Below are 115,343 nucleotides of genomic sequence, written 5' to 3'. Positions count from 1 at the left end.
CGCCGAGGTGCTGGCGCCGGTCGTGCAGGCCGAGCACGTCCCGCTCGACGGCAACTTCTTCACCGACCTCGGCGCGGACTCCATGGTGATGGCCCGCTTCTGCGCGCGGCTCAGGAAGCGCCAGGACATGCCGTCCGTCTCGATCAAGGACGTCTACCGCCATCCGACCGTCAGGAGCCTGGCGGCGGCCCTCGCGGAAGCCCCGCCGCCGGCTGCCGTGCCGGCCGCCGCCTCCCCGGTGGCGGCGCCGTACGGACCGGGCACGCCGGGGAGCCGGTCCGGTACGCCGCGTTACGTGCTGTGCGCGACGCTGCAACTGCTGTTCTTCCTCGCCTACTCCTATGCCGCGGCGCTCGTCTTCGCGGGCGGCGTGGAGTGGATCGCGAACGGTTCCGGGCTGCTCGGCACCTATCTGCGGGCGGTCGTCTTCGGGGCCGTCGTCTTCCTCGGGGTGTGCGTGCTGCCCATCGTGGCCAAGTGGGTGCTCGTCGGCCGGTGGCGCCCACGGGAGATCCGCCTCTGGAGCCTGGCGTACGTCCGCTTCTGGTGCGCCAAGACGCTCATCCGGGCGAACCCGCTGGCGCTGTTCGCCGGGTCCCCGGTCTACTCCCTGTACCTGCGGGCGCTCGGTGCGAGGATCGGACGCCGCGTCACGATCCTCACCCGTCACGTACCGGTCTGCACCGACCTGCTCACCGTCGGCGACGGCACGCTGATCCGCAAGGACGTCTTCCTCAACTGCTACCGGGCGCAGTCCGGGGTGATCCGCACCGGGACGGTCACCCTCGGCAGGGACGTGCTGATCGGCGAGGCGACGGTGCTCGACATCGGGACCGCCATGGGCGACGGCACCCAGCTCGGGCACGCCTCCTCGCTGCACGCCGGCCAGTCCGTGCCCGACGGCGAACGCTGGCACGGGTCCCCGGCCCAGCCGGCCGAGGTGGACCACCGCCGCTCCGCCGACGCCGTCCGCTGCGGCGCCGTCCGCAGGGCCGCCTACGCGGCGACGCAGGTGCTGACGGCCCTGATCGTGTACGTCCCCCTGGCCGTCGGCGGCGCCGTCCTGGTGGTCGCCGCGGTCCCGCAGTTCGAGGCGCTGCTGCGACCCGGGCCCACGGCGCTGACGAGCTGGACGTTCTACGCCGACGCCCTGGCCGCGTCCGCGATCTTCTTCTTCGGCGGAGTCGTCGCCGGGGCCCTGCTGTCCGTGAGCGTCCCGCGCGTGCTGGGCCTCCTCGTCCGGCCGGACACGGACTACCCCCTGTTCGGCTTCCGCTACGGGGTGCACCGGGCCGTCGGCTTCCTCACCAACCGGCGCTTCCACAAGGTGCTGTTCGGCGACAGCTCGGCGATCGTCCCCTACCTGAGCCGCCTCGGCTACGACCTGGGCGACGTCGAGCAGACCGGCTCCAACTTCGGCCTCACGGTGCGGCAGGACACCCCCGGCCTGACCAGCGTCGGCAGGGGGACGATGATCGCCGACGGGCTGTCGGTCATCAACACCGACTACACCGGCACGTCCTTCCGGACGTCACGGGTGACGATCGGCCCGCACAACTTCCTGGGCAACTACATCGCCTTCCCCGCCCGCGGCAGGACCGGTGACAACTGCCTCCTGGCCACAAAGGTGATGGTCCCGCTCGACGGGGAGGTCCGCGAAGGCGTGGGGCTGCTCGGCTCGCCCAGCTTCGAGATCCCCCGGTCCGTCCTGCGCGACAGCAGGTTCGACCACCTCAAGGACGGCGCGACCTTCCGGCGCCGCCTGGCGGCGAAGAACAAGCACAACGCCGCCACCATGGCCCTGCACCTGATGTCGCGGTGGCTGTTCTTCTTCTCGGTCGCGCTGGTGGTGTCGGTCGCCGCGGACCTCTACGGCACGCTCGGCCCGGCGGTGATCGCGCTCGCCAACGTCCTCACGGTGCTGTTCGCCGTCGGCGACATGATGCTGACCGAGCGCGCCACCGCGGGCCCGGGCGGTCTGCGGCCGCTGTACTGCTCGATCTACGAGCGTCCCTTCTGGCGGCACGAGCGCTACTGGAAGATCACCAACCCGACCGAGGCGATCGCGGTCCTCAACGGCACGCCCTTCAAGACCGTCGTCTGGCGGCTGCTCGGCGTCCGGATCGGCAGCCGGGTCTTCGACGACGGCTGCTACGTGCCGGAACGGTCCCTCGTCGCCATCGGCGACGAATGCGTCCTCAACGAGGGCACCCGGATCCAGTGCCACTCGCAGGAGGACGGCACCTTCAAGTCCGACCGCACCACGCTGGGCAGCCGTTGCACCGTCGGCGTGGGCGCCCTCGTCCACTACGGCGTCACGATGGGCGACGGGGCGGTCCTCGCGCCCGACTCCTTCCTGATGAAGGGCGAGGAGGTCCCGGAGCGGGCTCACTGGGGCGGCAACCCGGCCCGGGAGATGCTCGGCACCGTGGCCGGCGCTCCCGGCTGAAGCCGCCCCGCGGGAACGCTCGCGCCCCCGCTCGTCTCCACAGTCCTGTAGTTTCCTCAGGGTCGTCACCACGGGCGCCCCGCGCCCCGTCCCATCGGAGGGAACCGGCACGATGTTCGGCCTCAGCGAGCTCGCCCTGCTGCTCATCGTGGTCATCGTCCTGATCGGCATCAGGAAGCTCCCCGGCCTCGTGCGCTCCGCCGGGAAGGCCACCCGCATCCTCAAGAGCGAGGCCGCGGCCATGAAGGCGGACGACGACCCGTCCGCCGACGGACCCGCCCCGCGCGTCATCCGGGCGGCCCCCGGGGACGTGACCCGCAGGACCGACGAGGTGGACGGCACCGGGCGCTGAGCCTCCACCGGCCGTCGAGCGCGCGGTCGCGGACGCCTGCTTGACGGCCGTGCGAACATCGCCTGGTACGGACCGCCGGGTGAGGGGCAGGGGGAGCCGTGACGGGGTTCGAGATCGCGCTGGTCATCCTCGCGGGCGGTTATGTCACCGGAGGTGCCTACGACCGGCTGAGGAAGGCCGCGACCGAGCGGCGCAAGGCCCGGCAGCAGGAGCTGAACGGGCCGCAGCCGGTGTGCGGTTGCGGGCACCACCTCGCCTACCACGACGCGCGCGAGGGCCTGTGCTACGCCTCCGTCCCGGCACCGTCCGGCCGCAAGGACGAGTCCGGCGACAAGGACGAGGACGAGGACCGGCGGTGTCCGTGCCGGCGGTACGCCGGCCCGGAACCGCTGGCGACCCTGTACGCGCCGGAGATCGCCGCGCCGCCCGCGGAACGTCCCCGGCCCGACGCCGCCGGGTAGTGGCTCAGGCCGCCTCCTCGACCGCCGTGGCCGGTCCGACGAGCTCCTCGAGGACGTCCTCCATCGTGACGTAGCCGAGCAGCGTGCCGTCGTCCCCGGTGACCGCGGCGAGGTGGGTGCCCGCGGCCCGCAGGGCGGTGAGCGTGTCGTCCAGCGGGGTGGTGGGGCGGAGCCGGATGACGGGGTGGAAGGCGCTCCGGGGGTAGGGACGGTCGCGCTCGGCGGCGCCGAGGGTGTCCTTGATGTGGAGGTAGCCCAGGACGCCGCCGTCGGCGCCGGTGACCGGCAGGCGGGAGTAGCCGGACGCGGCGGCGGTCCGCTCCAGCTCGTCCGGGGTGACCCGCTCGCCGACGGTGACCATGCGGCCGGCCGGTACGAGGATCTCCCCCACCGGACGGCTGCCGAGTTCCAGGGCGTCGCGCAGGCGCTCGCCACCCGTGGCGTCGAGCAGGCCGGCGGCGCTGGAGTCCTGGACCAGGCGGGCCAGTTCGTCGTCGGTGAAGACGGCCGCGACCTCGTTCTTCGGCTCGACGCGCAGCAGCCGCAGCAGGGCGTTGGCGAAGGCGTTGATGCCGAAGACCACCGGGCGCAGCGCGCGGGTGACGGCCACCAGCGGCGGGCCGAGCAGCAGCGCGGCGCGCTCGGGTGCGGCGAGCGCGATGTTCTTGGGCACCATCTCGCCGACCAGCATGTGCAGGTAGGTGGCCGCGGTCAGGGCGATCACGAACGAGATCGGGTGCACCAGCGCGTGCGGGGCGTGCGCGGCCTCGAAGGCCGGCTCCAGCAGGTGCGCGATGGCGGGTTCCGCGACCGCACCCAGCACCAGCGAGGAGACGGTGATGCCCAGCTGCGCGGTGGCCAGCAGGGCGGACAGGTGTTCCAGACCCCACAGCACGGTGCGGGCGCGCTTGTCGCCTCCTTGCGCGCGCGGCTCGATCTGGCTGCGCCGTACGGAGATCAGGGCGAATTCGCCGCCCACGAAGAAGGCGTTCGTCAGCAGCGTGAGGGCGCCGACGGCGAGCTGCAGCGCGGTCATCGGGCGTCCTCCGGGATGCGTGCGACGCGGACCCGCTCGGCGACGTGGTGGTCGACGCTGAGCACGGTGAAGCGCCAGCCGTCGACCTCGGCGGCGTCGCCCCGGGCGGGGATCCTGCCGAGGGTGGCGGCCAGCAGCCCGGCGACGGTCTCGTACGGGCCCTCGGACGCGGTGAGGCCGATGCCGGAGAGCTGGTCCATGCGGACGTTGCCGTCCGCCTCCCAGGACCCGTCGCCGGCGGGGGCGAGGTCGGGCCGCTGCTGGGGGTCGTGCTCGTCGCGCACGTCGCCGACGACCTCCTCCACGACGTCCTCGACGGTGACGACACCGGCCGTGCCGCCGTACTCGTCGATGACGACGGCCATGGTGCGGCGGCTGCGCATCCGGTCCAGCAGCCGGTTCACGGGCAGGCTGTCGGGCACGAGCAGCGGCGCGGTGGCCAGCGCGCTCACGGGTGTGGTGGCGCGTTCCGCGGCCGGAAGGGCCAGGACGTCACGGATGTGGACGGTGCCGATGACCTCGTCGAGGCCGTCCCTGTACACGGGGAAGCGGGACAGTCCGGTGGACAGCGACAGGGCGGCGGCGTCGGCGGCGCTCGCGTGGGCCTCCAGGGCCCGTACGTCCACGCGCGGGGTCATGACGTTCTCCGCGGTCAGCTCGCTCAGGTGGAGCGTGCGGACGAAGAGCTCGGCGGAGTCGGGCTCCAGGACGCCCACGGCGGCGGAGTGGCGGGCCAGGGCCCGCAGCTCGTCCGGTGTGCGGGCGGAGGCCAGTTCCTCGGCCGGTTCCAGGCCGAACCTGCGCACCAGACGGTTCGCGGCGTCGTTGAGGTGGTTGATCAGCGGCGAGAAGGCCGCGGTGAAGCCGCGCTGCGGCCCGGCCACCACCTTGGCGACGGCCAGCGGGCTGGAGATCGCCCAGTTCTTGGGCACCAGCTCGCCGATCACCATCAGCACCACGGTCGAGACGACGACACCCAGGACGGTCGCCGTCATGGACGCGGCGCCCTCGGGCAGGCCGGCGGCCTCGATCGGGCCGCTCAGCAGCACCGCCAGGGACGGTTCGGCGAGCATGCCGATGACCAGCGAGGTCACCGTGATGCCCAGCTGCGCGCCGGACAGCTGCAGCGTCAGCCGCCGCACGGCCTTGAGGGCGCCGTCCGCGCCGCGCTCACCGGCGGCGGCGGAACGTTCCAGCTCACCGCGCTCCACCGTGGTCAGGGAGAACTCCGCCGCGACGAACACCGCACAGGTCAGGGTCAGCAGCAGGGCCAGCAGGAGGAGCAGCACTTCGGTCACCGTGTCACCCCCGTTCCCACGCCTCGGCGGGCCTCTCGGGGGATGACACGGTCGGTACTCGGGGGATGGTCCATCGCGGGAACCGCGGCTCCTTCTTCGTGCTCGGTACGACGGGTTTCCCCCATGGTAAAGGAAGCGCAAAAGTCACGGTCGGCGGACGGACCCCTGGTCACTGGCCGCCCTCTCCCCTCACGACCGGCCGGAGACCGCTCGGCCATCAGGGCGTCTTGGGAACTTCTTTACCTGACGCGATAGTTCTGCGGGTGGCCCGCAGGGTGCCGACGGCCGGCGGCACGGCCCGATCCACCGCGGGCCGCATCCCGACCGTCTCCGGCCACCGCCACCGTACGACCTCATCTCGCGCACCTCTCCCGAGCGGCGCCGCCGCCGGGCCGCCGCCCCGTCGACCATCCGTGGAGTCACCCCCCGATGTCCTGGTTCGAAGCCGCCGTCCTCGGCTTGCTGCAGGGGCTCACCGAGTTCCTGCCCGTGTCCTCCAGCGCGCACCTGCGTGTGTTCTCCGCCCTGGCCGGCTGGAAGGACCCGGGGTCCGCCTTCACGGCCGTGACGCAGCTGGGCACCGAGACGGCCGTGCTGATCTACTTCCGCCGCGACATCGTCTCGATCGTCAAGGCCTGGACGACGTCCCTCTTCGTGCCCGACCGGCGCAAGGACCCGAACGCCCGCATGGGCTGGTTCGTCATCATCGGGACGATCCCCATCGCGGTCCTCGGTGCGGTGTTCCAGCACAGCATCGAGACGTCACTGCGCGATCTGCGGATCACCGGCACCGTGCTGATCCTCTTCGGGCTGGTCCTCGCCGTGGCCGACCGCAGCCGGGCGATCCGCAACGCCAAGCCCATCACCGAGCTGACGCTCCCCCACGCCCTCGGCTACGGCTTCGCCCAGTCCCTCGCCCTCATCCCCGGCGTCTCCCGCTCCGGCGGCACCATCAGCGCGGGGCTCTTCCTCGGCTACAGCCGTGAGGCGGCGGCCCGTTACTCGTTCCTGCTGGCCATCCCCGCGGTGCTCGCGTCCGGCACCCTGGAGCTGTTCAAGATCGGCGACGGCGCCGCCCCCGCCTGGGGGCCGACGCTGCTCGCCACCGGGATCGCCTTCGTCGTGGGCTACGCGGCCATCGCCTGGTTCCTCAAGTACGTCTCCACGCACAGCTTCACGCCGTTCGTGATCTACCGCGTGCTCCTCGGCGTACTGATCATCGGGCTGGTCGCCGCCGGGGCGGTCGCACCGGGCGCGGGAGACGTGGGCTGACCGGCCCTCCCTGTCCCCGCCCCGGTCCTCGGGTCAGTCCTCGTCGTCCGAGTCGTCGTCGCCCTGGTCGTCGTGGCCGGCGGACGGCGTACCGGCGCCGGGCGCGGGTCCGGTCCCCTGGGTCGGCGTCGCGCTCGGACCGGTGGTGGGGGTCTTCGCGGAGCTGCTCTCCGGCGAGAACAAGAGCATGCCGAGGAGCACCGCCACCGCGAAGGCCACCACCCCGGCGATGGCGCTCGCGACGCGGGGCCGGTAGCGGATGAACTCGCCGGGGCTGCGCCGCTGTGCCGGAGCCGACCGCCGCCTCGACGCCGGCGCCGACCGCGCGGAGCGTGCCGCCGTCGGCCGCACCCGCGCCGCGGTACCGGCCTCGTGGCCCGCGACGTTCGGGGCGCCGTGCGACGGCACGGTGGCGGGCAGGGACACCGGGTGCGCGCGCCACGCGTCGGTGCGGAACCAGTCGGCCACGTCCTGGGCCGTCGGCCGGTCCTCCGGCTGCTTGGCGAGGAGCCCGAGCAGGTACCCCTCGAAGGCGGCGGGCAGGTCGGCGCCCAGCTGGGAGGGCGGCACGGGCGCGCTGTCGATGTGCTGGTAGAGCAGGGCCGTGGCGCTGTCGCCCTGGAACGGCGTACGGCCCGTCAGCAGCTGGTACAGGACGCACCCGAGGGCGTAGACGTCGGAGGCCGGCCCCGCGGTCCGGCCCAGTGCCCGTTCGGGGGCGAGGTAGAGGCTGGTGCCGACGATCTGTCCGGTCATGGTGAGCGCGGCGGCCGGATCGTCGACGAACCGGGCGATTCCGAAGTCACCGATCTTGAGCGATCCGGCGGCGTCGAGCATCAGGTTGCCGGGCTTGATGTCGCGGTGGACGATGCCCTGCTGGTGGGCGGCCGCCAGACCCGCGGCCGCCTGCGCGGCGACGACCGCGACGTGTTCGGCGCCGAGCACGTGCCCTGCCTCCAGCAGCTGGCCCAGGCTGTCGCCCTCGACCAGTTCCATGACGAGGAAGAACCGCCCGTCCCAGGAACCGAAGTCGAAGACCGCCACGACGTGCGGGTGACCCAGGCGCGCCGCCGTCTGCGCCTCCAGCCGGAACCGCGCGGCCGCCGAGGCGTCGGAACCGTCGCCCAGCAGGAGCTTCACGGCGACGGGACGTCCCAGCACCTCGTCGGTCGCCCGCCACACCTCGCCCATGCCACCGCGGCCGATGGGCGCGTCCAAGCGATACCGATCCGCCACCAGCACGTCGTACGACCTCGATCCCGCGAGCCAAACCAGACCTTGCTTAAGGTACTTCACCCGGGCACCCGCGGTGACCTGCGGCCGCAACCGCCGGGGGACTCACACCTCGCCGAGGAACCCCGGGTCCGCCGGGCCGGTCCGCCGGGCGAAGTCGGCCGCGAATGCGAGGACTTGGCTCATCGCAACCGCCTGCCGGGTGGTCGCCGCGAGATCGGCATGGGCCTCCTGCGACCACAGGAACGGGTACACCGCGATCCCCTGCGAGGGGGTGAGGGCGGCGGCCTCCTCGCGCCAGCCCGGCCAGCGCAGCCCGTCGTAGAACGTCTCCAGCCGCCCCGAGAGCAGCCAGGTGACCCAACCGGAGTAGCCCGTCTCCATCGCCTCCCAGGCGAGGGTGTCGGGCGCGAAGTAGGTCATCTGGCCCGGCGCTCCCGGGCGGCCGGCGGCCGCGGGAGCGTGGCCGTTCAGCGCGAAGACCCCGCCCACCGCGTCGTGGCCTACGACGAGAGCGGTGCCGGGATGCCAGGCCGGGTCGAGGACCGCGGGGAAGCGGTTGACCTGCCCCAGGCTCGGCAGGCCTCCGCCGGCGGCCGGGCCGCCGCCGAACACCCGCACCCACCCGTCGTCCAGCAGCACCCCGCCGGTGTTCAGCACCAGGGCACCCAGCGCCGACCGCGCGGTGACCTGCAACTGCAGCAGGCACCGCCTCCCTTCGCCACGATCGCCGGGCAGCACCCGGGCGGCCACGGGGCCACCGGTGAGCACGGCCGCCAGCTCCGGCCACGCCGGAGTGTCCACGTCGGTCAATTCGTCGATCTGCCGCACCCGGGGATGATCGCAGCCCGATGCCCGCCCGCCGGAGGCGGGGTGGGCGCCGCGGAACCTCAGGTCCACCTCAGACCGGTTGCGCGTCCGGACCCCCGCACGGCAGTGTTCGAGTCCGGTCAAGGGGCGGCTGCCGGCCCATCGGGAGGAGGAAAGGTGAACACGGTCCTCGCATGGCGGCGCCTGCTCGGAGGCGTCCTCCTCCTCGCCGCCGTCGTCGCGGCGGTGCGCGGCTTCGGCACCTCGCAGGCCGGTGGCGCGGCCGGAACGGTCGTGGTCACCGTCGTCCTGGCGGGCTCCGGTGCCCGCCTCGTCCGTACCGCGGCCCCCGGCCGGCGCTGAGCCGGACCGGCGCCCCGGCTCAGTGCCGGTCGTCCCAGGCCGCGTTGTGCAGGAAGTAGGTGTCGTACCGTTCCTGCACCTCCAGCAGGCTCTCCGGGGTGACCTCGCCCAGGGCGATGCGCTGCAAGTGGCGGAAGTACTCGAAGCGTTCGACGCCCGGGGTGATGACGATGAGCATGTCGGCGTCGCACCCGGGCGCCGCGGCGAAGGCGTGCGGGCGGCCGGGCGGGACGACGACCAGGTCGCCGGCTCCGGCGGTGACGACCTCGTCCCCGGACAGGAACCGGGCCTCGCCGTCGAGCATGTAGAACATCTCGGCCGACCGGTCGTGCCGGTGCGGGCGGGCGCCGTCGGCGCCCCCGGTCAGGGTCACGCGCTGGGTGGAGAGCGCGCCTCCCGTCGCGCTGCTGTCGGCCAGCAGCCGGACGGTGGTGGGGGCGCGGCCGATGACCTCGGCCTCGGTGGAGCGGACGATCACGGAGGCGTCGAAGTCGGGCACGATCAATGACATTGCGAACTCCTTGTCCGGGTGGTGACGGGTCTTCGGGAACTGCCGGGTCACACGGCGAAGAGCAGGGCGGCGCTGACGAGGACGACGACCGCGGTGGCGAAGTGGATGCCGAAGGCCACCGCCTTGGTGCCTCCGTGCCGCAGGACTATCAAGGTGTCGCCGAGCGGGGCGAGCGCCACGACCAGCATGAACCAGGCCTCGGCGCGGGCACCGGCGAAGGCGAGCAGGGCCAGGCCCATCACCCCGAAGGTGGCGTCCCGCAGGCCCTTGACGGTGAGGTACGCGGCGGCCCCGTCCCCTTCGGCGGGCACGCCGTAGGCGGCGGCCGCGGGACGGGGCTGGAGCAGGAATCGGGCTCCGATGAAGAGCACCAGGAGGTCGAGCACGACGGCCAGGGTGTACGCGGTGGTGGTCACGTCCACATCTCCTTGCTAGCAGCGCTAGGGACAAGAGCGAAGCTAGCAGAGTATCGACAGGAGATCTAGCAGTGCTAGAATTTCTGCCATGACGATCCGGACGCGCCGGGAGCGCGAGCGAGCCGAGCGCGAGCAGCTGATCATCACGGCCGCGCGGGAACTGGCCGAGGCCGAGGGCTGGGACGCCGTCACCACGCGGCGGCTGGCCGCCGAGATCGAGTACAGCCAGCCCGTCCTGTACAGCCACTTCAAGGGCAAGGACGCGATCATGGCCGCCGTCGCGGTGCAGGGGTTCGCGGAACTGGCCGCCGAACTGCGGGAGGCGCGCACCGCGGTGGCGGGCCCGCGGGAGACACTCGCCGCGGTGGGCGAGGCGTACACGGCGTTCGCGCGGCGGCGGCCGGCCCTCTACGACGCGATGTTCACCCACCACGTCGGCCTGCCGTTCGCCACGCCCGAGGCCCCGGCGGCCCTGCGCGAGGCGTTCGGCGAACTGCTGCGGGCCGTGGAGCCGGTCGCGGCCGCCGGCGACGCGCCGGACCTCCTCACCGAGACCTACTGGGCCTCCCTGCACGGCCTGGTCACCCTCATGCGCAGCGGCCGACTGCCGGAGGGGGCGCACGAGCGCCGCCTCGCCCTGCTGAACGGGCACTTCACGAACGGCGGTTGACGCACGGCAGCGGCGGCACACGCCGCACCCCCGCCGCCCGGCCCCCCTCAGGGGACGAGGACGGTGAGCGAGGTGGCGGTGACGGCGAACCCCAGCTGCTCGTACAGCCGGCGAGCCGGATTGCCGTCGCTCACCGCCAGGGCGATCCTCGGGAGACCGCCGGCCGCCGCGTCCGCCAGCGCCCGGCGCAGCAGCCGGGAACCGAGGCCGGCGTGGCGGGGATCCGGCTGCCGGAAGACCGTCGCGACCCACGGGAGGCCGTCCCGGTCCGTCACCACGACCCCCGCGACGACGTGGCCGTCCCCGTCGACGGCCAGGGTGCTGCACGCCAGGACCGGCCCGAGCACGGCGCCCGACAGCACCGGGGCCAGCTGGGCGTCGAGGGCCTCCTCGTCACTTCCCTGATGGCGGTCGGGATGACCCGGCGCGAAGGCGGCACGCCACGCGGGGAACAGCTCGTGTGCCTCGCGGTCGCAGGGTACGGCGCGCAGTCCGTCCGGAAGGAGCGCCGCGGCCCACTCGCGCGGCGGGGGGTCGGCGACGAGGTCGCGCTCCATGGTGTGCGCGTGCCGCAGGACCCGGGCACCGTGCCGGACGAGCTGCTCCCCGAGTTCGACGGAACCCGACACGGCCCACCCCGGCATGCCCGCGAGCACGGCCGGTACGGGGTCCGGTCCCACCGCCTCCGCGAGGTCGGCCCAGGGCCGGCCGTCCCGGACCCCCTCGACGTACGTCAGTTCCGGCAGTCCCCCCGGGCCGCGCAGGACCAGGCGCTCTTCCTCGTGCACGGTCACTCAGTACCCGCCCACCGGCATCGGCATCGCTCTCATGCGGCCCATGCTGCGGGCCGCCCGCCGGTGCGGGCAACCGATTTCCGGCCGGGGGACGCCGTGCCGCACCGGCGCGCCGGACCCTCAGGCCCGCGGGGCCGGGTAGGTCGGGTACTCGACCTCGGACACGTGCTGCACGACACGGATGACCTGGCACGAGTAGCCGAACTCGTTGTCGTACCAGAGGTAGAGGATGGCGTTGTCGCCGTCGACCTTGGTGGCACCGGCGTCGACGATCGAGGCGTGCCGCGAGCCGATGAAGTCGCTGGAGACGGCGTCGGGGGCGGTGATGAAGTCGATCTGGCGCTTGAGCGGCGAGGTCAGCGACACCTCGCGGAGGTGGTCGAGGACCTCCTCGCGGGTGGTCTCCCGGGCGAGCTGCAGGCTGAGGATCGCGATCGAGACGTCCGGCACCGGTACGCGGATGGAACTGCCGGTGATCCTGGCCTTGAGGTCGGGCAGCGCCTTGGCGACGGCCGAGGCGGCACCGGTCTCGGTGATGACCATGTTGAGCGGCGCCGAACGGCCGCGGCGGTCGGAGCTGTGGTAGTTGTCCAGCAGGTTCTGGTCGTTGGTGAACGAGTGGACCGTCTCGACGTGGCCGCGCAGGACGCCGTACTCGTCCGCCATCGCCTTCAGCGGCGGCACGATCGCATTGGTGGTGCAGGAGGCGCAGGACAGGATCCGCTCGTCCGGCTTGATCATGTCGTGGTTGACGCCGTGGACGACGTTGGGGACGTCGCCCTTGCCAGGCGCGGTCAGGACGACCTTGTCGACGCCGGGACGCAGGTGCTGCGAAAGGCCTTCGCGGTCACGCCACTTGCCGGTGTTGTCGATGAGGATGGCGTCCTTGATGCCGTACGCGGTGTAGTCCAGCGACGTCGGGTCGTCGGCGTGGATCACCCTGATGGCGTTGCCGTTGGCGACGATCGTGCTGTTCGCCTCGTCGACGGTGATCGTGCCCTGGAACTGGCCGTGGATGGAGTCGCGGCGCAGCAGCGAGGCACGCTTGACGAGGTCTTCGCCGGCCCGGCCGGCCCCCTTGCGGACGACGATGGCGCGCAGCCGCAGGCCGTTGCCGGAACCGGCCTTCTCGATCAGCAGCCGGGCGAGGAGGCGGCCGATGCGGCCGAAGCCGTAGAGGACGACGTCGCGCGGCTCACGGCGCTCGATCTTGTTGGCACCCGTGGCACCCGCGACGGCCCCCGCGGTGAACTCCGCCACCGACAGCCCGCGGTCGTCGGCCCGGTACGTCGCGGCGAGCATGCCGAGGTCGATCTGGGACGGGCCGAGGTCGAGCGTGGTGAGTGCGTGCAGGAACGGCAGCGTCTCGGTGACCGAGAGCTCCTCGCCGGCGATCTGCCGGACGAAGCGGTGGGCCTTGAGGATGCTGATCACCGACTTGTTCACCAAGGAGCGGCTGTGCAGCAGGACGGTCACGTCCCGCTCCCTGTGCAGCTTCCCGATGATCGGAATCATCGATTCCGCGATCTCCTCGCGGTGCTTCCAGTCGGTGAACGAGTCCTCGTTGACAGTCACAGGCTTATCTTTCGAGCTAGGCGGTGCTCATATGTTAACCACACCGCCATCTCGCTCTTGCCGCGGGTCCCACCGGGTGACGTCAGGAGACGGCGACGACCCCCACCGCCGCCGAGCCGGTCTCCGCGCGCAGGAGGACGTCGAAGAGGTACCGGTCACCGTCGCGCGGCGCCACGACCGTCCGCGCCCCGGTCGGCAGCGCCCGGGACACGGCCTCGTGCCGCTCCCCCGGCGCCGACCCGCTGACCGCCACGAGCCGCACCGAGGTGCTGCCGATGTTCTCGAACGTCACGGAACGGGTCCTGGGACAGGGGCCGTCGTGCTCACCGGTGCAGTGGAAGCGGACGTCGCCGAGGTCCACCAGCCCGCACGAGACGTCGGTGGCGAAGGCGAAGTGCGAGGAGCAGACGGCCCCCACCCGCAGGTCCTCCGCGGGCGCCTCGGCGGCCGTGCCACCGGGGCGGGGCGCGTCCGCGCAGGAGACGGCGGACACACCGAGTGCGGCGGTGGCGAGTGCTGCGGGCAGGAGTGCTTTGCGCACCTGTGGCTCCAGAAGTGGTGCAGTCGGTGAGTCCCGCTCACCGGGGTGCCGGCCCGCGCCGGACCGGCGCGGGCGAAGGGCGGGAAGGGGCAGGGCAGGGGTCCCGGACGCGGGTGGGGCCCGGAAGCCGTGGCTCACGGGCCCCACCCTCAGCGTGTCGTACGGGCGTCGGCGACCGGCTCAGCGGTCGTTGTGCGCGGGACGCTCCGTGGCGATGACGTCGCCCGCGTAGACCAGGGCGACCCGGTGGTTGTACTGGATCGTGTACATCTTCTTGGCGCCGAAGACGACCTTGCCGTCAGCCTTGAAGTAGTCGTCGGTCAGGGCGGGCGGCGCGGTGGCGACGTACGCCTGGCCGGACGGGATGCTGTACATGCTCAGCGGGGCCTGGGTGGAGGCGCCGTACCCGGCCGGGTACTCCGAGGCGTCCGGGTAGCTGGAGCCGTACACCTTGCCGGGCGGCGTGGCGGGCGTCACACCGGCCTTGACGATGGTGTAACCGCCGCGCGCCGGGATGGTGTTGGCGCCGTACGGGTTGTGGAACCACACCTTCGCGCCGCTGAACCAGATCGCGGTCCAGGGGCCCTCCTTGCCGGCGACGACGAACTGCTGGCCGGCCTGCACGGTGTTGCCCCAGTCGTTGATCCGGTCGGTGCCTGCGGCACCGGAGTGGATCGCCGGGTCCCCGAAGAGGGGCGCGGTGCTGCTGGGGGCGGTGCGCACGAACAGGGTGTTCGACGCCTGCGTCACCTCGGTGCACTCGGGGGTGGCACCGGTCGGGTCGTCGGACGGGCAGATCTGGGCGGTCTGCTGGTTCCGCTCGAAGCCGGGGGCGATGGTCACCACCGAGCCGATGTCACCGACGCCGTGCCTGCCCGTGACGGGCGCGCCGAGCAGTGCCATGAAGTGCTCCCAGTCCCAGGCGGTGCCCGGGTCCCAGTGCATGCCGGAGACCGACCCGGAGTTCGGGCCGGCAACGTTGTCATGGCCCACGATGTGCTGCCGGTCGAGCGGGATGCCGAAGCGCCCGGCCAGGTACTTCACCAGCTCCGCCGTGGCCTCGTACTGCGCCTCGGTGTACCAGTCGGCCCCGTGCGCGGCGAAGCCCTCGTGCTCGATGCCGACGGAGTGCATGTTGGTGGAGTAGTTGCCCGCGTGGAAGGAGATGTCCTTCGTGGGCATCATCTGCGTCACCGCGCCGTCCGACGACCGCATCACGTAGTGCGAGGCGGTCGTGCTGCCCGGGGCCTGGAAGGTGGCGATGGCGGACTCGTACGAGCCCTCGGTGTCGTGGATGACGATGGTGTCGATCCGGATCCCGTTGGCGGGCCGGCTGGACACCTGGCCGTTGGTCGACGCCGCCGGCACGAAGGTGCAGTCCACGGTGGTGGGGCACTCGACGTCGGCGGTCGCCGCGGCCTTCAGGTGCAGCTTCGCCAGCTGGGCCCTGGCGGGCTCGACCTGCGGCACGGCGGCCAGGCTGACCCGCTGGCCGTCCGTCGTGGTACGGCCGGCGCCCTTGGCCAGGGTGGCGAAGACACGGTCGGCGAACGCCTGGGCGCCCTGCCGCTGCGAGGCCTGGCTGTAACGGGCCACGGCCCCGTACCAGTCGCCGGGTTCGGCGGATGCGGTTCCGGCCGTGGCCTTCTGGTACGACGCGAGGAGCGCCGCGCCGCCGCGGATGTTGGCCGCCGGGTCGTTCCTCAGCTCCCGCGCCGACAGGCCGGTGAGCTTCGCCGCGGCCTGGAGGGTGTGCAGGGCCGGGTCGGCGACGAAGGACGCGAGGTCGCTGCGGCCGACCGCTCCGGCGCCACCACCGGCCACCATCTCCGTCGTCACGTCGGTGAGGTGCATCGGACCGTAGCCACCGCTCGCGCTGTGCGCGCCCGCATGCCCGTCCCACGCCGACTCCTGGTACGCCACGGCCAGCAGCACCTGCTCCGGAACGTGGTACTCGTCGGCCGCCGCGGCGAAGTCGCGCTGCCGCGCGGTGTCCGCCGGCGCGGCACCGGTGGCCTGCGCCGTCAGCGGCACGGCCACCGAGCCCGCGATCACCAGCGCGCCGACCGCGGCCAGCAGGCCGGGCCTGCGCCGCCTGGCGTGCCGGCGTATGGATGTTTCTGATGTCATGAACGATCCCAAATCTTGAACGTATGAGGCCAGTTCCCCTGGCCGGACGTCGATGTGACGCTCCATCGGCCTTTGGAAGGCTCGCGGATTCTACTCACGCCGAATCCCCGGAAAATGAGGCACCGTCATTATCGAGCCACCGCCGCGCGGTTCGCCGGCGGCGGGCCGGATCCTCCGGACGGCGAGCGGGAAGAGCGCGGGGGTCCATCAGCCGAATTCCCGGCATCCGCCGCAACTCCCGCACCCGTGAGGGGGAACCGGGCGGCGGAGAAGGGCGGGGACCGCATCGGCGGACGAACTCGGCCCGTGCATCGCAGTCGCACGACCTCCCGGTGCGCCACCGCCCCGACGGTGGAAGCTCACGAAGATCCCTCTTCTTGTCCGGACGGGCGTGCACGCGAGAGCCGCAGACCCCGGGCCAATAGCTTGCTGCGTCAAGGAGTAGACCAGGAAAGTGCTGCACCATGCAAGTAACTGCGACATATAACGGTGCCGATCGGATCATTCGCGACACCGAGTCTCGACATGCGGTCCTGGACGCCTCCATTCGTCACCACCTTGACAGGTGACTTTTTTCTGTGCGAAAGTCATCACCACTTCAATAGGTGATCAGATCGGTCATCGCGTCCCCGGAACCGAGGAGAGGCCGCGTGAGCCAGGCTGTGGAATACGACTACGTCGTGGTGGGCGCGGGAACGGCCGGCAGTGTGCTGGCTTCGCGCCTGTCCGAGGACGGCGGCGCCCGCGTCCTCCTGCTGGAGGCGGGCGGCCCCGACGTGCCGGAGGCGATGCCGGTTCCCCCCGCGTGGCCGCGGTTGCTGGGCACGTCATCCGACTGGGGCGACCGCACGACCGAGCAGGCCTCCACCGGCACGTCCGTGGCGCTCGCCCGGGGCCGGGGGCTCGGCGGGTCGTCGGCGATCAACGCCATGGTCTTCACCCGCGGGCACCGCAGCGCCTATGACGCGTGGGCCGCCGGCGGCGCGAAGGGGTGGGACTTCGACGCCCTCCTGCCGTACCTCATGCGCAGCGAGCGCGCGCAGGGCCGCGACCCCCGCACGCGCGGGCAGCACGGGCCGCTGGCCGTGGCCCCCGCCCACGAGCCGAACCCGGTGCTGGAGGCCTGTCTGGAAGCCGCCGCGGAAGCGGGCCACCGCAGGGCGGCCGACATCAGCTCCGGGCTGGAGGAGGGATTCGGCTGGCCTGACCTGAACATCGTCGACGGCCGGCGTCAGAGCGCCGCCGACGCCTACCTCACCCCCGCGTCGGGACGGGCCGGCCTGCGCGTGGTGACCGGTGCGCTCGTCCACCGCGTCCTGCTGGACGGCGACCGCTGCACCGGGGTGGCGTACACCGCCGGAGGAGAAGAGGTCACCGCCCGCGCCACCCGCGAGGTGATCCTCACGGCCGGCGCCATCGGCACCCCGCACCTGCTCATGCTCTCGGGCATCGGCCCCGGCCGGCACCTGCGGGAGACCGGTGTCGAGGTCGTCCGCGACCTGCCCGGCGTCGGGGGCGGCCTGCAGGACCATGTGATGGCCGGTCTGGTCTACTCCGCCGCCCGCCCGGTCCCCGCCGCGCGGAACAACCACGGGGAGGCCCTGGGCCTGCTGCGCAGCACGCCCTCCGCCGACGCCCCCGACCTGCAGATCATCTTCGTCGACGTCCCCAGCCACGCGCCCGCCCTCGCGGGGCCCCGCGAGGGCTACACGATCCGCGTCTCGCTGATGCGCCCGCACAGCCGCGGCACGGTGCGGCTCGCCTCATCCTCGCCGGGGACCGCCCCGCTGATCGACCCGGACTACTACGCCGACCCCCGTGACCTGCGGGCCATGGTCGCCGGCATCCGCGCGGCCCGCGAGATCGGCCGGGCCAGGGCGCTCGACGGCTGGCGCGGCGAGGAGGTGCTGCCCGGCGTGGACGTCGACGACGACGCGGCGGTCGCCGCCTACCTCCGCAGGGCCCTGGCCTCCTACTTCCACCCGGTCGGCACGTGCAGGCTCGGCACCGACGAGGGCGCCGTGGTCGACGAGGAGCTGAGGGTCCACGGCATCGACGGGCTGCGCGTCGCCGACGCCTCGGTGATGCCGTCGATCGTCTCGGGGAACACCAACGCGACGGTCTACGCCATCGCCGAGCGGGCCGCCGAGTTCGTCTCCCGGAAGGGGGCGTGATGACCGTGGCCGACCAGGAGAACCGGCCGGAGCGCGGGGCCCCTGTGGCGCGTCGCACCATGCTCGGCATGCTCGGCGCCGGGGTCGCCGGCGTCGCCGCCGCACCCTGGCTGCAGCGCGGCTGGGAGAACTTCCTCGGCGCGGCCTCGCAGGCCGACCCCACCGGGCTCACCGGGGTGCTCCCGAACCCGGGCGGCTTCCGCTACTACAGCGTCGTCGGCTCGGTGCCCCGCAAGGACGAGCGGACCTACCGGCTGAAGGTCAACGGTCTCGTCGACCGTCCGCGGACGTACACCCTCGACGACCTCCGCGCGCTCCCGCAGCAGCGGATCGTGCGCGACGTGCAGTGCACCGACGGCTGGCGGGTGGCGGACACCCCCTTCGAGGGCGTGCCGCTGTCGGACCTGCTGGACGCGGCAGGGGTGCGTCCCGAGGGCAAGGCGATCCACTTCACGTGCTTCGACGGCGTCTACACCGAGAGCCTGACCCTCGCCCAAGCGCGCCGCCCCGACATGCTGGTCGCCCTGAAGATGCAGGACAAGCCCGTCAGCCACGAGCACGGCGGCCCCGTCCGGCTCTACGCCGCGCCGATGTACTTCTACAAGTCGGCCAAGTGGCTGTCCGGAATCACCGTGACCGACGAGGTCATCCCCGGCTACTGGGAGGAGTACGGCTATGACGTCGACGGCTGGCTCGACGGCGCCGACAGGCGTGGCGACGCGCAGGCCGCCTGAACGCCCCGGGCGCGTACTGCGGTTCACCAGGGCCGAGCGCTGGGTGCACCGCGGCACCGGTCTGCTGATGCTGGTGTGCCTGGCGACTGCGGCCTGCCTCTACCTGGGGCCGCTGGCCCAGCTCGTCGGCCGCCGCCACCTGCTCGCGACGGTCCACGAATGGTCGGGGATCCTGCTGCCGCTGCCCTTCCTGCTCGGACTCGCCTCGCCCGCCTTCCGCGCGGACCTGCGCAGGCTCAACCGCTTCGCCCCGTACGACAAGCGCTGGCTGCGGGCCGCGCGCCGGCGGCTGACATCGCCGGACATGCGTCCCGCCGGCAAGTTCAACGCCGGCCAGAAGCTCTACGCGGGCTGGCTCGCCGGGGTCGTGCTGGTCATGACGGCCACCGGGCTGCTGATGTGGTTCACGGGCCTGCTGCCGGCGGTCTCCCGCACCAGCGCGATCTTCGTGCACGACCTCCTGGCCTGGGCCATCGCCCTGGTGCTGATCGGGCACATCCGCAAGGCGTTCCAGGACCCCGAGGCGCGGCTGGGGATGCGCACCGGGTACGTCTCCCTGGGCTGGGCGCGGCGATGGCACGCCCACTGGCTGGACGAGGACCGCCCGGCTGCCAAGGACACACCGGAGCGCTGAACGTCGCGCCGCCGCACCTACGCGAGCGCCCGGGTGGCCGGGCCCCGATCTCCGGGGCCCGGCCACCCGGGCGTACCCGACGGCCACTCGCTCCGCGCGGCGGCGGGCTACGCGGACACGGCCGTCCGCGGCGTGGCCGCCTTCTTGCGCGCGCGGTACGCCGCCGCCTTCACGCGGTTGCCACAGGGGTCCATGGCGCACCACTCGCGACGGCTGCCGTGCGAGCGGTCGAGGTAGATCTGCGTGCACTCCGGCCTGCTGCACTCCTTGACCAGCTCCGCGTCCGGGCCGCTGAGGAGCCGCACGGCCTCCCGGGCCAGCGACGACAGGGCCTGCTGCGGTGTCGCCTCGACCCTGCGCCCGTCCCTGGTGAGCTGCGGGACGGCGGACGGCCTGCGTGCCGCCGCGTTGAGCAGCGCGAGCGCGTCGGTGTCGTAGCCCTCCTTGTTCAGCGCGGACCTGACGAGCGAGAAGACCGCCTCCCGCAGGGAGACCGCCTCCGCCACGTCGGACGGCTGCGACAGGACGTCCCCGTCGACGAGCCCCGACTCGCGGAACCAGGCGTCGAGGCTCTCGGGCGTGGTGAGCATCTCCTGGGGCTCCGGGTTGCGACGGCGCCTCAGGGTTCCCACGAAGTCCAGCACGGGCATGCCGCACTTGAACACATGCATCATGTCACCATTTTGACAGGTGACGAACAAGAGGGCAAGACACCGGCCCGACGTCGGCGCACCTTTCCTGCGCCCCGCAGCCCGGCGGCGGAGGGCCTCCACCGCGAACAGCCAGGGATCAGGCGGGGGCGCCCTGGTCGGCCGCAACCCGGCGCAGCGCGATGGTCAGCGCGGCGAGGTCCTGGTCGGCGAAGTGGTCGACGAGGTGGCGTCGCACGCTGGCGAGGTGCGTCGGCCAGGCCTGCTCCAGGCGCTCGAGCCCGTCGTCCGTCAGCACCGCGTTCCAACCACGGCCGTCCTCGGCGCACTTGACGCGTTCCACCCAGCCGTGCTTCTCGAGCCGGATGACGACGCGGGTCATCCCGCTGAGGGAGAGGCTGCAGGCGGCGGCGAGCTCGCTCATCCGCATCGCGCGCCCCGGGGTCTCGGACAGGTGCCTCAGCGGCGTGTACTCGGACAGCGGCAGCCCCGCCCCCTCGACCATGTCGGCGTCGACGGCACGCGGGAGCTCCAGGAGCACCCGGCCCAGCGCGCGCACGAACGCCTCCTCGCTCGCGCTGAGGGGCTGCAACTGCTGCTTCGTGGACGCCATCCCCCCACTTTAGCTTCTTGACAGGTCAATGAGGCCTCAATGATCGACACTCCGGCGCGAACCGGTTCGAGCACATGCCTTTGACAGTTGTCGACCGGTCGTCTAGCTTCAAATAGGCGACCGGTCAGTTAGTTGTTCCGGTCCGCCCATCCCCCCATCGCAAAGAAACGAAAAGAAGCGGAGAGCCTCCTGTGGCCACCCCCGTCAAGCTCGCCATCGTCTACTACTCGTCGACCGGCACCATCACCGAGATCGCCAGGGAACTGCACGACGCCGCCGTCAAGGCCGGCGCCGAGGTGCGCCTGGTGAAGACGGCCGAACTCGCCCCGCAGGCCGCCATCGAGAGCAACCCGGCCTGGGCCGCCCACCACGCGGCGAACACGCACGTCCCGCACGCCACGCCCGAGGACATCGAGTGGGCCGACGCCGTGATCTTCGGCACCCCCACCCGCTTCGGCAACGTCTCGGCGCAGCTCAAGCAGTTCATCGACACGCTCGGCGGACTGTGGGCCGAGGGCAAGCTGATCGACAAGGTCTACAGCGCCTTCGTCTCCAGCGCCACCGCGCACGCGGGCCAGGAGGCCACGCTGCTGGCCCTCTACACCTCGATCCACCACTTCGGCGGGATCACGGTCACCCCCGGCTTCACCCAGCCGTCCAAGTTCGTCGACGGCAACCCCTACGGCACCTCCCACGTGGACGGCCAGGGCAACAACCCCGTGGACGAGGTCACCCGCACCGCCGCCCGCGTCCAGGCCGAGCGCGTCGTGCGCGTCGCCGCGCAGCTCAAGGCGGCCTGACCCCTCCCGGCACCCCGCCGGCAGCGGCGCCGCGCGGCGGGCCCCCTCACCGGGGGAGCCGCGCGGCGCCGCTCCCCACATCCTCACCGAACCCACGAAAAGGGAGATGCGGAAACATGCGCGTCGAGATCTGGACCGACATCGCCTGCCCTTGGTGCTACGCCGGAAAGGCCCGTTTCGAGCGGGCCCTCGCCGGCTTCGAGCACCGTGACGGCGTCGAGGTGGTGCACCGGTCGTTCGAGCTCAACCCGGACGCCGGGAACGGCACGACGCCGATCATCGACGCCGTGGCCGCGCAGTACGGGCGCACCCGCGAGCAGCAGGTCGCGCGCGAGGAGCACGCCGCGTCCGAGGCGCGCACCGAAGGGCTGGACTTCCGGATCGGCGGCCGCGTCCACGGCAACACCTTCGACGTCCACCGCCTCCTGCACTTCGCCAAGGAGCACGGCGTCCAGCACGAACTCCTGGACCTCGCCTTCCGGGTGAACTTCGCGGACGAGCGTTCCGTCTACGACACGGAGACCCTGCTGGACCTGGCGGCCGAGGTGGGACTGGAACCGGCGGAGGCACGAGCCGTCCTGGCCGACCCCGACGCGTACGCGCAGCAGGTGCGGGCCGACGAGCGGATGGCCGCTGAACTCGGCGCCGGCGGCGTGCCGTTCTTCGTGCTGAACCGGAAGTACGGCGTGAGCGGACTGCAGCCCGTCGAGCTGTTCACCCGCGCCCTGGAGCAGGCGTGGGAGGACCACGCGGGGGCCCGGGCCTGACGCCCGGACCGGGGGGCTCCGGCAGTACCCCTCTGCGGCGCGTTCCCCCGTGGCGGGCGCCGTGGCGTGAGGGAGATGGACGCGCACATGACCAGGGACCACGCCCGGAACGCCGCGCTCGGGGAGTTCCTCCGCTCACGCCGCGCGAAGATCTCCCCCGCGCAGGCCGGCCTGGTCCCCGAACCGACCGTCCGCCGGGTGTCCGGTCTGCGCCGTGCGGAGATCGCCCGGCTCCCCGGGGTCAGCGTCGACTACTACGTACGCCTGGAGCGCGGGCACCACGTCAACGTGTCCGGGACCGTCCTCGCCGCCATCGCCCGCGCCCTGCGCCTGACCGACGACGAACGGGACCATCTGTTCGCCGTGGCCAGGCCCACCCGCCCGGTGCCCCGCTGCCGCCGCAGCAGGTGCGTCCGGCCCTGCACCGCCTCCTGGAGACGATGACCGAGGTCCCCGCGCTGGTGGTGGGGCGCCGCACCGACGTCCCGGCCGCCAACCGGCTCGCCCACACGCTCTACACCGACTTCGACGCGCTCCCCCAGCGGCAGCGGAACATGTCCGGTCGTCGGTGGACTCACCCTCCACTACGAGGCGCTCGCCGTCACCGGCGATCCGGACCAGATCCTCGGCGTCTACACCGCGGAGCCCGCGACCGCCTCCGACCGGGCCCTGCGCCGGCTCGCCCAGTGGGCCGAGCAGAGCGGCCCGACCGGCCTGGTCATCTGACTTTCACACTTAAAGTCAGCTGTTAGCCTGGCCCCGCAGGCCGATCCGCGCCTGCGCCGAGGGCTGCCGCACACCGCCCGGGGCCGCCGACGACCGCGCGGCCGTCCGGGCAGGGCGCGCCCGCAGGAAGGAGGCACGATGCACATCAAGGGGTCGGTCGCCCTGGTGACGGGCGCGAGTCGCGGCATCGGCCGCGCCTTCGCCCGCGCGCTCATCACGCACGGCGCGTCCAAGGTCTACGCGGGCGTCCGCGATCCGGAGAGCCTCGTCGACCAGAGCCTGGTGGACGACACCCTCGTACCCCTGCGCCTGGACGTCACCAAGCCCGACGAGATCGCCGCGGCGGCCGCCGCCGCCGGCGACGTCAGCATCGTCGTCAACAACGCGGGCACGGGCGGCGCCGGCACCCGTCTGCTGGAGGGTTCCTTCGACGGCGCGCGCCAGGCGATGGAGGTCAACTACTTCGGCACCTGGGCCGTTTCCCGGGCCTTCGCCCCGATCCTGGCCGCGAACGGGGGCGGGGCACTGGTCAACATGCTCTCGTTGGCGTCCTGGGTCGGCCAGCCGCTGATCCCCGGGTACGCGGCCTCCAAGGCGGCCGCGTGGTCGCTGACCGACACCCTCCGGCAGGCCCTGCACCCCCAGGGCACGCTGGTGGTGGGCGTCCACGCGAGCTTCGTGGACACCGAACTCAGCGCGTGGACCGACGCCCCGAAGATCAGCGCCGGGACGGTGGCCGAACTGACCATGGACGCGCTGCTCCACGACCGGCCGGAAGTCCTCGCCGACGAGGAGACCCGGCGCGCCAAGTCCGCCCTCTCCGGGCCCCCGAGCGCCACCCCGGGCGCATGACACGGCGGCGGCCCCGGACGGAGACGTCCGGGGCCGCCGCCGTGAACTCGGGCCCTGCCCGACCGGCCGGTCAGCGGCCGGCGGTCTGGCCGCCGTCGACGGGCAGGGTCACACCCGTCACGAACGGCGCGTTCTCCAGGTAGAGCACGGCCTCGACGATGTCGTCGATCTCGCCCATGCGCCCCACCGGGTGCAGGCCCGCCAGCATCTCGTGGGTCTCCACCGGGTGCATCGGGGTCTTGATCGTCCCCAGCGCCACCGCGTTCGCCCGGATGCCCTGCGTCGCGTACTCGGTCGCCAGCGCCCGGGTCGCCGACTGCAGACCGCCCTTCGTCAGCGACGCCAGCACCGACGTCACCTTCGCGTCCGCCTGGTCACCGAGGCTGCTGGAGATCTGGACGACGTGCCCCCCGCCCTGCTGCAGCATCCGCTCCACCGCCAGCTGCGTGATCCGGAAGAAGCCGTCGACGTTCACCCCGATCACCGCCCGGTAGTCCTCCTCGGTGTACTCCGTGAACGGCCTCGCCACGAAGATCCCCGCGTTGTTGACCAGCGTGTCCACCCGGCCGAACCGCTCCACCGCCGTCGCGATCACCCGCTCCGCGGTGTCCCGCTCCGCGATGTCCCCCCGCACCGCCACCACCCCCGGGTCCGCCGACTCGCCGATGTTCCGCGACGTGGCCACCACCGCGTACCCCAGCTTCCGGTACGCCTCGACCAGACCGGCACCGATGCCCTGCGACGCACCGGTGATGACCGCGACCTTCTGACCCTCAACGCTCATGGTGTTTCTTCTCCAGTGGGGGGATGTCATGGGAATCCGGTACTAGACGACCGGTCACATACAAAGTAGACGACCGGTCGAGAACTGTCAAAGACCCGGAACCCTGACGGGGGCGACGCCGCCGGAGGCGGCTTCCCGGGGAACGGGCAGGTCCAAGCGGTGCGGGAACCCGATGCGCAGCACGAACGCCGCCGCGGCCGCGGCCAGGACGACCAGTGCCGCCAGGACCAGTGCCTGCTGGTAGCCGTGGTGCAGCAGCGGCGCGACGGCCAGGGGGCCGAGGATCTGACCCACCGAGTAGCCGGCGGTCAGCAGGGCGACCGCGCGCGGGAACCGCAGATGCGTCCCGGCCGCGAGGGCGACCGTGCTCACGCCGATGAAGGTGGCGCCGAAGAGGAACGCCGAGACGAGCGCGGCGGCGGGCCCCCCGACCAGGGCGGGCAGGGCGATGCCGGCGGCCTGCACGACCAGAGCGGCGAGCAGCACGTCCGGGCGGGACCGGCGCCGTCCCAGCCACGCCCACAGCGCGGCGGAGGGGACGGCCGCCACCCCGGCCAGCACCCACGCAGCGGTGCCGAGCCGGCCGGGTGAGCCCTGGTCGATCGCGGCGACCAGGAAGGTGCCGGCGATGATGTAGCCGACGCCTTCCAGCGTGTACGACGCGAACAGGGCACCGAACCAGCGGTGCGTGCGCGGCGCCGCCGTCCGCCCCCGCGCTCCGGGGACCGCATCGACCGACACGGCCGCCACGTCCGGCGCGGATTCCGTCCGCATGGTCCACGCCGGCACGGCGAGCAGCGCGGCGAGCGCGGCGGACGCCCACCACGCGGCCCGCCAGTCGGCGAAGCCGCGCAGGACGAGGACAAGCAGGCCGGACAGCGCGATCCCGGCGCCGATCCCGCCGAAGCCCCAGCCGGGCAGGTGGGCCGGGTGCTCGCGCAGCCGCCCGAGGAGCGCGCCGACGGCGATGACGAAGACCGTCGCGCTCACCGCGCCCGCGACCAGCCGGAGCACCAGCCACACGGCGGTCGCGTGCGTGAGCGGCATCGCGGCGAGGCTCACGACGAGCAGCACCAGCGACCCGCGCAGGACGGCGGCGGAGCGCGTCAGCCGGGGGAGGAAGGTCCCGGCGAGCGCTCCGGCGAGGTAGCCGACGTAGTTGGCCGTGGCCAGGTGCGCACCGGCCCCGGCCGTCAGGCCCGCCTGAGCGTGCATCAGGGGGAGGATCGGGGTGTAGACGAAACGGCCGACCCCCATGGCCGCCGCCAGCGCCGCCCCGGCCCGGGCCACATGGGCCCAGGGCGACCCTGGGGCGCCGCCGCGTGCGGCGGCCGGGCGCCGGGTTGATTCGATCATGACGTATTCCTCGACGGGTGGGCTCCGGGACAAGACCGGACGGACCACGGCTCCCCGTCGCGACCGTGTCCGGGCGGCGGGGAGCCGTATGGTGCCGCGTTCGGCGGGCGTGCGCCGTCAGGCGTCGCCGTTCGCCTTCCCCGGGTCATTGGGGTGGGACTGCACGGCGGTGACGGCCGCGGCCATCCACGGCCACAGCGGCAGCGTGCCGAGGACCTTCTCGTACAGCTCGGCCTCGTCGGCGGCGCGCCACAGACCGATGCTGCGCAGTTCGCCCACGGGGCGCCACAACCGGACGAGGTGGCCGGCGGCGGCCAGTTCCCCGGCGCGGACGGCCTCGGCCGCGCGACGCCGGTCCACCTCGGCGGGGTCGGTGCCCTCGGGGACGGTGGTGGTGAGTTCGACCAGGAACTCCTTCACGGTGTTGCCTCTCTTAGAAACTGCCGGAACCTTCGACGGGCGGGCACGCGGCCGGACCGGTGACGAACCGCCGGTCCTCCGCCCTTCCACCCTGTGCCCACGGGCCGGGGCGGCGCCACGACCGGCGTCCTCCCTGCTGGGAGGCGGAACCTCGCAACGCGCTCCGCCCGGCGGACGGGGGCCTTCGGCCTCAGTGGTCGGTGACGATCCGCGAGACGTGGTAGGCGCGGATCAGCCAGTCGTCACCCTCGCGCTGCAGGACCAGCGAGAGGTGCACGGCGGCCTCCCAGCCCTCCGCGCCCCGGAAGACGACGTCGGCGAAGCCGCCGGCCACCTGGTCGCCGACGCGGTAGCCCTGCACCTTCCCCACGTCCGCCCAGCGGTCCTCCGTCACGGCCTCGTAGTAGGCGCGGACCGCGTCCCGGCCGGCCGTGGTGTCGGGCCCGAACCCCTGGAACAGGGCGTCCGCGGTGAACAACTCGGCCATCTCGTCCGGCCGGTGGCCGTCGAAGGCGGCCTTCCAGCGGGACAGCGTCTCGCGCATCGGGTCGTTCGCGGCGTCCTTCGGGTCAGCGCTCATGTCGGTTCTCCTCTGTGCTCAACGGTAGGAAGAACGGGCGCCCGTCCGCGTGCGGAGGGCGGCCGGATCAGGGATCCGGTCCATGGTAGTCGACCGGTCTAATAAAACTAGTTGGGCGGTCGTATACTGGCAAACGCGGGCCGCACCGTGACGCCGGCGAGAAGCCCCCGGCCGACACCGCCCGTCCCGTGCCCACCTCGCGAACGACCGTCGCCGCCCCGCAGGAGGAACACTCACATCATGGTCTCGCCACTGGCCGCACTCGGGGTCGACGCCCCGGTCCTCGCCGCGCCGATGGCCGGCGGTCCCACCACCCCCGCACTGGTCACCGCGGCCGCCCGAGCAGGCGGCCTGGGCTTCCTGCCCGGCGGATACCGCACCCCCGCGGCGCTGGCCGAGCAGATCGCCGCGGTCCGGCCCGAAGGGGTGCCCTTCGGCGTCAACCTCTTCGCACCCAACCCCGTCCCGGTGGACCCCGACGCCTTCCGGCGCTACGCCCGCGCCATCGCGCCCGACGCCGGGACGCACGGCATCGACGCGCCGGCGGCGGAGATCGTCGAGGACGACGACCACTGGGCGGACAAGGTCGACCTGCTGCTCTCCGACCCGGTCCCGGTGGTGAGCTTCACCTTCGGCATCCCGCAGGCCTCGGTCGTCTCCGCGCTGCGCGCCGCCGGAAGCCTGGTCGTCCTGACCGTCACCTCGGCCGCGGAGGCCCGGGCGGCCGCGGAGGCGGGCGCGGACGTCCTGGCCGTGCAGGCGTCCGCCGCGGGCGGGCATTCCGGCACACTCACCCCGCAGCACGTACCGGCGGCCGTCCCCCTCGAGGAACTGCTCGGCGAGGTGCGTGCGGCGGTGCACCTGCCGCTCGTCGCCGCCGGGGGCCTGGCGACCCCGGCCGCCGTGGCCGGTGCGCTGCGGGCCGGAGCCGACGCGGTCATGGTCGGCACCGTCCTGCTGCGCGCCGAGGAGGCCGGCACCTCCGCGCCGCACCGGGCGGCGCTGGCCGATCCGGCACGCACCGGGACGGTGGTGACCCGGGCGTTCACGGGCCGTCCGGCGAGGGCACTGCGCAACGCCTTCACCGACCGCCACACCGGCCACGCGCCGGCCGGCTACCCGGCCCTGCACCACCTGACCAGCCCGATGCGCAAGGCGGCCGCCGCCGCGGGCGACCCCGAGCGGATCAACCTGTGGGCGGGCACGGGCTACCGTCACGCCACCGAGGAGCCCGCGGAGCGGATCCTGCGGCGGCTGGCGTCCGGAATCTGACCCCGGACGCACACGGCGGCCCGCACACGGCGGCCCGCCCGGTCCCGGCCCCGCCCCTCAGGTCAGGGCGACGCCGAGCAGGACCTCCAGCTGTGCGATGGTCTCCTTGGGGTCCTTGGCGTGGACGCCCGCGAGCCCCAGTTGCGCCGCGGGCGCCAGGTACTGCTCGGTGTCGTCGACGAACACGCAGGCCTCGGCGGGCAGACCGAGCTTCTCCAGCGCCAGTTCGAAGATGGCGGACTCGGGCTTGCGCATCCCGTGGTGCTCGGAGATGACCACAGCGTCGTACGACCCCTCCAGGTCGTAGCCGTCGTAGAGGTCCCACGGCGCGAAGCCCACGGAGTTGGACAGGATCCCCACGCGCACCCCGGCGCGCCGGGCGGCGGCCGCGGCGTCGATCAGGGCCGTCTCGGGACGGAGGTCGGCGAAGATCCGGCCCATGAGGTTGTCGGGGGCCACGCCGAGGCTGCGGGCCGCCGCGACGTTCCACTCCACCTGGGTGATCGCGCCGCGTTCGAGGTCGTGGGTGCGCCGGGTCCCCTCCTCGTCGAGGTAGAGCGCGGTGATGCACGCGCCCTCGGCCAGTCCCTCGCGCCGCTCGAAGGCGAGCACGGCGGGCAGCAGCGGCGTGGTGAGGACACCGCCGAAGTCGAGGATCAGGCCGGTGCGGTGGGACATGACGGAACTCCTGCGGTAGCGACGAGGACGCCTGCCGCCGCGATGCGGACGCGGCAGCCGCGCGGTGGGCCGTCCGCCGGCGACGCTGCCGCACGGTGCCCGAGGGGGCCGGCCGGGAGCGGCGGCCACGCGGGCGGCACGCGCGGGGCGACGACCGGACGTCATCCTGCCATCCCCTTCCGCGGCCCGCCCGGCCACCCCTCCCCCGGACCTGGGCGGGCTCTCGGGCGGCACCCGCGATGCGTCACCGCCTTGACCGGTGACGCATCTACGTGCGAGGGTTGCCGCCGGGAGAACCCCGGTAACAGGAAAGAAGGTTGGGAATGATCGACAGGCGGAGCTTCGGCAAGGTTTTCGGTGCGGGCGCGGCCGCGGCGTCGCTCGCGGGGCTGTCGGGCCTCGCGTCACAGCCCGTCTCGGCGGCGACGTCGCACGGGCCGCGGCCGGCCACCGGGGGACCCGCACCCGTCCGGGGGACCTACACCTCCCTCGGCGCCCTCAAGCAGGTCGACGCCGGCGTCCTGAACATCGGTTACGCCGAGTCCGGCCCCGCCGACGGCCCCGTGGTGATACTCCTGCACGGCTGGCCGTACGACATCCACAGCTACGTCGACGTCGCGCCCCTGCTGGCGGCGGAGGGCTACCGCGTCATCGTCCCGCACCTGCGCGGCCACGGCACGACGCGCTTCCTCTCCCCCAGGGCCTTCCGCAACGCCCAGCAGTCGGTGGTCGCACTCGACGTCATCGCCCTGATGAACGCCCTGCGGATCGAGAAGGCGGTCCTCGCCGGCTACGACTGGGGCTCGCGGACCGCCGACATCATCGCCGCGGTCTGGCCGGAGCGCTGCAAGGCCCTGGTCTCCGTCACCGGTTACCTGATCACCAACCGCGAGGCGAACAGGCAGCCGCTGCCGCCCAAGGCGGAGTGGGCATGGTGGTACCAGTACTACTTCTCGACCGAGCGCGGCCGGCTCGGCCTGGAGGAGAACCGGCAGGACCTCGCCCGGCTGGTCTGGCAGTTCAACTCCCCCACGTGGGAGTTCGACGACGCCACGTTCCGCCGCACCGCGGCGTCCTTCGAGAACCCGGACTACGTCGCCATCGTGCTCCACAACTACCGCTGGCGGCTCGGCCTCGAGAAGGGCGATCCGCGCTACGACCGCCTGGAGCGGCGCCTTGCCGCGGGCCCGATGATCGGGGTGCCCACCATCACGCTCGACGGCGAGGCCGACCCGTTCACCCCGGCCGGGGAGGGGGCCGCCTACCGCGCCAAGTTCTCGGGGAAGTACGCCCACCGCACGCTGAAGGGCATCGGCCACAACGTCCCCCAGGAAGCGCCGGAGGCCTTCGCCGCGGCCGTCGTCGACGTCGACACCTTCTGAAGGCCCGCCCACCGGCAGGAGGTGGGCTGCGACGTGACCGCCCGTCACGGGGATCGGTTCGGGGCGGATCGGGAGCACGGCACCCTCGGGGCCGGGCGACTCGGTCCGCCCCGTTCCGTCGGGCAGGAACCCCGGGAACGCACGCCACCGCCCCCGGCCGCGGGGCGGACGGGGGCGGTGGGGCCGGCCGGCAGCCGTGCGATCAGCCGAAGGTGAAGGAGTAGGCGCCGAGTCCGGGCGAGAGCTTCAGCGTCAGGACGCCCTGCCGGGACGAACTCCCGGTCACCACGCGGTGGATGCCGGGGGCGCCGGAGACGGTGAAGGTGCTGGTCCTCCCGTCCAGGGTCGCGGTGACGGTTCCCGTGCCGCCGACGTCGAGGTAGACGTCACGGGCGAAGAAGTCCAGGGTGATCCCGGCGTTCCGCCCGCTGGTGATCGCCTCCTCGCCGGCGTCCCAGGTCCCGGTCAGGGCGGCCTGTCCCGGCAGGAGCGTCTGCGGGCGGCCGAACTCACCGGTCCCCGTGGTCACGAGTCCGTTCACCACCGCCGCGCTGCGGCCCGCCCCGAGGGGGATCTCCGGGGTCTGCCTCCCGTCGGTCGGGGTGTCGTCGGGTACGTCGGTGGGGGGCGGCAGCGCGGTGCCGGGGCGCGCGTCGGTGAGCAGCCGCCGGATCAGCGCCTCGGTGCCGCCGTAGCCGCCCTCGCCCACGGCGACGTGCCGGACCCTGCCCCGGGCGTCGATCAGGTACTGGGTGGGCCAGGCCTGGTTGCCGAAGCTGTCCCAGGTCGCGTAGGAGTTGTCCAGTGCCACCGGGTAGTCGACGCCGAGCCGCCGGGCGCCCGCCGCGACGTTGCCGGGGACGCGCTCGAAGGCGTACTCGGGGGTGTGCACGCCGATCACCACGAGGCCGTCGGACCGGTAGTTCCCGTACCAGGCGTCGACGTGCTCGATGGCGCGCTGGCAGTTGATGCAGGAGTAGGCCCAGAAGTCGACGAGGACGACCTTGCCGGCCAGTGACTCCTTCGTCAGCGGCGCGTTCCCCGGGGTGTTGAGCCACTGCTGGATCCCCGAGATCTCCGGCGCCGCGCCGCAGTCCAGGAGGACGGCGGCCGGTTCCTCCGCGCAGGAGCGCAACTCCCGTGAGCCGGACGGGCCGTGCCCGCCGGGGAGCCCGGGGCCGGCGATCGCGTCGTTGATGCGGGAGGTGTAGTCGGGGACGGCACGCTGCACGACGTCGGTGAGGTTGAAGGTGAGGCCGAAGGCCAGGACGACGAAGGTCAGTCCGGCGGCGAACCGCACCCCCCGCTGCCGTTCCCGGAACGCGCGCACCCGCTCGCCGACCCTCCGGCCCGCGAGCGCGAAGAAGAGCAGCGGCACCGCCGTGCCGACGGCGAAGGCGACGGCGAGCACGACCGTCCCCGCGCCGATCCGGTGCGTGGCGCCGGCGACGGCGATCGCCGCCAGGACGGGCCCGGCACAGGGCACGTACACCGTGCCGAGCACGAGTCCCAGGAGGAAACCGCCGCGTCCGCCCCCGACCCGCCGCTGCCCGATGCGTGCGAACGGGCGCTCCAGCAGGTCCTGCACCGCGGGGAACATCATGGCCACGCCGAGCAGGAGCAGCACCCCGAGTCCCACCCACCGCAGGATGTCCGGGGGCACCGGCAGGGCACCGAGCACGAGGGTGCCGAACAGCGTGATGAGGCTGAAGCTGACGACCAGCCCGGCCATCACCGCGTACGGCCGGCTCCTGCGCGCCGGTTCAGCCGCCTGCCCGGACGCCGGGACCCCGCCCGAGAGGAAGACCAGGGGCAGGACGGGGAGCACGCAGGGGGAGACGGCGGTGACGAATCCGCCGACCAGCCCGATGAGCAGCAGCGTGAGCAAGACGACCTCCGGACGGGGCCCTCACGGACGGCCCCGGGGGGAACGGCGTCGTGCCGGGGCCCGTGGCCCCGGCACGACGCGGACGGACGGTGCCGCCGCGGGTGGGCGGCGGCGGGTACGGCGTCAGACGACGGTGGCCTCGACGGTCACCGGGATGGCGAGCGCCTTGGAGTAGGGGCAGATCTGGTGGGCGCCCGCACCGAGTTCGTCGGCGGTCTTCTGGTCCACGCCGCCGACTTCGAGGTGCAACACGGCGCTCAGGCCGTAGTCGCCCTGTTCGTGCCGGTGGTGGAGGGTGACCTCGGCGACGACGGCCACGTCCTGCACGCGCACCTTGCGCTGCGCCGCGGTGATCTTCACCGCGCCCAGGAAGCACGAGGCCCATCCCGCGGCGAGCAGCTGCTCGGGGTTGGTCGCCCCGCCGTTGCCGCCGAACTCCTTCGGGATGGCGAGGGTCAGGTCCAGGAGCCCGTCGCTGGACGCCGCCCGGCCTCCGTTGCGGCCCTCGCCGGTGGCGGTGACGACGGCGGTGTAGTGCGTCTCGGTCACGATCATGCCTCTCTCGCGTGTCCCGGGCCGATCGGCCCAGTGGATCACCTGTCCGGGTGGTGACGACTGTCGCAGAACCTTTCGTCACCTGTCAAACAGGTGACGTACGACGCCCCCCGCGCCGGCCACCCCGCGACCCGTGAGGTGAATCACTTCCTTGACAGGTGATGAAATGGAGGACATCGTCAACGGGAACGACACCCTTCGGCGGAGGAGACGACGCGATGCCGCCCACCCAACAGAAGACCCCCGACCCCGCCGCGGCGGCGCGCAGGGCCCGGTTCGGCAAGCTGCCGGAGCGCGTCCGGCCCGAACAGATGGTCCAGGAGAGCCCGGCCACGGCACCCGACCCGGCCCGGGACGTGTACACCGCCGACGACTGGCTCGTCCGCTACTGCCTGTGAACCCCGCCGGCTCCGCCGGCCGAGCAACGGAGGTCTCCCCGTGCGCATCCCCAAGCCGCTCCTGGCGGCATCCCTGACGGTGCTCGCGGCAGCCGTGAGCGTCGCCTGCTTCGCCCAGGTCGTCTGACCGACCCGCCCGCCATCGCCACCGCGCCGGCCCGCCCCGACCATCGTCGGGAGCGCGCCGGCGCCGTCGTGCCCGGGGCGCGGCCGGGGCCGTCGGGCGGCGCTTGACGCATGTGAGACGACCGGTCATATTGGTTCTTGGACGCAGGCCCGCCCCTCGCTCCGGCGTGACGGGCGCGGCCTGCGCCGCGGCCTGGCGCCGCCCTCGCGGCGCCGCCCCCACCCGGCCACCCCCCACCCCACCGGTCGACCCGTCGAGGAGAACCATGTCCACGTACCGCGCATTCGAGGTCACAGGCGCCCGCAACTTCGAGCTCGTCACCCGCGAGGTCGTCGCCCCGCCCGCCGGGCACGTGCGGCTGAGGGTGGAGAGCTGCGGCGTCTGCCACTCCGACGCGCTCGCCGTGGAGGGCCTGCGGGCCGACCCGTCGCAGCCGGTCGTCCCCGGCCACGAGGTCGTCGGCGTCATCGACGCCGTCGGTGAGGGCGTGAGCGCCTGGCGCGTCGGCGACCGGGTGGGCGTCGGCTTCCTGGGCGGTCACTGCGGCGAGTGCACGTCCTGCCGACGCGGGGACTTCGTCAACTGCACCGACCAGCCGCAGACCGGCACCACCACCGACGGCGGTTACGCCGAGGTCCTCATCACCCGCAGCAGCGGCCTGGTCCGGGTGCCGGACGAGCTCGCCCCCACCCTCGCCGCCCCGCTGCTGTGCGCCGGACTCACGACCTTCAGCGCCCTGCGCCGGCTGGACGCCCGCCCCGGCGCGCTCGTCGCGGTCCAGGGCATCGGCGGCCTCGGCCACCTGGGTCTCCAGTACGCCGCCCGGCTCGGCTACCGCGTCGCGGCCATCGCCCGCGGCCAGGAGAAGGAGAAGCTCGCCCTCGAACTCGGCGCGAGCCACTACATCGACAGCTCGGCGCAGGACCCCGGAGCCGAGCTGCGCAAGCTGGGCGGCGCGGACGCCATCGTCGCCACCGCGGCGAACGGCACGTCGATGACGCCGCTGGTCCCCGGACTCGCCCCGCGCGGGCACATGGTCGTGGTCGGCGTCTCCATGGACCCGGTCTCCGTCGCCACGACCGACCTCGTCCTCGGTTCGCGCACCATCAGCGGGAGCCTGACCGGCTCCGCGATCGAGAACGAGGACAACCTCGAGTTCAGCTCGCGCTCCGGCATCCGCCCGATGGTCGAGACGATGCCCCTGTCGCGGGCGCCCGAGGCCTACGAGCGCATGATGTCCGGCAAGGCCCGCTTCCGGGTGGTCCTGGACGCGGCGGCCTGACCCGGAGGGCCGTGCCCTGCCGGGTGTATTTTTGACAGAACAGAGACGACTGGCCATATTGCGGTGCGGAGGTGGCACCATGGCCCGGCAGAGCATGCGCGAGGCGATCGTCGACGCGGCGGTCGCACAGTTCCACGCGAAGGGGTACAACGCCGCAGGCGTGAAGGACATCACGGACGCGGCCGGCGTTCCGAAGGGGTCGTTCTACAACCACTTCGACAGCAAGGAGTCGCTGGCCCTCGTCGCGCTCGACCGCTACGGCGCGGGCCGGCGGACGCACGAGCTGGCGGAACCCGGCACCGCGCCGCTGGCGCGGCTGCGCGCGCACTTCGAGTTCCTGCGCGACGAGACCGTGGACGCGGACTTCACCCGGGGCTGCATGATCGGCAATTTCGGCGCCGAGATCGCCGACCACAGCGAGACGATCCGCGCGGGCGTCCGCGCGTCCCTCGGCCAGTGGGCCTCGTCGATCTCCGGCGCGCTCGCCGAGGCACAGCAGGCCGGCGAGCTGCGGGCGGAGCTCGACACCGAGCGGACGGCGCGGTTCATCCTCAACACCTGGGAGGGCACGCTGATCGCCGCACGTTCCGGCCGCTCGGGCGAGGCCTTCGACGACTTCTTCGAAACGGTCTTCGGAACGCTGCTCGCACCGCCGCCGCCCCCGGCGGCATGACGGACCGGTGCCCGGACGCCCCACGGCGTCCGGGCACCGGCTTCACGTGGACGACCGGAGTGCCGTCCAGCGCACCGCGGTGACCCTGCACGACGTGACCCGAGGGCGGACGACCCGGCCCGCCCCGGCTCCGCGCCCCTCAAGTGGGCCGGTTCCGGTACCGGTTGGGGCGCGACAGCGGCTGCGCACCGATGGCGCGGGCCACAACCCCTCGATTGGCCCTGGCCGGTGGCGTCCGGACCTCCGTACGCTCGCCGGCATGCGGATTCGTATCGTCGACGCCTTCACCGACCGCCCCTTCGCCGGCAACCCCGCGGGCGTCCTGCTGCTGGACGCGGACGCCTTCCCCGACGACGGCTGGCTCCAGCGGGTGGCCGCCGAGGTCAACCTCTCCGAGACCGCCTTCGCCCACCCCACGCCGGGCGCCCAGGACGCGGACTGGGCCCTGCGCTGGTTCACCCCCAAGGCCGAGGTGAACATGTGCGGGCACGCCACCCTCGCCACCGCGCACATCCTGCACAGCACGGGCGCCGCCCGCGGACCGGTGCGGTTCGGCGCCCGCTGCGGCATCCTCACGACGACGGCCGACGACGACGGCACCATCACCATGGACTTCCCCGTCGCCCCGCTGACCTCGGTGGTCGTCACCGACGACATCGGCGCCGCGATCGGCGCCGACGTGCTGTCCGTGCACGAGACGGGTGACGACGTGGGCGACCTGCTGGTGGAGGTCGTCGACGAGAAGACCGTGCGGGCGCTCACCCCCGATGTCGCCGCCGTCGCCGCGCTGCCGTCCAAGCGCGGGCTCATCGTCACGGCCGCCGCCGAGTCCCCGGCGACGACCGGCTACGACTTCGTCTCGCGCGGTTTCTTCCCCGCCGTCGGCATCGACGAGGACCCGGTCACCGGCAGCGCCCACACCGCCCTGGCACCGTTCTGGTCGCGGCGTCTGGGCCGCGACGAGCTCACCGGATTGCAGGCCTCGGCGCGTTCGGGCCTGGTGCGGACGGTGCTGCGCGGCGACCGTGTGCGGCTCAGCGGCCGTGCCGTCACCGTGATCGACGGCGAGCTGCACGCCCACCCGTAGAGGGGCCTCACGCGGTCGGCAGCCAGCCGACCTTCCCGGCGAGCAGCGCGTAGCCCACGAAGGCCACGATGTCGATCAGCGCGTGGGCCGCCACCAGCGGCCCCACCCGCCCCCAGCGCCGGTAGAGCAGGACGAAAACGACGCCCATCGCCATGTTCCCGATGAGCCCGCCGATGCCCTGGTAGAGGTGGTACGAGCCGCGCAGCACACTGCTGGCCACCAGCGCGCCGACCGGCGTCCAGCCCAACTGGCCCAGTCTGCGCAGCAGGTAGCCGACGACGACGACCTCCTCGAGCACCGCGTTCTGGACCGCGGAGGCGATCAGCACGGGGATCTTCCACCAGACGTCGGGCAGCGACTCCGGCACGACCGTCAGGTTGAACCCGGAGGCGCGCGCGCCCAGGTAGAACAGCAGCCCGGTGCCGCCGATGGCCGCGGCCACCGCGGCGCCGCGCAGCAGGTCGGTCCGCGGACGGCGCAGGTCGAAGCCGATGGCCGGCATGCCCGTGCCCTCGCGGGCCAGCAGGTGGGCGACGAGCGCGACCGGGACGAGCGCGGTGGCGACACCGAACAGCTGCCAGGCCAGGTCCAGCCACGGACGGCCCGGCGCCTGCGAGCCGACGAGGGTGGCCGCCTGGTCCTTGAGCCCGCCGGGCTTGGTCAGCGAACCGATGAAGCTGATCAGCGCCGCGAGCGCGCTCGCCCCGAGCGACAGCGCGAGCACCAGGAGGGTCTCGCTGCGCAGCGCGCGCGGGCCGAGCCGCTCCACCGACCCGGCCCCGGACCCGCCCGGCTCCGCCGCATTCCCGTCCACAGATGCCTCCACCCGCGCCATCCTGCCTCATCGGCTGGGCGGCACGGACGGCGGCTCAGCGTTCCAGGGGCCACTCGTGCACGGGGGCGCCGGTGTGCATCAGCTCGCAGTAGCGCAGGGTCATCGCAGCCAGCGCCCGCTGCCGGTCCAGTCCGCGGTCCAGCTCCTGGTGGAAGGCGACGGCCTGCCACTCGGCGCCGTTCGTGCGCTTGCGGCAGCGGCCCTCGATGATGCCGAGGTAGTGGTCCCGGTCCACCGGGTCGATGCCCCACGCGTCCAGTCCGGCGGCCGCCATCGGGAGCAGTTCGTCCAGGACGAGTTCGACGGCCCCGATCTCCACGAGGCCGTTGCCGCGCCCCGGCCGGGGCCAGGTGAACACCGCGTCGATGCCGTACCGGCACGCGGCGTCGAAGTTCGCCGCGGCGGCCGCGAACGGCAGCCGGCTCCACACCGGGCGCGACGTCTCGGCGAGGGAGCGGACGAGCCCGTAGTAGAAGGCGGTGTTGGCGAGCACGTCGGCGACGGTCGGCCCGGCGGGCATCACCCGGTTCTCCACCCGCAGGTGCGGCACGCCGTCGACGACCGCGTACACCGGGCGGTTCCAGCGGTAGATCGTGCCGTTGTGCAGGGTGAGTTCCTTCAGCTGCGGCACCCCGCCCTCGTCCAGGACGTGCAGCGGGTCCTCGTCCTCGCAGATCGGCAGCAGGGAGGGGAAGTAGCGCACGTTCTCGGCGAAGAGGTCGTACGCGGAGTCGATCCAGCGCTCGCCGAACCAGGTCAGCGGGCGCACGCCCTGGGCCCGGTGCTCCTCGGGGCGGGTGTCGGTGGCCTGCTGGAACAGCGTGGGGCGGGTCTCCCGCCACAGCTCACGGCCGAACAGGAAGGGCGAGTTGGCGCCGAGTGCGACCTGGGGGCCAGCCACCACCTGCGCTGCGTTCCACACCGCGGCGAACCGCGCGGGGGTCACCTGCAGGTGCATCTGCATCGAGGTGCACGCGGCCTCCGGGGCGATCGAGCCGGAGACGCAGGTCAGCCGCTCCACCCCCGAGATGTCCAGGGTGATGTCCTCGCCGCGGGCGGCGAGGATGCGGTCGTTGAGCAGCATGTAGCGGTCGACTCGGGACAGGTTGGCACCGACCAGGTCCTGCGCGCCGAGGGTGGGCAGGATTCCCACCATCACGATGCGGGCGCCGACCTCGCGGGCCTTTCCCTCGGCATATCCCAGGCCCATGCGCAACTCTTCTGCGAGGCGGTCCAGGACCCGGCCGGAAAGCCGGTGCGGGGCGATGTTCACTTCAATGTTGAACTGTGCGAGCTCGGTCTGGAAATCACGGCTCGCGATGCGCTCGAGGACCTCCTCGTTCATCATGCGCGGCAGCCCGTCGCGGTCGGTGAGATTGAGTTCGATCTCCAGCCCCATCAGATTGCGGGGGCGGTCGAATCGCTTCTCCTCCAGCAGTCGCTCCAACCCCAGCAGGCACTGCTTCAGCTTCCTGCGGTAGCGCTGGCGGTCGGCCAGGTCGAACCCCGTGGCCGCGACCTTTTCCCCCATCGGAGGTCCTTCCTCGAGTGGGCCGTGATCACATGATGCCCAGCCCTGAGATCGATAAGGCCCCCGGCGCCGGCGCCGAGCCGCTAAGCTGGCCACGAGCACCGTCTTGCGGCACATTCCGCGGGCAAGGACGGAATTCACATGCCGGCGGCGGCAGTGTCGTGAAAAACACCGACGAGATTCAGCCATCCGCAGCAACGCGGAAAGCGCAGTTCACGGCGTGGGCGACGGCGCAATTGGGGAGCTATTACCTGCCCGGGGTGACCTGGAAGCGCCTTGCCCGTAATATCACTGACGGCTAGATGAAACACTGCGCGAACACTCCTCGTATATCCTTCGTTCACAGGCAGAGCCTCCGCGACCCGCCGCGCGCCCGCGACGCATCCGGCCACGGGAAGGGATCCGCATGCCCACGCTGATTCCGTACGTCGCCGCCCCCACGCGCCCCGCGGATCCGGGCTGTCCCGGCCTGCCGCAGTGTCATCTGCTCCATCGCTGACAGTGCTGTCCGCACCCCGCCGAACACCCCCCGTGTCTCCTCATGAGAGGCCGCCCACCATGCCGCTGCAGGTAGCCCCAGCCCCCGCTCCCGCCCTGCGGAGCGTTCTCGCCGCCCTGAGCTCCCCCACCGCCGTCCGTGAGGCCCGCACCCCCTCACTGCGCAACGCCACGGGGCCCCTGGTCGCCGAGCATCCGCTCCCCCTGCACGTCCTCGACCCCGTGATCACCGAACCGGGAGGACTGCCTCGGGCCCGACTGACCGGCTGGCGCTTCCACATCCGTACCGGCGACAAGGTGGCCGCCGCGGGCGAGACCGTGGACACCCCGGACGGCTGGGCGTTCTCGCACTTCTGCGAGGGCCCGTACCTGGCCTCCACCGAGCGCGCGCTGCGCCAGGCCGATGCGCTCACCACCCCCTACCAGCCGCACCTGCTCTCGGTACCGGGGCTCTACATGCTGACGCTGTGGCTGCACGGGGACGTCGCAGCGGACGCGGGCACGGCCCAGCCGGCCCCCTCCGACCTGCTGATCCCGCTGGCGCCGGCCCCGCCGGGGATCGCCGCGCACCGCATGCACCGGCTCTCCGACCTGGTGCCGGTGCTCACCCTGCGGCTGGCTCCGCCACCACTGCTCGGCACCACCGCCTGAGGCTCCCGGCTGGGGCGACCCGCACACGCCTCCGTGACCGTCCGGTCACGGAGGCGTTGCATTGTCCGGGCAACCGCCCGCGAGAGTGAATGCGTCCCCAACTAACGAGGACAGCTCACGCGAAATCCCTGCGGAAATCCCTCAGTAGAGCAACACTGGGACCGACCGACTGAACGGGGGAGCGGCATGACTGAGGTTCCTACCCAAGGCAGCCGTACTTCACACCACTCGCAGCGAAAGACGTCGTCCATGTGCCCGCACCAGCCGCATTGTCCGTCCGCCGGCAGCCCCGACCGCGAGGCCGCCCACATCATGGCCAGCCACCCCGAGCAGGGCTGGAGCCTGCTGTGCAACGGCGTCCTGCTCTTCGAGGACACCGGTGAGCTGCTCCCCGACGGCCAGATCATCGCCCCGCACCGCCCGCTCGGCAGCGGGCACATCGTCACGGCGGCCTGACCCGGGCCGGGAACGACACAGGGCCGACCCCGCTGCAGCAGCGGGGCCGACCCTTGAGCGCGTCAGGCGCCCTTACACGTCGTACTCGTCCAGCGGAGGGCAGGAGCAGACCAGGTTGCGGTCGCCGAAGGCGCCGTCGATGCGGCGGACCGGCGGCCAGTACTTGTCCGCGGCCGACACACCGGAGGGGAAGACCGCCTCCTCACGGGAGTACGGGTGCTCCCAGTCGCCGCCCAGCGCCGCCGCCGTGTGCGGGGCGTTGCGCAGCGGGTTGTCCTGCGCGGGCCACTCCCCCGAGCCGACCCGCTCGATCTCGGCGCGGATCGCGATCATCGTGTCGCAGAAGCGGTCCAGCTCCGCGAGGTTCTCGCTCTCCGTCGGCTCGATCATCAGCGTCCCGGCCACCGGGAACGACATCGTCGGCGCGTGGAAGCCGTAGTCGATCAGGCGCTTGGCGACGTCGTCGACCGTCACGCCCGTCTCCTTGGTCAGCGGGCGCAGGTCGATGATGCACTCGTGCGCGACGAGACCGCCGGGCCCCGTGTAGAGCACCGGGAAGTGCGGCTCCAGGCGCTTGGCCACGTAGTTCGCGCTGAGCACCGCCACCTGGGTGGCGCGCTTGAGGCCCTCGCCGCCCATGAGCCGCACGTACGCCCAGGAGATCGGCAGGATGCCGGCCGAGCCCCAGGGGGCGGCCGAAATCGGGCCGACGCCCGTCTCCGGGCCGGCGGCCGGCTGGAGCGGGTGGTTCGGCAGGTACGGGGCGAGGTGGGCGCGGACCGCGACCGGGCCGACGCCGGGGCCGCCGCCGCCGTGCGGGATGCAGAAGGTCTTGTGCAGGTTCAGGTGCGACACGTCGCCGCCGAAGTGGCCGGGCTTCGCCAGGCCCACCAGGGCGTTGAGGTTCGCGCCGTCCACGTAGACCTGGCCGCCCGCGTCGTGCACCGCGGCGCAGATGTCGCCGATGTGCTCCTCGAAGACGCCGTGCGTGGAGGGGTAGGTGACCATGAGCACGGCGAGCTCGTCGCGGTACTGCTCGATCTTGGCGCGCAGGTCCTCGACGTCGACCTCGCCGTCGCCCGCGGTCTTCACGACGACGACCCTCATGCCGGCCATCACGGCGCTGGCGGCGTTGGTGCCGTGCGCGGAGGACGGGATCAGGCAGACGGTGCGCTGGGCGTCACCGCCCGCGCGGTGGTAGGCGCGGACGGCCAGCAGGCCGGCGAGCTCACCCTGGGAGCCGGCGTTCGGCTGGAGGCTGACCTTGTCGTAGCCGGTGACCTCGGCGAGGCGCTCCTCCAGCTCACGGATGAGGGTCAGGTAGCCCTCGGCCTGGTCGGCGGGCGCGAAGGGGTGCAGCGCGCCGAACTCGGGCCAGGTGACCGGCTCCATCTCGGTGGTCGCGTTGAGCTTCATGGTGCAGGAGCCCAGCGGGATCATGCCGCGGTCCAGCGCGTAGTCGCGGTCGGCGAGGCGGCGCAGGTAGCGCAGCATCGCGGTCTCGGAGCGGTGCTGGTGGAAGACCGGGTGGGTCAGGTAGTCCACGCCGCGGGTCAGACCGGCGGGCAGCGCGTCCTCGGTGGACGCGTCCAGGGCCTCGACGTCGGCGCCGGTGACGCCGAAGGCGTCCCAGACCGCGGTGAGGTCGGCGCGGCCGGTGGTCTCGTCGCAGGCGATGCCGACCAGGTCGGCGTCGACCTGGCGCAGGTTGACCCCGGCCTCGCGGGCGGCGGCCACGACCTCGGCGGCACGGCCGGGCACGCGGGCGGTGACGGTGTCGAAGAAGGCTCCGGTGGTCACCTCGACGCCGCCGGCGCGCAGGCCCGCGGCGAGGACCGAGGCGTAGCGGTGGGTGCGGCGGGCGATCTGCGCCAGGCCCTCCGGGCCGTGGTAGACCGCGTACATGCCGGCCATGACGGCGAGCAGCACCTGCGCGGTGCAGATGTTGCTGGTGGCCTTCTCGCGGCGGATGTGCTGCTCGCGGGTCTGCAGGGCCAGACGGTAGGCCCTGTCGCCGTCGGCGTCGACGGAGACGCCGACCAGGCGGCCCGGGAGGCTGCGGGCGTACACGTCACGGACGGCCATGTAGCCGGCGTGCGGGCCGCCGAAGCCCATGGGCACACCGAAGCGCTGGGTGGTGCCGACCGCGATGTCCGCGCCGAGCTCGCCGGGAGAGGTGAGCACGGTCAGGGCCAGCAGGTCGGCGGCGACGGTGACGATCGCGCCGAGCCCGTGCGCCTGCTCCACGACCGGCTTGAGGTCGCGCACGGCGCCGGAGGCGCCCGGGTACTGCAGCAGCACGCCGAAGACGCCGCGCTCGGCGATCTCCGCCGGGATGCCCTCGCTGAGGTCGGCGACGACGACCTCGACGCCGGTCGGCTCGGCGCGGGTCTCGATCACGGCGACGGTCTGCGGGAAGGTGTCGGCGTCGATCAGGAAGACGCCGTCCTTGACCTTGCCGACCCGGCGGGCCAGGGCCATGGCCTCGGCGGCCGCGGTGCTCTCGTCGAGCAGCGAGGCGCCGGAGGTGGACAGCCCGGTGAGGTCGGCGACGACCGTCTGGAAGTTCAGCAGGGCCTCCAGGCGGCCCTGGGAGATCTCCGGCTGGTAGGGCGTGTACGCCGTGTACCAGGCGGGGTTCTCCATGACGTTGCGCAGGATGACCGGCGGGGTGAAGGTGCCGTAGTAGCCGAGCCCGATCATGGGCCGAAGCACCTGGTTGCGGTCGGCGAGCGAGCGCAGCTCGGCGAGGACCTCGGGCTCGGTGCGGGCGTCGGACAGACCGAGCGCCTCGGCGCTCTTGATGGTGTCCGGCACGGCGGCGGCGGTCAGCTCGTCCAGCGAGCCGTAGCCGACCTGCGCGAGCATCTTGGCCTGCGCACCGGCGTCGGGCCCGATGTGGCGCTGCTCGAAGGGGATGCCGCGCTCCAGCTCGGAGAGTGGGATGCGGTTGGCGGTCATCTGCGGAGGCCTCCTGGTCTGACGCGACACGGCCTCCCCCTCTGTCATCTGAACCTGAGAGCTTCACCGTCCCGCAGGTGCCGGGACGGCTTTCACCGTCGGTGAGGAAGCGGCCGCGCACGCGGTGTGCCGCCCTTCCTGCTTTCCAGAGTGACCTCACCCATGCGGTACGGATGCCTGAGAGATTCCGGGGAGGGTTTGCTCCTTCGGCGCCCGGCGGACGGTTCCCCGCGTCGCCAGGACTCTCCCGCAAGGGGTCAGCAGCCGCTGTCAGCGTACCAGCGCGGTCCGGGGACGGGTCATGTGACAGCCGCCACCTTTCGTGCCTAAATAGGATTAATCGCGACCAGTTGGAGGGACCGTGCAGACCGGTATCGATCCGCGCAGCCTCATCGGGCGCAGGGCCTTCGACCGCAACGGGATGAAGATCGGCACGGTCGACGAGGTGTACCTCGACGACGCCACCGGAGAGCCCGAATGGGCCGCGGTGCGCACCGGCCTGTTCAGCCGCGACGCCTTCGTACCGCTGGAACCGAGCGAGTTCACCGGGGAAGAGCTGCGCGTGCCGTTCGACAAGGCACTGATCAAGGACGCCCCGGACTTCGGCGTGGGCCGGCACCTCTCCCCCGAGCAGGAGCTGCAGCTCTACCACCACTACGGCATGAGCGGGCCTTCGCTGTCCGGCCCGGTGCCGGAGCCCCCGCCGGACCACGACTTCGGCAAGCTGGCCGGCGACGCTTGACGCGGGAGCCCCGGCAGGCCCGGTAACACCAGCGGGAGCGGCTCGGACGGCTCGAGCTCCGGGTCGGTCACCGCAAAGGTGCGCACCCGCCCCGGCACCGGCGAGCCCGGCTCCTCGAAGCGGACGGTGACCCTCCCGACCCCGCTGCCCTGCACCCACCCCGCGCCGTGCTCGGTGTGCCGCACGTCCTGGCCCGGCACCCAGCGCCGCTCCGCCGGCTCCGGCTCCCGGGCTTCCTCCACGGGCCGCTCGTCAGCCCCCTCGGACGGGGCGGACTCCTCGCCCGCCGCCTCCTCCTCCCGTCCGGCCGCCTGGGCGAACAGGTCCTCCTGCGTGAAGTCCGCGAGCCCCGCGACACCGACCCCGAGCAGGCGTACGCCGCCGGTGATCTCGACGGCCTCCAGCAGCCGCGCCGCGGTCTCCCGCACCACCGCGAGGTCGTCGGTCGGGGCGCGCAGGGTCTCCGATCGGGTCAGCGTCGTGAAGTCGTACCGCCGCACCTTCAGCACCACCGTGCGGCCCGAGCGGCCCGCCGTGCGCAGCCTGCGCACGCAGCGGTCGGCCAGCCGGTCCACCTCGAGCCGGACCCGTACGCGGTCGGTGAGGTCGACGTCGAAGGTGTCCTCGACCGAGACCGACTTGCTCTCGCGGTCGGCGACCACGGGCCGCTCGTCGATCCCCAGGGCCATCCCGTGCACATGGGCGCCGTGCGCCTTGCCGAGCAGCCGCACCAGCTCGGCCTCCCCCGCCTCCACGACCTCGCCGACCGTGAGGATGCCCGCCCGCCGCAGGTGCTCCGCCGTCGCGGGCCCCACGCCCGGCAGCGCACGCACCTGCATGGGGGCCAGCAGCTCGCGCTCGGTGCCGGGCTCGATGACGACCAGCCCGTCGGGCTTGGCCTGCTCCGAGGCGATCTTGGCGAGCAGCTTGGAGCCCGCGAGCCCCACCGAGCCGGTGACCCCGGTGGCCGCCCGGATGTCCGCCCGCAGCCGCTCCCCCACCGCGCGCGGGTCGTCCGCGATCCCGCCCGCCTCCAGGTCCACGAAGGCCTCGTCGAGGCTGAGCGGCTCGACCAGCGGCGACAGCCGTGACAGCAGCTCCATGACGATGTCGCTGATCTGCCGGTAGACGGCGAAGCGCGGCACGAGGTACGCGGCGTTCGGGCACAGCCGGCGCGCGTGGGCCATCGCCATGGCCGAGTGCACCCCGTACACCCGGGCCTCGTACGAGGCGGTCGCGACCACGCCGCGCGGCCCGAGACCCCCCACGACGACCGGCTTCCCCCGCAGACTCGGCTTCGCCGCCTGCTCGACGGCCGCGAAGAACGCGTCCATGTCCAGGTGGAGGATGGTCGGCGCGCTTCTCACAGTCACCGATGGTGCCCCACGGGTCCGACATCCGCCGTACGCCTGTACGGCGGACGGGTGGGCCGCGGTCCGACCCGCCCGGTTCGGCCCGGTTCAGCCCGCGCGGTTGCGGCGCCGCGCCAGCTCGTCGCCCGGGTTGTGGCCGACCACCGTCTCCCCGGTGTCGATGCGCTCGGAGTGCAGCTGCGACAGGGCGCCCTCGACGTCCCGCCACACCACGCCCACGGCGATCCCGAAGATCCCCTGACCGCCCTGGAGGAGGTCGACGACCTCGTCCGGGGAGGTGCACTCGTACACCGTCGCGCCGTCGCTCATCAGCGTCATGCGGGTGAGCTCGGCGGGCGCGCTGGACCGCAGGTGCTGCACGGCGGTGCGGATGTTCTGCAGGGACACGCCCGTGTCGAGGAGCCGCTTGACGATCTTGAGGACCACGACGTCCCGGAAGCTGTACAGCCGCTGCGTCCCCGAGCCGTACGCGGGGCGGATGCTGGGCTCCACGAGCCCGGTACGCGCCCAGTAGTCCAGCTGGCGATACGTGATGCCGGTCGCCGCGCAGGCGGTGGGCCCGCGGTAGCCGACCCGTTCGCCGGCCCCCTCCGGCTGCTGTCCCGAGGTGTCGCCCGAACCCCCTCCGGGGGGCGTCGCGGCGTTGCGGGCCAAGGCCCCGCGCATCGGATACGGGCCGCCAAAGGCCGTACCGTCGCCGGTGCTTCTCACGCCGACCTCCCGTCCCTTCGCACCCCTCAGGGCACGCGCACGTGCCATCGGGACTTTCCTTCTCGACGGTAGGCAGTCACTCCGGGTGCGTCAACGATCGCCACGCTCGGCACGCCGAGTGATATCAACCCCAGAGGTGGTTTCCCGTGTCCATGGTGGGGGTAAGGCTGGACGAATGGCCTTCGCGGGCCCTATTGACTGCTGGTTCCGAAGTCCTCCGGCGAGATCTGGTCGAGGAACTCGCGGAACTTCTCGACCTCGTCCTCCTGCTCGTCGGGAATGGCGATGCCGGCGTCGTCCAGCACCCCGTCGCTCCCGTAGATGGGGGTTCCGGTGCGCAGCGCGAGCGCTATGGCATCCGAGGGACGGGCGCTCACCTCGACGCCACTGGCGAACACCAGCTCGGCGTAGAAGACGCCGTCACGCAGGTCGGTGATCCGGACCTCGGTCAGCGTCTGGCCGACGGCCTCGAGCACGTCCTTGAACAGATCATGGGTCAGCGGCCGCGCGGGCGTCATGCCCTGTTGCGCGAAAGCGATGGCGGTGGCCTCCCCCGGCCCGATCCAGATGGGCAGGTAGCGGTCGCCTCCCACTTCCCGCAGGAGCACAATCGGCTGGTTGGAGGGCATTTCGACCCGGACACCCACGACGTCGAGCTCGTTCACACAGCAACCCTAGGCCGTGCCCGGCAGGTTTGGGTAGTCGGGACGGGCCCGGCCGGTCACCGACCGGGCGTGTCCTGGCCAATGTCGGCTTCAGAAGAGCCGCACCCTCAGCGCGGACTGCACCAGCGCCGCGTGCAGCCGCACGGACAGCGCCGCCAGCTCCCGCGCGGTGGCCTCCGCGTGCGTCCTGGTCTGCGGATTGCGGTGCCTGCGCAGGGGCGCGACCACCTGCTCCACCAGACCGGCCTCACGATCCGCGGCCGCCTTCACCGCCCGCAGATGGCGCGGTTCGAGCCCGAAGCGGCCCAGATCGGCCACGATCTTGGCGATGTTCACCGTTTCGGCGTCATAGTCACCGTCAGGACCGGCCTCCACCAGTCCGTACGCCTCCCACTGGGCGAGCTCGCCCGCTTCGGCGCCCGTGGCGGCCAGCAACTCGTCCCTGCCGATGCGCAGCGCAGCGGGCGCCTGCCGCTCCACCGCGCCGACCTCGATCAGCTCCCGGGACTCCCCGGAGGACGGGACGGGCAGCGGCAGCGGCTCGCCCCGGTCGAGGGCGTCGAGGTGCTCGCGGATCACTTTCAGCGGAAGATAGTGGTCCCGCTGCATGCGCAGCACGTGCCCGAGCCGTTCCACGTCCCGGACGGTGAACTTCCGGTACCCGGAGGGCGTGCGTTGCGGCTCCACCAGCCCCTCCGCCTCCAGGAAGCGGATCTTGGAGATGGTGACCTCGGGGAACTCCTCCCGCAACTCGTTGAGCACCGCCCCGATGCTCAGCAGCCGGTCGTCCGCGGTGGCGGTGCCGTTGCCGGCACCGCCCGACGGTGTACGAAGCATGAACCTTCCCTCGCGGGGGTCAGGCGCCCCACTGGCTCGCGTAGAAGACCAGTCGGTACTTGCCGATCTGCACCTCGTCGCCACTGGACAGGGTCACCGAGTCGATCCGCTCGCGGTTGACGTAGGTGCCGTTGAGGCTGCCGACGTCGGAGACCGTGAAGGAACCGTCCTGAGCGCGCCGGAACTCCACGTGACGCCGCGAGACGGTGACGTCGTCCAGGAAGATGTCGCTCTCCGGGTGGCGGCCGGCCGTCGTCAGTTCGCCGTCCAGGAGGAAGCGGCTCCCCGAGTTGGGACCACGGCGTACCACCAGCAGCGCGGAGCCCGGCGGCAGCGCGTCGACCGCGGCCTGGGCCTCCGGGGACAGCGCCGGCAGCACGGTCTGTCCCGTCGCCTCGGCCTCGTACGCCTCGATCCCGGAGATGGAGATCGTGGACGTGGTCTCGGAGGCACGCTCGGACGGCACCGCGGCACGCAGCGGCGCGCCGCAGTTGGAGCAGAAGCGGCTCGCTTCCGCGTTCTGGAACCCGCACCGCGTACAGACCGGCAAGGACCCTCCACCCGTGCTAGAGGCTGATGGTTGCTGGAAACCTATGCGCCCCGCAGCCGCAGGGTCAACAGAAACCGCACCATGACCGCCCGAAATGTCACCGCCCGGAGCAGCGATCCCGTCACGGAACAGCGGGCGCTCCTCGCCCGGTCCCTCCCCCTGCACGTGCCGCGGGGCGCGGTGCCGCGCCGTGGGGCTGTCACCAGCCTGACGCGAACTCTTGCCGAACCACTTACCGAACAACTTCACGGGCGATTCCCCTTGAACGACACAGACCCGCCCGTGGGGCAGGACGAACCCTCAGTCACGACCAACACATAGTTTCCCTCACGCACCACCCCAGCGGTGCGGCGACCCCCCGCATTCTCCTGCCCTCCCCCGCAAACCCCACTCGCCCCCGCCTCACCGGGTCGACGACTGAGCGTAGTCAGGCTGCTCCGACGGCCGCAAGGCGTCGACAACGATCTTCTCCGATCGCGTCACGTCCGCTGTGGCCTGCTCCTTCTCCAAAGTCTGTACCACGCCGCCCGGGATGTTCAGGGCGGGTTCAAGATCCTGTGGATTACCGATGACCTTGAAGCGGTAGGGCGGGCTGACCTTGTGCCCGTCGATCTGCACACCGCCCGACCCCTGGATGAAGTAGGTGTCGGCCACGACCCGCACGTCGTTGATCTGGATCGCCTCCGCTCCCGCGGCGCGCAGCTCCTGCAGCGCGTCGAGCAGCATGTCGGCCTCGACGGCGTCCTGGGGGTCGTTGATCGTCAGCGTGATGCCGGGACCCTCGACGGCGACCGTGCCGGCCAGCACCCCGAGCTGCTCCGCCTTCTGCTCGGTCTGCTTGCGGGCCTCCTCGGCCTGGTCCGAGCTGTTCTCCAGCTCGGTGCGCTGCTCCTCGAGGCGCCGCCGCTCGTCGCCGAGCCGCTGCGAGCGGTTGTCCAGCTCGTCCAGGATGCGCACCAGGTCCTCCTGGCGGGCGCCGCGCAGCGCGCTGGTGTCGCTGGTCGAGCGGACCTGGATGGCCAGGCCCAGACCGAGGACGAACAGCAGCAGCGCGACGATCAACTGCGCCCGGGACACCCGCGGCGGCCACAGTCCCGCCTTGAGGCGTTGCCGGCCGCTCACGCCGGACGCCGCTCCCCGCGGTTCCCCCGCGTCCTGCGGCGGCTGCTGCCGACCGTGTGCGGATTGCTCCGCGTCCGACGGCCCGGCGGCCGGCACCGGTCCGGCGGCGGGCAGCTCCGGGCGCGCCGCGGGCCGCTCCCGCGCCGGCGGCTCGTCTCCGGCCGGCGGCTCGGGGCGAGGCCGTTCCGGCCGGGAGGGCTCCGCGGGCCGCGGCGCCTCCGGCCGCTCCGGCGTCTGGTCGTTCTCGTCGCTCATCGTGCTGTCACGCCCGGAAGACATGGCGGCGGATCGCCGCGGCGTTGGAGAAGATGCGGATGCCGAGGACGACGACCACGCCCGTGGAGAGCTGCGCACCCACCCCCAGTTTGTCGCCCAGGAAGACGATCAGCGCCGCCACGACGACGTTGGACAGGAAGGAGACCACGAAGACCTTGTCGTCGAAGATCCCGTCGAGCATGGCCCGCAGACCGCCGAAGACGGCGTCGAGCGCGGCGACCACGGCGATCGGGAGGTAGGGCTCGACCACCGTCGGTACGACGGGGCGGACCACCAGGCCCACCACCACTCCAACGATCAGGCCCAGTACGGCGATCAATTCGTACCCTTCCCATTTCCGGATGCGCTCGACGACGGCCCGGCCGACGGGACCGGGGTCGCGGAGCGGATGATCAGGCTCGGAGCCGCGGGCAGTTCCAGCTTCTCCTTCTCGGAGATGCGCGCGCGGATCCCGTAGTTCTCCTGCAGGACGTGCAAGTACTGCCCGTCCGCACCGTCCTGGAAGGACGTGCTCAGCTTCTGCGGGTCCCCGATCGCCAGGATCGTGTAGGGCGGAACCAGCGGCCGGTTGTCGACCAGTATGGCGTCACCCGCGGCACGGATGGCCGACAACGACGTCAACCGCTGTCCGTTGATGGAGATGGCCTCCGCCCCCGCCGCCCACAGGCCGTTGACCACGCGCTGCATGTCCCGGTCCCGCACCCGGCCGGTGTCGGAGAAGTCACTGGTCGTACGCGGGTCGCTGCCGCCGCCCGACGAGGCCTCCTTGGCGTCGTTGACCTCCAGCTCGACGCCCGGCCCCGTGACCGGCGTCGCCCCGGCCAGGAGCGCCACGCGCTCCGCGTCACCGTCGCGGTCGTTGAGCGCCTGCCGCTGCTTGGCCGCCACGTCGTCGCGCAGCCCGTCCACGCTCTTCTGCAGCTCGTCGGCGGTGCGGGTCTCGGACTCGATGCGGTCGATGAGCTTCTGCCGCTCCTTGGCCAGCGTCGGGGCGGCCACCTGCGTCTGCGCCGCGCCTATGGTGACCACCACGGCGGCCAGCACCAAGCCCAGTGCGAGCACCAGCCGGCCCCGCAGCGTTCCGGGCAGGCGGGAGGTGCCCGTGGCGCCCCGGCGGGCGGTGGCCTCGGCGTACCCGTCGTCGAGACTGTGCTCCATGACGTTCGTCAGCAGCGACATGGAGGCGTCCGGGCGCCGGGTCACGGCCCTCCCAGGGGCGCTGCTCCGATCGGGGTGCTGCTGCGACATGCCGCACATCGTCGCATGTCCGTGCCGCCGACCTCGAACGGGCCCCTCCCGACGCGCCGTTCGTCGCGTCGGGAGGGGCCCGTGAGCCGGTGCCGGAGCGGGATCAGCGGCCGGCGCTGTCCACGATCGACGACCACTCGTCGAGCAGTGCCTGCGCGGAGGCGTCGTCCGGCCCCTCCGCCCACACGTGCGTGACCGCCTCGGCCGGGTCGGGCAGCACCATCACCCAGCGGCCGTCCGCCTCGACCACGCGCACGCCGTCGGTGGTGTCGACGTTGCGGTCGCCCGCCTCCTCGACCACCCGGCGCATGACCAGGCCCTTGACCGCCCACGGCGTCGCCAGGTCCCGCTTGAGGACGTGGGCACGCGGGATGCGGGCGTCGATCTGGCTCAGGGTGAGCTGGGTACGGGCCACCAGGCCGATCAGCCGCACGAAGGCCGCGGCGCCGTCGAAGACGCTGCTGAACTCCGGGATGATGATGCCGCCCTTGCCGTCACCGCCGAAAATGGTCGTGTCCTGCCGGCCGACCCGGGTGAGGTCGTCGGGCGAGGTCGTCGTCCAGTCCACCTGCGTCCCGTGGTACGCCGCGACCTGTTCGGCGATGCGGGTCGTCGTCACGGGGAGCGCCACCCGGCCGCTGCGCCGCTCGGCGGCGACCAGGTCGAGCATGACCAGCAGCGCCCGGTCGTCCTCGATGATCTTGCCGCGCTCGTCCACCAGCGACAGCCGCTCCCCGACCGGGTCGAAGCGCACGCCGAAGGCCGCCCGCGAGGAGGCGACGATCTCCCCGAGCCGGACCAGGCCCGCACGCCGGCCGTCGGCCGTCTCGGTGGGCCTGGCCTCGTTGAGGCCGGGGTTGATCGTCAGCGAGTCCACCCCGAGCCGGCCGAGGAGGCTGGGCAGGACGAGGCCCGCGCTGCCGTTCGCGGCGTCGACCACGACCTTCAGCCCGGCGTCGGCGATGCCCGAGGTGTCCACGGCCCGCAGCAGCGCGCCCGTGTAGGAGTCGAAGACGCTCGCCGGGAAGTTCAGGTCGCCGATCTCGCCGGGGAACGCACGGCGGTACTCCTGACGCGCGAACACGCGGTCCAGCTTGCGCTGCCCCGCCGCCGACAGGTCGGCGCCGCGTTCGTCGAAGAACATGATGTCCACCGAGTCGGGGATGCCCGGACTCGTGCGGATCATGATGCCGCCGGCGCTGCCGCGCGCGGTCTGCTGCCGCGCCACGGGCATCGGCACGTTCTCCAGGTCCCGCACGTCGATCGCGCTGGCCTGGAGCGCAGAGATCACCGCACGCTTCAGCGCACGGGCACCACGGGAGTGGTCACGGGCGGTGGTGACGGTCGCGCCCTTCTTGAGCGTCGTCGCGTACGCGCCCGCGAGGCGCACGGCGAGCTCCGGGGTGATCTCCACGTTCAGGATGCCGGAGACGCCGCGCGCGCCGAACAGGTTCGCCTGGCCCCGGGACTCCCAGATCACCGACGTGTTCACGAAGGCGCCGGCCTCGATGGTCTTGAACGGGTACACCCGGACGTCGCCCGCGATGATCGACTCCTCGCCGATCAGGCACTCGTCGCCGATGACCGCTCCGTCGTCGATCCGCGCCGCGCGCATGACGTCGGTGTTCTTGCCGATGACGCAGCCGCGCAGGTTGGTCTGCGGCCCGATGTAGACGTTGTCGTGGACGACGGCCTTGTGCAGGAAGGCACCGGACTTCACGACGACGTTGGAGCCGATCACCGTGTGCTCGCGCAGCTCGGCCCCGGCCTCGACCTTGGCGTAGTCACCGACGTACAGGGGACCACGCAGCGTCGCGTCCGGGTGCACCTCCGCGCCCTCGGCGACCCAGACGCCGGGCGAGATCTCGAAGCCCTCGAGGTCGACGTCGACCTTGCCCTCCAGGACGTCGGCCTGCGCCTTGATGTAGCTCTCGTGGGTGCCGACGTCCTCCCAGTAGCCCTCGGCGATGTAGCCGTAGACGGGCTTGCCTTCCTTCATCAACTGCGGGAAGACGTCACCGGACCAGTCCACCGAGACGTCGGGCTCGACGTAGTCGAAGACCTCCGGCTCCATGACGTAGATGCCGGTGTTCACCGTGTCCGAGAAGACCTGGCCCCAGGTCGGCTTCTCGAGGAAGCGCTCGACCTTGCCCTCCTCGTCGACGATGGTGATCCCGAACTCCAGGGGATTGGGCACCCGGGTCAGGCAGACCGTGACCAGCGCGCCTTTTTCCTTGTGGAAGTTGATCAGCTCGGTCAGGTCGAAATCGGTCAGTGCGTCACCGGAGATCACCAGGAACGAATCGTCCTTGAGTGCGTCCTCGGCGTTCTTGACGCTGCCGGCGGTGCCGAGTGGCTTCTCCTCGTTCGCGTAGGTGAGATCCATGCCGAGTTCCTCGCCGTCACCGAAGTAGTTCTTGACGAGCGAGGCGAGGAACTGCACGGTCACCACGGTCTCGGTCAGACCGTGCCGCTTGAGCAGCTTGAGCACGTGCTGCATGATCGGCTGATTCACGACCGGCAGCAGCGGCTTGGGCATGCTCGAGGTCATCGGGCGAAGGCGTGTGCCTTCGCCGCCGGCCATCACGACGGCCTTCATGTCGGAAGCGTCCTCCTCAAAGAGACGACTGTCTTGCCGACGTCACCCGTGCTCTCTCTCACGCGGACCGTCGCGGTCCCCCGGACCGCCGGTCACGCGCGGGGTACCCGGCCGGAGGGCTCTCCTGCCGGGTACGCGGGCTCAATCGGCCGTGGCGTCCGCCCTGACGAGTCGGCGGACCTGGACCACGTAGAGGATCCCTGCCCACCAATACAGCGTTGTACCCCATCCGGCGAACGCCCATCCGAAAATAGCAGCGAGCGTGTTCAGCCACCCGTCGCCGTCGCTCAGCAGCAGCAACGGGAAGGCGTACATGAGGTTGAAGGTGGCGGCCTTGCCCATGAAGTTGACCTGCGGCGGACCCCAGCCGTGCCGGCGCATGACCAGGATCATCACGCCCATGACGGCGTCCCGGGCCACCAGGATGGCCGTCAGCCACCACGGTAGGATCCCGCGCCACGTGAGGCCGATGATCGTGGAGACGATGTACAGCCGGTCCGCGGCCGGGTCCAGCACCCTGCCGAGGCTGCTGATCTGGTTCCAGCGGCGCGCGAGCTTCCCGTCCAGGTAGTCGCTGACGCCGCTGAGGGCGAGCACGAGCAGTGCCCAGCCGTCGACCTTCGGACCGCCGAACTCGGGCCACAGGATGAGCCACAGGAACACGGGCACGCCCAACAGCCGTGCCATGCTCAGGATGTTGGGGATCGTGAAGACGCGATCCGTCTGCACCCTTGTCTCCTGGACCTCCACCGGGGGCCCCTTCTCTTGAACGTACGCTCGGATGATTCCACCCGACCTTACCTCAGGGCATGAAAAAGCCCGCCGCCGGGCCTCTGAAGAGGCTCCGGCGACGGGCTCAATAATTGTTCGGCGGCGTCCTACTCTCCCACAGGGTCCCCCCTGCAGTACCATCGGCGCTGAAAGGCTTAGCTTCCGGGTTCGAAATGTAACCGGGCGTTTCCCTAACGCTATAACCACCGAAACACTATGAAACTATACGAACCAACGGTTCGTTGTTTCAGAACTACACAGTGGACGCGAGCAACCTATGGACAAGCCCTCGGCTTATTAGTACCGGTCAGCTCCACCCATTACTGGGCTTCCACATCCGGCCTATCAACCCAGTCGTCTACTGGGAGCCTTAACCCCTCAAGGGGGTGGGAGTCCTCATCTCGAAGCAGGCTTCCCGCTTAGATGCTTTCAGCGGTTATCCCTCCCGAACGTAGCCAACCAGCCATGCCCTTGGCAGAACAACTGGCACACCAGAGGTTCGTCCGTCCCGGTCCTCTCGTACTAGGGACAGCCCTTCTCAAGACTCCTACGCGCACAGCGGATAGGGACCGAACTGTCTCACGACGTTCTAAACCCAGCTCGCGTACCGCTTTAATGGGCGAACAGCCCAACCCTTGGGACCGACTCCAGCCCCAGGATGCGACGAGCCGACATCGAGGTGCCAAACCATCCCGTCGATATGGACTCTTGGGGAAGATCAGCCTGTTATCCCCGGGGTACCTTTTATCCGTTGAGCGACGGCGCTTCCACAAGCCACCGCCGGATCACTAGTCCCTACTTTCGTACCTGCTCGACCCGTCAGTCTCACAGTCAAGCTCCCTTGTGCACTTACACTCAACACCTGATTGCCAACCAGGCTGAGGGAACCTTTGGGCGCCTCCGTTACTCTTTAGGAGGCAACCGCCCCAGTTAAACTACCCACCAGACACTGTCCCTGATCCGGATCACGGACCGAGGTTAGACATCCAGCACGACCAGAGTGGTATTTCAACGACGACTCCACAATGGCTGGCGCCATCGCTTCACAGTCTCCCACCTATCCTACACAAGCCGAACCGAACACCAATATCAAGCTGTAGTAAAGGTCCCGGGGTCTTTCCGTCCTGCTGCGCGAAACGAGCATCTTTACTCGTAGTGCAATTTCACCGGGCCTGTGGTTGAGACAGTCGAGAAGTCGTTACGCCATTCGTGCAGGTCGGAACTTACCCGACAAGGAATTTCGCTACCTTAGGATGGTTATAGTTACCACCGCCGTTTACTGGCGCTTAAGTTCTCAGCTTCGCCCCACCGAAATGGAGCTAACCGGTCCCCTTAACGTTCCAGCACCGGGCAGGCGTCAGTCCGTATACATCGCCTTACGGCTTCGCACGGACCTGTGTTTTTAGTAAACAGTCGCTTCTCGCTGGTCTCTGCGGCCACCACCAGCTCAGGGAGCAAGTCCCCTCACCAGCAATGGCCCCCTTCTCCCGAAGTTACGGGGGCATTTTGCCGAGTTCCTTAACCACAGTTCACCCGAACGCCTCGGTATTCTCTACCTGACCACCTGAGTCGGTTTAGGGTACGGGCCGCCATGAAACTCGCTAGAGGCTTTTCTCGACAGCATAGGATCATCCACTTCACCACAATCGGCTCGGCATCAGGTCTCAGCCTCAATGAGTGGCGGATTTGCCTACCACTCGGCCTACACCCTTACCCCGGGACAACCACCGCCCGGGCTGGACTACCTTCCTGCGTCACCCCATCGCTCACCTACTACTGGATAGGTTCAGCGGCTCCACCACTCCCCATCACTCCGAAGAGATCAAGGGCGGCTTCACGGCCTTAGCATCACCAGATTCAGCGCTGGCGCTTCAAAGCGGGTACCGGAATATCAACCGGTTGTCCATCGACTACGCCTGTCGGCCTCGCCTTAGGTCCCGACTTACCCTGGGCAGATCAGCTTGACCCAGGAACCCTTAGTCAATCGGCGCAAGAGTTTCCCACTCTTGTATCGCTACTCATGCCTGCATTCTCACTCGTGAACCGTCCACGACTCCCTTACAGGGCCGCTTCACCCGGCACACGACGCTCCCCTACCCATCACAGCCTCCGTTGGGAGTATTGCTGCAATGACACGACTTCGGCGGTACGCTTGAGCCCCGCTACATTGTCGGCGCGGAATCACTTGACCAGTGAGCTATTACGCACTCTTTCAAGGGTGGCTGCTTCTAAGCCAACCTCCTGGTTGTCTGTGCGACTCCACATCCTTTCCCACTTAGCGTACGCTTAGGGGCCTTAGTCGATGCTCTGGGCTGTTTCCCTCTCGACCACGGAGCTTATCCCCCGCAGTCTCACTGCCGCGCTCTCACTTACCGGCATTCGGAGTTTGGCTAAGGTCAGTAACCCGGTAGGGCCCATCGCCTATCCAGTGCTCTACCTCCGGCAAGAAACACACGACGCTGCACCTAAATGCATTTCGGGGAGAACCAGCTATCACGGAGTTTGATTGGCCTTTCACCCCTAACCACAGGTCATCCCCCAGGTTTTCAACCCTGGTGGGTTCGGTCCTCCACGCGGTCTTACCCACGCTTCAACCTGCCCATGGCTAGATCACTCCGCTTCGGGTCTTGGGCATGCGACTAAAATCGCCCTATTCGGACTCGCTTTCGCTACGGCTACCCCACACGGGTTAACCTCGCCACACACCGCAAACTCGCAGGCTCATTCTTCAAAAGGCACGCAGTCACGACATACAAGCAAGCTTGCATGCGACGCTCCCACGGCTTGTAGGCACACGGTTTCAGGTACTATTTCACTCCGCTCCCGCGGTACTTTTCACCATTCCCTCACGGTACTATCCGCTATCGGTCACCAGGGAATATTTAGGCTTAGCGGGTGGTCCCGCCAGATTCACACGGGATTTCTCGGGCCCCGTGCTACTTGGGTGTCGTACAAGCAAGCCGCTAATGTTTCAGCTACGGGGGTCTTACCCTCTACGCCGGACCTTTCGCATGTCCTTCGCCTACATCAACGGTTTCTGACTCGCCCAGCCGCCGGCAGACGACTGAAGTACGATCCCACAACCCCACATGCGCAACCCCTGCCGGGTATCACACGCATACGGTTTGGCCTCATCCGGTTTCGCTCGCCACTACTCCCGGAATCACGGTTGTTTTCTCTTCCTGCGGGTACTGAGATGTTTCACTTCCCCGCGTTCCCTCCACACTGCCTATGTGTTCAGCAGCGGGTGACAGCCCATGACGACTGCCGGGTTTCCCCATTCGGACACCCCCGGATCAAAGCTTGGTTGACAGCTCCCCGGGGCCTATCGTGGCCTCCCACGTCCTTCATCGGTTCCTGGTGCCAAGGCATCCACCGTGCGCCCTTAAAAACTTGGCCACAGATGCTCGCGTCCACTATGCAGTTCTCAAACAACGACCCGTCACCCAACTCCACCCACTACCAGCAGGATTCATCGAGTCCGGTCCACAACCGAGAACACTTCCGTGCCCTCAGGACCCAACAGCGCGCCCGACCCGACCAGTTGACGATGTGCGTTCCACGCCGAAGCAGTACTAACACTCACAACCAGCCGTGCCGAATAGTCAACGTTCCACCCATGAGCTAACCACCGCCGGACATTCGCCGGCGAAGTGGCTCTGGACCTCCGAAGAGGCCTAGATGCTCCTTAGAAAGGAGGTGATCCAGCCGCACCTTCCGGTACGGCTACCTTGTTACGACTTCGTCCCAATCGCCAGTCCCACCTTCGACGACTCCCTCCCACAAGGGGTTGGGCCACCGGCTTCGGGTGTTACCGACTTTCGTGACGTGACGGGCGGTGTGTACAAGGCCCGGGAACGTATTCACCGCAGCACTGCTGATCTGCGATTACTAGCGACTCCGACTTCATGGGGTCGAGTTGCAGACCCCAATCCGAACTGAGACCGGCTTTTTGAGATTCGCTCCACCTCGCGGTATCGCAGCTCATTGTACCGGCCATTGTAGCACGTGTGCAGCCCAAGACATAAGGGGCATGATGACTTGACGTCGTCCCCACCTTCCTCCGAGTTGACCCCGGCGGTCTCCTGTGAGTCCCCGGCATAATCCGCTGGCAACACAGGACAGGGGTTGCGCTCGTTGCGGGACTTAACCCAACATCTCACGACACGAGCTGACGACAGCCATGCACCACCTGTACACCGACCACAAGGGGGCACCCATCTCTGGGTGTTTCCGGTGTATGTCAAGCCTTGGTAAGGTTCTTCGCGTTGCGTCGAATTAAGCCACATGCTCCGCCGCTTGTGCGGGCCCCCGTCAATTCCTTTGAGTTTTAGCCTTGCGGCCGTACTCCCCAGGCGGGGAACTTAATGCGTTAGCTGCGGCACGGACGACGTGGAATGTCGCCCACACCTAGTTCCCAACGTTTACGGCGTGGACTACCAGGGTATCTAATCCTGTTCGCTCCCCACGCTTTCGCTCCTCAGCGTCAGTATCGGCCCAGAGATCCGCCTTCGCCACCGGTGTTCCTCCTGATATCTGCGCATTTCACCGCTACACCAGGAATTCCGATCTCCCCTACCGAACTCTAGCCTGCCCGTATCGACTGCAGACCCGGGGTTAAGCCCCGGGCTTTCACAACCGACGTGACAAGCCGCCTACGAGCTCTTTACGCCCAATAATTCCGGACAACGCTCGCACCCTACGTATTACCGCGGCTGCTGGCACGTAGTTAGCCGGTGCTTCTTCTGCAGGTACCGTCACTTTCGCTTCTTCCCTGCTGAAAGAGGTTTACAACCCGAAGGCCGTCATCCCTCACGCGGCGTCGCTGCATCAGGCTTTCGCCCATTGTGCAATATTCCCCACTGCTGCCTCCCGTAGGAGTCTGGGCCGTGTCTCAGTCCCAGTGTGGCCGGTCGCCCTCTCAGGCCGGCTACCCGTCGTCGCCTTGGTAGGCCATTACCCCACCAACAAGCTGATAGGCCGCGGGCTCATCCTGCACCGCCGGAGCTTTCCACCAACCCCCATGCAGAGGAAGGTAATATCCGGTATTAGACCCCGTTTCCAGGGCTTGTCCCAGAGTGCAGGGCAGATTGCCCACGTGTTACTCACCCGTTCGCCACTGATCCACCCCGAAGGGCTTCACCGTTCGACTTGCATGTGTTAAGCACGCCGCCAGCGTTCGTCCTGAGCCAGGATCAAACTCTCCGTGAATGTCTTCACGAGAGCGGCACCATCGGGAGGAATAATCCCGACGTGCCCAGCGTCCTCGCTGTGTTTTTACAAAGGAACCTCGTCCGAGATGGACGGGGTATCAACATATCTGGCGTTGACTTTTGGCACGCTGTTGAGTTCTCAAGGAACGGAAGCTTCCTTCGAGACCGTTTCACCGGCCCCTCCGGGCTTTCCCTTCGTTGTCACCAGCTTATCAGACTCTTTCGGGCCCGATTCCCGCCGGCGGGGATTTCCTGCTTTTGCGTTTCTGCCTTTCGGCTTTCGCGCTCCCCGACTTTAGCAGATGCTTTACGTCGGATTTACCGCACCGCTGTGAGCACGCACGTCTCCGTGGCGTTCTCGTCGCGGGGGTTGACCCAACGTACTGGAGGCGCCCGGTCGGAGCAAATCGGGGGTGGCGTGCGGTGGCATGGTGTGCCGGGCCTCAAGGGGGTGGCAGACTTGAGTGGTCTGGACCACTTGCTTGGAGGCTTCATCATGACGACTGTCTCGTCGCCCCTGACCGGGCGCGTCATCGGTCTGGCCGCGGTGCCCGACCCCGTGTTCTCCGGTGCCATGGTGGGGCCCGGCACGGCGATCGACCCCGTGCGCGAGCCGTCGGTGGCCGTGTCGCCGGTGGACGGTGTGGTCGTGTCCCTGCACGCGCACGCGTTCGTCGTGGTGGACGCGGACGGGCACGGGGTGCTGACCCATCTCGGCATCGACACGGTGCAGCTGAACGGTGAGGGCTTCGAGGTGCTCGTCAACAAGGGCGACACCGTGGTGCGCGGCCAGGAGATGGTGCGCTGGGACCCCGCGGCGGTCGAGGCCGCCGGCAAGTCCCCGGTGTGCCCGGTGGTGGCCCTTGAGGCGGCGGCCGAGGCGCTGACCGGTCTGGTCGGGGACGGAGAGGTGACCGCCGGGGCCACGCTCTTCTCTTGGACGTAGCCTTTTCGGCAAGGCCACTCCCGACGCATACACACAGGCAACGCGGTCGCGAGCGTCCGCGACAACCGGAGACGGGTGAGATGGAGACAACGCTGCGAGGCGTCGGTGTCAGCCACGGCGTGGCGATCGGCGAGGTACGGCACATGGGGACCGCGGTTCTCGAGCCTCCGGCCAAGCAGATTCCGGCCGACGAGGCGCCGCGGGAGCAGGCCCGGGCACGTCAGGCGGTCGAGGCGGTGGCCAACGACCTGATCGCGCGCGGCAACCTGGCCGGCGGCGAGGCGCAGGCGGTGCTGGAGGCCCAGGCGCTGATGGCGCAGGACCCCGAGCTGATGGCCGACGTGGAGCGCCGTATCGCGGTGGGCAGCTCGGCGGAGCGCGCGGTGTACGACGCGTTCGCCTCCTACCGTGCGCTGCTCGCCAACGCGGGCGAGTACCTGGCGGGGCGCGTCGCGGACCTGGACGACGTCCGCAACCGGATCGTGGCGCGGCTGCTCGGGGTGCCGATGCCCGGCGTCCCGGACAGCGACGAGCCGTACGTGCTGATCGCGCGGGACCTGGCGCCGGCCGACACCGCGCTGCTGGACCCGTCGCTGGTGCTCGGCTTCGTGACCGAGGAGGGCGGGCCGACCAGCCACAGCGCGATCCTCGCGCGTGCGCTGGGGGTGCCCGCCGTGGTGGCGCTGCCGGGCGCCACGGAGCTGGCGGAGGGCACGGTCATCGCCGTGGACGGCAGCACCGGCGACATCTACGTCGACCCGGACAAGGACCGGCGGGCCGAGCTGGCGAAGGCCGCCGAGGAGCGCAGGGCGGCGCTCGCCGCGACCTCGGGGCCGGGTGCCACGTCGGACGGGCACAAGGTGCCGCTGCTGGCGAACGTCGGCGGTCCCGCGGACGTCGAGGCGGCCGTGAAGGCGGGCGCGGAGGGCGTGGGTCTGTTCCGCACGGAGTTCCTCTTCCTGGACGACTCCCGGAAGGCGCCGTCGGAGGAGAAGCAGGTCGAGGCGTACCGGCAGGTGCTGGAGGCCTTCCCCGAGGGCCGGGTCGTGGTCCGGGTGCTGGACGCGGGTGCCGACAAGCCGCTGGAGTTCCTGACGCCCGCGGACGAGCCGAACCCGGCGCTGGGCGTGCGGGGCCTGCGGACGCTGCTCGCCCACCCCGATGTGCTGCACACGCAGCTGCGGGCGCTCGCCAGGGCCGCCGAGGGCCTGCCGGTGTACCTCGAGGTCATGGCACCGATGGTGGCGGACCGCATCGACGCCAAGGCGTTCGCGGACGCGTGCCGGGAGGCCGGGCTGCACGCGAAGTTCGGCGCAATGGTGGAGATCCCGTCGGCGGCCCTGCGGGCACGGTCGATCCTGCAGGAGGTCGAGTTCCTCTCGCTGGGGACGAACGACCTGGCGCAGTACACCTTCGCCGCGGACCGGCAGGTCGGTTCGGTCTCGCGGCTGCAGGATCCGTGGCAGCCGGCGCTGCTGGACCTGGTGTCCGCGGCGGCCGAGGCCGCGCGGGCCGAGGGCAAGAGCTGCGGTGTGTGCGGTGAGGCGGCCTCCGATCCTCTGCTGGCGTGCGTGCTGACGGGTCTGGGTGTGACGAGCCTGTCGATGGGCGCGGCGTCGATCCCCTATGTGCGGGCGACGCTGGCGAAGTACACCCTGGCGCAGTGCGAGCGGGCGGCGGCGGCCGCCCGGGCGACCGACACGGCCGACGAGGCGCGGCGCGCGGCGCAGGCGGTGCTGTCCGGGGAGTGATGGCTTCCCGTCCTCCCGAGGGGCGCCCCACCGGTGGTGGGGCGCCCCTCGGCGTTCCCGGGCTCCGCCGTGCTCAGCCGTCCTCCGGCGGCGGGAGGACGAATCCCGGGCGGTGGACGACGCCGGGCTCCGGGGGTACGGGGTCGCCGGACTCGGCGTCGGTGCAGTAGGCGTTGAAGACCTGTGCCTCGGTGAGGGGTTGGAGCCAGCCGTCGCGCAGCGTCCAGCCGCGGACTTCGTCCGGGCGGTCGGGCGGGGGTTGGCCGGTGCCCGTGCCGCTGCGCAGGACGAGGCCGCCGGGGCTGTCCTCGGCGAGCCCGGCGGCGATGACGGTGCAGCAGACCAGGGCCTCGGCCTCGACGAGGTGGACCATGCCCTGCTCGTCGCAGCGGGCGTGCATGGCGGCGAGCAGTGTGGTGCCCTCGGCGGGCACGCTGCACACGAGGTGGTGGTGGCCGGGCCCCGCGGCTTCGAGGAGGCGCATCAGGGCCTGGGAGGCGCGGTCGAACGAGGTGCGGGCGAGGTCGTCGCCGCAGCCGGCGCAGTCCCCCGCGCGGGCCAGGATGCCGGAGGCCCGTTCCCAGGTGGCCTGGCGGCCCGCCTCGTACTCGAGCTCGGTGACGAGGTGTTCCAGGGGCTGTCCCGAGTAGGGGACGGTGGGGCCGGCCGTGGTGACGTCGGCGGCGTACCGCGTGCGGGAGCGTGAGCTGTCGGGGTCGTGGCCGGTGTCGGCGCAGTACTCGGCGTACTCGGCCGGGTCGAAGGGCCCGACGCGGACGTGGATGCCTCGGGAGGCGAGCGACCGCAGCAGGCCCTCGATCTGCCGCAGGTAGCTCGCGTGGTCGTCGAAGGTGAAACTGCGGTAGCCGCGCATGGCGTCGAAGTCGGCGGGGTCGGTGAGGACGGCGACGGTGGTCGGTGACTCGCGGCGCAGGGTGCGCCGGCCGGTCCTCGCGGTGCGGCGGGCGGGGCGGCTGCTCTGCTTGCGGTGCTTGGTGTGTGCCATGACGGCTCCCCCTCGGTACGGCGGTCAACTGTCACTCACCGTAATCGCCACCACTGACAGTGAGCGTCCCGCTGGGGACGGCGAGGGTCTTCGGGGCCGCGGCCCCGGGGCGTTCGGCGGCGTCCAGTCGGTCCAGGCGGCGGCGTACGAGGGTGCGCTGGCCGACGGAGACGGCGGCGAGTCCGGCGCCGAGGCCGAGCCAGCCGAGCGGGCCCGCGGCCATGACCGCGGAGGTGAGCAGCACCGGGCCGGCCGAGCGCTGGGCCGACTGCGCGAGTCCGTGGACGCCGAGGTAGGCGCCCTGGGACCGGCCGGGGGCGAGGGCGAGGGACAACTCCCAGGAGATCGCGGCGTGGACGATCTCCGCGGCGGTGAAGGCCGTGGCGGCGACGACGAGGGCGACCACGGCGGTCCCCGTCGAGTCCACGGCCGAGACGGCCATGGCGCCGCCCGCGACGAGGAAGGCGACGCCGAGCAGCGGCAGGGAGGCGGCGGCCCTGCGCGGCTCGTCCCCGAGGCGGCTGAGGCGGACCTGGAAGAGCACGACGAGGACGTTGTTGAGCACGAAGAGCAGGGCGACGAGGCTGCGCGGGGCGACGGTCGCGGTGGCGATCCACAGGGGCAGGCCGATGTTGAGCGCCGTGTCGTCGAGGAACAGCAGGGTCTCGGTGGCGGTGTAGGCGAGGTAGCCGCGGTCGCGCCAGGGGCTGGTGGCCGCTGTCTTCGTCCGGGGCGGTTCCCCGCCGGTGGCGGCGGGCGCGCCGGCCACCACGCGTGCGGGGGACGGCGGTTCGGCGCAGCGCAGGACGAGCAGGGCGGCGCCGGCGAAGGAGAGGGCGTCCCCGATGAGCATGGTGCGGTAGGCGGTGTCGGTGCCGATGGCCAGGGCGACGGCGGCGGCGAGGCCGCCGATGCCGAAGCCGATGTTGACCACGGTGCGCTGGAGGGCCTGGTAGCGGACGCGGTCCGGGCCGGCGACGCGTGCGGCGTACAACTTGGTGAGGACCGAGGCGGCGCGGTCGCCGAGGCTGCCGAGCGCGGCGATGGGCAGCAGGAGCCAGAGGGTGCCGGTGAGCAGGATGCCGACGGCGGCCGCGGCGCGCAGGGCGTGGACGGCCGGGAGCAGCCGGGTGAGCGGCACGCGGTCCGCGACCCGGCCCGCGACGGGGGTGCCCGCGATGCCCACGGCACCGGCGACGCCGAGCAGGAGGCCGATCTCGTGCGGGGCGAGTCCGGCGACGTAGGTGTAGTAGAGCGCCGAAGTGCCGTACCAGAGGCCGGATCCGGCCTTGTCGGTGAGGCTCACCCAGAGCATGCGGCGGCCGTCGCGGCCGCCCGGTACGAGGTCCTCGATGTCACTGCGGCTGCGAGGGAATCGCATGCACTGCCCCCTTGACCCAAAGTTTGTATTGATACATACTTATGAATGTGGCAGCACAATATGCGATCAGCGGTACGAGCGCCAAGGGCATTGCCGCGTCCGTCGAACGGGGCGTGACCGACGGGGCGTTGTCGCCCGGGGCCGCGCTCCCGCCGGTACGGACGCTGGCCGATCGCCTGGGAGTCAGTCCCGGCACGGTGGCGACCGCCTACAAGGAGCTCCGGCAGCGCGGGATCGTCGTCACGCGCGGACGCGGCGGCACCGTCGTCGCACAGGCGCCGGCCGTGGCGTCCAGGAGGCCGCCGAAGGTGCCCGCCGGACTGCGGGACCTGGCGGGCGGCCACCCGGACCCGGCGTTCCTGCCGGAGCTGCCGCCGTCGGTGCGGGTGACGCCCGGCGTGCGCTCGCACCGGTCGGCTCCGCGCCTTCCCGAGCTGGAGGAGCTGACCCGCGCGTGGTTCGACCGCGACGGGGTGCCGGCGGACGACGTGACGTTCGCGCACAGCGCGCTCGACTGCGTCGGGCGGCTGCTCTCCGTCGAACTGCGGCCCGGCGACGCGGTGGCGATGGAGGATCCGGGCTACCACCATCTGCTCGACCTGGTGCCCGCCCTGGGACTGCGCATGGTGCCGGTAGCGGTCGACGACGAGGGCATGCGGCCCGAGGCGCTGCGCGACGCGCTGCGGGCCGGGGCGCGGGCGGTGGTGTGCAGTCCGCGCTCCCAGAACCCGTACGGCGGGTGCTTCTCGCCGGAGCGGCGGGACGCGCTGCTCGGCGTGCTGCGGGAGGCGCCCGACGTCCTCGTGGTCGAGAACGACCACGCCGCGGAGATCGCGGGCGTGCCGCTGCACAGCCTGACCTCAGGGGGGCTGCCGCGCTGGGCGCAGGTGCGCACGGTCACCAAGTACCTGGGCACGGACCTGCGGTGGGCGGCCCTCGCCTGCGACCCGACGACGCTGGCGCGGCACGACGGGCGGCTGCTGCTGACCTCGGGGTGGATCAGTCATGTGCTGCAGGGGATGGCCGCGCGGCTGATGACGGACGCGGCGGCGCGGCTGCTGGTGGAGGCCGCACGGGACGCGTACGCGGAGCGGCGGGAGGCGCTCGTCGCGGAGCTGGGGGAGCGCGGGATCGCGGCGCACGGGGCGAGCGGGCTGAACGTGTGGGTGCCGGTGCGGGACGAGGCGGCGGTGGTGAACGGCCTGCGGTCGCGCGGGTGGTGGGTGGCGGCGGGGGCGAGGTTCCGGCTCGCGGCGGGGCCCGGGGTGCGCATCACGACCGCGGGGCTGCGGCCCGCGGAGGCGGCTGCCCTGGCCGCCGACTTCGCCGGCGTCCTGGGCGAGTTCGGCGCGACGTACGGGGGGTGAGGGCGGGCCGGGCCCGCCTCACCCCCGCGGGCGCTCAGCAGCGGGTGCGGGCCAGGTCCGCGTAGAACCTGAGCAGCCCCAGGTCGTCGACGGAGCCCGGGTTGACGGCCTTGTCCAGCGGCGTGCCCTGCAGCAGCTTCTTCACCGGGACCTCGATGCGCTTGCCGGTGAGGGTGTGCGGGATGCCGGGGACCGGGATGATCTCGTCGGGGACGTGGCGGGGGGAGAGCTGTTCACGGATGGTGCGCTTGACCTTGTCGCGGAGGGCGTCGTCGAGCACCGCGCCCTCGGCGAGCTGGACGAACAGCGGCATCCAGTAACCGCCGTCGGCCTGCTCGACGCCGATGACGAGCGACTCGCGGATCTCCGGGAGCCGTTCGACGGCCTCGTAGATGTCCGCGGAGCCCATGCGGACGCCCTGGCGGTTGAGGGTGGAGTCGGAACGGCCGTGGATGACCACCGTGCCGCGCGAGGTCAAGGTGATCCAGTCGCCGTGCCGCCAGACGCCCGGGAACATCTCGAAGTAACTGTCGTGGTAGCGGCTGCCGTCGGGGTCGTTCCAGAAGTGGATGGGCATCGACGGCATCGGGTTGGTGACGACCAGCTCGCCGACCTCGTCGGTGACCGGCTTGCCGTACGGGTCCCAAGCCTGCAGGTCGGTGCCGAGGCAGGGGGCCTGGAGCTCGCCGATGTACACCGGCAGGGTGGGGACGCCGCCCGCGAAGCAGCTGCACACGTCGGTGCCGCCGCTCACGGAGGCGATCCACAGGTCCTCCTTGACCTCGTCGTGGATCCAGCGGAAGCCGTCCGGCGGGAGCGGGGAGCCGGTGGTGGCCACGCACGTGACGGCCGACAGGTCGTGGTCGCGGCCGGGGTGGACGCCGGCCTTGCGGCAGGCGATGACGTACGCGGCGGAGGTGCCGAAGACGGTGGTTCCGGTGCGCTCGGCCACGCCCCACTGGGCGCCGGTGTCGGGGAAACCGGGGCTGCCGTCGTACAGGACGATCGTGGAGCCCGCGAGCAGACCGCCGACGAGGAAGTTCCACATCATCCAGCCGGTGGAGGTGTACCAGAAGAACCGGTCCCGCGGCCCGAGGTCGAGGTGGAGGCCGGTCTGCTTGAGGTGCTCCAGCAGGATGCCGCCCTGGGACTGGACGATGGCCTTGGGCAGGCCGGTGGTGCCGGAGGAGTAGAGCACCCACAGCGGGTGGTCGAAGGGGACCTGTTCGTACGCCGGCTCGGGGTCGCCGGAGACCAGGGACTCCCACTCCAGGGCGCCCTCGGGGACGGGCGTGCCCAGCAGCGGGATGTGCACGACGGCGCGCAGCGAGGGCAGTTCGGCACGCAGCTCGGCGACGACGTCGGTGCGGTCGTGCTCCTTTCCGCCGTAGCGGTAGCCGTCGACGGTGAACAGGACGACGGGCTCGACCTGCTGGAAGCGGTCCAGCACGCTGCGGGCGCCGAAGTCCGGGGCGCAGGAGGTCCACACGCCGCCGACGGCGGCGGTGGCGAGCAGGGCGACGACGGCCTGGGGGACGTTGGGCAGGTAGCCGCTGACCCGGTCGCCGGGGCGGACGCCGAGGGCGCGCAGCTCGTGGGCGAGGGAGGCGACCTGGCGGCGCAGCTCGGCCCAGCTGGTGGCGCCGATCTCGTGCCGCTCGTCGAGGTGGAGCAGGGCGGGCTCACCGGCCCGGGCTGCGTCGCCGGCGGGACGCAGGGCGTGCTCGGCGTAGTTGAGCGTGGCCCCGGGGAACCACTTCGCGCCCGGCATGGCGGCGTCCGCGAGGACGGTTTCGTACGGGGAGGAGAAGCGCACGTCGAACCACTCGACGACGGACCGCCAGAAGGTCCCGGGCTCGCGCACCGACCAGGCGTGCAGCGCGTGGTAGCCGGCGACGGGGTCGGCGGTGTCGGGGGCGGGCGCGCCGTGGTGCTCGGCGGCCCAGGCCTGGAAGCGCGTCACCTGGGCACCGGAGACTCGGTCCGGGCCGGGCTGCCACAGGGGCTGCTCGGTCGCCGGGTCGGCGGTGGGCTCAGGTGTGGTGCTCATGGGGCGGCTCCCGGACGGTACGCGACGCTGCGTGATGTGCGGCTGGACCCCGGCCGGGCGGAATGTCCCCGGTCGCGGCTGGGCAGGACGATGCCACGTGATCGTCTCCGGCGCCAGGGCACACCCCACACATTCGGGGGTGGAAGCATGTGCCGGGCCGCCAGGTGGAAGGTGGCCGGCCGGCGGCGGGGCGGGCGGGAACGGTGAAAGGGTGGGCCTTATGGATGCTCGGGACCTGGTGCGACAGGTACTGCAGGTCGGATCGGCGAACGGGCTGAGGGCGGTGCGCGCGGCGTGGCGCCGGCAACGCACCGACGCGCGGGACCTCCCGCGGCGGGGGCCGGAGCGGGCGCGGGTGCCGGGGTCCGCCGAGGGCGCGGATCCGCTGCCGGGCGGCGGGGTGGTCCGCTTCGCCCGGTCGACCCTGCGGGTGCGGGTCGCGGCGGGCGGCGCGGTGTTCTGCGGCTGGGACGGTGCCGAGCCGGAGCCGTCGTACGCGCTGGACGGCGGCTGCCCCGACGCCGACACCCGGGCGGTCATCGAGCCCGACAAGGACGGCTGGCGGGTGGTGTCGGAGCGGATCACGGTGCTGGTCTCCCGGCACGGGGCGGTGGAGTTCCGCACGCCGGGGGGCCTGCTGCTCCGTCGTGACCTGCCGCCGCGCTGGTGGGACCCGGTGAACGCGGCGGAGGGCACGGAACCGCGCTGGGTGCAGCGCTCGGAGACGCCGGCGGACGCGGACGTGTTCGGGCTCGGTGGGCGGGCCTCGGGGCCGCGGCTGGGCGAGGGCTCGTACCGGCTGTGGAACACCGACCCCGGCGGCGCCTTCGAGCCGGAGACCGATCCGCTGTACATCACCATGCCGCTGCAGCTGGTCGTCGCCGACGCGGGCAGCCATCTGGTCTTCCACGACAACACCTGGGACGGCCGGGTGACCCTGCGCGACGGCGAGGAGGGCGCGGGATCGGGCCACGACCGCCCCGGCGGCTGCGAGACGCGGATGGACGGCGGCCCGCTGCGCTACTGGGTGATCCCCGGCACGCCCGCGCGGATCCTGGCCTCCTGGACCGCGCTGACCGGCCGGCCCGCGCTGCCGCCGCGCTGGGCGCTGGGGTACCAGCACTCGCGGTGGGGCTTCGGCACGGCGGCGGAGGTGCGGCGGGTCGCGGCGGGTTACCGCGAGCGCGGACTGCCGCTGTCGGCGCTGCACCTGGACATCGACCACTACGACGGCCACCGGGTCTTCACCGTCGACCGCGAGCACTTCCCCGACCTGCCCGCGCTCGCCGAGGAGTTGCGCGGGCACGGGGTGCGCCTGGTGTCGATCGTGGACCCGGCGGTCAAGCTGGAGCCGGGCAACCCGGTCCACGACAGCGGGGCCGCGGCCGACGCCTTCGTGCGCGACGCGCAGGGGCGTCCGGTGCGCGGTGTGGTGTGGCCGGGCGACGCGGTCTTCCCCGACTTCACCGACCCTCGGGTGCGCAAGTGGTGGGGCGGGCTCTACGCGGAACGGCTCGCGCAGGGCTTCGCCGGGGTGTGGCACGACATGAACGAACCGGTGTCCTTCGCCGCGTTCGGCGACACCACCCTCCCCCGCTCCGCCCGGCACGCCCTGGAGGGCCGCGGCGGCGACCACCGCGAGGCGCACAACGTGTACGGGCTGACCATGGCCCGGGCCGGACACGAGGGGCTGCGCGAACTGCGCCCCGGCTCCCGGCCGTTCCTGTTCTCGCGTTCCGGCTGGGCGGGCATGCAGCGGTACGGCGGCACGTGGTCGGGCGACGTGTCGACGGGGTGGCCGGGGCTGCGTTCCTCGTTGTCGCTGGTGCTGGGGCTCGGCCTGTGCGGGGTGCCGTACTCGGGGCCGGACGTGGGCGGGTTCACCGGGAACCCGTCGCCGGAGCTGTACCTGCGCTGGTTCCAGATGGCCGCGTACTTCCCGTTCTTCCGCACGCACTCGGCGATCCACGCCGGTCACCGCGAGCCGTGGGGGTTCGGGCCGCGGGTGCTGGAGGCGGCCGGGGCGGCGATGCGCGGGCGGGAGCGGCTGATGCCGTACCTGTACACGCTGGCGCACACCGCGCGGCGTTCGGGCGCACCCTATGTGCGGCCGCTGTGGTGGGGCGATCCGGAGGACCGCAAGTTGCGTGCCTGCGGGGACGCCTTCCTGCTGGGGGACGCGCTCCTGGTGGCGCCGGTGCTGGAGCAGGGGGCGACGGAACGGGCGGTGCGGCTGCCGCGGGGCCTGTGGTACGACACCGCGACCGGGGAGGCGTACCAGGGGCCCGGGCAGGTGCTGTTGCCCGCGCCGCCGGAGCGCATCCCGGTGCTGGCCAGGGCCGGTGCCGTGGTGCCGGTGGCGGAGGAGGACGGCACCGTGACGCTGGAGGTGTGGACGCCCGCGCCCGGCCGCACCGGGGGCGGCATGCTGATCACCGACGCCGGGGACGGCTGGGCCGACCCGCGGGTGGAGCGCTTCGGCTCACGGGTGGCGGACGGCGAGGTCGTCGTCGAGCGTGAGGAGCACGACGAGGTGGGGTACCGGGTGCGGGTGCGCGGCACGGCGGTGCGGTAGCTGCCGTTCGGCAACGGCGGTGCAGTGGCGGCGGTTCGGTGACAGCGGTTCAGTAGCGGCCATCGAACCAGTTGCGCACCGCCTCGGTGTGCAGCGGGAAGGCCAGTTCCGCGGGGGCGAGGAGGAGTTCCCGGCCGTCGGTCTCGTCGGTGACGACGGCGGGCGGGAGGTCCTCGGCGGCACGCTCGGGCAGGAGGCCGAAGACCAGCAGGTGCCCGGTGTCGCCGCTGAGGGCGTCGGCGAGCCGTACCTCGCCCGCGGCCGCCTTGATGCCGGTCTCCTCGTCGAGTTCGCGCACCACGGCCTCCTGCCACGTCTCGCCGAGGTCCACGAAGCCGCCGGGAAGGGCGAGCAGTCCGCGCCGCGGCTCGATGGCCCGGCGCACGAGGAGCAGACCGGTGCCCTCCGGGGTGCGCACGGGCAGCAGGGCGACGGCGACCGGGAGCGGATTGCGGTACGTGATGCCACCGCAGGCCGCGCAGGTGCGCGGCCAGCCCGCGCCGGGGGGGAACTCCGTACCGCAGCAGGAGCAGTGGCTGTCCTTCTGACGAGTGGTCACGCGCGGACTGTAGCGGACCGCGTCCCGGGGGACCGGCCGGTTCCGTACGGGCTGCCCGGGCACGGGTGTCGTGCGGAGCCCTGTCCGTCGCGGCGGGTGAGAGGGCACACTGGCGTCCGTGACACCCGAATCCCTCGGAAAAGGCGCCAATCTGCCGGTTCCCGTGCCCGCCGTGCGGGCCGTGCTCGACTGGACCGCGGGTCCCGGCGTGCCCGACGTCGACGCCTCGGCGCTGCTGCTGAGCGGCGACGGGCGCGTGCGCTCGGACGCCGACCTCGTGTTCTACAACCAGCCCGCGCACGCCTCCGGCGCCGTGCGGCACGCCGGTAAGCAGGCGGGGCCCGGACAGGCCTCGGACACGCTCGACGTGGACCTGGCCCGTGTGGAGCCGGCGGTCGAACGGATCGTGCTGTGCGCCTCCGCGGACGGCGGCACCTTCGGTCAGGTGCCGGGGTTGCGGCTGCGGCTGCTGGACGCGCGCAACGGGGCCGAGATCGCGCGGTTCGACATGGGGGCGACGACGGAGACGGCGTTCCTCGGCGGTGAGCTGTACCGGCGCGAAGGGGTCTGGAAGTTCCGCGCCGTCGGGCAGGGCTGGAACTCCGGACTGGCCGGGCTCGCCACGGACTTCGGGATCACCGTGGACCCGCCGCAGCCGCCCGCGGCGCCGGCCGCACCGGCGCCTGCTCCGCCTCCCCCTGCGCCGCCGCAGTACCCGCGGCCCGCGCTGCCCGTGACGGTGCCCCCGCCGCCGCCCTTCCCGGCCGCGGACGCTCCCCCGCCGCCGGCCGTCCGGCTCACCAAGGGCGAGGAGCACCTTCCTCCCGACATGCGCAAGCGGCTCAGCCTGCGCAAGGAGCAGGTGGCCGTCAGCCTGCGCAAGCACGGCGCGACAGGTGTCGTGGCGCGGGTGATCCTCGTGCTGGACGCGTCGGGCTCGATGAGCGGCCTGTACGCGCGCGGGGTCGTCGCCGACGTGGTCGAGCGCATGGCGGCGGTCGCGGCGCAACTGGACGACGACGGCGAGATGCAGGCGTGGACCTTCGCCTCGCACCCGGCACGGCTGCCGGACCTGCGGATCGCGGAACTGCCGCTGTGGCTGCGGCTGCACGTCCGGGTGGGCGAGCTGAGCCTGTTCGGCCGGCCCAAGAAGCCCCGGCACGGACTGCAGCCGGGCCAGGTCGACATGCGGTTCGTCGGCATCCAGAACGAGGAGCAGAAGGTCATCGCCGAGGTCCGGGCGTTCGTGCGGGCGTACCCGACGGCGGCGCCGACGCTCGTGCTGTTCTTCTCCGACGGCGGTGTCTACCGCAACGCCCAGATCGAGCAGCAGTTGCGGGAGGCGGTGGAGGAGCCGGTGTTCTGGCAGTTCGTCGGCCTGGGCCGGGCCAACTACGGGGTGCTGGAGCGTTTCGACACCCTGCCGGGCCGGCGTGTGGACAACGTCGGGTTCTTCGCCGTGGACGACATCGCCACCGTGCCGGACGCGGAGCTCTACGACCGGCTCCTCTCGGAGTTCCCCTCCTGGATGACGGCCGCGCGGCAGGCCGGGATCCTGCGCTGAACCTCCCGTTTGTCGGCGGCCGTCGGGCCGTGGGACTCCAGGACGACCGGCGCGCCGAGCGCCTCCCCCACCGCCTCCGACCAGGCCGCCGGATCGGGGCCCGGCACGTCCCAGCGTGCCGGACGCGCCGTCAGCAGCCGTTCGGTGAGGGCGGCCCGGCGGCCGAGGTCCCCGGGCGGGGCGGTGGGCAGCCGCGTCTGCCCGGTGTCGTACGCGCGGACCAGCCGCAGCTGCGGGCAGCGGCGGGGCGCGTCGAGGTGGGTGACGGCGAGGGCGTCCACGCCGCCGCAGGCCTCGACGGCGTAGCGGTGGGCGACGGCGTCGAAGTGGCCGGTGCGGAAGGCGCCCTGCCAGGGGCCGTGGCCGTTGTGCGGTTCGGGCAGCAGCGGGGCGAGTTCGGGGTCCTCGGTGACGTGCGGTCCGGGGCCGTGGCGCGTGGTGTACGTCCGTACGACGCCGAGCCGGCGGGCCTCCTGACCGGCTTCCGCCAGCAGGGCCTCGGCGCCCGCGAACGTGGTCGTGGACCAGGTGGTGTAGGGGTGGAAACCGTGCCACTCGTCCAGGAGCACGCCCTGGGCGCCCTCGAGGACGACCGTGCCCTCGCGCAGGACGCGGGCGAGGTGGCCGTCGCCGGTGAGGGTGACGGCGCGGGCGAAGGCGGTGAAGGCGTCGGCGCAGTCCTCGGGCGGCGGGGCGGGCAGCCGGCGGCCGAACTCGTCGGCCAGGCGCTCGCGCAGCAGGCGCAGCTTGCGCAGCAGACGAGGGCGTGAAGCGCAGTCCCCCGCCGTGGGGGCGTCCTGCGGGTGGGCGAGGGCGTAGGCGGCGGTCTCGCCGATGCCCATGCCGCACGAACCGTGGCGGGCCGCGCCGCGGGCCTGCTCCCGCAGCCGGTTGGCGGCGGCGTGGTACGGGGTGGTGAGGCGGGCCGCGCGGTCGACGCTGAGCAGGGCGTACGGCGCGCGGACCCCGAGGGCGGCGAGGTGGTCGGCCTCGGCGGCCAGCGCGAGGGGGTCCACCAGCATGAAGCGGGACAGGTGGGTGGCAACGCCCTGGAGGGTGCCGGAGCCGAACTGGGCGAAGGTGTGGTGACGTCCGTCGGTGGTGACGACGTTGTGCGCCGCTTGGGCTCCGCCGTTGAAGCGGACCACCGCGCGGACCGGCCCGCTCGCGCAGAGCCGGTCCACGACGGTGCCCTTGCCGGCGTCGCCGTAGCCGAGGTCGACGACGATGGTGTGCACGGGGTCCTCCAGGATCCTCCGGGAAGGGCCTACAGGCGGGTGGTGCCGGTGGCGGTGCCGTCGCCGGTGACGTCGATCAGGGGCGTGTCCGTCACCGCGACGGCCGCGCGGTCGCGGTCGAGGGCGGCGAGGGCCTTGCCGACGGAGCCGGTGGCGGCGGAGCCGAGGTCGGCGAGGTCTTCGAGGCCCTCGGCGAGGTCGATGGCCTCCTCGCCGAGCCCGATGGTCAGGGCGATGGTCTCGCAGACGGCGTCGAGGTCGTCGAGCTCGATGACGTTCTGGCCGAGGAGCCCCCGCCAGGTGCCGAGGACCTCGGTGTTGCCGACGTAGGAGGAGCCCGCCGGAAGGATGTAGTAGACGTCGAACTTCCGCCGCAGCTCGGCGACGATCCGCGTGACCGGGATGTCCTCGGCGAGGTCGTCGCCGAGGACGTCGCGCACCTCGCGGGCCTTGACCTTGCCGTAGGGCAGCTCGTCGCCGATCAGGAAGAGGTAGCCGCGGCGGCCGCGCTTGTCGTGGCAGTCGAGCGAGGTGTGCCGGGCCATCGCGTACATGGCGAGCTCGTAGGACTCGGTCATCTGGCCGCCGCCCCCGCCCTCCAGCAGGATGTTGCCGAGGTCGTCGTCCATGCGGTTGTCCGACTCGAACTGCCCCAGCTGGAGCGGGACCCGGTCGCAGGTGGCGTCGCCGACCGCGCCGAAGAGGATCTGCGGGTGCTCGGTGTAGCCCTTGCGCAGGAGCAGGCCGAAGAGCTCGGGGAGCTTGGTCTGCAGGACCTGCGGGACGGTGCGCATGGATCCGGTGACGTCGAACAGGACGGCGATGGCGAGCGAGGTGGGGTGCTCGTCTGAGTCGCGGCTCTCGCGGACGCCGATGTCCTTCGGGTCGAGCGTGGGGTGCGCGGTCCAGGAACCGCGCGGCGCGGACGAGGTGACGCGGTCGCTGTAGGCGAAGGCGCCGGTGCCGCTGGCGGCGCGGTAGCGCGCGGCGGCGTCGTAGACGTTGGTGGACCAGCTTCCGCTGCCCATGGTGTTCCCCCTAGATGTGTCAGGTGTGTCGGGTGTCGCCGCCCGGCATGGTGAACGGGCGGAAGGTGCGCGGGCCGTAGAGACCTTCCAGGACGTCGTCGAGCTCCGCGAGCAGCCGCCACGCGTCGTGCGGGCGGCGGGCCTCGGCTGGGAGCGTGCAGCCGCGGAGGAAGGCGCGCAGCGGTCGCGGCGCGCGGTCTCCCATCAGCTGCTCGACGCAGCGCGAGGCGAGGTGGATGTCGGTGGCCTCGGTGGCGGGGCGCCGGCCGGTGACCTCGGGTGGGTAGAGGGCGCGGTGCCGCTCGACGAGGGCGGGGACGGTCGCGCCGCGTTCGGTGGAGTAGCACCAGTCGACCAGCACGAGGCCGTGCTGTGCGGGGTGGATGAGGACGTGCTCGGGCAGGACGGCGCCGTGGACGACGCCGGCCCGGTGCGCCCAGCCGAGGGCGACCAGCAGCCGGCGCCACATCCAGGCGGCGTCGCGAGGGTCGAGGCCGCCGGGGTGGAGGGCGCGGACCTCGGCGAGGGTGTGGAAGCCGTGCAGTCGCTGGAGCGCGTTGACGCGGCGTTCGGTGCCGTCAGGGCCGCGGTGGCGGAAGGAGTCGGCCAGGCGGGGTGCGTAGGCACGGTGCCGGGCGTCGGCGACGCCGTGCAGCCGGGTGAGGGCGTCCGCCTCCCGCTCCATCAGGTCGTTGTCGGCGGGCCGCCGGGGGATCTTCAAGGCGGTGCCGGGCCCTGCGGCCCGCAGCACCGCGAGGTCGCCCTCGGCCAGGACGGGCCCCAGCGGGTACACGCCGCGGGCGGTGGTGAGGGCCGGGCCGTCGCCGGTGTGCCGCCGCCACAGGGCGGCGAGGCGGACGAAGGCGGCCTCGGCCTCGTCAGCGCGGCCGGGCGGGGCCGTGTCGGGGTGGAGCAGCCGGGCGAGCCGGCGGTAGTGCCGGGCGGCCTCGCCGGCGTCGGCCGGGAAGGGCCGGCCGAGGGTGGCCAGGGCCTCGTCGAAGGTGCGGGCGCGATGTGCGGACGCGGAACGCGTCGTGGCGGTCATCGGACACTGTCCTCACGGTCGGGGCGGAGCAGTGCGGGGTGCAGGAGGCGGGCGTCGCCGGCGCGGTAGAGGCGGGCCCGGGGGCCGCCCTTGGAGCCGCCGCGGCCGGCGGTGGTGCCGGTGGACTCGACGAAGCCCGGCACCGACAGGACCTTGCGGTGGAAGTTCCCTGCGTGCAGGGTGCGGCCCCAGACCGCCTCGTAGACCGAGCGGAGCTCGGTGACGGTGAACTCCTCGCCGAGGAAGGCGGTGGCCAGCGGGGTGTACTCGATCTTGGCGCGGGCCCGGTCGAGGCCTTCGGCGAGGATCGTGCCGTGGTCGAAGGCGAGGTCGGCGGCGAGGCCTTGCGCCTGGCCGGACCGGCGGCCGGAACCACCCCCGTGGATCCCGGCCGGCCGGTCCTGCTCCTTGGGACGCGCGGTGGCGGCGTCCGGTTTCGCCTGCGGTGCGAGTGCCTCGACCGGGACCCACTCGGCCGCCGCGGCGTCGCTGCCGGCCCGCGCCTCGGGGAGGTCCGGGGCGAAGGCGAGGTAGGCGACGGAGACGACGTGCATGCGCGGGTCGCGGTCGGGGCGGCCGTAGGAGCCGAGCTGTTCGAGGTGGACGCGGCCGAGGCCGCGTGCCGCGTCGAGCCCGGTCTCCTCGGCCAGTTCACGGGCCGCGGCCTCGTCCAGGGACTCGCGTCCGGCCTGGACGAATCCGCCGGGCAGTGCCCAGGCACCTTCGTACGGCGGGCCGCCGCGGCGCACCAGCAGGACGTGCAGGGCCCCTTGACGCAGCGTCAGGGCGACGACGTCGACGGTCACGGCGATGGGCTCGAAGGCTCGCGGGTCATAGGCGGCGAGGAACGCGTCCTCACCCTGCCGGTCCGCCATCGTGCGCCACCCTTCGCCGGTTGTTCTCACTTCGAGTATTTCTCGCTTCGAGAAGAACTTAGCACCGGGCACCGACACCGTCCACCCCGTTCCGCCGCGCGGCCCGCCCGTGGCACACTTCTGACGATCCGTCAGTTCAGAAGGGGAGGGGGCCGGACGTGGCACGGTCGCGGAAACCCGTGGTGACGGGCTGGTTCACACACGACACGGCGGACGAGGACGGCTTCCGGCTGCTCGGCACCCGGTGCCGCGGCTGCGGCGCGGTGTTCTTCCCCCGCGAGGACCACACCTGCCGCAACCCGGCCTGCGACGGCGCCGAAGGGGACCTGGAGGAGGTCCCGCTGTCGCGGCGGGGCCGCGTCTGGTCGTACACCGACGCCCGCTACCGCCCGCCCGCCCCCTACCTCTCCGACCCCTCACGCCCCTGGGAACCCCGCGCCCTGGTGGCGGTGGAACTGACGGCGGAACGGATGATCGTGCTCGGGCAGGCCGCACCCGGGACGGGCGTGGCCGATCTGGCCGTCGGCATGGAGGTCGAGCTGGTGCCCGGCGTGCTCTACGAGGACGCGGAGCACACCTGGACCACCTGGCACTGGCGTCCCGTGGGAGGCGGACGATGAGCCATGACGTGGCCGTGCTCGGCGTCGGCATGCACCCCTGGGGCAAGTGGGGCCGCCCCTTCACCCGGTACGGGGTCGCGGCGGCGCGCGCCGCGCTCGCCGACGCCGGGCTGGACTGGCGGGACGTCGGACTGGTCGTCGGCGCGGACACGGTGCGCGGCGGCTACCCCGGCTACGTGGCCGGGGCGGCCTTCGCCCAGGCGCTGGGCTGGCAGGGCGCCCGCGTGGCCAGCGTCTACGCCGCCTGCGCCTCCGGGGCCCAGGCACTCGACACCGCCCGGGCCCGTATCCTCGCCGGCCTCGTGGACACCGCCCTGGTCGTCGGCGCGGACGCGGCCCCCAAGGGCTTCTTCGCGCCCGCCGGGGGCGACCGGCCCGTCGACCCGGACTGGCTGCGCTTCCGCGTGCTCGGGGCCACCAACCCCACCTACTTCGGGCTGTACGCGCGCCGCCGCATGGCCCTGCACGGCGACACTCCCGAGGACTTCGCCCAGGTCAAGGTGAAGAACGCGGCCGCCGGCGCCGCCAACCCGCTCGCCCGCTACCGGACGCCGGTCACGGCCGCGGAAGTGGCGGCCTCCCCCGTCGTCGCCGACCCGCTGCGGCTGCTCGACATCTGCGCCACCTCCGACGGGGGCGCCGCCGTCGTCCTGTCCAGCCTGGACTTCGCCCGGCGCCGCGCGACGGCGGATCCGGTGCGGATCCGCGCGGTCTCCACCGTCACCCCGGTCTATCCGCGCACGGTGCCCGACCTCCCCGACATCGCCACCGACTCCGCCCTCGCCGCCGCACCCCGGGACCCGGCCAGCGGTTTCCGGGCGGCCGTCGCCCGCGCCGCGTACGAGGAGGCCGGCATCGGTCCCGAGGACCTGGACCTGGCGGAGGTGTACGACCTGTCGACGGCGCTGGAGCTGGACTGGTACGAGGACCTCGGCCTGTGCCCGCCGGGCGGCGCGGTGAAGCTGCTGCGCGACGGGGCCACGTCGCTCGGGGGGCGGATTCCGGTCAATCCCAGCGGCGGTCTGGCCTCCTTCGGGGAGGCCGTGCCCGCCCAGGCGCTCGCGCAGGTGTGCGAGCTGACCTGGCAGTTGCGCGGCCGGTCCGGGCCCCGGCAGGTCACCGGGGCCCGCGTGGGGGTGACGGCGAACCAAGGCCTGTTCGGGCACGGCTCGTCGGTGGTCGTAATCAGGTGATCTGTCCGATACCTTGACGCTCCATCACCCCGCGACAACACTTCCGGGTGGCGCGGAGGCCGGGCGGGAGGCGGGACCCTCCGTACCCGGGTCTCCGTGCGCCATTCTCTGGCGGCGCATGCCCGACACGTGCGCCTGCACGAAGGAGCCGTCATGTATTCCAACGGAGACGTCTTTGTCGGCGAGATCATCGGAACGGCGATCCTGATCCTGTTCGGCGCCGGCGTGGTGGCCGGGGTGCTCCTCCACCACTCGAAGGCCCGGGCATCCGGGTGGATCGTCATCTCGTTCGGCTGGGGCCTCGCGGTCCTGGCCGGCGCGTACACCGCCGGCCCGCTGTCCGGCGGGCAGCTGAACCCCGCCGTGACCTTCGGCGTCGCCATCAGCTCGGGCAAGTGGAACCAGGTGCCGTTCTACCTCGCCGGGCAGATCATCGGCGCGATGCTGGGCGCCGTCCTGTGCTGGCTGGTGTACTACGGCCAGTTCGCGGCGAACCGCGCCGAGGAGACCCGTCAGCCCACGCTCGCCGTCTTCTCCACCGTCCCCGAGATCCGCGTCTGGTGGCAGAACCTGATCACGGAGGCGATCGCCACCATGGGTCTCGTCCTGCCGATCCTGGCCTTCGGCCTCAGCAAGGGCCTCGGCGAGACCGGCACCGGCACCCTGATCGTGGCCCTGCTCGTGACCGGCATCGGGCTCTCCCTGGGTGGTCCCACCGGCTACGCCATCAACCCGGCCCGCGACCTCGGGCCGCGCATCGTCCACTCCGTCCTGCCGATCCCGTTCAAGGGCACCTCCGACTGGGCGTACGCCTGGATCCCGGTGGCCGGCCCGCTGATCGGCGGTGCACTGTCCGGTCTCATCTACAACGTCGCGTTCAAGTGAGGCGGTCATGACCGAAACCTCCGACCAGGCGACCCGATACGTGGCCGCCATCGACCAGGGAACGACCTCCAGCCGCTGCATCGTCTTCGACTCCGGCGGGTCGATCGTGGCGCTCGACCAGCGCGAGCACCGCCAGATCTTCCCCAAGCCGGGCTGGGTGGAGCACGACGCCACCGAGATCTGGTCCAAGGTGCAGGCCGTGGTGGCGGGTGCGCTCGCCAAGGCCCGGCTGCGCGCGGACCAGCTCAGCGCACTCGGCATCACCAACCAGCGTGAGACGACCGTGCTGTGGGACCGCACCACCGGCCGCCCGGTGCACAACGCGATCGTGTGGCAGGACACCCGCACCGCCGCGCTGTGCGACCGGCTCGGCGGCCAGGACGGCCAGGACCGCTTCCGCGAGTCCACCGGACTGCCGCTGGCCAGCTACTTCTCCGGTCCCAAGGCGGCCTGGCTGCTGGACAACGTGCCGGGGCTGCGCCGCCGCGCGGAGAACGGCGAGATCGCCTTCGGCACCATCGACTCCTGGCTGATCTGGAACCTGACGGGCGGCACGGAGGGCGGCGTCCACGTCACGGACGTCACCAACGCGAGCCGCACGATGCTGATGAACCTGGAGTCGCTGGAGTGGGACCCGGCGATCCTCGCCGCGATGAACGTCCCCGAGGCCGTCCTCCCGGAGATCCGATCCTCCTCCGAGGTGTACGGCACGGCGGTCGGCCAGCTGGGCGGCGTGCCCGTGGCCTCGGCCCTCGGCGACCAGCAGGCCGCGATCTTCGGCCAGGCCTGCTACGGGACGGGCGACGCCAAGAACACCTACGGGACGGGCAGCTTCCTGCTGCTCAACACCGGGAACCGGCCCGTGCCGTCGAAGAACGGCCTGCTCACCACGATGGGCTACCGGCTGGGCGGACAGGCGCCGGTCTACTGCCTGGAGGGGTCGATCGCCATCACCGGCGCCCTGGTGCAGTGGTTCCGCGACAGCCTCGGCATCATCACCGCGGCGGACGAGATCGAGGCGCTCGCGGCGAGCGTCCCGGACAACGGGGGCGCGTACATCGTCCCCGCCTTCTCCGGGCTCTTCGCCCCGTACTGGCGCTCCGACGCCCGCGGCGTGATCACCGGCCTGACCCGGTACGTCACCAAGGCGCACCTGGCGCGTGCGGTGCTGGAGGCGACCAGCTGGCAGACCCGCGAGGTCGTCGACGCGATGTACCAGGACTCCGGCGTGCACATCACCGGGCTCAAGGTCGACGGCGGCATGACGTCCAACAACCTGCTGATGCAGCACCAGGCTGACGTGCTGGGCGTCCCGGTGGTACGGCCGCGGATCTCCGAGACCACGGCGCTGGGCGCGGCCTACGCCGCGGGGCTCGCCACCGGCGTGTGGGACGGGCTGGACACGCTCAAGGCGCACTGGCAGAAGGACGCCGAATGGCAGCCGCGGATGGACGAGAAGACCCGTGAGAAGGAGTACCGCCGCTGGAAGAAGGCGGTCGAGCGGAGCTTCGGCTGGCAGGACGAGGACGAGGACGACGGCCCCGTGCCGGCGGCGGGGGGCTGACCGGCCCGCCCGCCCGCAGCCGCGGCGCTCGGCTCAGTTGGCGGCGGCCGCCCGGCGGTCGCCGGCCACCTGGGCCGCGTGCTCGACCACGGTGATGAGCACCTTCTTCGCCGAGGCGCGGTCCCGCGCGTCGCACGTCACCAGCGGCACCTCGGGGTCGAGGTCGAGTGCGTCGCGCACCGTCTCGGCAGGGTGCCGCTCGGCCCCGTCGAAGGCGTTGACGGCCACGGCGAAGGGGATGCCGCGGCGCTCGAAGTAGTCGATCGCGGAGAAGCAGTCCTCCAGGCGCCGGGTGTCCGCGAGGACGACCGCCCCCAGGGCGCCCTGCGCCAGCTCGTCCCACAGGAACCAGAAGCGGTCCTGGCCCGGCGTGCCGAACAGGTAGAGCACGAGGTCGTCGCGGAGGGTGATCCGGCCGAAGTCCATGGCCACGGTGGTGGTGCGCTTGGCCTCGACGCCCGCGGTGTCGTCGACGGGCCGGCCGACCTCGCTCAGCGTCTCCTCGGTGCGCAGCGGGCGGATCTCGCTGACCGCGCCGACGAGCGTGGTCTTGCCCACGCCGAAGCCGCCCGCCACCAGGATCTTCAGCGTGACGGGCTCGACGGGGGAGGGACGGCGTTCAGAGCGTCCGAAGGCCATGGCTCACTCCTCCGGTCGTGCCGTTTACACAGGTCAGAGGCATCCTGGGTCCTAGGGACTGCGTCGGGCGATCAGCTGTGGCAGTGGAACATTACTACGATCCGACCGGACAACTACCAGCGGTCCCGGGGCCGTTACCCGCCCGCGGGCCCACCCGGCGGCCGCGGGACCCTTCGTGGCAGGCCCTCAGGCCGTGCACCGGGGGGCGCCGCGGGCGCCGGGTGACGGTCCCCGCCGCGGCGCCCCCCGGGCGGGTTCAGAGCGCGCGCAGGCGGTCGATCACGTCGCGGAGCAGCCCCGCGTCGGGCAGCTCCGCCGGTGGGACGGGCCGGCTGACGTGGACCAGCCCGGACTCCAGGACGTCGCCGATGAGCACCCGGACGACGCCCACGGGCAGGTCGAGGTCGGCCGCCAGCTCGGCGACCGACATCGGCTGCTCCCGGCAGAGTTCGACGATGTCGAGGTGCTCGGGCGACAGGGTGCGGTCGACGTCGGCGTCGTCGTCCGCGCTGCGCGACTCGGCGACCACCAGGGCGATCAGGTCGAGCCGGGCCTCCGCGGCGTGGCTGGTACGGCCGCGTGTCATGGCGTACGGCCGCACCACGGGCCCGGCGTCGTCGTCGTACCAGCGGTCCGCTTCGGAAGTCATGACGTCCTCGTCACACCGCCCGCGCCGCGTCATCGTCGTCGTCGGTCCGCGGGGCGGTCGCGAGGTGCACGCCGACCCGCTTCACCAGCAGCGCCATCTCGTAGGCGACCTGACCGACGTCGGAGTCGGCGTCGGCGAGCACGGCCAGGCAGCTGCCGTCACCCGCGGCGGTGACGAACAGGAAGGCCTCGTCCAGCTCCACGAGGGTCTGCCGGACCTTGCCGGCCTCGAAGTGCCGACCGACGCCCTTGGCGAGGCTGTGGAAGCCGGAGGCGACGGCGGCGAGGTGCTCGGCGTCCTCACGGGTCAGGCCCTCGGACGCGCCGGTGGCCAGCCCGTCGCTGGAGAGCACCAGCGCCTTGCGGATGCTGGCCACGCGGCCGACGAGTTCGTCGAGAAGCCAGCTGAGCTCGCGGGTCGGGCTCGATGGTGCGGTCATGGACCGGTCCCCTCCGTGGTGGATCTGGTTGCGCTGTCGCCCCCTGGCTCCGCCGGGGTGGTTCCCGGGCGGTCGGTGGGGCGGACGTCGTCGGTGCCGTCGGTGCCGAGGTCGTCGGCGGTGTCCGCGCGGCCACGCAGCCATCCTCGCTGCAGTGAGGCCATGCGGTCGCGCACCTCCTCGGGCGAGCGTTCGTGCCCGCCGTCGTCGTCCGCGCCGCCGGTGGCGGCGCTACGGGTCTGGGTGGTCGAGTCGCTGCGCAGCTGCGGGGCGAGGCTGGCCTGGCGGACCCGGCGGGGCAGTCCCGCGCCGGCGGGCTCCTCCTGCGGTGCGGGGTCGGCGGGCCGCGGCGCCTCGCCGACCGGCCGGCCGTTCTCTGCGACCAGGACCGGGGTGCGGCGGCGACGTGGCAGGACCGTGGGCGCGTCGCCCGGTACCGCGTCGGGTGCGGCCGTCAGCGCCGGCGTCCCCACGGTCTCCGGCACGTGCGGCCGGTGCTCGCGCGGCTCCTCGTCCGGCTCCGGGACCAGGCCCCACTGACGGAAGCTGTGCTCGGTGGCGGCCGACATCGGCGCGACCCGCGGTTCGTCCGGCTCGCCCGGCGCCCGGGCCTCCACGACGGCCGCCACGGCGGCCTCTTCGAGGGGCTCGTCCAGGGGCTCGTCCGGCTGGTCCTCGCCGGGCTCGGTGAGGAGCGACGCCGGGACGAACACCACGGCCGTGGTGCCGCCGTACGGGGACTGGCGCAGCGAGACGCGGACGCCCTGGCGCTGGGCCAGCCGGCTGACGACGAACAGCCCGAGCCGGTCGGTGTCGGAGAGCTCGAACTCGGGGGTCTCGGCGAGGCGGAGGTTCGCCTCCAGCATGGCGTCGGGGGTGAGCCCTAGGCCGCGGTCGTCGATCTCCAGGACGAAGCCGTTGGCGACGGACTCGCCGTGCACCTGGACGCTGGTGTGCGGCGGCGAGAACACGGTGGCGTTCTCGATGAGCTCGGCGATGAGGTGGGTGAGGTCGGCGACGCCGTGACCGGTGACGGCGAGCCGCGGCAGCCGGCGCACGTCGACCCGCTCGTAGTCCTCGACCTCGGCGACGGCCGCCCGCACCACGTCCATCAGCTGCACCGGCTTGCGCCACTGCCGGGACGGCACGGCGCCGGAGAGGATCACCAGGCCCTCGGCGTGGCGGCGCATGCGGGTGGTCATGTGGTCGAGGCGGAAGAGGTCGGCGAGTTCCTGCGGGTCCTCGGTGCGCCGCTCCATGGCGTCCAGCAGGGTGAGCTGGCGGTGCAGCAGCACCTGGCTGCGACGGGCGAGGTTGACGAAGACCTCGGAGACGCCGCGGCGCATCTCGGACTGGCGCACGGCGGCCTCGACGGCCGCCCGTTGCAGGGTGTTGACGGCCTTGCCGACCTGGCCGACCTCGTCGTCGGAGTAGTCCAGCCGCGGCGCCTCGGTCTCCACGTCGACCTCCTCGCCCGCGGCGAGACGGCGCATGACGCGCGGCAGCCGGGTGCCGGAGACCTCCTGGGCCTCCTTGCGGAGCCGGGACAGGTCGCGGATCAGGCCGCGGCCGACGCGTACGGAGACGATGACGGAGGCGATGACGGCGATCAGGCCGAGGCCGCCGGCGACCGCGGCGGTGGCGACCAGCCGCATCCCGATCGGTTCGGCGCGCTTCTTGTGCAGGTCGCCCGCCTCGACGCCCAGGCGGTCCAGGTCGGTCAGCGCGGTGGTGGCCGTGGTCTGCCAGGACGCGCGGTCGGCGGCCTGGGGCGCGCCGGACGCGCCCGCGGAGATGACCGCGTCCTCGGCGGCGCGCAGGGCGCGGCCGGAGGGCCCCGCCCAGTACGCGTCGTAGAGGGCGCGCTCGTCGGCGGTCAGCAGGTGGAGGTTGTCGGCGTAGTAGGCACGCTGCTCGGCGACGGCGAAGGTGAAGGAGCGCATCTCGGCGGCGCTCATGCGGCCCGCCGCGATGGCCGCCACCATGAGGGCGTCCTCCTGGCTGATCGCCTCGCGGGCCCGGGTGACCTGGATGAGGGCGCGGCCCTGCTTGTCGATGGCGACGTTGTTGAGCGGGTTCAGCGAGTCCAGGAACGCGTAGGCCGGGTCGAAGAGGCCGCTGTACGCGGCGAAGGCGTCGTTGCGGCCGATGGTGCCCTTGCCGACCTTGTCGCGCAGCGTCTCCAGACCGCCGAACTCGCGGACGACCAGGTCGAGCCGGCGCAGTGCGTCGGGGGCCAGCCGGTCCCGGTTGGCGCCGGAGGCCGCGTTGCCGCGCAGCCGGGCGATCACCTTGTCCGTCTCGCGCTCGCGGGCGAGCAGGGTCCCACGGGCGTCGGAACGGCGAGGATCGGCCAAGTAGAGCATGGCGGAACGACGTTCCTGCTGGAGCGCCTGGATGCTGTCCTCGACCGGGTAGCCGAGTGCGTTGACGGTCTGCTCGACGCCGAAGAGGCCCCAGACCTGACGCCCCGTCACAGTTGCGGCGAAGGCCCAGATGGCCGTGAGGGACACCAGCGGAATGAGCAGCAGTGCCACGATCTTCCGCCGGATCGTCGTACCGCGAAAGCGCATGGCCTCCCCAACGTCAAACCCGGTCAAGGGCTGTCGTGTTCCGACTGCAAACGGCGCGAGCCTACTACTGCCGGATGACCAATCCGAAAGCCATGCTTCCGCTCTTGCCCCGGGACGACCCGATTCGTACGGATGAACAGCGGGCGCGGCTGGCCGAAATGCACCGCACAGGGAACCCGCGGCGCCCTTCCGTCGTATGACAGGAGGGGAGGGGCGCTCCGGAATGCGGAGGGCATTCATCGGCGGAAACCGGGCAGCCACTCTGGAGTCGGACATCGGGGATCCGGCACCGCAACACCGGTATCCCGCAGGGGAGCAGATTTCATGGACGACCTCGTCGAGGACGCACTGGATCGCGACATTCCGCCGCGGAAGACCCGGCGGCCGTTGTGGGTCGATGAGCCCGTCGGGCGGCCACGCATGCCCGACCCGGTACGCCGGGCGGCCGTGCGGGCCGTGCTCGTCGTCGCACTGACCCTGATCGCCGCGGTGATCGCCATGCTGGGGGCGGCCGGTGAATCCTGGCTCGCGGCGCCGGCGATGCTCACCGCCATAGCCTTCACCGTCGTCGCCACCTGGGCGGTGCTGGACGTGTGGATCACCCGCCAGGTCTGGAACCAGCGCAACGGCGTGGTGTCCAGCCCGAGCAGCGCGGCCCGCAGGCTGCGCCGCGAGCGCCGGCGGGAACGGCGTCGGGCCCGGGCCGGGGCCCGCGGCGCCGCACGGCGCCGGCACCATCCCGGTACCGGCGCGCGTACCGCCTGAGGAAGGCACACCGTCCCGAAGGGCCCGGACGGCCTTCGGGACGGGCCGCCCGGGGTCAGCCGCCCTGCGGGGCCGGCTGATCCGCCGGGCGGCGGAACATCCGCGTCGCCGTGATCTCGCCGTGCACCGGCTCGGACTCCGGGTCCGCGACGGGCAGCCCGGGCCGCAGGTGCTCCTCGACGCTGATGTACTTCAGGCCCGCGCGCAGGTCCGCGTCATTGCGCAGCCGTACGACCAGCGGGAACTCGGCCAGTGCCGTGGTGTCGAACAGACCCGTGGTGTAGATCAGCTGGACGCCCAGCGCGTCGGCGACCGCGCGCTGCAGCTCCAGCAGATAGGTGGCGTTGGCGCGGCCGATCGGGTTGTCGAGGAAGAGCGTGCCCGCGTGCCGGTGCCGGTCCCTGCCGCGGTCGTTGCTGCGCAGCGCGGCCATCGTGCAGTACAGCGCGATGGCCGCGGTGAGCAGCTGGCCGCCGGAGAAGACGTCTCCCATCTGCCCGACGGGGACGCGCTCGGCGCGCAGCACGGCGTCCGGCTTGAGGATCTCGACGGCCACCCCCCGGGGTTCGAGGGCGGCCGCGACCCCGCGCAGCAGCAGCGACATGCCGTCCCGGCGCAGATCGGAGTTCTTGCGGACGGCCGCCCGGGTCGCCTCGTCGATCACGGCGCCGAGCCGCTCGTCGAGCGCCGCGTGGTCCGGGTCGTCGAAGCGGATCCGCAGGAACTCCTGACCCGACCACTCCCCCAGCCCGTCCGGCAGGCGGGACAGCCGCTGCGCCGACCGCAAGGTGGTCAACGAGGACTCCACCATGCCGCGCAGCCGGTCCACGATGCTGTCGCGGTTGCGCTCCAGCTGTTCCAGCTCGTCGGTCAGGACGCGCAGCCGCGGCTCGAAGGCGGCGTGCCAGGCCGCCGCGTGCTCGGGCAGCGCGGACGCGGGCAGTTCGCGGATCTGCTGGCGGGCCGGGGTGCGCACCTGCTCGTAGCGGGCGGCGTTGGCGTGCCGCACGAGGACGTCGCAGGCCTCGCGCAGCTGCGACTCGGCCGCCGACAGGTCGGCGGCACAGCCGCGCAGGCCGCGGCGGGTCTCGGCGACGGCGGTCCTGGCCTCCTCCAGGGAGCCGGAGTGCGGCTCGGGCTCCTCCTCGCCGTCCTCGGGCTGCCGGTCGCCGTCGCGGAGCAGGTCCCGCAGCACTGCGGCGAGTTCGTCGAAGCCGCTCGCGGCGTCCTCGGCGGCGCGGTGCGCGCGCACCAGGTCGCCGTGGCCGTCGCGGGCGTGGGCCAGCGCATCGGTGCGGGTGGCCAGTTCGCCGTTGGCGCCGCGCAGCAGCTCCTGGGCGTGCTCGGCGTCGCGGGGCAGCAGTCCCCCGGGGAGCTCGGTGTGCGTCTCGCCGTCCGCCGGGGCGTGCCGCTCGGCCTCGCCGCGCAGCCGGCCGAGCTGCTCGCTCGCGGCGGCGGAGCGGGAGTCCAGGGTGCCCACCAGTTGTTCCGCGCGGGCGGCCGCGGCCTGCCGCGACGGGCCGTCGGCGCCGTCCGGGCCTTCCAGCAGCTGCGCGGCGCGGGTGCGCACCTTGTTGGTGAGGCGCTCCAGTTCGGCGAGCGCGGAGTGCTCGGTGCTCTCGGCGCGGGCCTGCTCGGCCCGCAGGTCGGCGCCGACGCCCACCTTCTCGTACACCTGGGAGGCCGCGCGGTAGGCCTCGCGCAGGGCGGGCAGCGAGCCGGCCGGCTGCCCGGCGCCGTCCTCCTCGTCGTCCAGGGCCTCGTCGGGGGCGCCGGTGATCTCCGAGCGCTCGGCGCGGAGCACGCGCGCGGTACGGCGCGCGTCGTCCGCGGCGCGCTGGGCCGCACGGCGGTCCTCGTCGGCGGCGCGCGCCAGGGTCAGGCAGGCCTCGGCGCGCGTCTCGGCCTCGACGGCGTCCTCGGCCAGCTCCCGCGTCCTGCGCTGCCAGTTGGCCCGCTCCCGCAGCCGGAAGGCGAGACCGGCGAGCGCGTCGGCGGCCCGCCGGGCCTGCTGCGCCACCTCCTGGCGCTCGTCGCGCAGGGCGGTCGCCTCGGCGGCGGCCTCGTCGGCCTCCACCCGTACGGAGCGTGCCTCGGCGAGCTCCTCGCGGGCGGCCCCCGCGGTCTCCCGGGCGATCTCCACGGCTGCGGCGAGTTCGGCGAGCCGGCCGCTCGGGCAGCCGGAACGCCACGAGGAGAGGCGGGCGGCCAGCGTGCGGTCCTCGGCCAGGCGGGCGGCGAGCCCGCGGATGTCCTCCTCGCGGGCGGTCGCGCGGGCGCGCAGCGCCTGGCGCTCGCCGTCGGCGGCCAGTTCGTCGTGCATGGCCGGGTTGGGCGGGACGAGGAAGAGCTCGGGCCCGGTGCCCGCCGGGGGCGGCGGGGCGAGCAGCGCCGCCGCCGTCCCGACCGTGACGGTCGACCGCGGCAGCAGGGCCGCCTGCGCCAGCACCTCGCGGGCCCGCAGGTAGCTCTGAGGGTCGGTGACGACCACGCCGTCCACCAGCTCCGGGCGCGCGGCCAGCACGGCGGCGTGGTCGGCCGGGTCGACGGCCTGGGCCAGGTACCGCCAGCCGGGGAGCGCGGGGATGCCGTGCTCGCCCAGGTACTCGACGGTGGCGAGGACGTCGGGGCCCGGCGGCAGCAACCCGCCGTCGCCGAGCGCGGCCAGGATGCGGGCGTCGTCGGCGGCGGCGGTGCGCAGGTCGAACAACTGCCGCTCGGCGGAGGCCACCGCGCCGTCCAGCATCTCCTGCAGCGGCTCCGCGAAGGCGTCGAGTTCGGCCGCGGTCAGCGGGCCCTGCTCGGCGGGACGCCGTCCGGCCCCGGGCGCGGCGCGCCGGGCCGCGGAGGTCTGCGCGGGGATGGCGGGGCCGCGGTCCGCGGCGGTGTCCCCCGCGGTGTCGCCCGCCGGGACGGTGCCGGGGGCCTCCGCGGGCGGCAGGCTGAGCAGTTCGGCCAGGCGCGGCTCGGCCGCGAGGGCGTCCGCGACGCGTGACTCGGCGGAGTGGGCGGCCTCGGCCGCGGCGAGGGCGTCGGCCGCGCGGGCGGCGGACAGCTCGGCGCGCGCGTCGGCGGCGGCGGCCTCCCGGGCCCGGTCACCGGCCCGGCGGGCGGCGTCACGGGCGGCCTCCGCGGCGGTCGCGGCGGCCTTCTCCGCGTCCGAGGCCTCCAGGGCGGCGCGGGCCGGGTCGGCGTCGGGGGCGGAGTCGTCCAGCCAGCCCGCCCGGACCGCCTCGGCGGTCTCCTGCTCGACCTCCGCCAGCCGCTGCACCAGGTGCCCGGACTCGCTGCGCGCGCGCTGCGCCTCCGTCGCGGCGGCGGTGGCGTCGCGGTGCGCCGCCTCGGACTGTGCCTGGAGTCCTGCGGACCGCTCCTCCTCCGCGTCCGCCCGCTCGTCGGCGGTGTCCGCGGCGGCCCGCAGCACGCGGACGAGATCGCCCGCGGCCTTCGTACGGGCAGCGAGTGCGGGCGCGGCGTCCCGTTCCGCCTCGCGGATGGCGGCGGTCACCCGGGCCATGCGGTCGGCTGCGGCCCGGTGCCGCAGCACGATCTCCGCGGCCTGCCAGGCGGACTGCAGCGTCCGGGCGTCGTTGAGTTCGCGGCGCAGCGCGGTGGCGCTCTTCTCGCCGGCTGCCAGGGCCAGCGAGGCGTGCCGGTAGGCGAGTTCGGCGGCGATGAGGGCGCTGCGGCCGCGAGCGGCCTCGGCGTCGGTGACGGTGTGCGCGGCACGGGCCGTCTTCTGCGCCAGCTCGGCGGCGCGGCCCCGCTCCTCGCGGGCGCGCGCGGACAGCCTGCGGGCCAGGGCGCGGCTGCGGCGCTCGGACTGGGCGTGGACGCCGCGTGCCTGGTCGCGGGCGGCGGTGGTGTCGACGATGCGGCCGAGCAGTTCGAGGGAGCCCGCCGTGAAGTCGCGTTCCGCGGTGAGTTCGGCCCGGCGGCCCAGCTTGCCCGCGAAGCCGTGCACCAGGTCGGCGAGGCCGTCGGTGTCCCGGGTGTCGGTGACCGCGCGCAGCAGAAAGTCGGTGAAGTCGGAGTCCTTCTTCACCGCGAAGAGACCGGCCGCCTCGCCTTCGTCGGCGTTCATCTCCCGCTGGTAGCGGAAGAGTTCGGGGTCGAGGCCGAGCTCGCCAAGGTGCTCGTTCCACCGGTCGTGGATCTCCTCCCACACCACTTCCAGGTGCGGGTAGTAGCGTGCGGCGTCGGTCACGGCGTCGCGGAAGCCCTTCATGGTGCGACGGCGCCCGCGGGCACCCGAGGTGCCCTCGGCGGGTGTCCGTACCGCGGTGGACTCGGCGACCGGCAGCGAGTCCAGGCTGAGCCCCGGACCGGGCCGGAAGGAGTACCAGGCCTCGGCGAACTTGCGCGGGTCGGAGGAGACCTGGCGTCCGCGCCACTCGCTGACCTTGCCGACGACGACCAGCTCGCCGGTGACGGTGTGCTGCCACTCCAGGGCGACGTGGCCGCAGTCGTCGGCCAGCAGGAACTTGCGGAGCACTCCGGAGCTCGCGCCGCCCAGGGTGTTGCGGTGACCGGGCAGCATGACCGAGAAGATCAGCTTGAGCAGGACGGACTTGCCGCCGCCGTTCTCCAGGAACAGCACCCCGGCCGGCGCCGGACGGCGCGGCGGGCCGGTCGGCTCGTCCTCGAAGAACTCCGCCTGGGCGGGGGCGGGTTGCGGCACGGGCTCGCCGACTCCGCGCAGGTCCAGCACGGTGTCGGCGTAGCGCGCACCGGCGGGCCCGATGGAGTAGAGGCGGACCCGGGACAGCTCGTACATGGGGGGCTCTCGTCGTGGTGGTCTGTGGTCTGTGGTCGGCGGGTTCGGGTGGATCGGCAGGATCCGGGAGGCGGGTGCGGGGTCGGTGCGCCGCTTCAGGAGTGGAAGGGCAGGCCGGCTCCGGTCACGAGGTCGAGGTCGTCGCCGTCCGCCGCCGGCATCAGGGCCGCCGACTCACCGGCCCGGGGCACGATCCCGAGGTCGAGGAGTTCGGCCATGGCGGCGCTGCCCGCCATGTCGCGCACCTGGAGCTGGTAGCGGGCGGTGGTGCGGTAGGTGCCGCCCGACTCGTCACCCGTGCGCTGCAGGAACCCCGAGTCGACGAGGAAGGAGACGGCCTTGCTGACGATGCCGGTGGTGGAGCCCGCCAGGCGCCGGGCGTCCTTGGTGGCGCCGGTGGAGCTGCGGCGCACGTAGACCCGCCAGGCGGCCTCCAGGCCGGGGGCGTCGCTGGCCGGGTCGGTGTTCTCACCCTGCTCCTCGGCCCGTTCCTCCAGCCTGCGGCAGGCCTGGCGCAGGAAGCCGTCGATGCCGTTGACGGTGACCCGGCCGATGTACGCGTCGTCGGCGAGGTCCTCCGGGCGGGGGAAGGCCATGGCGGCGGTGGCGAGGTGGGCGAGGCCGTGCAGGAAGCGGTCGCCCGCGTCGGACGCGGCGCGGCGTGAGTAGTCGCCCATGCGGACGGCGAAGACCGAGTCCTCGCCGGCGGCCAGCGCCATGCCGGCCCGGGGCGAGACCTCCAGCACGACCAGGCCGAGCCCGGCGGCCACGGCGTCGGCCAGCCGCGAGAACAGCGGGTCCTCCCGGTAGCGGCGGATCAGCTCGGCGTACTCGACGTCGCGCGCGGGCAGCAGCTTCGGCTGGAGCCCGAAGGAGACGAGACGGGCGGCGTCCGCGGCGTCGCCCGGCGTCACGGCCGCCGGGCCGGGGGCCGCTGCGGGCGGCTGCGTGCTCTCGCCGTCGCGGTGGTCGCTCACGGGGTCGTCTCCTCGGTGCGGATGGTCGGTTCGCTCATCGTCACGCCACCTCGGACCGCTCGGCGGCCATCCCGGCGGCGTCCAGCCGGGCCGTGCCCACGATCAGGTCGGCGCCGCCGAACTCGGGGTCGTCCAGCCCGGTGCCGTCGTCCACGGCGAACAGCAGCCGCTCCTCGCCCTGGCGGTAGGCGGTGCCGACCGGCGGGCTGGCGGCGTGCACCGCCAGCAGGGCGACCAGGTAGGGCAGTTCGGGATCGAGGCGGCGGGCCTCGGCGAGCAGCCCGGACAGCCGGCGGGGGGCGTCGTGCGGCAGGTCGAGGAGTTCCAGGGCGGTCTCCAGCTGCTCCTCGCTGAACCGGCTGTCGTCCGGGGTGGCGACGAGGTCGGGCTCGGGCATCTCGGCACCGAGGTGCTCGCGCTCCAGCGGCGGGGTGAGCAGGGCGTCCACGAGGTCCGTGACGCGTACCGAGGCGGGGGAGCGCAGGCCCGTGCCGCGGGCGAACCAGGCGTCGGTGACCCGGGTGGCCTGCTCCACCGGGAGCGGCAGGACCGGCGCGACCAGCTGCCCGTACAGGTCGAGCATGCCGACGAGGGCGCCGCCGCGCGGTGCGGCGAAGGCCTGCCGGTCCTGCTCGGCGCGGAAGATGGGCCCGGCCTCCAGCAGCCGGGACTGCAGCTGGGTGTGGCGGCGGATGCAGTCCTTGACGATGTCGACGAGCTCGGCGGCGCGGCGCTTGTGCTCCGGGTCCTCCGACTCGTCCCTGGCCTTGCGGATGTTGGTCAGGATGGCGTTCTCGTGCCGGTAGCGGTCGGCGACGTGGTCGAGCGCCTCGTCGATCATGTCGGGGACGGTGCGGATCCAGTCGACCGCCCGGACGTTGCGGCGGGTGGCGTCCAGGGCGCGGCGCAGCGTCTCGGCGTACTGCACCGTGCGGTAGCGGGCCTGTTCCGCCGCGAGCTGGGCGTCGGCGAGGCGGCCCCGGTTGATCAGCACCTCGAGCTTGACCTCGGCGGCGATCTGGGCGCTGGTCACGTCGGTGTCGAGGGCACCGACGAGCACGTTGACGGCCTCGTCGGTGGTGCGCAGGTAGACGGTGCCGTCGCGGCCCGGGACCTCCTCGATCAGCTTGAAGTCGTAGTCACGGCGGACGTACGCCCCGTCGGGGCCGAAGGTGCCGTAGACGGCGCGGAAGCCGCGGTCGACGCTGCCGACGTTGATCAGGTTCTCCAGGACCCAGCGGCCCACCCGCTCGTGCTCGGCGACGGGACGGCCGGGGGCCTGAGCGGCGATGCGCGGCAGCAGGCGGGAGATTATCTGGTCGTGGTCGGCACCGGTGTCGAAGTCCATGTTGAGCGTGACCAGGTCGATGGCGGCCAGGGCCACCTCCGCCATCGCGTACACCGAGTACTCGCCCGCGAGGTTGGCCTTGCGCACGTCGAGGTCGTGCAGCGGCGCGGTGCAGGCCAGGGCCTTGAGCCGGCGGGCCAGGCCCTCGTCCGCGGCCGGCCCCGGCGCGGGCCGGACACCGCCGCTGAGCTGGTGCGGAACGGTCGTGGTCACGACGCACAGACTAGGCGCTCGGACCGACATCATCCCAAACGGCGCGGTCCGGGCAGCCGCGCGCCCGGGACCCCTCAGCCGCCGGCGGCCCCGTAGCCGCCCCCGCCGGGCGTCGCGACGACCAGGACGTCACCGGGCCCGACGTCGGCGGAGTCGACGCCGCCGAGCGGGGTGACGGAGCCGTCGGCGCGCTCGATCCGGTTCTCGCCCAGGGCGCCGGGCCCGCCGCCGGCCAGGCCGTACGGGGCGACCCGCCGGTGGCCGGACAGCAGGGCGACCGTCATGGGTTCCAGGAAGCGGATGCGGCGGACGGCCCCGCGGCCCCCGTGCCACCGGCCGTCGCCGCCGCTGTCCTCGCGCAGGGCGAAGCTCTCGACGCGGACGGGGTAGCGCCACTCGAGGATCTCGGGGTCGGTGAGCCGGGAGTTGGTCATGTGGGTCTGGACGGCGTCGGCGCCGTCGAAGCCCTCACCCGCCCCGGAACCACTGGCGACGGTCTCGTAGTACTGCACCCGGTCGTTGCCGAAGGTGACGTTGTTCATCGTGCCGGAGCCCTCGGCCTGCACGCCGAGCGCGGCGTACAGGGCCCCCGTGACGGCCTGGGAGGTCTCCACGTTGCCGGCGACGGTGGCCGCAGGGTATTCCGGGGCCAGCATCGAGCCGTCGGGGACGCGGACGTCCAGCGGCTTCAGGCAGCCGCTGTTGAGCGGGATGTCGTCGGCGACGAGGGTGCGGAAGACGTAGAGCACGGCGGCCATGACCACGGACCGCGGCGCGTTGAAGTTGCCCTCCTGCTGCGGCGAGGTGCCGGTGAAGTCCAGGACGGCGGAGCGCGCCGCGCGGTCGACGCGGACGGCGACGCGGACGACCGCGCCGTTGTCGGTCTCGTACGCGCAGTCGCCGTCGTCCAGGCCCGCGACGATGCGCCGCACGGACTCCTCGGCGTTGTCCTGCACGTGCCGCATGTAGGCGTGCACGACGTCGAGGCCGAACTGCGCGGTCATGCGCCGCAGCTCGGCGATGCCCTTCTCGTTCGCGGCGACCTGGGCGCGCAGGTCGGCGATGTTGGTGTCCGGGTCGCGCGAGGGGTGGGGGGCGCCGGTGAGCAGGGCGCGGGTCTCCTCCTCGCGCAGGCGGCCGTCGCGCACCAGGAGCCAGTTGTCGAAGAGGACGCCCTCCTCGTGCACGGTGCGGCTGAAGGCGGGCATGGAGCCGGGGGTGAGGCCGCCGATCTCGGCGTGGTGGCCGCGCGAGGCGACGAGGAAGAGCGGCGACCGCTCCTCCTCGTCGAAGACGGGGGTGACGACGGTGACGTCGGGCAGGTGGGTGCCCCCGTGGTACGGGTCGTTGACGGCGTAGGCGTCGCCCGGACGCATGGTGCCCTCGTTCCGGCGCAGCACCTCCTTGATGGACTCGCCCATGGAGCCGAGGTGGACGGGGATGTGGGGGGCGTTGGCGATCAGGTTGCCCTCGGGGTCGAACAGGGCGCAGGAGAAGTCCAGGCGTTCCTTGATGTTGACGGAGTGGGCGGTGTTCTCCAGGCGCACCCCCATCTGCTCGGCGATCGACATGAAGAGGTTGTTGAAGATCTCCAGCATCACCGGATCGACCTCGGTACCGACCGCCACCCGGCCGGGCCGCGGCCGCACCCGGGTGAGCAGGAGGTGGCCGTGCTCGCCCACCGCGGCCCGCCAGCCGGGGTCGACCACGGTCGTCGCGTCGGCCTCGGCGATCACGGCGGGCCCGTCCACGGTGTCGCCCGGGCGCATCCCGTCCCGGCGGAACAGGGGGCTGGCCTGCCGCCGGCCCTCCGTGTACAGCGACACCTCGGCGGCCCGTCGCAGGGGACCCTCGCGGGCCGGCGGCTCCACGTGGTGCCGTCCGGGCGGGCCCGCGGAGCCGATGGCCTCGACCGAGACCGCCTCGACGACCAGGGGCTTGTCCATGGTGAAGGCGTACCGGGCGCGGTGGTCGGCGGTGAACGCCTCGCGCATGGCGTCGACCGTGCCCATCGGCACCGGGAGCGCAGCGTCGGTGCCCGCGTAGCGGACGTGGACGCGGGTGACGGTCTCGACGGTGTCGTCGGGTACCCCGTCCTCGCGCAGTTGCGCGCGGGCCAGGCCGTCGAGCTCGTCGCGGGCGTTGCGCAGGGCGGGCAGCCCGTCCTCGCCGAGTCCGGTCTCCACGGAGCGCTCGCGCATGGCGGTGGCGTCGGCCAGGCCGATCCCGTACGCGGACAGCACACCGGCCAGCGGGGGCACGATGACCGTGTCGACGGACAGGGCGTCGGCGACCGCGCAGGCGTGCTGGCCGCCGGCTCCGCCGAAGCTGGTGAGGGCGTAGCGCGTGATGTCGTGGCCGCGCTGCACGGAGATCTTCTTGACGGCGTTGGCCATGTTCAGGACGGCGATCTCCAGGAAGCCCGCGGCGACCTCCTCCGGGGTGCGGCGGTCGCCGGTCGCGGCCGCGGACTCCTCGGCGAGCCGCGCGAAGCCGGCGCGGACGGCCTCGGTGTCCAGCGGCTGGTCGCCGTCGGGGCCGAACACGGCCGGGAAGTGCGCCGCCTGGACACGGCCGAGCATCACATTGGCGTCGGTCACGGTCAGCGGACCGCCGCGGCGGTAGCAGGCGGGGCCCGGGTCGGCACCCGCGGAGTCGGGGCCGACCCGGTAGCGCTGCCCGTCGAAGTGGAGGACGGAGCCGCCGCCCGCCGCCACCGTGTGGATGTTCATCATGGGCGCGCGCATCCGTACGCCCGCCACCTGGGTGCCGAGGACGCGTTCCAGCTCGCCCGCCCAGTGGGAGACGTCGGTGGAGGTTCCGCCCATGTCGAAGCCGACGACCCGGTCGAACCCGGCCTGCCGGGACGTACGGGCCATGCCGACCACTCCCCCGGCCGGGCCGGACAGCACGGCGTCCTTGCCCCGGAAGTGACCGGCCTCGCGGAGCCCGCCGTTGGACTGCATGAACATCAGCCGGACGCCCCGCAGTTCGGCGGCCACCTCGTCCACGTAACGGCGCAGGATCGGCGACAGGTAGGCGTCCACCACGGTGGTGTCGCCGCGCGGGACCAGCTTGATCAGCGGGCTCACCTCGTGGGAGCAGCTGATCTGGTCGAACCCGGCCTCGCGGGCCGCCCGCGCGACGGCCTGCTCGTGGGCGGGGTGGCGGTAGCCGTGCAGCAGGACGACGGCGACGCTCGTCAGGCCGTCCCGGCGCGCCTGACGCAGGGCCGCTTTGGTGGCGGCCGGGTCGAGGGGGCGGACGACCTCGCCGTGCGCGCCGATGCGTTCGGGGACCTCGATGACGCGCTCGTAGAGCGCCTCGGGGAGGACGATCCGGCGGTCGAAGAGTCGCGGCCGGTTCTGGTACGCGATGCGCAGCGCGTCACGGAAGCCCTCGGTGACGACGAGGACGGTCGGCTCCCCCTTGCGTTCCAGGAGGGCGTTGGTGGCGACCGTGGTGCCCATCTTGACGGCGGAGATCCGGTCGGCGGGCACGGGTGCGCCGGGGTCCAGGCCCAGCATGCGCCGGATGCCCTCGACGGGGGCGTCCCGGTAGCGCCCGGGGTCGTGGGAGAGCAGCTTGCACGTCTCCAGGCCGCCGTCCGGCCGTCTGGCGACGACGTCGGTGAAGGTGCCGCCCCGGTCGATCCAGAACTCCCAGCGTCCGGTCACGCCCTCATTGTCCCAGGGACGTCCCTTCCAGGCGGGCCAGCGCACCGGCGGTGGCGTCGCGGGAGCACGGGTCCAGCAGCCCGTCGGTGCCGGCCAGCCGGTGCCGGGTCTCCCGGCCGGCGAGCCGCAGGAGATCGGGCAGCAGATCGGTGCAGCGGTCGGCGACCCAGCGGGTGCCCTTGGTCGCCATCCACCAGACGCTCGCCGCGGCGCCCGGTCCCGGGCCGCCGGGGGTCGTGGACGGCGGTTCACCCTCCGACAGGCCGCGCGAGACCAGGAGGTCGTGGAACTCCCGGGCCAGCAGCCGGTGGCCGAGTTCGCTGGGGTGCAGCCGGTCCGCGCTCCAGGAGGCGCGGTCGGCCGCCCACGGATGGCGGGCGGCGTGCAGGTGCACGGCCTCGTACCGCTCGGAGAGCACGTGCACGACCTGGTTCAGCGCGGCCATCCGGCGGCCCAGCGGGCGGGCGAGCGGCCACGGCAGGCCCAGCATGCGGCCGGGGTCGGGCAGGCAGGCGGTGAGCACCTCGGCGCCCTGGGCGCGCAGTTGGGCCAGGACGGTGTCCAGGCGGCGGGCGACGGTCTCGATGTCGAAGCTGCCGCGGAGCGTGTCGTTGGCGCCGATCACCACCGAGGCCAGGTGCGGCCGGTGGTCCAGGGCGCGCGGCAGCTGCTCCTCGACGACGTCCTTGGTGAGGGCGCCGCTGCGTGCGCAGTTGAGCAGGCGCACGGCCGAGGGCTCGGCGCCCAGCCCGTGCGCCAGGAGCGGCGCCCAACCGCGCCATCCGCCGGCGACGGGGTCGCCGAGGCCCTCGGTGAGCGAGTCGCCGAGGGCGGCGAAACGTATCTCCCTCGTGCCGGCGGACCCGGCGGCGCCCTGGACCGACGCCGGGGACGGAACAGGGGCGGGCAAAGGGACGGGCACAGGGGCGGGCATCCGGGCGGTGACCTGGGCCTGGACGGGTCCCGCGACCCCGGTGGGCACGTGGGCCGCGGGTCTGGCACGTCCGGGGACGGTGGGCGTCTGCGTGCCCGTCGTCATGGCGTGACCTCCGGCGCGGTGAGCCGGGGCGCGGCGTCGTGGGCGGCGAGGAAGGCGCTCACGGCGGTCGGCCAGCCGTAGCGCTCGGCCTGGGCGCGGGCGATGGCGCGGCGCATGGGCTCCGGGCGGGCCAGCAGGTGGCCGACGGCGTCGGCGAAGGCCGGGCCGTCGTCGGTGGCGGCGGCACCGGCCGGGCCGAGGATGTCGGGCAGCGCGGACAGCGCGCTGGCGACGACCGGCGTGCCGCAGGCGAGGGCCTCCAGGGCGGACAGGCCGAACGTCTCCACCGGGCCCGGGGCCAGGACCACGTCGGCGGTGGCCTGGAGGGCGGACAGGGCGCGACGGACGGGGACGTGCCCGACGAAGGTGACCGGCAGCCGGGCCTCCCGGGCCCGGGCCTCCAGGCGGGCGCGCATCGGCCCGTCCCCCGCGACGACGAGGACGGCGTCCACGCCCTGGCGACGCATGTGGGCGAGGGCCTCCAGGGCGCGTCCCGGCCGCTTCTCGGGCGACAGGCGGGAGCACATCACCAGCAGCACCTCGGCGTTGCCGGCGTACCGGGCGCGCAACTCCGGGTCGTGGTGCGCCGGGTGGCATGCCTCCAGGTCGACGCCGAGCGGCGCCCGTACGACGTTGCGGGCCCCGATCCGCTCGAACTCCGCGGCCGCCCAGGCCGTCGTGCAGACGATGCGCGAGTACACGTGCGCGCTGCGGCGGTTGAGCCGGTCGGCGGCGCCCTGGGCGAGGCCGCTGGGCACACCCCAGGTGCGCAGCACCCCGTCGACGCTCTCGTGGGACACCATGACGGACGGCACCCGGCGGCGGCGCGCCCACTCCCCGGTCCAGCGCAGCGTCGTGCGGTCGGAGACCTCCAGCCGGTCGGGGCGGAGGCCGTCCAGCACCGCCTCCAGCCGGGCCCGGCCGGTCAGGACGCGGTAGCCGCCGGTGCCGGCGACGAGGGGGCCGGGGAGGGTGATGACGCGGCCCTGGGAGGTGGTCTGGTCCTTGGCGGCGGGGCCGGGGACGACCAGGACCGGGTCGTGGCCTGCCGCGAGGTAGCCCTCGCCGAGGTGGCGCAGCGCGGTGCGCAGGCCTCCGGAGGTGGGCGTGACGAAGTTCGCCAGCCTGACGATGCGCAGCGGGCCGGTCATGCCGCCACCGCCGTGCGGGCGTCGAGCACCTGCGCGTAGTGCTCCAGGAGCAGGTCGCCGACGGCCTCCCAGGTGCGCGCGGCCACGTCGGCGCGCCCCTCGGCGCCGAATTGGTCGCGCATGGCCGGGGCACTGGCCAGCAGCCGTACGGCGCCGGTGACGGCGTCCACGTCGCCGGGCGGCACGAGCAGCCCGGTGCGGCCGTGGTCCACGAGGTCGAGCGGACCGCCGGCGGCGGGGGCGACCACGGGCAGCCCGCTGGCCATCGCCTCCTGGACGGTCTGGCAGAACGTCTCGAACGGCCCGGTGTGGACGAAGACGTCGAGGGAGGCGTAGATCCGTGCCAGGTCGTGGCCGGTGCGGCGGCCGAGGAACACCGCGTCCGGCAGCGCCTCGCGCAGCCCGGGGGCGCTCGGGCCGTCCCCGACGACAACCACCTTCACCCCGGACAGCCGGCCCGCGCCGGCCAGCAGCTCCACGTGCTTCTCCGGGGCGAGGCGGCCGATGTAGCCCACCAGGACCTCACCGTTCGGGGCGAGTTCACGGCGCAGCGCCTCGTCGCGGTGGGCAGCGTCGAAGCGTACGGAGTCCACGCCGCGCGGCCACAGGTGCACGCGCGGGACGCCGTGCGCCTCCAGGTCGCGCTGGGAGGCGCTGGACGGGGCGAGCGTGCGATCGGCGGCCGTGTGCACGGCGCGGATGCGGCGCCACGCGGTGCTCTCGCCGCGGCTCAGGTAGGTGCGGGCGTACCCCGCGAGGTCGGTCTGGTACACGGCGACCGCGGGGATGTGCTGCCGGGTGGCCGCGGCCATGCCGCGCACCCCGAGGATGAACGGGCTGGCCAGGTGGACGAGTTCGGCGCGGTGCGCGGCGATCGCCGCCGCGGTCCTGCGGCCGGGGAGCGCCACCCTGACCTGCGGGTAGCCGGGCAGTGGCAGCGACGGCACACGCACGACGGGGCACGGTTCGTCCCCCGGCGCGGACTCCTGCGGGCCGGCCGGCGCGATCACCAGCGGCTCGTGGCCCCTGCGGACCAGATGTTCGGCCGTGCGCAGCGCGCAGTGGGCCACTCCGTTGACGTCGGGTGGGAAGGACTCTGTGACGATGGCTACTCGCATACGGACGTTGTCGGCTCCCCGGGCGTTGTCCGGGTCACGTGGATCTTTCACCTTGGGGAACGTGCCGTGAGCGTTGGCTCCGGATCGGGCCTTCCGACCGCGTCGGCGGCCCTCGGTCTCCCCCGGACGCCGGGCCGGGCGGCGTCGGGCGCCGCGCGCCGGTCCGGGCAGGAGTCCGGCGACGGGCACGGGGCCGGCGTTCGGGTCGGCGTGCGGGAGGCCGACGCCGAGTCCTTCGGCGAGGCGGTGGAACGGGCCGCGCGGACCCAGGGGGCCGTGGTCCTCGTCCTCGGGTAGAGCTCCCAGGGCACGCGGGGCGGGGGTGAACCGCCGGGGATCGCGGCCGGTGTGGTGGTCCGGGTGGAGGCCCAGCAGGGTGTCGGTGCCGTCGGCGTGCAGCGCCCGCGTCCCCGCCGATACGTCGAGGACCGGCCGCTCGTCCTCGACGCAACTCCAACTGCCGTGCTCCCGGGCCCAGGCCCACTCCCCGGACCGGCCGGCGCCGACGCCCACGGCGGGCTGCCTCGGGTGAAGGCCGGACTCAGCAGTGGCAGGTCACACCCGTACATCCGGTCCGGCCCCACCCGCGGCCGGGGAGGCGGGGCCTACCGCGCGGGGTCGCCGGAGCTGAGGCGGCCGCGGACCGCGGTCTGGACCTCGGCCTCCTCCGCGGGATCGGCGGCGAGACTGCGCAGGCGGGCCAGGACCCGGACGTCCGAGGTCGTGGCCGTGCGGGCGGCGAGTTCGCGGGTGGTCTCCTCGCAGTCCCACAGGCACTCGACGGCGAGGCCGGCGCCGAAGCAGGGGTCGGTGCGGGCGAGGGCGTGGGCGGCGACGCCGCGCAGCTGTGAGGAGCTCGTCTCGCGGTAGACGTGGCGCAGGACGGGGGCGGCGCACTCGATGGAGAGCCGGCCGGCCCCTTCCACGAGCACGGCGAGGCCCTCGGCGTCGGCGCCCTCGCGCTGGACGAGGCGGCGCAGGGCGCCGAGGACGCGGTCGGCGTCCTGTTCGCCGCCGCGGCAGGCGAGCATGCGGGCGGCGGTCGCGCCGAGCACGTCCTCGCGGCGTGACCAGGCGCGGGCCCGGGTGAGGGCGGCGATGCTGCGCATCCGCTCGAAGGACTCGACGGCGGCGCGGGCGACGAGCTCGGACTCGCTGAGGGCGGCGGCCTCGATGAGGTCGAGGGCCTCGCGGTCCTGGCGGTCGGAGAGGTGGCGGAGTGCGGCCGCGCGGGCCGCCTCGGGACCGCCGCGGGCCGCGCGGACGAGCTCCTCGCGGTCCTCGGGGCCGGCGACGGCGGCGAGGCAGCGGGCGGCGGGGGCGTCGCGGTGCTGCGGCGGATGGGCGGCAAGGCCTTCCTGGGCCCATTCGAGGACGGCGCCCACGCTCCAGCCCGGCGTCGGCCCGGCGGGCCGCATCTGGCGCTGCCAGCGGTCGAAGGCGGTCTGTTCCGATGCCTTGCGCACCCGTTCGGAGACGGCGGGGTCGGGATCCTCGGCCCACAAGCGCCAGGGCCGTGGCTCGTACGCCTCGCGGAGCGCGGCGGCGAGCTGGGCGTCACCCTCCGTGGTGAGCGGGAAGCGGGCGAGCACGGCCGGGCCGAGCGCACGCAGCGCGTCGTCCCCGTCACGTACGGCGAGCTCGTCCAGGGCCCACTCCCAGTTGCCGCCGGTGGCGGCGTAGCGGCGCAGCAGCAGGGCCGCGTCCCGGCGGCCGTAACCGGCGAGGTGACCGAGGACGGACAGGGCCAGGCCGCAGCGGTGCTCGTCGGGGCTGATGATGTCGTCGGGGTGGAAGAGGTGCTGTTCGATCCCGTCGAGCGAGCCCTCGAGCTCCGAGTAGAGGCGCGCGTAATAGAGGGAGCGGGACTCCACGCGCCAGTCGTGACGGGGGTCGCGCAGGACGCACTGCTCCAGCGCGGCGAGCGCGTCGGCTCGCTGCGCCGCGAGGGCGTGCAGGGTCCCGTCCCCGCGTCCTCTCTGGAGGAGGCCGAGAAGGGTACCGCTGGGCGCTATGTCGGGGTCGAACATGAGGTCAGCATCCGGTGCGGGGAGTTGGTTGGCAACGGGATTTCCCGTTACCGGCTGCGAGGTATCTTCGCAGATCGTCCCGGGTTCAAACCCTTTGCGCGGCACCCGGGCGGCTCGCGGGCACGCTCGCGGCCGGAGTCCCGCAGCTTACCCGGACCGAGGCATTCCGCCGAGTTCTCCGAGCGTGGCGGCACTCCAGGCTCCTGGCATATGCCGGTAGCACCACCGGATCGGGTATTGCAGAAACCCTTACGGGCCATCACTCCTTGTGCAAGAGTCGTGACTGGCCCATCCGTACGGCCCCGTTGAGGCCGGCGCCCGGTTCGGAGACATGTTCGGAGAGCGTCATGCCGCCCCATTTGCATGAGGACCGCGCCACCGCGAAGCCTGAGCCCGGCACCGTGGACGCGCTCATCTCCCAGACCCGCCAGCTGCGCGGCAAGGTCGACGCCGTTCGCCGTGACGCCGCCGCCGAGGACGAGGAGGACCCGCAGCTGCGCTGGCAGCGCGCGCTGTGCGACCTCGCCGTCCACCAGCTCGACGACCTGGGTGCGCACCTCGGGCAGCTGCGGGACGGCATCCCCGTCCTCGGCGACCGGGAGACGGGCACCGAGCCCGGCGGCGCCGCCTACGCGGGCCGGTCCGCCCGGGAGGTCCCCGTCCCCACGCCGGTCGCCGGTGCCGTGCAGGCCCTGGGGCGGGCCGGCAGCGCGGAGTGGGACCTGGTCACGGACGGTGTCCAGTGGTCGGAGGAGCTCTACCGCATCTTCGGGCGCACCCGCGAGGACGGGCCGCTGACCCTGGACGAACTGCCCTCCTGGCTGTTCGCCGAGGACCAGCAGACCCTCACCGCGGCCGTGACCGGCTGCCTGGTGGACGCCCGGCCGATCGACTGCGAGTTCCGCATCGTCCGCCCGGACGGTGCCGTGCGTACGGTGCACATGGTGGGCGAGCCGGTGCTCGACGCCGCCGGCGCCACCGCCTCCATGTGGGCGGTGCTCCGCGACGTCAGCGAACTGCGCCGCAGCCAGCGGACGCTGCGCGAGACCCGTGACTCGTTGCAGCGCGAGCGGCAGATCGCGCAGACCGAGCGCCGGCTGGCGGTCGAGCTGCAGGAGGCCGTACTGCCGCCGTGGCGCGGCTCCCTGCGGTTCCCGCAGGACGGCGGCCCCACCACGGTCGACCTCGCCGCCCACTACCTCCCGTCCTCCACCGGCGCGCTCGTCGGCGGCGACTGGTACGACGCGCTGCACCTGCCCGACGGTTCCGCGCTGCTCACCGTGGGCGACCTCACCGGGCACGGGGTCTCCGCCACCTCCGGCATGGCCATGCTGCTCGGCGCGCTGCGCGGCATGGCGATGACGGGGCTGGACCCGGCCCCGCTGCTGGGCGGGCTCAACCAGTTGCTGGACAGCTCCGCGCAGCCCGCCCTGGGCAGCGCCCTGTGCTGCCGCTACCGCCCCGAGGACCGCTCTTTGGTGTGGGCTCAGGCCGGACACCCCGCCCCGCTGCTGTTCCGCGACGGGACGGGGCGACCGCTCGACGCGCCCGAGGGCGTGCTGCTGGGCGCCACCTCGGGCGCCCAGTACGGCCAGGCCACCGAGCGCTTGCTCCCCGGCGACCTGCTGGTGCTGCACACCGACGGCCTGCTGCCGCGCCGCTCCGTTTCCATGGCGGCCGCGGACTCGGCCAACGCGGTGCGACGCCTGCTGGAGCTAGGCCCGAGGTTCGCGCAGGCCCGCACCCCGCAGGAGTGCGTGCGCATCGTGGTGGAGGAACTCGGCGCCCCCGAGCGCGAGGACGACGCCTGCGTGCTCATCGCCAAGTTCCACTGAGGTCCATGGGCCCACTGGTCCGCTGGTCCACTGGTCCACGGGCCCGCCGGTCCACAGTCGACGTGTTCCCATGTCGATGTGTCGACATGGGGACGACATCCGGGAGAGCCGGCTCATTCGGCGTCGAGTCGGCTGGTCCCGCTCATCGATGTCCACGTCCTCCGCGTGGGTCTCCTCAGATCGCGGGGCCCCTGCGCTTGGGGCCGCTCGGCAGCGCGATCTCGATCTCCTCACGCAGGTCCTGGATCCTGGTGAAGTCGGAGTAGCGGGCCGTCAGCCGGTACATCTCCCGCAGCCGGTCCCAGGTCCGCAGCGACGAGTTCTGCCTTATGGTCAGCAGCGCCAGTCGCGCGTAGCGGTCCGCCTGCTCCGGGTCGTCGGCGATGAAGCAGGCCGAGGCCAGCGAGATGTAGTCGAAGATGTTGGACCGGTCGCGGCCCTTGCCCCGCAGTTCCAGCGCGTGCTTGGCGTGCTGCTGCGCCGTCCGCGCCGCCAGCGGCTCGTACTCGGCGAGGGTGCGGTACGCCAGCGCCTGCATGCCGTGCAGATCGGCCTCGTCGAACATCTGCATCCAGCTCGGCGGCGGGACGTCGCCGCGGTCGGTGGCGAAGAGGTCCTCGGCCTTGCCCAGGGTGCGGCGCATCGCCTGGCCGTGGCCCATGGAGGCCTGTGCCCAGGCCTCGATGGTGCAGAGCATGGCGCGGGTGCGCGGCAGGGTCTCGTGCCCGGAGCCGGACTGCGCCAGCTTCATCAGGTCCAGTGCGTCGTCCGGCCGTCCCAGGTGGACCATCTGCCGGGCGGCGCGGGAGAGCGCCTCGCCGGCCCTGGGCCGGTCCCCGCCCTCCCGTGCGGCGTGCGCCGCGATGACGAAGTACTTCTGGGCGGTGGGCTCCAGGCCCACGTCGTGGGACATCCAGCCCGCCAGGACGGCGAGGTTGGCGGCCACGCCCCAGAGCCTGCGCTTGAGGTGCTCGGGGTGGTGGTAGGCGAGCATGCCGCCCACCTCGTTGAGCTGTCCGACGACCGCCTTGCGCTGCAGTCCGCCGCCGCGGGAGGCGTCCCAGGCGCGGAACACCTCGACCGAGCGCTCCAGCGCCTCGATCTCATGGGAGCCGACCGGGGCCGCCTCGTATCGGTCGTAGGAGACGGCGTCGGCGTCGAAGGGGTCGTTGGTGGTGGGGGCGTCGGCCGCGAGCGCCGGATCGGTGTGCAGCCAGTCGTACATGGCGCTGCTGAGTGCGGAACCCGCGGCAAGCGCGGCTCCCGCGCCCACCAGACCGCGTCGGTTGAGCATGAGGTCCATTCCCGTGAATTCGGTGAGGACCGCGGCTGTTCGCTCCGGTGGCCAGGGCAGTCCGTCGGCGCTGACGGCCTGCTTCCTTCCCGTACGCCGATGCCGGCCGAACCCGAGATCCTCGATGGTTACGACACGGCCGAGACGCTCGGTGAACAGGGCGGCCAGCACGGTGGGGACGGGTTCGCGGGGGGATTCCCCGGTCTCGATCCAGCGGCGCACGCGCGAGGTGTCCGTCGCCAGCTGCGGGTGGCCCATGGCCGCCGCCTGCCGGTTGACGAGTCTCGCGAGCTCTCCCTTGGACCATCCGGTAAGTGCGAACAGGTCCGCTAGCCGTGTGTTGGCTTCCTTGTCCATCCAAGCCCCCAGGTTCCTCGGCACTGTTGACACTAACGGCCGGTCAGCGCCCCCGCGAGCATTCGCCATGGTTCGCCAGGGTGCGCCAGATGGTCTGCCACCCGCATGCGGTGGTCAGGTAGGAACGCGCCACCCGGCCCGGCAACCGCCGGCTCGCGAACGGTCGCATATGAACAACTTTCGAAAAACGCCGATCAGCGTTGAACAACTCGAGAGGCATGTGCGTACTGGTACGCGAGGGGCGTACGGCGCGTGGACAGTTCGGACCGCCGGCCCGGACCCGCATTCCCCAGGGTGCGGGACCGGACGCCGACTCCGGCTCCGGATCCGTCCACGCGCCGGCCCCGCCACCTCGTCAAGAGCTCGTTGGCACACGAAGGGATCTGTCTCCCCATATGTATTCAGCATCGTCCTCCGTGTCCGCACCGCCCCGGCCGACCCAGCTCCCGGGGTTCACCGGGACAGGGACCGCCATACGTCCTCGTCCGGTGCTGCCCGCTCCGCGCAGGGGCGCGCCGGGGACCTCCCACCCGCTCAGCGGGAGGCTCGACTTGACCGGTCCCCAAGGCGCGCAGCTGCGCTCGGCCATCGCCTCGGTGCAGCGCATCTGTCCCGAGTTCACGCCCGTCCAGATGCTGCGGCGCAGCGGCCGCTCGGTGCTGCTGGTCGGCACCTCCGGCCGTGCCCCCGCGGTCGCCAAGTGCCTGCTGGACCACTCCCCCGCCTGGGTGGAGCGGTACCGGCACGAGATCGGCGCGTACCGGGCGTTCGTACGGCACCGGCCGCCGGTCAGGGCGCCGCGGCTGATCGCCGCCGACCCCGAGAGCTGCACGCTCGTGCTGGAGCGCATGCCCGGACGGGTCGCGGCCCTGCAGCGGCACCCCTCGGAGGCCCCGCCGCGGGCCGACGTGCGGATGGCGCTCAGCGCGATCTCCCGGGTCAACATGTGGCGTCCGCCGGCCGGGATCTTCGACGCCCCCGTCGACTACGCGGCGCGGCTGTCCCGTTACCACGAGCTGGGACTGCTCACCGACCGGGACATGGGCGACCTGCAGAAGCTGCTGCACGGACTGGCGCACGCACAGGGCCAGTTCAACCACGGCGACGCCCTGCTCTCCAACATCCTGCTCTCCCCGGCCGGTCCGGTGCTGGTCGACTGGGAGCACGCCGGCTGGTACCTGCCCGGCTACGACCTGGCGGTGCTCTGGATGATCCTGGGCGACGACCCGGTCACCCGGCGGCAGATCAGCCAGATGGCGCAGGCCGCCGGACCGATCGCGCGTGACGCCTTCCTGGTGAACCTGATGCTGGTGGTCACCCGCGAGATCCGCACCTACGAGACGGCCGTGCAGCGCACGATGCGCAGCACCGTCCCGGCGGGTCCGGGCGCGGCCGAGGCCGGCGAGGAGCAGCGCCTGCTGCTGCGCCGGCTGCACGACGACGCGGGCCTCGCCCGGCGGGCCGTCAGGGCCGCCGTCGGCACGAGGTGACCTTCCGGCCGGTTCCCGGACGGAAGAGGAGGAACCGGTGCGTGGTGGACGGCGGAGCACCGCGGTCGCGGACCCGGGGACCAGGGGAGGGTCCTCCGGTGCCGTCGCGGTGCCGCCCGGGCGGCCTCACGGCCGGGACGGCACCGCCGGTGGTCCAGTCCACTGACGCACCGCAGGCCATGGCGCCCGTGCGGGGAAAGCTCCCGGCACGGGCGCTGACATGCGTAAACAGCCTCCACAGCGCCTAGTTGACGGATCGTCGACCAACGGATACCTCTGTGGTGCCGAACGGCCCCGTGCGTCACCACAGGAGGCTGCAGTGCGAGGAACCCCCCACAACGCGAGACGCCCGCGCAAGGTCGTCACCGCCGCAACGGTCACCGTGGCCGTCGGCGCCCTGCTCTCCGCGCTGTCGCCGCTGCCCGCGGCCGGCGCGACCCCGCAGGAGCGGGACGCACCGCTCCGGCAGGCCTTCCAGGACGCCGCGGAACGTCATCACGTCCCGGAGAGCGTGCTGATGGGCGTGGCCTACCTGGAATCGCGCTGGGACACCCACCGCGGACTGCCCAGCGTCACCGCCGGATACGGCCCCATGCACCTCACGGACGCCCGGACGGCGCTCACCGATGTGCCCCGGCGGGGCGATGGCGGTGACGACCCGCGCGGCGACGTGGGACGTCCCCTCGCCGACGTGGGGCTGCCCGCCGCGGACACCCGCGCGCTGCCCTCGACGCTCACCACGCTGGACCGCGCCGCCGGGCTGACCGGGCTGAGCGCCGAGGAGCTGCGCGAGGACCCGGCGGCCAACGTCGAGGGGGGCGCGGCGCTGCTGGCCCAGGCCCAGAAGTCGCTGGGCGCACCCCTGAGTCCGGACCCGGCCCGCTGGTACGGCGCGGTGGCGCGCTACTCGGGCGCCGACGACACCGCCACGGCGTCGGTCTTCGCCGACGACGTCTTCCAGGTCATCCGCGAGGGCGTCACGCGCACCACGGACGACGGGGAGGGCCTCACCCTCGCCGCGCACCCCGGGCTCGCGCCGGAGACCGCCCAGCTCCGCTCCCTGGGTCTGCGCACCGTCGCCGCGGACGGGACGGAGTGCCCGCGCACGATCGCGTGCGAATGGCTCCCGGCCCCGTACGAGGAGTACGGCACGGGCGACTACGGCAACCACGACCTCGCCGACCGCCCGCACGACCAGAAGATCGACTACATCGTCGTCCACGACACCGAGGCCACCTGGGACACCACCCTCCAGCTGGTGCAGAAGCCGGACTACCTCGCGTGGCACTACTCGATCCGCTCCGCGGACGGCCACGTCGACCAGCACGTGAGGACCAAGGACGTCGGCTGGCACGCGGGCAACTGGTACGTCAACGCCAAGTCCGTCGGCATCGAACACGAGGGCTTCCTCACCGATCCCGGCGCCTGGTACACCGAGGCCATGTACCGGGCGTCGGCCCGGCTGGTCCGCTACCTGGCCGGGCGTTACGGCATCCCGCTGGACCGGCAGCACATCCTGGGCCACGACAACGTCCCGGGACCGACCCCCGCGAACATCCCGGGGATGCACACCGACCCCGGCCCGTACTGGGACTGGGCGCACTACTTCCAGCTCCTGGGAGCGCCCTTCCGGCAGACCGCCGGGCCGGGCAGCGCCCTGGTGACGATCGACCCGGACTACGTCTCCAACCGGCCCGTCTACACGGGGTGCGCGAGCGCCGGTGACACCTGCCCGTCCCGCGGTTCCACGGCCGTCCGGCTCTACACCGAGCCCCGCGAGGACGCCCCGCTCGTCAAGGACGTCGGTCTGCACGGGGAGGCCCCCTCCACGACCGGGGTGAACGACACCGGCGCCCGTGCCTCGACCGGCCAGCAGTTCGCGGTGGCCGGGCGGCGCGGGGACTGGACGGCGATCTGGTACCTGGGCCAGAAGGCCTGGTTCCACGACCCCAGGGCGCACCGGACCGCCCTGCCGGCCACGGGCCGGCTGGTCACGCCGAAGGAGGGCCGCGCCGAGGTCCCGGTGTACGGGCGCGCCTACCCGGAGGCGTCCGCCTACCCCGCGGGCGTCCCGGTGCAGCCGGACTCCCCGCTGCCGTACAAGCTGCTCGCGGGCCAGAGCTACGCGGTGGGCCTGGCCACGCACGGCGAGTACTACCGGGCGGTCACCTTCGACGCCTCCCAGCACGTGGTGGTGCGGGGGGAGCAGCTCTACTACGAGATCCAGTTCGGCCACCGGGTGGCCTGGGTCAAGGCCGAGGACGTGACCCTGCGGCCCTCCTGGGCCCCGCTCAGCCCTGCTGGAACATCTCCGCGGGGAGGGGCTTGAGCAACTGGTAGAGGTCGTCGGTGATCGGGCGGTCCCAGGTCGCGATGGTGACCTGGACGCCGTCGCTGCGGTCGAACTGCGTGCAGGCGATGCGCCCCTCGGAGAGCTTCACCTTGCGCACGATCAGCAGGTTGTCACCGTGCATGACCGGGGTGTCCTCGGTGCCGACGACCTCGACCGGCTCGTCGTTGCCGAGGGCCAGCAGCAGCTGGGCGACCTCGAAGGGGATCTGGCCCTCTTCGAGGTCGCGGGCGGGCGAGCCCTCGGGGAGGTTGCCGATCAGCATGGCGGGACCGCGCCCGCCGAAGAGGTCGTAGCGCAGGAAGATGCCCTGGCAACTGCCGTCCTCCCCGGGCAGCAGCCCGGCGCCGAGTTCGCCCGGCCAGTCGCCCGGGTCCATGGCCAGGACGTCGAATTCCGGCCCTGTGGGCGTTGCGGCGCTGCGGCGGCGGAGGAACGACATGCGCCCATCGTACGGTCCCCGGGCCGCCCGTGTGCCCGGGGTCGCGTCGCTACGGGGCCAGCGCCCGGGACAGGCCCGCCCGGTCGGTGCCGATCTTGCGGTAGACGGCGGAGAGCAGACGGGTGACGCCCTCCACGTCGGTGTCCAGACCTGCGGCGATCTGCTCGTCGTCCTCACCGCGGGCGGCCCGCGAGGCGGCCACCCGTTCCTGGGCGGTGAGGGCGTCGGTCTCCGTCGTACGGAGCCTGCGTGGACGCAGTCCGGCGGCGGCGAGTTCGTCGCGGGCGCGCTCGGCCAGTTGGTCGGCACCGCAGTGGACGGCGGTCTCCAGGCCCCGGTAGAGCTGCTCGGCCGCCTCGTGGAGCCGGGCCTCGCGGCGCAGGGCGGCACCGTGGTCGACCAGGGCCCGGGCCAGCTCGTAGCCGGCCGGTGAGCGCTCCAGGTGCGTGACCGCCTCCTGCAGCAGCTTGAGCCGGTCGGATTCCGCGGCCACCTCGGCGGAGACCCGCAGCGCCTGGCCGATCGAGGACGCGGTGCCGTACTGGCGGGCGCGTTCGACGGCGTCGGCGGCGGTGGCACGGGCCCGCTCCGGGGTGTCCCGTGCCTCGGCGAGGGCGAGGTGGAGCTTCCACGGGGACCAGGCGGGATTGCGCATGCCCCGGGGGTCGAGCCGGCGGCCGCACGACTCGAGCTGGGCGATGGCCTCGTTGACCATGCCCCGGGCGAGCAGCAGTTCGCCGTAGACGGTCTGGGCGTCGGGGAAGGTGACGGCCGCCGGGAAGGGCTCGCAGAAGTCGTACTCCTCGGCGAGGGCCGCGGCCTCGCGGAGCCGGCCCCGGGCGAGCAGGATCTCGACGAGGATCGCCACGGTGTACCAGACGACCGGGGTGCCGCGGCCGACGCGGTCGGCGAGCCGAAGGCCGTCGCGGGCGAAGTCCTCGGCCTCGGCGAGGCGCCCGCGGCGGTAACGCACGTACCCGAGCAGGGAGTAGCCGAAGGCGAGGTGGGCGCCGCGCCATCCCTGGCGCTCGTAGTCGCCGATGCCGGCGGCGAAGAGCTCCTCGGCGCGGCCGGGCCGGTCGGCGTACATGTACGTCATCGCGACGAGGACCGGGACCTCGAAGCCGAAGTCCTCGCTGGCCCAGGGCAGTCCGCCGTCAAGGGCGCGGTCGGAGTGCCGCAGCGCGGTCTCGGCGGGCTCGCCGCGCAGGGTGGCGTCCCAGGCGCGCAGGCCGATGATGTAGCGCTCGGTCAGGTCGCGTCCGGTCAGCCGGTCGGCCAGGCGGGCCAGCCGGCGGGAGCGGGCCGGGGAGTCGGGTTCGTCGGAGCGGAAGGCGTCCCACATGAACTGCTCTTCCTGCATCCGCAGCCGGGCCCGCGCGTTGGTGGCGGTCCGGGCGGCCTGTCCGACGGTGTCCGCGGCCTCGCCGAGCCGGTCGGAGTGGGCCAGCGCCTGGGAGAGCCGGTAGGTGATCGCGTCGCGCAGCGCCGGGTCGACGACGGGCTCCTCGAGCGCGGCGCGCAGATGGTTGACGGTGGTCGCCGGCTCGGTGAGCAGGGAGGAGCAGCCGAGCTCGAACAGCACGGCGGCCCGGTCCTCGAACGGGGGCGGCTCGCGCAGGGCCCGCGCGAGGTAGCGGCGGGCCGCGTCGGGGGCGCCGGCCCGGGCGGTGTCCCGGGCGGCCTGGCGCAGCTGGCCGACGACCCAGGGGTCGCCCTCGGGGTGGGTCTCCAGCAGGTGGCGGGCGGCGGCGGAGGGTCCGAGCCCGGCGTCCACGACGGACCAGGCGGCCTGGCCGTGCAGGGCGACCCGGACGGCGTCGGGGATCGCCCGGTACACGGCGGTGGCGATGAGGGGGTGGACGAACTCCAGGACGTCGCTGCCGGTGAGGATGCGGGCCTTGCGGAGCCGGTCCGCGGCGTCGGCTGCCTCCTCGCCGCCCAGGCCCGCCACGCTCGCGGCGATCGCCGGCGAGATGGACGTGCCGAGGACGGCCGCGGCCCACGCCATGCGGACGGTGGAGGTGCCCAGACGTTCCAGGCGGGCGATGAGTCCGCTGCCCTTGGCGGCGGCGGCGAGGTCGCGCAGGAGGTGCGCGCTGGACTCGTCGGGGCGCAGCGCCCGGTCGAGGACCTTGGCGGTGAGCTCCACGGCCTCGAAGGGGTTGCCGGCGGTGACGGCCCAGGCCTCGCGGCAGAACGCGTCGTCGGCGTGGTCGCCCACGGCGTCGCGGATGAGCCGGCCGATGGCGGCGGCGCTGAGCGGTTCCAGGCCGAGCGGGCGGGTGCCGGAGCGGTCGGGCAGGCCGCGGAACGCCTCGGCGTGGGCGGGGAGTTCGTCGGGGCGGTAGGCCACGACGACGAGCATGGGGAGTTCCTCGGCGCGCGGTGCGAAGGCGGCCAGCCAGCCCAGGGACTCGGGGTCGGCCCAGTGGGCGTCGTCGAGCACGAGGACCACGGGGGCACGCCGGACGGCGATGTGGGTGAGGACCCAGTCGAGTCCGTCCGCGAGGCCCTGCGGGTCCGGGGGCGCGCCCTCGCCGTCGGTGCACAGCCCCAGGGCGGGGCCGACGATGCCGTACCAGCTGCCGAGGGTGGTGCGGAGCACCCCGTCACCGGCTCCGGCGAGCTGCGGCTGCAGCAGCTGGCGGGCGACGTGGAAGGCGACGCCCTGTTCCTGGTCGCCGCCGCGGGCGTACAGGACGGTGCAGCCGAGGGCGGAGGCCCGGCGCCGGGTCTCCGCGAGCAGGGTCGTCTTGCCGAGGCCCGCGGGGGCCGCGAAGGCGAGCACGCCGCCGCGCCGTGTGCCGGCGCGGGGGTGGTCCCCCTCGGCCCGTATGCCCGTGAGTTCGGCCAGCGCCTCGTCGACGGCCACGAGCTCGGCCTCGCGTTCGAGGAGCGGTCGCCGGGACTTCGGTGTGCGCCGCGCCATAGTGCACCCCCTGCCCCTGATCCGGCGCGCGCCGGGGCGCGACGGTGATGCTCGGACACCTGTCCGGTGGCACCTCAGCGTACGCCACCAGGGACCCTGCGTGAGTACATAAATGCGAAGTGGTGACGGCTGTTCACAATCGTCCGCGGAATGATCGTCCGTGCTCGATCAGGTGCGCCCACGTGCGGGAACGCGTCACCGTGATGCCCCCGGCACATGCCGGACCGGTAGCGGTACGACGGCGTGTCAGGTGCATTCCCCGGGGACGTACCGCGGGCGCGGGAACCGGGGACACCAAGGCCCCCGGGGCGCGCCGGGCCGGGTGCGCCGGCAGCCCGTCGTCGTGGACGGGACGGGCTGCCCGGCGCGCCCGTGAGCTTCCGTCAGGTGAGGTCGAACTCGCCGTCGCGGGCCCCGAGGACGAAGGCCCGCCATTCCGCCGGGGTGAAGATCAGCGAGGGCCCCTCGGGGCTCCGGCCGTCCCTCATGGCGATGTAGCCCTCGACGAAGGCGATCTGGACGTCTCCTGTGCCCTGGCTGCTCGACTGCCATGTTGCGTTGGCCAGATCAAGCTGCGGCTTCTTCCCGTTGGCCAACGGCGATCCGATCGTGCTCTCGGCCACGTCCGCTCTCCTCCCGACTCCGTCGTCCGGGCCAGCCTAGCGACCGTGCCGGGGCCCGGACAGGTCATGGAAGAACCTGCCCGGACCCGGTACCGGTTCATGCCCGCTTCACTCTCCGGGGTGTCCGGAGCCGACCACCCACATGGAGAAGAACTGCGAACCCCCGCCGTAGGCGTGGCCCAGCGCCAGCCGTGCCCCGTCCACCTGGTGCCCGCCCGCCGTGCCGCGCACCTGGAGGGCCGCCTCGGCGAAGCGGATCATCCCCGAGGCGCCGATCGGGTTGGTGGACAGCACACCACCCGAAGGGTTGACGGGCAGGTCGCCGTCGAGCTCCGTCACCCCCGACTCGGTGAGCTTCCAGCCCTCGCCCTCCTGGGCGAAGCCGAGGTTCTCCAGCCACATCGGCTCGTACCAGGAGAAGGGCACGTACATCTCCACGGCGTCGATCTGCCGCCGCGGATCGGTGATGCCCGCCTGCCGGTAGACGTCGGCCGCGCAGTCGCGTCCGGCCCGGGGGCTGACGAAGTCCTTGCCCGCGAACATCGTGGGCTCGCTGCGCATCGCCCCGCCGTGCACCCAGGCCACCGGTCCGGGGGCGCGGCGCCCGCCCGCCCCGTCGGTGAGCACCATCGCGCAGGCGCCGTCGGAGGACGGGCACGTCTCGGAGTAGCGGATCGGGTCCCAGAGCATGGGCGAGGAACGCACCTTCTCCAGGGTGATGTCCTTCTCGTGCAGATGGGCGTACGGGTTCCTCAGCGCGTTGCGCCGGTCCTTGTACGCGACGAGGACGCCGACGGTGTCGGGCGCGCCGGTGCGCCGCATGTAGGCGCGCACGTGCGGCGCGAAGAACCCGCCCGCCCCGGCCAGCAGGGGCTGCTGGAAGGGGACGGGCAGCGACAGCCCCCACATCGCGTTGGACTCGGACTGCTTCTCGAAGGCGAGCGTCAGGACCGTGCGGTGCACCCGCGCGGCGACCAGGCTGGTCGCGACGAGCGCGGTGGAGCCGCCCACGGAACCCGCGGTGTGCACCCGCATCATGGGCTTGCCGACCGCGCCGAGGGCGTCGGCGAGGTACAGCTCCGGCATCATCACGCCCTCGAAGAAGTCCGGGGCCTTGCCGATGACGACGGCGTCGACGTCCGCCCAGGTCATCGAGGCATCCACCAGGGCACGCTGCGCCGCCTCGCGGACGAGTCCCGCGATGGACACGTCGTGCCGCGCCGAGGTGTGGTGGGTCTGGCCGACGCCGACGACCGCGACGGGTTCCTTGCCGGTCACCGCGCTCATCGGTCCTCTCCTTCCAGGACGGCGACCAGGTTCTGCTGCAGGCAGGGCCCGGACGTGGCGTGGGCGAGCGCGCGGCGGGACTCGCCGCGGTGGATGCGGGCGGCGGCCTCGCCGAGCCGGATCAGGCCGGCGGCCATCACGGGGTTCGCGGCGAGCGGGCCGCCCGAGGGGTTGACCGTGACGTCGTCCCCCAGGCCGAGTGCCTTGCGGAGCACGACCTCCTGGGAGGTGAAGGGGGCGTGCAGCTCCGCGGTGTCGACGGGTGCGTCGAAGGCCCCGGCGCGTTCCGCGGCCAGCCGGGCGGAGGGT

Annotated in this window: 91 protein-coding genes, 3 rRNA genes, 3 pseudogenes and 1 riboswitch (2 of these 98 cut by a window edge); of the genes and pseudogenes, 35 read left to right on the top strand and 62 right to left on the bottom strand. The window is 72.7% G+C overall.

All coding sequences use genetic code 11. From position 1 onward, the window contains the following. From OG937_35850 to OG937_35840, 3 genes are all read left to right on the top strand, one after another. Nucleotides 1-2,449 carry the 3' portion of a phosphopantetheine-binding protein gene (locus OG937_35850; protein ID WUD76685.1) on the top strand. The gene continues 74 nt to the left of window position 1, outside the view, so the window shows 2,449 of its 2,523 coding nt (coding positions 75-2,523); its start codon lies off the left edge, out of view; the stop codon is at nucleotides 2,447-2,449. 112 nt (nucleotides 2,450-2,561) lie between these two features. Then, nucleotides 2,562-2,801 carry a twin-arginine translocase TatA/TatE family subunit gene (locus OG937_35845; protein WUD76684.1) on the top strand — a complete coding sequence of 80 codons (240 nt, stop codon included), beginning with the start codon at nucleotides 2,562-2,564 and terminating at the stop codon, nucleotides 2,799-2,801. A gap of 98 nt (nucleotides 2,802-2,899) precedes the next feature. After that, the gene (locus OG937_35840) at nucleotides 2,900-3,262 is read left to right on the top strand and encodes a hypothetical protein (GenBank protein WUD76683.1); all 363 of its coding nucleotides are present in this window, start codon (nucleotides 2,900-2,902) and stop codon (nucleotides 3,260-3,262) included. 4 nt (nucleotides 3,263-3,266) lie between these two features. Here the strand turns inward: OG937_35840 and OG937_35835 are convergent, their stop codons facing one another. After that, a complete protein-coding gene (locus OG937_35835; GenBank protein WUD76682.1) occupies nucleotides 3,267-4,298 on the bottom strand; it encodes a hemolysin family protein in 1,032 nt (343 codons plus the stop codon). Continuing rightward, nucleotides 4,295-5,596: a hemolysin family protein gene (locus OG937_35830; protein ID WUD76681.1), complete on the bottom strand. Its 1,302-nt coding sequence runs from the start codon at nucleotides 5,594-5,596 to the stop codon at nucleotides 4,295-4,297. Before OG937_35830 ends, OG937_35835 begins: the two co-directional genes overlap by 4 nt. Nucleotides 5,597-6,025: 429 nt before the next feature. Between OG937_35830 and OG937_35825 the strand changes: the two genes are divergently transcribed. Next, nucleotides 6,026-6,868, top strand: a complete 843-nt coding sequence (locus OG937_35825; GenBank protein ID WUD76680.1) for an undecaprenyl-diphosphate phosphatase — start codon at nucleotides 6,026-6,028, stop codon at nucleotides 6,866-6,868. 33 nt (nucleotides 6,869-6,901) lie between these two features. Here OG937_35825 and OG937_35820 read toward each other — a convergent pair whose 3' ends face one another. Beyond that, nucleotides 6,902-8,110, bottom strand: coding sequence for a serine/threonine protein kinase (locus tag OG937_35820; protein ID WUD76679.1), 1,209 nt, complete (start codon nucleotides 8,108-8,110; stop codon nucleotides 6,902-6,904). A 96-nt stretch (nucleotides 8,111-8,206) separates the two neighbouring features. Beyond that, a complete protein-coding gene (locus tag OG937_35815; GenBank protein WUD76678.1) occupies nucleotides 8,207-8,932 on the bottom strand; it encodes a DUF2625 domain-containing protein in 726 nt (241 codons plus the stop codon). Nucleotides 8,933-9,088: 156 nt separating this feature from the next. On the opposite strand from OG937_35815, the gene OG937_35810 reads away from it, so the two are divergent. Then, nucleotides 9,089-9,274 carry a hypothetical protein gene (locus tag OG937_35810; GenBank protein ID WUD76677.1) on the top strand — a complete coding sequence of 62 codons (186 nt, stop codon included), beginning with the start codon at nucleotides 9,089-9,091 and terminating at the stop codon, nucleotides 9,272-9,274. A 19-nt stretch (nucleotides 9,275-9,293) separates the two neighbouring features. On the opposite strand, the gene OG937_35805 is transcribed toward OG937_35810, so the two are convergent. Then, on the bottom strand, nucleotides 9,294-9,785 hold the full coding sequence (locus OG937_35805; protein WUD76676.1) for a cupin domain-containing protein: 492 nt from the start codon (nucleotides 9,783-9,785) through the stop codon (nucleotides 9,294-9,296). Between the two features lie 47 nt (nucleotides 9,786-9,832). Then, nucleotides 9,833-10,201, bottom strand: coding sequence for a DUF4267 domain-containing protein (locus OG937_35800; GenBank protein WUD76675.1), 369 nt, complete (start codon nucleotides 10,199-10,201; stop codon nucleotides 9,833-9,835). A gap of 88 nt (nucleotides 10,202-10,289) precedes the next feature. On the opposite strand from OG937_35800, the gene OG937_35795 reads away from it, so the two are divergent. Next, nucleotides 10,290-10,871, top strand: coding sequence for a TetR/AcrR family transcriptional regulator (locus tag OG937_35795; GenBank protein ID WUD76674.1), 582 nt, complete (start codon nucleotides 10,290-10,292; stop codon nucleotides 10,869-10,871). 47 nt (nucleotides 10,872-10,918) lie between these two features. Here the strand turns inward: OG937_35795 and OG937_35790 are convergent, their stop codons facing one another. From OG937_35790 to OG937_35775, 4 genes are all read right to left on the bottom strand, one after another. Further along, nucleotides 10,919-11,659 (bottom strand): GNAT family N-acetyltransferase, encoded by a 741-nt coding sequence (locus tag OG937_35790; GenBank protein WUD76673.1) that lies wholly within the window; start codon nucleotides 11,657-11,659, stop codon nucleotides 10,919-10,921. Nucleotides 11,660-11,785: 126 nt separating this feature from the next. After that, entirely contained in the window at nucleotides 11,786-13,240 is a 1,455-nt protein-coding gene (locus OG937_35785; protein WUD76672.1) for a glyceraldehyde-3-phosphate dehydrogenase, read from the bottom strand. Nucleotides 13,241-13,322: 82 nt separating this feature from the next. Further along, nucleotides 13,323-13,781 carry a hypothetical protein gene (locus OG937_35780; protein WUD76671.1) on the bottom strand — a complete coding sequence of 153 codons (459 nt, stop codon included), beginning with the start codon at nucleotides 13,779-13,781 and terminating at the stop codon, nucleotides 13,323-13,325. 180 nt (nucleotides 13,782-13,961) lie between these two features. Continuing rightward, on the bottom strand, nucleotides 13,962-15,911 hold the full coding sequence (locus OG937_35775) for an N-acetylmuramoyl-L-alanine amidase (GenBank protein ID WUD76670.1): 1,950 nt from the start codon (nucleotides 15,909-15,911) through the stop codon (nucleotides 13,962-13,964). A 650-nt stretch (nucleotides 15,912-16,561) separates the two neighbouring features. On the opposite strand from OG937_35775, the gene OG937_35770 reads away from it, so the two are divergent. The 3 genes from OG937_35770 to OG937_35760 are packed head-to-tail and all read left to right on the top strand — an operon-like array spanning nucleotide 16,562 to nucleotide 19,453. Beyond that, the gene (locus OG937_35770) at nucleotides 16,562-18,085 is read left to right on the top strand and encodes a GMC family oxidoreductase N-terminal domain-containing protein (protein ID WUD76669.1); all 1,524 of its coding nucleotides are present in this window, start codon (nucleotides 16,562-16,564) and stop codon (nucleotides 18,083-18,085) included. Next, nucleotides 18,085-18,819 carry a molybdopterin-dependent oxidoreductase gene (locus OG937_35765; protein ID WUD76668.1) on the top strand — a complete coding sequence of 245 codons (735 nt, stop codon included), beginning with the start codon at nucleotides 18,085-18,087 and terminating at the stop codon, nucleotides 18,817-18,819. Before OG937_35770 ends, OG937_35765 begins: the two co-directional genes overlap by 1 nt. Then, nucleotides 18,761-19,453 (top strand): cytochrome b/b6 domain-containing protein, encoded by a 693-nt coding sequence (locus tag OG937_35760; GenBank protein ID WUD76667.1) that lies wholly within the window; start codon nucleotides 18,761-18,763, stop codon nucleotides 19,451-19,453. The genes OG937_35765 and OG937_35760 overlap by 59 nt, the downstream gene beginning before the upstream one ends. Nucleotides 19,454-19,560: 107 nt before the next feature. Here OG937_35760 and OG937_35755 read toward each other — a convergent pair whose 3' ends face one another. Together OG937_35755 and OG937_35750 are read right to left on the bottom strand one after the other, a co-directional pair. Continuing rightward, a complete protein-coding gene (locus tag OG937_35755) occupies nucleotides 19,561-20,124 on the bottom strand; it encodes an ABATE domain-containing protein (protein ID WUD78998.1) in 564 nt (187 codons plus the stop codon). A 118-nt stretch (nucleotides 20,125-20,242) separates the two neighbouring features. Next, nucleotides 20,243-20,716, bottom strand: a complete 474-nt coding sequence (locus OG937_35750; protein ID WUD76666.1) for a MarR family transcriptional regulator — start codon at nucleotides 20,714-20,716, stop codon at nucleotides 20,243-20,245. Nucleotides 20,717-20,907: 191 nt separating this feature from the next. Here OG937_35750 and wrbA point away from each other — a divergent pair, with 191 nt between their 5' ends. The 4 genes and pseudogenes from wrbA to OG937_35730 all read left to right on the top strand — a co-directional run bounded on the left by wrbA (nucleotide 20,908) and on the right by OG937_35730 (nucleotide 23,861). Beyond that, entirely contained in the window at nucleotides 20,908-21,516 is a 609-nt protein-coding gene (gene wrbA, locus OG937_35745; protein ID WUD76665.1) for an NAD(P)H:quinone oxidoreductase, read from the top strand. Nucleotides 21,517-21,632: 116 nt separating this feature from the next. Beyond that, nucleotides 21,633-22,283 (top strand): DsbA family oxidoreductase, encoded by a 651-nt coding sequence (locus OG937_35740; protein ID WUD76664.1) that lies wholly within the window; start codon nucleotides 21,633-21,635, stop codon nucleotides 22,281-22,283. Between the two features lie 75 nt (nucleotides 22,284-22,358). Continuing rightward, nucleotides 22,359-23,009, top strand: a pseudogene (locus OG937_35735) (helix-turn-helix transcriptional regulator). A gap of 138 nt (nucleotides 23,010-23,147) precedes the next feature. Beyond that, nucleotides 23,148-23,861, top strand: a complete 714-nt coding sequence (locus tag OG937_35730) for an SDR family oxidoreductase (protein ID WUD76663.1) — start codon at nucleotides 23,148-23,150, stop codon at nucleotides 23,859-23,861. A gap of 70 nt (nucleotides 23,862-23,931) precedes the next feature. Here the strand turns inward: OG937_35730 and OG937_35725 are convergent, their stop codons facing one another. The 4 genes from OG937_35725 to OG937_35710 form a co-directional block, all read right to left on the bottom strand. Continuing rightward, nucleotides 23,932-24,645 (bottom strand): SDR family oxidoreductase, encoded by a 714-nt coding sequence (locus tag OG937_35725; protein ID WUD76662.1) that lies wholly within the window; start codon nucleotides 24,643-24,645, stop codon nucleotides 23,932-23,934. Nucleotides 24,646-24,732: 87 nt separating this feature from the next. Further along, nucleotides 24,733-26,001 carry a YbfB/YjiJ family MFS transporter gene (locus OG937_35720; protein WUD76661.1) on the bottom strand — a complete coding sequence of 423 codons (1,269 nt, stop codon included), beginning with the start codon at nucleotides 25,999-26,001 and terminating at the stop codon, nucleotides 24,733-24,735. Between the two features lie 117 nt (nucleotides 26,002-26,118). Further along, nucleotides 26,119-26,421, bottom strand: a complete 303-nt coding sequence (locus tag OG937_35715; GenBank protein ID WUD76660.1) for a muconolactone Delta-isomerase family protein — start codon at nucleotides 26,419-26,421, stop codon at nucleotides 26,119-26,121. A 190-nt stretch (nucleotides 26,422-26,611) separates the two neighbouring features. Then, nucleotides 26,612-27,001 (bottom strand): SgcJ/EcaC family oxidoreductase, encoded by a 390-nt coding sequence (locus tag OG937_35710; GenBank protein ID WUD76659.1) that lies wholly within the window; start codon nucleotides 26,999-27,001, stop codon nucleotides 26,612-26,614. A 240-nt stretch (nucleotides 27,002-27,241) separates the two neighbouring features. Between OG937_35710 and OG937_35705 the strand changes: the two genes are divergently transcribed. After that, nucleotides 27,242-28,273 carry a nitronate monooxygenase gene (locus OG937_35705; protein ID WUD76658.1) on the top strand — a complete coding sequence of 344 codons (1,032 nt, stop codon included), beginning with the start codon at nucleotides 27,242-27,244 and terminating at the stop codon, nucleotides 28,271-28,273. A gap of 57 nt (nucleotides 28,274-28,330) precedes the next feature. Here OG937_35705 and OG937_35700 read toward each other — a convergent pair whose 3' ends face one another. Beyond that, a complete protein-coding gene (locus tag OG937_35700; protein WUD76657.1) occupies nucleotides 28,331-28,951 on the bottom strand; it encodes an HAD-IA family hydrolase in 621 nt (206 codons plus the stop codon). Nucleotides 28,952-29,274: 323 nt separating this feature from the next. Here OG937_35700 and OG937_35695 point away from each other — a divergent pair, with 323 nt between their 5' ends. Continuing rightward, nucleotides 29,275-30,333 carry an alpha/beta hydrolase gene (locus tag OG937_35695; GenBank protein ID WUD76656.1) on the top strand — a complete coding sequence of 353 codons (1,059 nt, stop codon included), beginning with the start codon at nucleotides 29,275-29,277 and terminating at the stop codon, nucleotides 30,331-30,333. 202 nt (nucleotides 30,334-30,535) lie between these two features. Here OG937_35695 and OG937_35690 read toward each other — a convergent pair whose 3' ends face one another. Together OG937_35690 and OG937_35685 are read right to left on the bottom strand one after the other, a co-directional pair. Further along, nucleotides 30,536-32,221: a cytochrome c biogenesis protein DipZ gene (locus tag OG937_35690; GenBank protein WUD76655.1), complete on the bottom strand. Its 1,686-nt coding sequence runs from the start codon at nucleotides 32,219-32,221 to the stop codon at nucleotides 30,536-30,538. A 123-nt stretch (nucleotides 32,222-32,344) separates the two neighbouring features. Beyond that, nucleotides 32,345-32,776, bottom strand: a complete 432-nt coding sequence (locus OG937_35685; protein ID WUD76654.1) for an Ohr family peroxiredoxin — start codon at nucleotides 32,774-32,776, stop codon at nucleotides 32,345-32,347. 218 nt (nucleotides 32,777-32,994) lie between these two features. Here OG937_35685 and OG937_35680 point away from each other — a divergent pair, with 218 nt between their 5' ends. From OG937_35680 to OG937_35665, 4 genes are all read left to right on the top strand, one after another. Beyond that, nucleotides 32,995-33,174: a hypothetical protein gene (locus OG937_35680; protein ID WUD76653.1), complete on the top strand. Its 180-nt coding sequence runs from the start codon at nucleotides 32,995-32,997 to the stop codon at nucleotides 33,172-33,174. Nucleotides 33,175-33,566: 392 nt separating this feature from the next. Beyond that, nucleotides 33,567-34,583: an alcohol dehydrogenase catalytic domain-containing protein gene (locus tag OG937_35675; GenBank protein ID WUD76652.1), complete on the top strand. Its 1,017-nt coding sequence runs from the start codon at nucleotides 33,567-33,569 to the stop codon at nucleotides 34,581-34,583. Between the two features lie 79 nt (nucleotides 34,584-34,662). Beyond that, on the top strand, nucleotides 34,663-35,256 hold the full coding sequence (locus OG937_35670; protein WUD76651.1) for a TetR/AcrR family transcriptional regulator: 594 nt from the start codon (nucleotides 34,663-34,665) through the stop codon (nucleotides 35,254-35,256). Nucleotides 35,257-35,515: 259 nt separating this feature from the next. After that, nucleotides 35,516-36,343 (top strand): PhzF family phenazine biosynthesis protein, encoded by an 828-nt coding sequence (locus OG937_35665; protein WUD76650.1) that lies wholly within the window; start codon nucleotides 35,516-35,518, stop codon nucleotides 36,341-36,343. Between the two features lie 7 nt (nucleotides 36,344-36,350). Here OG937_35665 and OG937_35660 read toward each other — a convergent pair whose 3' ends face one another. Continuing rightward, a complete protein-coding gene (locus OG937_35660) occupies nucleotides 36,351-37,178 on the bottom strand; it encodes a CPBP family intramembrane metalloprotease (protein ID WUD76649.1) in 828 nt (275 codons plus the stop codon). 34 nt (nucleotides 37,179-37,212) lie between these two features. Further along, the gene (locus OG937_35655) at nucleotides 37,213-38,709 is read right to left on the bottom strand and encodes a glutamate--cysteine ligase (protein WUD76648.1); all 1,497 of its coding nucleotides are present in this window, start codon (nucleotides 38,707-38,709) and stop codon (nucleotides 37,213-37,215) included. A 558-nt stretch (nucleotides 38,710-39,267) separates the two neighbouring features. Between OG937_35655 and OG937_35650 the strand changes: the two genes are divergently transcribed. Together OG937_35650 and OG937_35645 are read left to right on the top strand one after the other, a co-directional pair. Next, nucleotides 39,268-39,858: a hypothetical protein gene (locus OG937_35650; protein ID WUD76647.1), complete on the top strand. Its 591-nt coding sequence runs from the start codon at nucleotides 39,268-39,270 to the stop codon at nucleotides 39,856-39,858. A 249-nt stretch (nucleotides 39,859-40,107) separates the two neighbouring features. Beyond that, entirely contained in the window at nucleotides 40,108-40,314 is a 207-nt protein-coding gene (locus OG937_35645) for a DUF5999 family protein (GenBank protein ID WUD76646.1), read from the top strand. 72 nt (nucleotides 40,315-40,386) lie between these two features. On the opposite strand, the gene gcvP is transcribed toward OG937_35645, so the two are convergent. Continuing rightward, on the bottom strand, nucleotides 40,387-43,275 hold the full coding sequence (gene gcvP, locus OG937_35640) for an aminomethyl-transferring glycine dehydrogenase (GenBank protein WUD76645.1): 2,889 nt from the start codon (nucleotides 43,273-43,275) through the stop codon (nucleotides 40,387-40,389). 155 nt (nucleotides 43,276-43,430) lie between these two features. Beyond that, nucleotides 43,431-43,535: riboswitch (glycine riboswitch) on the bottom strand. A 101-nt stretch (nucleotides 43,536-43,636) separates the two neighbouring features. Here gcvP and OG937_35635 point away from each other — a divergent pair. Further along, the gene (locus OG937_35635) at nucleotides 43,637-44,017 is read left to right on the top strand and encodes a PRC-barrel domain-containing protein (GenBank protein WUD76644.1); all 381 of its coding nucleotides are present in this window, start codon (nucleotides 43,637-43,639) and stop codon (nucleotides 44,015-44,017) included. Here OG937_35635 and OG937_35630 read toward each other — a convergent pair. The 14 genes and pseudogenes from OG937_35630 to OG937_35565 form a co-directional block, all read right to left on the bottom strand. Next, on the bottom strand, nucleotides 43,930-45,384 hold the full coding sequence (locus tag OG937_35630; GenBank protein WUD76643.1) for a DNA polymerase IV: 1,455 nt from the start codon (nucleotides 45,382-45,384) through the stop codon (nucleotides 43,930-43,932). The genes OG937_35635 and OG937_35630 overlap by 88 nt on opposite strands. A gap of 93 nt (nucleotides 45,385-45,477) precedes the next feature. Further along, entirely contained in the window at nucleotides 45,478-46,101 is a 624-nt protein-coding gene (locus tag OG937_35625; protein ID WUD76642.1) for a MerR family transcriptional regulator, read from the bottom strand. Between the two features lie 191 nt (nucleotides 46,102-46,292). After that, the gene (locus tag OG937_35620; GenBank protein ID WUD76641.1) at nucleotides 46,293-46,766 is read right to left on the bottom strand and encodes a bifunctional nuclease family protein; all 474 of its coding nucleotides are present in this window, start codon (nucleotides 46,764-46,766) and stop codon (nucleotides 46,293-46,295) included. Between the two features lie 90 nt (nucleotides 46,767-46,856). After that, nucleotides 46,857-47,603, bottom strand: coding sequence for a MerR family transcriptional regulator (locus OG937_35615; GenBank protein WUD76640.1), 747 nt, complete (start codon nucleotides 47,601-47,603; stop codon nucleotides 46,857-46,859). Between the two features lie 19 nt (nucleotides 47,604-47,622). Continuing rightward, nucleotides 47,623-47,946 (bottom strand): annotated as a pseudogene (locus tag OG937_35610) (FHA domain-containing protein). Nucleotides 47,947-48,085: 139 nt separating this feature from the next. Then, nucleotides 48,086-48,318 (bottom strand): annotated as a pseudogene (locus OG937_35605) (zinc ribbon domain-containing protein). Nucleotides 48,319-48,555: 237 nt separating this feature from the next. Further along, nucleotides 48,556-49,530, bottom strand: a complete 975-nt coding sequence (locus OG937_35600) for a DUF881 domain-containing protein (protein WUD76639.1) — start codon at nucleotides 49,528-49,530, stop codon at nucleotides 48,556-48,558. A gap of 7 nt (nucleotides 49,531-49,537) precedes the next feature. Next, nucleotides 49,538-49,870: a small basic family protein gene (locus OG937_35595; protein WUD76638.1), complete on the bottom strand. Its 333-nt coding sequence runs from the start codon at nucleotides 49,868-49,870 to the stop codon at nucleotides 49,538-49,540. Further along, the gene (locus OG937_35590; protein WUD76637.1) at nucleotides 49,867-50,808 is read right to left on the bottom strand and encodes a DUF881 domain-containing protein; all 942 of its coding nucleotides are present in this window, start codon (nucleotides 50,806-50,808) and stop codon (nucleotides 49,867-49,869) included. The genes OG937_35595 and OG937_35590 overlap by 4 nt, the downstream gene beginning before the upstream one ends. Nucleotides 50,809-50,902: 94 nt before the next feature. Next, nucleotides 50,903-53,398 (bottom strand): mannose-1-phosphate guanyltransferase, encoded by a 2,496-nt coding sequence (locus OG937_35585; GenBank protein WUD76636.1) that lies wholly within the window; start codon nucleotides 53,396-53,398, stop codon nucleotides 50,903-50,905. 141 nt (nucleotides 53,399-53,539) lie between these two features. Continuing rightward, on the bottom strand, nucleotides 53,540-54,148 hold the full coding sequence (locus tag OG937_35580) for a CDP-alcohol phosphatidyltransferase family protein (protein WUD76635.1): 609 nt from the start codon (nucleotides 54,146-54,148) through the stop codon (nucleotides 53,540-53,542). 115 nt (nucleotides 54,149-54,263) lie between these two features. Then, nucleotides 54,264-54,380, bottom strand: a 5S ribosomal RNA gene (gene rrf / locus OG937_35575). A gap of 66 nt (nucleotides 54,381-54,446) precedes the next feature. Beyond that, nucleotides 54,447-57,568 (bottom strand): 23S ribosomal RNA (locus tag OG937_35570). A gap of 293 nt (nucleotides 57,569-57,861) precedes the next feature. Beyond that, nucleotides 57,862-59,380, bottom strand: a 16S ribosomal RNA gene (locus OG937_35565). The 16S, 23S and 5S rRNA genes sit together here, the layout of an rRNA operon. Before the next feature lie 498 nt (nucleotides 59,381-59,878). Between OG937_35565 and OG937_35560 the strand changes: the two genes are divergently transcribed. After that, nucleotides 59,879-60,328 carry a PTS glucose transporter subunit IIA gene (locus OG937_35560; protein ID WUD76634.1) on the top strand — a complete coding sequence of 150 codons (450 nt, stop codon included), beginning with the start codon at nucleotides 59,879-59,881 and terminating at the stop codon, nucleotides 60,326-60,328. Nucleotides 60,329-60,408: 80 nt separating this feature from the next. Continuing rightward, nucleotides 60,409-62,079, top strand: coding sequence for a phosphoenolpyruvate--protein phosphotransferase (gene ptsP, locus OG937_35555; protein ID WUD76633.1), 1,671 nt, complete (start codon nucleotides 60,409-60,411; stop codon nucleotides 62,077-62,079). 73 nt (nucleotides 62,080-62,152) lie between these two features. Here ptsP and OG937_35550 read toward each other — a convergent pair whose 3' ends face one another. Both OG937_35550 and OG937_35545 read right to left on the bottom strand, forming a co-directional pair. Beyond that, on the bottom strand, nucleotides 62,153-63,085 hold the full coding sequence (locus OG937_35550; GenBank protein ID WUD76632.1) for a hypothetical protein: 933 nt from the start codon (nucleotides 63,083-63,085) through the stop codon (nucleotides 62,153-62,155). A 31-nt stretch (nucleotides 63,086-63,116) separates the two neighbouring features. Continuing rightward, nucleotides 63,117-64,466: an MFS transporter gene (locus tag OG937_35545; GenBank protein WUD76631.1), complete on the bottom strand. Its 1,350-nt coding sequence runs from the start codon at nucleotides 64,464-64,466 to the stop codon at nucleotides 63,117-63,119. Between the two features lie 41 nt (nucleotides 64,467-64,507). On the opposite strand from OG937_35545, the gene OG937_35540 reads away from it, so the two are divergent. Further along, nucleotides 64,508-65,833, top strand: coding sequence for an aminotransferase class I/II-fold pyridoxal phosphate-dependent enzyme (locus tag OG937_35540; protein ID WUD76630.1), 1,326 nt, complete (start codon nucleotides 64,508-64,510; stop codon nucleotides 65,831-65,833). A 34-nt stretch (nucleotides 65,834-65,867) separates the two neighbouring features. On the opposite strand, the gene OG937_35535 is transcribed toward OG937_35540, so the two are convergent. Next, nucleotides 65,868-67,883: an acetoacetate--CoA ligase gene (locus OG937_35535; GenBank protein ID WUD76629.1), complete on the bottom strand. Its 2,016-nt coding sequence runs from the start codon at nucleotides 67,881-67,883 to the stop codon at nucleotides 65,868-65,870. A gap of 220 nt (nucleotides 67,884-68,103) precedes the next feature. Between OG937_35535 and OG937_35530 the strand changes: the two genes are divergently transcribed. After that, the gene (locus tag OG937_35530; GenBank protein WUD76628.1) at nucleotides 68,104-70,458 is read left to right on the top strand and encodes a glycoside hydrolase family 31 protein; all 2,355 of its coding nucleotides are present in this window, start codon (nucleotides 68,104-68,106) and stop codon (nucleotides 70,456-70,458) included. Nucleotides 70,459-70,507: 49 nt separating this feature from the next. On the opposite strand, the gene OG937_35525 is transcribed toward OG937_35530, so the two are convergent. Then, nucleotides 70,508-71,017: an NUDIX domain-containing protein gene (locus tag OG937_35525; GenBank protein ID WUD76627.1), complete on the bottom strand. Its 510-nt coding sequence runs from the start codon at nucleotides 71,015-71,017 to the stop codon at nucleotides 70,508-70,510. Nucleotides 71,018-71,135: 118 nt separating this feature from the next. Between OG937_35525 and OG937_35520 the strand changes: the two genes are divergently transcribed. After that, nucleotides 71,136-72,581, top strand: coding sequence for a VWA domain-containing protein (locus OG937_35520; GenBank protein WUD76626.1), 1,446 nt, complete (start codon nucleotides 71,136-71,138; stop codon nucleotides 72,579-72,581). Here the strand turns inward: OG937_35520 and OG937_35515 are convergent. Genes OG937_35515 through OG937_35500 form a run of 4 tightly spaced genes read right to left on the bottom strand, consistent with a single transcriptional unit; the run spans nucleotide 72,512 to nucleotide 76,767 of the window. Then, nucleotides 72,512-73,819 carry an adenylosuccinate synthetase gene (locus tag OG937_35515; GenBank protein WUD76625.1) on the bottom strand — a complete coding sequence of 436 codons (1,308 nt, stop codon included), beginning with the start codon at nucleotides 73,817-73,819 and terminating at the stop codon, nucleotides 72,512-72,514. The two genes, OG937_35520 and OG937_35515, sit on opposite strands and share 70 nt — an antisense overlap. 29 nt (nucleotides 73,820-73,848) lie before the next feature. Further along, a complete protein-coding gene (locus tag OG937_35510; GenBank protein ID WUD76624.1) occupies nucleotides 73,849-74,847 on the bottom strand; it encodes a hypothetical protein in 999 nt (332 codons plus the stop codon). Between the two features lie 19 nt (nucleotides 74,848-74,866). After that, nucleotides 74,867-75,892 (bottom strand): molecular chaperone DnaJ, encoded by a 1,026-nt coding sequence (locus OG937_35505; GenBank protein ID WUD76623.1) that lies wholly within the window; start codon nucleotides 75,890-75,892, stop codon nucleotides 74,867-74,869. Continuing rightward, nucleotides 75,889-76,767: an NUDIX domain-containing protein gene (locus OG937_35500; protein WUD76622.1), complete on the bottom strand. Its 879-nt coding sequence runs from the start codon at nucleotides 76,765-76,767 to the stop codon at nucleotides 75,889-75,891. Before OG937_35500 ends, OG937_35505 begins: the two co-directional genes overlap by 4 nt. Nucleotides 76,768-76,946: 179 nt before the next feature. Between OG937_35500 and OG937_35495 the strand changes: the two genes are divergently transcribed. From OG937_35495 to glpK, 4 genes are all read left to right on the top strand, one after another. Then, nucleotides 76,947-77,387 (top strand): zinc ribbon domain-containing protein, encoded by a 441-nt coding sequence (locus OG937_35495; GenBank protein ID WUD78997.1) that lies wholly within the window; start codon nucleotides 76,947-76,949, stop codon nucleotides 77,385-77,387. Continuing rightward, nucleotides 77,384-78,580 carry a lipid-transfer protein gene (locus tag OG937_35490; GenBank protein WUD76621.1) on the top strand — a complete coding sequence of 399 codons (1,197 nt, stop codon included), beginning with the start codon at nucleotides 77,384-77,386 and terminating at the stop codon, nucleotides 78,578-78,580. Before OG937_35495 ends, OG937_35490 begins: the two co-directional genes overlap by 4 nt. A gap of 153 nt (nucleotides 78,581-78,733) precedes the next feature. Continuing rightward, entirely contained in the window at nucleotides 78,734-79,465 is a 732-nt protein-coding gene (locus tag OG937_35485; GenBank protein WUD76620.1) for an aquaporin family protein, read from the top strand. Nucleotides 79,466-79,472: 7 nt separating this feature from the next. Then, complete coding sequence (glpK, locus tag OG937_35480; protein ID WUD76619.1) at nucleotides 79,473-81,029, top strand: glycerol kinase GlpK; 1,557 nt, start codon at nucleotides 79,473-79,475, stop codon at nucleotides 81,027-81,029. 33 nt (nucleotides 81,030-81,062) lie between these two features. Here glpK and OG937_35475 read toward each other — a convergent pair whose 3' ends face one another. The 4 genes from OG937_35475 to OG937_35460 all read right to left on the bottom strand — a co-directional run bounded on the left by OG937_35475 (nucleotide 81,063) and on the right by OG937_35460 (nucleotide 85,329). Then, nucleotides 81,063-81,668 (bottom strand): ATP/GTP-binding protein, encoded by a 606-nt coding sequence (locus tag OG937_35475; GenBank protein WUD76618.1) that lies wholly within the window; start codon nucleotides 81,666-81,668, stop codon nucleotides 81,063-81,065. A 256-nt stretch (nucleotides 81,669-81,924) separates the two neighbouring features. Further along, nucleotides 81,925-82,317, bottom strand: coding sequence for a DUF742 domain-containing protein (locus tag OG937_35470; GenBank protein ID WUD76617.1), 393 nt, complete (start codon nucleotides 82,315-82,317; stop codon nucleotides 81,925-81,927). A 10-nt stretch (nucleotides 82,318-82,327) separates the two neighbouring features. After that, nucleotides 82,328-82,756 (bottom strand): roadblock/LC7 domain-containing protein, encoded by a 429-nt coding sequence (locus OG937_35465; protein WUD76616.1) that lies wholly within the window; start codon nucleotides 82,754-82,756, stop codon nucleotides 82,328-82,330. Beyond that, nucleotides 82,753-85,329, bottom strand: coding sequence for a nitrate- and nitrite sensing domain-containing protein (locus tag OG937_35460; GenBank protein ID WUD76615.1), 2,577 nt, complete (start codon nucleotides 85,327-85,329; stop codon nucleotides 82,753-82,755). Before OG937_35460 ends, OG937_35465 begins: the two co-directional genes overlap by 4 nt. A gap of 324 nt (nucleotides 85,330-85,653) precedes the next feature. On the opposite strand from OG937_35460, the gene OG937_35455 reads away from it, so the two are divergent. Continuing rightward, nucleotides 85,654-86,094, top strand: a complete 441-nt coding sequence (locus OG937_35455) for a hypothetical protein (protein ID WUD76614.1) — start codon at nucleotides 85,654-85,656, stop codon at nucleotides 86,092-86,094. 55 nt (nucleotides 86,095-86,149) lie between these two features. On the opposite strand, the gene OG937_35450 is transcribed toward OG937_35455, so the two are convergent. From OG937_35450 to OG937_35415, 8 genes are all read right to left on the bottom strand, one after another. Then, entirely contained in the window at nucleotides 86,150-90,871 is a 4,722-nt protein-coding gene (locus OG937_35450; GenBank protein ID WUD76613.1) for a hypothetical protein, read from the bottom strand. Nucleotides 90,872-90,966: 95 nt separating this feature from the next. After that, a complete protein-coding gene (locus OG937_35445) occupies nucleotides 90,967-91,848 on the bottom strand; it encodes a hypothetical protein (GenBank protein WUD76612.1) in 882 nt (293 codons plus the stop codon). 40 nt (nucleotides 91,849-91,888) lie between these two features. Further along, nucleotides 91,889-93,439, bottom strand: a complete 1,551-nt coding sequence (locus OG937_35440; protein ID WUD78996.1) for a hypothetical protein — start codon at nucleotides 93,437-93,439, stop codon at nucleotides 91,889-91,891. A 44-nt stretch (nucleotides 93,440-93,483) separates the two neighbouring features. Beyond that, nucleotides 93,484-97,086: a hydantoinase B/oxoprolinase family protein gene (locus tag OG937_35435; protein ID WUD76611.1), complete on the bottom strand. Its 3,603-nt coding sequence runs from the start codon at nucleotides 97,084-97,086 to the stop codon at nucleotides 93,484-93,486. A gap of 4 nt (nucleotides 97,087-97,090) precedes the next feature. Next, nucleotides 97,091-98,125, bottom strand: a complete 1,035-nt coding sequence (locus OG937_35430; GenBank protein WUD76610.1) for an SGNH/GDSL hydrolase family protein — start codon at nucleotides 98,123-98,125, stop codon at nucleotides 97,091-97,093. Further along, entirely contained in the window at nucleotides 98,122-99,276 is a 1,155-nt protein-coding gene (locus OG937_35425) for a glycosyltransferase (GenBank protein ID WUD76609.1), read from the bottom strand. The genes OG937_35430 and OG937_35425 overlap by 4 nt, the downstream gene beginning before the upstream one ends. Beyond that, nucleotides 99,273-100,394 carry a glycosyltransferase family 1 protein gene (locus tag OG937_35420; protein WUD78995.1) on the bottom strand — a complete coding sequence of 374 codons (1,122 nt, stop codon included), beginning with the start codon at nucleotides 100,392-100,394 and terminating at the stop codon, nucleotides 99,273-99,275. Before OG937_35420 ends, OG937_35425 begins: the two co-directional genes overlap by 4 nt. Before the next feature lie 605 nt (nucleotides 100,395-100,999). Beyond that, on the bottom strand, nucleotides 101,000-102,424 hold the full coding sequence (locus OG937_35415; protein ID WUD76608.1) for a HEAT repeat domain-containing protein: 1,425 nt from the start codon (nucleotides 102,422-102,424) through the stop codon (nucleotides 101,000-101,002). 347 nt (nucleotides 102,425-102,771) lie between these two features. Here OG937_35415 and OG937_35410 point away from each other — a divergent pair, with 347 nt between their 5' ends. Continuing rightward, nucleotides 102,772-104,259: a SpoIIE family protein phosphatase gene (locus OG937_35410; protein WUD76607.1), complete on the top strand. Its 1,488-nt coding sequence runs from the start codon at nucleotides 102,772-102,774 to the stop codon at nucleotides 104,257-104,259. 175 nt (nucleotides 104,260-104,434) lie between these two features. Here the strand turns inward: OG937_35410 and OG937_35405 are convergent, their stop codons facing one another. Beyond that, nucleotides 104,435-105,910 carry a hypothetical protein gene (locus OG937_35405; GenBank protein WUD76606.1) on the bottom strand — a complete coding sequence of 492 codons (1,476 nt, stop codon included), beginning with the start codon at nucleotides 105,908-105,910 and terminating at the stop codon, nucleotides 104,435-104,437. Between the two features lie 395 nt (nucleotides 105,911-106,305). Between OG937_35405 and OG937_35400 the strand changes: the two genes are divergently transcribed. Together OG937_35400 and OG937_35395 are read left to right on the top strand one after the other, a co-directional pair. Continuing rightward, nucleotides 106,306-107,400: an aminoglycoside phosphotransferase family protein gene (locus OG937_35400; GenBank protein WUD76605.1), complete on the top strand. Its 1,095-nt coding sequence runs from the start codon at nucleotides 106,306-106,308 to the stop codon at nucleotides 107,398-107,400. A gap of 409 nt (nucleotides 107,401-107,809) precedes the next feature. Continuing rightward, on the top strand, nucleotides 107,810-109,729 hold the full coding sequence (locus OG937_35395; protein WUD78994.1) for an N-acetylmuramoyl-L-alanine amidase: 1,920 nt from the start codon (nucleotides 107,810-107,812) through the stop codon (nucleotides 109,727-109,729). Here the strand turns inward: OG937_35395 and OG937_35390 are convergent. From OG937_35390 to OG937_35370, 5 genes are all read right to left on the bottom strand, one after another. Continuing rightward, entirely contained in the window at nucleotides 109,692-110,192 is a 501-nt protein-coding gene (locus OG937_35390; protein ID WUD76604.1) for a hypothetical protein, read from the bottom strand. The two genes, OG937_35395 and OG937_35390, sit on opposite strands and share 38 nt — an antisense overlap. A 49-nt stretch (nucleotides 110,193-110,241) precedes the next feature. Beyond that, nucleotides 110,242-113,124 carry an AAA family ATPase gene (locus OG937_35385; GenBank protein WUD76603.1) on the bottom strand — a complete coding sequence of 961 codons (2,883 nt, stop codon included), beginning with the start codon at nucleotides 113,122-113,124 and terminating at the stop codon, nucleotides 110,242-110,244. A 383-nt stretch (nucleotides 113,125-113,507) separates the two neighbouring features. Next, nucleotides 113,508-113,747, bottom strand: coding sequence for a DUF397 domain-containing protein (locus OG937_35380; protein WUD76602.1), 240 nt, complete (start codon nucleotides 113,745-113,747; stop codon nucleotides 113,508-113,510). A gap of 108 nt (nucleotides 113,748-113,855) precedes the next feature. Next, nucleotides 113,856-115,034, bottom strand: coding sequence for a thiolase domain-containing protein (locus OG937_35375; protein ID WUD76601.1), 1,179 nt, complete (start codon nucleotides 115,032-115,034; stop codon nucleotides 113,856-113,858). Beyond that, nucleotides 115,031-115,343 carry the 3' end of a thiolase domain-containing protein gene (locus OG937_35370; protein ID WUD76600.1) on the bottom strand. Its footprint extends 761 nt past the window's final position, so the window shows 313 of its 1,074 coding nt (coding positions 762-1,074); its start codon lies beyond the right edge, outside the window; it ends in the stop codon at nucleotides 115,031-115,033. The genes OG937_35375 and OG937_35370 overlap by 4 nt, the downstream gene beginning before the upstream one ends.

The organism is Streptomyces sp. NBC_00510 (genome assembly GCA_036013505.1).
Lineage (GTDB): Bacteria > Actinomycetota > Actinomycetes > Streptomycetales > Streptomycetaceae > Actinacidiphila.
This window is presented reverse-complemented; position numbering and strand designations above follow the sequence as displayed.

Bases quoted from the DNA above. Each gene is read 5' to 3' on its own strand.
- OG937_35845 (WUD76684.1), top strand. From the start codon at position 2,562: ATGTTCGGCCTCAGCGAGCTCGCCCTGCTGCTCATCGTGGTCATCGTC.
- OG937_35835 (WUD76682.1), bottom strand. From the start codon at position 4,298: ATGACCGCGCTGCAGCTCGCCGTCGGCGCCCTCACGCTGCTGACGAAC.
- OG937_35825 (WUD76680.1), top strand. From the start codon at position 6,026: ATGTCCTGGTTCGAAGCCGCCGTCCTCGGCTTGCTGCAGGGGCTCACC.
- OG937_35805 (WUD76676.1), bottom strand. From the start codon at position 9,785: ATGTCATTGATCGTGCCCGACTTCGACGCCTCCGTGATCGTCCGCTCC.
- OG937_35795 (WUD76674.1), top strand. From the start codon at position 10,290: ATGACGATCCGGACGCGCCGGGAGCGCGAGCGAGCCGAGCGCGAGCAG.
- OG937_35775 (WUD76670.1), bottom strand. From the start codon at position 15,911: ATGACATCAGAAACATCCATACGCCGGCACGCCAGGCGGCGCAGGCCC.
- OG937_35765 (WUD76668.1), top strand. From the start codon at position 18,085: ATGACCGTGGCCGACCAGGAGAACCGGCCGGAGCGCGGGGCCCCTGTG.
- OG937_35760 (WUD76667.1), top strand. From the start codon at position 18,761: ATGACGTCGACGGCTGGCTCGACGGCGCCGACAGGCGTGGCGACGCGC.
- OG937_35755 (WUD78998.1), bottom strand. From the start codon at position 20,124: ATGCATGTGTTCAAGTGCGGCATGCCCGTGCTGGACTTCGTGGGAACC.
- OG937_35750 (WUD76666.1), bottom strand. From the start codon at position 20,716: ATGGCGTCCACGAAGCAGCAGTTGCAGCCCCTCAGCGCGAGCGAGGAG.
- OG937_35740 (WUD76664.1), top strand. From the start codon at position 21,633: ATGCGCGTCGAGATCTGGACCGACATCGCCTGCCCTTGGTGCTACGCC.
- OG937_35730 (WUD76663.1), top strand. From the start codon at position 23,148: ATGCACATCAAGGGGTCGGTCGCCCTGGTGACGGGCGCGAGTCGCGGC.
- OG937_35725 (WUD76662.1), bottom strand. From the start codon at position 24,645: ATGAGCGTTGAGGGTCAGAAGGTCGCGGTCATCACCGGTGCGTCGCAG.
- OG937_35720 (WUD76661.1), bottom strand. From the start codon at position 26,001: ATGATCGAATCAACCCGGCGCCCGGCCGCCGCACGCGGCGGCGCCCCA.
- OG937_35710 (WUD76659.1), bottom strand. From the start codon at position 27,001: ATGAGCGCTGACCCGAAGGACGCCGCGAACGACCCGATGCGCGAGACG.
- OG937_35705 (WUD76658.1), top strand. From the start codon at position 27,242: ATGGTCTCGCCACTGGCCGCACTCGGGGTCGACGCCCCGGTCCTCGCC.
- OG937_35700 (WUD76657.1), bottom strand. From the start codon at position 28,951: ATGTCCCACCGCACCGGCCTGATCCTCGACTTCGGCGGTGTCCTCACC.
- OG937_35695 (WUD76656.1), top strand. From the start codon at position 29,275: ATGATCGACAGGCGGAGCTTCGGCAAGGTTTTCGGTGCGGGCGCGGCC.
- OG937_35685 (WUD76654.1), bottom strand. From the start codon at position 32,776: ATGATCGTGACCGAGACGCACTACACCGCCGTCGTCACCGCCACCGGC.
- OG937_35680 (WUD76653.1), top strand. From the start codon at position 32,995: ATGCCGCCCACCCAACAGAAGACCCCCGACCCCGCCGCGGCGGCGCGC.
- OG937_35675 (WUD76652.1), top strand. From the start codon at position 33,567: ATGTCCACGTACCGCGCATTCGAGGTCACAGGCGCCCGCAACTTCGAG.
- OG937_35670 (WUD76651.1), top strand. From the start codon at position 34,663: ATGGCCCGGCAGAGCATGCGCGAGGCGATCGTCGACGCGGCGGTCGCA.
- OG937_35665 (WUD76650.1), top strand. From the start codon at position 35,516: ATGCGGATTCGTATCGTCGACGCCTTCACCGACCGCCCCTTCGCCGGC.
- OG937_35660 (WUD76649.1), bottom strand. From the start codon at position 37,178: ATGGCGCGGGTGGAGGCATCTGTGGACGGGAATGCGGCGGAGCCGGGC.
- OG937_35655 (WUD76648.1), bottom strand. From the start codon at position 38,709: ATGGGGGAAAAGGTCGCGGCCACGGGGTTCGACCTGGCCGACCGCCAG.
- OG937_35650 (WUD76647.1), top strand. From the start codon at position 39,268: ATGCCGCTGCAGGTAGCCCCAGCCCCCGCTCCCGCCCTGCGGAGCGTT.
- OG937_35645 (WUD76646.1), top strand. From the start codon at position 40,108: ATGTGCCCGCACCAGCCGCATTGTCCGTCCGCCGGCAGCCCCGACCGC.
- gcvP (WUD76645.1), bottom strand. From the start codon at position 43,275: ATGACCGCCAACCGCATCCCACTCTCCGAGCTGGAGCGCGGCATCCCC.
- OG937_35615 (WUD76640.1), bottom strand. From the start codon at position 47,603: ATGCTTCGTACACCGTCGGGCGGTGCCGGCAACGGCACCGCCACCGCG.
- OG937_35600 (WUD76639.1), bottom strand. From the start codon at position 49,530: ATGAGCGACGAGAACGACCAGACGCCGGAGCGGCCGGAGGCGCCGCGG.
- OG937_35590 (WUD76637.1), bottom strand. From the start codon at position 50,808: ATGTGCGGCATGTCGCAGCAGCACCCCGATCGGAGCAGCGCCCCTGGG.
- OG937_35585 (WUD76636.1), bottom strand. From the start codon at position 53,398: ATGAAGGCCGTCGTGATGGCCGGCGGCGAAGGCACACGCCTTCGCCCG.
- OG937_35560 (WUD76634.1), top strand. From the start codon at position 59,879: ATGACGACTGTCTCGTCGCCCCTGACCGGGCGCGTCATCGGTCTGGCC.
- ptsP (WUD76633.1), top strand. From the start codon at position 60,409: ATGGAGACAACGCTGCGAGGCGTCGGTGTCAGCCACGGCGTGGCGATC.
- OG937_35550 (WUD76632.1), bottom strand. From the start codon at position 63,085: ATGGCACACACCAAGCACCGCAAGCAGAGCAGCCGCCCCGCCCGCCGC.
- OG937_35545 (WUD76631.1), bottom strand. From the start codon at position 64,466: ATGCGATTCCCTCGCAGCCGCAGTGACATCGAGGACCTCGTACCGGGC.
- OG937_35540 (WUD76630.1), top strand. From the start codon at position 64,508: ATGAATGTGGCAGCACAATATGCGATCAGCGGTACGAGCGCCAAGGGC.
- OG937_35535 (WUD76629.1), bottom strand. From the start codon at position 67,883: ATGAGCACCACACCTGAGCCCACCGCCGACCCGGCGACCGAGCAGCCC.
- OG937_35530 (WUD76628.1), top strand. From the start codon at position 68,104: ATGGATGCTCGGGACCTGGTGCGACAGGTACTGCAGGTCGGATCGGCG.
- OG937_35510 (WUD76624.1), bottom strand. From the start codon at position 74,847: ATGGGCAGCGGAAGCTGGTCCACCAACGTCTACGACGCCGCCGCGCGC.
- OG937_35505 (WUD76623.1), bottom strand. From the start codon at position 75,892: ATGACCGCCACGACGCGTTCCGCGTCCGCACATCGCGCCCGCACCTTC.
- OG937_35500 (WUD76622.1), bottom strand. From the start codon at position 76,767: ATGGCGGACCGGCAGGGTGAGGACGCGTTCCTCGCCGCCTATGACCCG.
- OG937_35490 (WUD76621.1), top strand. From the start codon at position 77,384: ATGAGCCATGACGTGGCCGTGCTCGGCGTCGGCATGCACCCCTGGGGC.
- OG937_35485 (WUD76620.1), top strand. From the start codon at position 78,734: ATGTATTCCAACGGAGACGTCTTTGTCGGCGAGATCATCGGAACGGCG.
- glpK (WUD76619.1), top strand. From the start codon at position 79,473: ATGACCGAAACCTCCGACCAGGCGACCCGATACGTGGCCGCCATCGAC.
- OG937_35475 (WUD76618.1), bottom strand. From the start codon at position 81,668: ATGGCCTTCGGACGCTCTGAACGCCGTCCCTCCCCCGTCGAGCCCGTC.
- OG937_35470 (WUD76617.1), bottom strand. From the start codon at position 82,317: ATGACTTCCGAAGCGGACCGCTGGTACGACGACGACGCCGGGCCCGTG.
- OG937_35465 (WUD76616.1), bottom strand. From the start codon at position 82,756: ATGACCGCACCATCGAGCCCGACCCGCGAGCTCAGCTGGCTTCTCGAC.
- OG937_35460 (WUD76615.1), bottom strand. From the start codon at position 85,329: ATGCGCTTTCGCGGTACGACGATCCGGCGGAAGATCGTGGCACTGCTG.
- OG937_35455 (WUD76614.1), top strand. From the start codon at position 85,654: ATGGACGACCTCGTCGAGGACGCACTGGATCGCGACATTCCGCCGCGG.
- OG937_35450 (WUD76613.1), bottom strand. From the start codon at position 90,871: ATGTACGAGCTGTCCCGGGTCCGCCTCTACTCCATCGGGCCCGCCGGT.
- OG937_35440 (WUD78996.1), bottom strand. From the start codon at position 93,439: ATGTCGGTCCGAGCGCCTAGTCTGTGCGTCGTGACCACGACCGTTCCG.
- OG937_35430 (WUD76610.1), bottom strand. From the start codon at position 98,125: ATGACGACGGGCACGCAGACGCCCACCGTCCCCGGACGTGCCAGACCC.
- OG937_35425 (WUD76609.1), bottom strand. From the start codon at position 99,276: ATGACCGGCCCGCTGCGCATCGTCAGGCTGGCGAACTTCGTCACGCCC.
- OG937_35420 (WUD78995.1), bottom strand. From the start codon at position 100,394: ATGCGAGTAGCCATCGTCACAGAGTCCTTCCCACCCGACGTCAACGGA.
- OG937_35415 (WUD76608.1), bottom strand. From the start codon at position 102,424: ATGTTCGACCCCGACATAGCGCCCAGCGGTACCCTTCTCGGCCTCCTC.
- OG937_35410 (WUD76607.1), top strand. From the start codon at position 102,772: ATGCCGCCCCATTTGCATGAGGACCGCGCCACCGCGAAGCCTGAGCCC.
- OG937_35405 (WUD76606.1), bottom strand. From the start codon at position 105,910: ATGGACAAGGAAGCCAACACACGGCTAGCGGACCTGTTCGCACTTACC.
- OG937_35400 (WUD76605.1), top strand. From the start codon at position 106,306: ATGTATTCAGCATCGTCCTCCGTGTCCGCACCGCCCCGGCCGACCCAG.
- OG937_35390 (WUD76604.1), bottom strand. From the start codon at position 110,192: ATGTCGTTCCTCCGCCGCCGCAGCGCCGCAACGCCCACAGGGCCGGAA.
- OG937_35385 (WUD76603.1), bottom strand. From the start codon at position 113,124: ATGGCGCGGCGCACACCGAAGTCCCGGCGACCGCTCCTCGAACGCGAG.
- OG937_35375 (WUD76601.1), bottom strand. From the start codon at position 115,034: ATGAGCGCGGTGACCGGCAAGGAACCCGTCGCGGTCGTCGGCGTCGGC.